The 115,343-nt window shown below is 63.6% G+C and carries 103 protein-coding genes, 3 tRNA genes, 1 other RNA gene and 1 CRISPR repeat array (2 of these 108 cut by a window edge); of the genes, 69 read left to right on the top strand and 38 right to left on the bottom strand.

What is annotated here, in order from left to right:
* From GBB11_RS06845 to ndk, 5 genes are all read left to right on the top strand, one after another.
* A protein-coding gene (locus tag GBB11_RS06845; protein ID WP_151549328.1) for a folylpolyglutamate synthase/dihydrofolate synthase family protein crosses the window boundary here: on the top strand, positions 1–262 show its end. The gene continues 1,232 nt to the left of window position 1, outside the view; only the last 262 of its 1,494 coding nucleotides appear in the window; the start codon falls outside the window, past its left edge; its stop codon occupies positions 260–262.
* A complete protein-coding gene (locus GBB11_RS06840; protein WP_151549327.1) occupies positions 259–675 on the top strand; it encodes a DUF4233 domain-containing protein in 417 nt (138 codons plus the stop codon). Before GBB11_RS06845 ends, GBB11_RS06840 begins: the two co-directional genes overlap by 4 nt.
* A 14-nt stretch (positions 676–689) precedes the next feature.
* Positions 690–995 (top strand): hypothetical protein, encoded by a 306-nt coding sequence (locus GBB11_RS06835; protein ID WP_151549326.1) that lies wholly within the window; start codon positions 690–692, stop codon positions 993–995.
* On the top strand, positions 988–1,302 hold the full coding sequence (locus GBB11_RS06830) for a hypothetical protein (protein ID WP_151549325.1): 315 nt from the start codon (positions 988–990) through the stop codon (positions 1,300–1,302). The genes GBB11_RS06835 and GBB11_RS06830 overlap by 8 nt, the downstream gene beginning before the upstream one ends.
* Positions 1,303–1,371: 69 nt before the next feature.
* Positions 1,372–1,782 (top strand): nucleoside-diphosphate kinase, encoded by a 411-nt coding sequence (gene ndk / locus GBB11_RS06825; RefSeq protein ID WP_151529114.1) that lies wholly within the window; start codon positions 1,372–1,374, stop codon positions 1,780–1,782.
* A 65-nt stretch (positions 1,783–1,847) separates the two neighbouring features.
* On the opposite strand, the gene pntB is transcribed toward ndk, so the two are convergent.
* A complete protein-coding gene (pntB, locus tag GBB11_RS06820; protein WP_151549324.1) occupies positions 1,848–3,293 on the bottom strand; it encodes a Re/Si-specific NAD(P)(+) transhydrogenase subunit beta in 1,446 nt (481 codons plus the stop codon).
* 3 nt (positions 3,294–3,296) lie between these two features.
* Entirely contained in the window at positions 3,297–4,823 is a 1,527-nt protein-coding gene (locus GBB11_RS06815) for a Re/Si-specific NAD(P)(+) transhydrogenase subunit alpha (RefSeq protein WP_151549323.1), read from the bottom strand.
* Positions 4,824–5,111: 288 nt separating this feature from the next.
* Here GBB11_RS06815 and GBB11_RS06810 point away from each other — a divergent pair, with 288 nt between their 5' ends.
* From GBB11_RS06810 to holA, 18 genes are all read left to right on the top strand, one after another.
* Positions 5,112–8,183, top strand: coding sequence for a translation initiation factor IF-2 N-terminal domain-containing protein (locus GBB11_RS06810; RefSeq protein WP_151549322.1), 3,072 nt, complete (start codon positions 5,112–5,114; stop codon positions 8,181–8,183).
* Between the two features lie 142 nt (positions 8,184–8,325).
* The gene (gene rplU / locus GBB11_RS06805; protein ID WP_151549321.1) at positions 8,326–8,631 is read left to right on the top strand and encodes a 50S ribosomal protein L21; all 306 of its coding nucleotides are present in this window, start codon (positions 8,326–8,328) and stop codon (positions 8,629–8,631) included.
* A gap of 30 nt (positions 8,632–8,661) precedes the next feature.
* A complete protein-coding gene (gene rpmA, locus GBB11_RS06800; RefSeq protein WP_151529119.1) occupies positions 8,662–8,922 on the top strand; it encodes a 50S ribosomal protein L27 in 261 nt (86 codons plus the stop codon).
* Positions 8,923–9,121: 199 nt separating this feature from the next.
* Entirely contained in the window at positions 9,122–10,633 is a 1,512-nt protein-coding gene (gene obgE / locus GBB11_RS06795) for a GTPase ObgE (RefSeq protein WP_151549320.1), read from the top strand.
* A gap of 6 nt (positions 10,634–10,639) precedes the next feature.
* Complete coding sequence (gene proB / locus GBB11_RS06790) at positions 10,640–11,860, top strand: glutamate 5-kinase (RefSeq protein WP_151549319.1); 1,221 nt, start codon at positions 10,640–10,642, stop codon at positions 11,858–11,860.
* Between the two features lie 10 nt (positions 11,861–11,870).
* Positions 11,871–12,782, top strand: coding sequence for a D-isomer specific 2-hydroxyacid dehydrogenase family protein (locus GBB11_RS06785; RefSeq protein WP_151549318.1), 912 nt, complete (start codon positions 11,871–11,873; stop codon positions 12,780–12,782).
* Positions 12,783–12,851: 69 nt separating this feature from the next.
* The gene (locus tag GBB11_RS06780; protein ID WP_151549317.1) at positions 12,852–14,108 is read left to right on the top strand and encodes a glutamate-5-semialdehyde dehydrogenase; all 1,257 of its coding nucleotides are present in this window, start codon (positions 12,852–12,854) and stop codon (positions 14,106–14,108) included.
* Complete coding sequence (gene nadD, locus GBB11_RS06775) at positions 14,105–14,806, top strand: nicotinate-nucleotide adenylyltransferase (protein WP_151549316.1); 702 nt, start codon at positions 14,105–14,107, stop codon at positions 14,804–14,806. Before GBB11_RS06780 ends, nadD begins: the two co-directional genes overlap by 4 nt.
* Before the next feature lie 38 nt (positions 14,807–14,844).
* Positions 14,845–15,315 (top strand): ribosome silencing factor, encoded by a 471-nt coding sequence (rsfS, locus tag GBB11_RS06770; protein WP_151549315.1) that lies wholly within the window; start codon positions 14,845–14,847, stop codon positions 15,313–15,315.
* 4 nt (positions 15,316–15,319) lie between these two features.
* Entirely contained in the window at positions 15,320–16,024 is a 705-nt protein-coding gene (locus GBB11_RS06765; RefSeq protein ID WP_151549314.1) for a histidine phosphatase family protein, read from the top strand.
* Positions 16,021–16,848, top strand: a complete 828-nt coding sequence (locus GBB11_RS06760) for a DegV family protein (protein WP_151549313.1) — start codon at positions 16,021–16,023, stop codon at positions 16,846–16,848. The genes GBB11_RS06765 and GBB11_RS06760 overlap by 4 nt, the downstream gene beginning before the upstream one ends.
* 60 nt (positions 16,849–16,908) lie before the next feature.
* Positions 16,909–17,592 carry a ComEA family DNA-binding protein gene (locus GBB11_RS06755; RefSeq protein ID WP_151549312.1) on the top strand — a complete coding sequence of 228 codons (684 nt, stop codon included), beginning with the start codon at positions 16,909–16,911 and terminating at the stop codon, positions 17,590–17,592.
* Entirely contained in the window at positions 17,589–19,025 is a 1,437-nt protein-coding gene (locus tag GBB11_RS06750) for a ComEC/Rec2 family competence protein (protein WP_151549311.1), read from the top strand. Before GBB11_RS06755 ends, GBB11_RS06750 begins: the two co-directional genes overlap by 4 nt.
* A gap of 160 nt (positions 19,026–19,185) precedes the next feature.
* Positions 19,186–19,809 carry a type I-E CRISPR-associated protein Cas6/Cse3/CasE gene (locus GBB11_RS11040; RefSeq protein ID WP_151549310.1) on the top strand — a complete coding sequence of 208 codons (624 nt, stop codon included), beginning with the start codon at positions 19,186–19,188 and terminating at the stop codon, positions 19,807–19,809.
* Between the two features lie 24 nt (positions 19,810–19,833).
* Entirely contained in the window at positions 19,834–21,141 is a 1,308-nt protein-coding gene (locus tag GBB11_RS06740) for a type I-U CRISPR-associated protein Cas7 (protein ID WP_151549309.1), read from the top strand.
* A gap of 9 nt (positions 21,142–21,150) precedes the next feature.
* Complete coding sequence (gene csb2, locus GBB11_RS06735; RefSeq protein WP_151549308.1) at positions 21,151–22,398, top strand: type I-U CRISPR-associated protein Csb2; 1,248 nt, start codon at positions 21,151–21,153, stop codon at positions 22,396–22,398.
* Between the two features lie 122 nt (positions 22,399–22,520).
* Positions 22,521–25,694 carry an HD domain-containing protein gene (locus GBB11_RS06730; RefSeq protein WP_192796413.1) on the top strand — a complete coding sequence of 1,058 codons (3,174 nt, stop codon included), beginning with the start codon at positions 22,521–22,523 and terminating at the stop codon, positions 25,692–25,694.
* 69 nt (positions 25,695–25,763) lie between these two features.
* A CRISPR array of direct repeats spans positions 25,764–27,622; the repeat unit is 28 nt; unit sequence GTTTTTCCCGCACGCGCGGGAGTGGACC.
* An 875-nt stretch (positions 27,623–28,497) separates the two neighbouring features.
* A complete protein-coding gene (gene holA / locus GBB11_RS06725) occupies positions 28,498–29,457 on the top strand; it encodes a DNA polymerase III subunit delta (RefSeq protein WP_255441649.1) in 960 nt (319 codons plus the stop codon).
* Between the two features lie 104 nt (positions 29,458–29,561).
* Here the strand turns inward: holA and rpsT are convergent, their stop codons facing one another.
* Positions 29,562–29,828, bottom strand: a complete 267-nt coding sequence (gene rpsT / locus GBB11_RS06720; RefSeq protein ID WP_151549306.1) for a 30S ribosomal protein S20 — start codon at positions 29,826–29,828, stop codon at positions 29,562–29,564.
* A 252-nt stretch (positions 29,829–30,080) separates the two neighbouring features.
* A complete protein-coding gene (locus GBB11_RS06715; protein WP_151549305.1) occupies positions 30,081–30,653 on the bottom strand; it encodes a type II toxin-antitoxin system PemK/MazF family toxin in 573 nt (190 codons plus the stop codon).
* Between the two features lie 84 nt (positions 30,654–30,737).
* Between GBB11_RS06715 and lepA the strand changes: the two genes are divergently transcribed.
* On the top strand, positions 30,738–32,588 hold the full coding sequence (lepA, locus tag GBB11_RS06710; protein ID WP_151549304.1) for a translation elongation factor 4: 1,851 nt from the start codon (positions 30,738–30,740) through the stop codon (positions 32,586–32,588).
* 84 nt (positions 32,589–32,672) lie between these two features.
* On the opposite strand, the gene GBB11_RS06705 is transcribed toward lepA, so the two are convergent.
* From GBB11_RS06705 to GBB11_RS06690, 4 genes are read right to left on the bottom strand one after another with little or no spacing between them, the layout of a single operon-like run.
* On the bottom strand, positions 32,673–33,389 hold the full coding sequence (locus GBB11_RS06705) for a queuosine precursor transporter (RefSeq protein ID WP_151549303.1): 717 nt from the start codon (positions 33,387–33,389) through the stop codon (positions 32,673–32,675).
* A gap of 11 nt (positions 33,390–33,400) precedes the next feature.
* Positions 33,401–34,177: a thioesterase family protein gene (locus tag GBB11_RS06700; RefSeq protein WP_151549302.1), complete on the bottom strand. Its 777-nt coding sequence runs from the start codon at positions 34,175–34,177 to the stop codon at positions 33,401–33,403.
* A gap of 21 nt (positions 34,178–34,198) precedes the next feature.
* Positions 34,199–35,020 carry a hypothetical protein gene (locus tag GBB11_RS06695; protein ID WP_151549301.1) on the bottom strand — a complete coding sequence of 274 codons (822 nt, stop codon included), beginning with the start codon at positions 35,018–35,020 and terminating at the stop codon, positions 34,199–34,201.
* A gap of 51 nt (positions 35,021–35,071) precedes the next feature.
* Entirely contained in the window at positions 35,072–37,003 is a 1,932-nt protein-coding gene (locus GBB11_RS06690; RefSeq protein WP_370513511.1) for a solute carrier family 23 protein, read from the bottom strand.
* 243 nt (positions 37,004–37,246) lie between these two features.
* Between GBB11_RS06690 and bioB the strand changes: the two genes are divergently transcribed.
* Together bioB and GBB11_RS06680 are read left to right on the top strand one after the other, a co-directional pair.
* On the top strand, positions 37,247–38,284 hold the full coding sequence (gene bioB / locus GBB11_RS06685) for a biotin synthase BioB (protein WP_151549300.1): 1,038 nt from the start codon (positions 37,247–37,249) through the stop codon (positions 38,282–38,284).
* Entirely contained in the window at positions 38,271–38,543 is a 273-nt protein-coding gene (locus GBB11_RS06680) for a hypothetical protein (RefSeq protein ID WP_151549299.1), read from the top strand. The genes bioB and GBB11_RS06680 overlap by 14 nt, the downstream gene beginning before the upstream one ends.
* Here the strand turns inward: GBB11_RS06680 and GBB11_RS06675 are convergent.
* Positions 38,540–39,442 carry a ribokinase gene (locus tag GBB11_RS06675; RefSeq protein ID WP_151549298.1) on the bottom strand — a complete coding sequence of 301 codons (903 nt, stop codon included), beginning with the start codon at positions 39,440–39,442 and terminating at the stop codon, positions 38,540–38,542. The genes GBB11_RS06680 and GBB11_RS06675 overlap by 4 nt on opposite strands.
* Before the next feature lie 125 nt (positions 39,443–39,567).
* On the opposite strand from GBB11_RS06675, the gene GBB11_RS06670 reads away from it, so the two are divergent.
* Complete coding sequence (locus GBB11_RS06670; RefSeq protein WP_151549297.1) at positions 39,568–40,512, top strand: ADP-ribosylglycohydrolase family protein; 945 nt, start codon at positions 39,568–39,570, stop codon at positions 40,510–40,512.
* On the opposite strand, the gene GBB11_RS06665 is transcribed toward GBB11_RS06670, so the two are convergent.
* Genes GBB11_RS06665 through GBB11_RS06650 form a run of 4 tightly spaced genes read right to left on the bottom strand, consistent with a single transcriptional unit; the run spans position 40,509 to position 45,569 of the window.
* The gene (locus GBB11_RS06665; protein WP_151549296.1) at positions 40,509–42,152 is read right to left on the bottom strand and encodes an ABC transporter ATP-binding protein; all 1,644 of its coding nucleotides are present in this window, start codon (positions 42,150–42,152) and stop codon (positions 40,509–40,511) included. The genes GBB11_RS06670 and GBB11_RS06665 overlap by 4 nt on opposite strands.
* Positions 42,149–43,024 (bottom strand): ABC transporter permease, encoded by an 876-nt coding sequence (locus tag GBB11_RS06660; RefSeq protein ID WP_151549295.1) that lies wholly within the window; start codon positions 43,022–43,024, stop codon positions 42,149–42,151. The genes GBB11_RS06665 and GBB11_RS06660 overlap by 4 nt, the downstream gene beginning before the upstream one ends.
* 20 nt (positions 43,025–43,044) lie before the next feature.
* Positions 43,045–43,992: an ABC transporter permease gene (locus GBB11_RS06655; protein WP_151549294.1), complete on the bottom strand. Its 948-nt coding sequence runs from the start codon at positions 43,990–43,992 to the stop codon at positions 43,045–43,047.
* The gene (locus GBB11_RS06650; protein WP_151549293.1) at positions 43,992–45,569 is read right to left on the bottom strand and encodes an ABC transporter substrate-binding protein; all 1,578 of its coding nucleotides are present in this window, start codon (positions 45,567–45,569) and stop codon (positions 43,992–43,994) included. The genes GBB11_RS06655 and GBB11_RS06650 overlap by 1 nt, the downstream gene beginning before the upstream one ends.
* Before the next feature lie 107 nt (positions 45,570–45,676).
* On the opposite strand from GBB11_RS06650, the gene GBB11_RS06645 reads away from it, so the two are divergent.
* Positions 45,677–46,267, top strand: a complete 591-nt coding sequence (locus tag GBB11_RS06645) for a hypothetical protein (RefSeq protein ID WP_151549292.1) — start codon at positions 45,677–45,679, stop codon at positions 46,265–46,267.
* Here GBB11_RS06645 and brnQ read toward each other — a convergent pair.
* On the bottom strand, positions 46,264–47,649 hold the full coding sequence (gene brnQ / locus GBB11_RS06640) for a branched-chain amino acid transport system II carrier protein (protein ID WP_225979147.1): 1,386 nt from the start codon (positions 47,647–47,649) through the stop codon (positions 46,264–46,266). The two genes, GBB11_RS06645 and brnQ, sit on opposite strands and share 4 nt — an antisense overlap.
* Positions 47,650–47,747: 98 nt before the next feature.
* Positions 47,748–48,887, bottom strand: a complete 1,140-nt coding sequence (locus GBB11_RS06635; protein ID WP_151549291.1) for a MalY/PatB family protein — start codon at positions 48,885–48,887, stop codon at positions 47,748–47,750.
* A gap of 56 nt (positions 48,888–48,943) precedes the next feature.
* Here GBB11_RS06635 and idi point away from each other — a divergent pair, with 56 nt between their 5' ends.
* Positions 48,944–49,495: an isopentenyl-diphosphate Delta-isomerase gene (gene idi, locus GBB11_RS06630; RefSeq protein WP_151549290.1), complete on the top strand. Its 552-nt coding sequence runs from the start codon at positions 48,944–48,946 to the stop codon at positions 49,493–49,495.
* A gap of 9 nt (positions 49,496–49,504) precedes the next feature.
* On the opposite strand, the gene GBB11_RS06625 is transcribed toward idi, so the two are convergent.
* From GBB11_RS06625 to GBB11_RS06610, 4 genes are all read right to left on the bottom strand, one after another.
* Positions 49,505–50,713 carry a phosphotransferase gene (locus GBB11_RS06625; protein WP_151549289.1) on the bottom strand — a complete coding sequence of 403 codons (1,209 nt, stop codon included), beginning with the start codon at positions 50,711–50,713 and terminating at the stop codon, positions 49,505–49,507.
* Between the two features lie 9 nt (positions 50,714–50,722).
* Positions 50,723–52,492: a maltose alpha-D-glucosyltransferase gene (gene treS / locus GBB11_RS06620; protein ID WP_151549288.1), complete on the bottom strand. Its 1,770-nt coding sequence runs from the start codon at positions 52,490–52,492 to the stop codon at positions 50,723–50,725.
* Positions 52,493–52,541: 49 nt separating this feature from the next.
* Positions 52,542–53,267, bottom strand: coding sequence for a DUF2786 domain-containing protein (locus GBB11_RS06615; protein WP_151549287.1), 726 nt, complete (start codon positions 53,265–53,267; stop codon positions 52,542–52,544).
* Between the two features lie 177 nt (positions 53,268–53,444).
* Positions 53,445–54,869, bottom strand: a complete 1,425-nt coding sequence (locus GBB11_RS06610) for a carboxylesterase family protein (RefSeq protein WP_151549286.1) — start codon at positions 54,867–54,869, stop codon at positions 53,445–53,447.
* A 118-nt stretch (positions 54,870–54,987) separates the two neighbouring features.
* On the opposite strand from GBB11_RS06610, the gene GBB11_RS06605 reads away from it, so the two are divergent.
* Complete coding sequence (locus GBB11_RS06605; protein WP_151549285.1) at positions 54,988–57,054, top strand: M3 family metallopeptidase; 2,067 nt, start codon at positions 54,988–54,990, stop codon at positions 57,052–57,054.
* An 11-nt stretch (positions 57,055–57,065) separates the two neighbouring features.
* On the top strand, positions 57,066–57,368 hold the full coding sequence (locus GBB11_RS06600) for a hypothetical protein (protein ID WP_151549284.1): 303 nt from the start codon (positions 57,066–57,068) through the stop codon (positions 57,366–57,368).
* 109 nt (positions 57,369–57,477) lie between these two features.
* Here GBB11_RS06600 and malQ read toward each other — a convergent pair whose 3' ends face one another.
* Positions 57,478–59,622 carry a 4-alpha-glucanotransferase gene (malQ, locus tag GBB11_RS06595; protein ID WP_151549283.1) on the bottom strand — a complete coding sequence of 715 codons (2,145 nt, stop codon included), beginning with the start codon at positions 59,620–59,622 and terminating at the stop codon, positions 57,478–57,480.
* A 166-nt stretch (positions 59,623–59,788) separates the two neighbouring features.
* On the opposite strand from malQ, the gene GBB11_RS06590 reads away from it, so the two are divergent.
* The 14 genes from GBB11_RS06590 (at position 59,789) to GBB11_RS06525 (ending at position 74,815) form a co-directional block, all read left to right on the top strand.
* The gene (locus GBB11_RS06590) at positions 59,789–61,627 is read left to right on the top strand and encodes a long-chain fatty acid--CoA ligase (protein WP_151549282.1); all 1,839 of its coding nucleotides are present in this window, start codon (positions 59,789–59,791) and stop codon (positions 61,625–61,627) included.
* Positions 61,628–61,760: 133 nt separating this feature from the next.
* The gene (locus GBB11_RS06585) at positions 61,761–62,441 is read left to right on the top strand and encodes a hypothetical protein (RefSeq protein ID WP_151549367.1); all 681 of its coding nucleotides are present in this window, start codon (positions 61,761–61,763) and stop codon (positions 62,439–62,441) included.
* Positions 62,442–62,449: 8 nt separating this feature from the next.
* The gene (gene hemW / locus GBB11_RS06580) at positions 62,450–63,589 is read left to right on the top strand and encodes a radical SAM family heme chaperone HemW (protein ID WP_225979145.1); all 1,140 of its coding nucleotides are present in this window, start codon (positions 62,450–62,452) and stop codon (positions 63,587–63,589) included.
* A 28-nt stretch (positions 63,590–63,617) separates the two neighbouring features.
* Positions 63,618–64,655 (top strand): heat-inducible transcriptional repressor HrcA, encoded by a 1,038-nt coding sequence (gene hrcA, locus GBB11_RS06575; RefSeq protein ID WP_151549280.1) that lies wholly within the window; start codon positions 63,618–63,620, stop codon positions 64,653–64,655.
* Positions 64,656–64,748: 93 nt separating this feature from the next.
* A complete protein-coding gene (gene dnaJ / locus GBB11_RS06570; RefSeq protein WP_151549279.1) occupies positions 64,749–65,885 on the top strand; it encodes a molecular chaperone DnaJ in 1,137 nt (378 codons plus the stop codon).
* Positions 65,886–65,890: 5 nt separating this feature from the next.
* Positions 65,891–66,652, top strand: coding sequence for a 16S rRNA (uracil(1498)-N(3))-methyltransferase (locus GBB11_RS06565; RefSeq protein WP_151549278.1), 762 nt, complete (start codon positions 65,891–65,893; stop codon positions 66,650–66,652).
* Between the two features lie 40 nt (positions 66,653–66,692).
* Positions 66,693–67,688 carry a PhoH family protein gene (locus GBB11_RS06560; protein WP_151549277.1) on the top strand — a complete coding sequence of 332 codons (996 nt, stop codon included), beginning with the start codon at positions 66,693–66,695 and terminating at the stop codon, positions 67,686–67,688.
* Positions 67,685–68,287, top strand: coding sequence for an rRNA maturation RNase YbeY (ybeY, locus tag GBB11_RS06555; RefSeq protein ID WP_151549276.1), 603 nt, complete (start codon positions 67,685–67,687; stop codon positions 68,285–68,287). Before GBB11_RS06560 ends, ybeY begins: the two co-directional genes overlap by 4 nt.
* 3 nt (positions 68,288–68,290) lie before the next feature.
* Positions 68,291–69,619, top strand: a complete 1,329-nt coding sequence (locus tag GBB11_RS06550; protein WP_151549275.1) for a hemolysin family protein — start codon at positions 68,291–68,293, stop codon at positions 69,617–69,619.
* Between the two features lie 18 nt (positions 69,620–69,637).
* A complete protein-coding gene (gene era / locus GBB11_RS06545; RefSeq protein ID WP_151549274.1) occupies positions 69,638–70,552 on the top strand; it encodes a GTPase Era in 915 nt (304 codons plus the stop codon).
* A 15-nt stretch (positions 70,553–70,567) separates the two neighbouring features.
* Positions 70,568–71,311, top strand: coding sequence for a DNA repair protein RecO (gene recO, locus GBB11_RS06540; RefSeq protein ID WP_151549273.1), 744 nt, complete (start codon positions 70,568–70,570; stop codon positions 71,309–71,311).
* 15 nt (positions 71,312–71,326) lie between these two features.
* Positions 71,327–72,067, top strand: a complete 741-nt coding sequence (locus tag GBB11_RS06535) for an isoprenyl transferase (RefSeq protein ID WP_151549272.1) — start codon at positions 71,327–71,329, stop codon at positions 72,065–72,067.
* 160 nt (positions 72,068–72,227) lie between these two features.
* Positions 72,228–73,370, top strand: a complete 1,143-nt coding sequence (locus tag GBB11_RS06530; protein WP_151549271.1) for a VIT1/CCC1 transporter family protein — start codon at positions 72,228–72,230, stop codon at positions 73,368–73,370.
* Between the two features lie 302 nt (positions 73,371–73,672).
* Positions 73,673–74,815 carry an HNH endonuclease signature motif containing protein gene (locus GBB11_RS06525; protein ID WP_151549270.1) on the top strand — a complete coding sequence of 381 codons (1,143 nt, stop codon included), beginning with the start codon at positions 73,673–73,675 and terminating at the stop codon, positions 74,813–74,815.
* Positions 74,816–74,818: 3 nt separating this feature from the next.
* Here GBB11_RS06525 and GBB11_RS06520 read toward each other — a convergent pair whose 3' ends face one another.
* Positions 74,819–75,253, bottom strand: a complete 435-nt coding sequence (locus GBB11_RS06520) for a Fur family transcriptional regulator (protein ID WP_151549269.1) — start codon at positions 75,251–75,253, stop codon at positions 74,819–74,821.
* A 266-nt stretch (positions 75,254–75,519) separates the two neighbouring features.
* On the opposite strand from GBB11_RS06520, the gene GBB11_RS06515 reads away from it, so the two are divergent.
* The 3 genes from GBB11_RS06515 to GBB11_RS06505 are packed head-to-tail and all read left to right on the top strand — an operon-like array spanning position 75,520 to position 77,980.
* Positions 75,520–76,905: a glycine--tRNA ligase gene (locus GBB11_RS06515; RefSeq protein ID WP_151529172.1), complete on the top strand. Its 1,386-nt coding sequence runs from the start codon at positions 75,520–75,522 to the stop codon at positions 76,903–76,905.
* Positions 76,906–76,917: 12 nt separating this feature from the next.
* Positions 76,918–77,475: a hypothetical protein gene (locus GBB11_RS06510; RefSeq protein WP_151549268.1), complete on the top strand. Its 558-nt coding sequence runs from the start codon at positions 76,918–76,920 to the stop codon at positions 77,473–77,475.
* Between the two features lie 25 nt (positions 77,476–77,500).
* Complete coding sequence (locus GBB11_RS06505; protein ID WP_151529174.1) at positions 77,501–77,980, top strand: hypothetical protein; 480 nt, start codon at positions 77,501–77,503, stop codon at positions 77,978–77,980.
* Here the strand turns inward: GBB11_RS06505 and GBB11_RS10845 are convergent.
* Positions 77,977–79,965, bottom strand: a complete 1,989-nt coding sequence (locus tag GBB11_RS10845) for a TPM domain-containing protein (RefSeq protein WP_192796348.1) — start codon at positions 79,963–79,965, stop codon at positions 77,977–77,979. The two genes, GBB11_RS06505 and GBB11_RS10845, sit on opposite strands and share 4 nt — an antisense overlap.
* 47 nt (positions 79,966–80,012) lie before the next feature.
* On the opposite strand from GBB11_RS10845, the gene GBB11_RS06495 reads away from it, so the two are divergent.
* A complete protein-coding gene (locus GBB11_RS06495) occupies positions 80,013–80,567 on the top strand; it encodes a YdcF family protein (RefSeq protein ID WP_192795920.1) in 555 nt (184 codons plus the stop codon).
* Positions 80,568–80,577: 10 nt separating this feature from the next.
* Positions 80,578–81,840 carry a deoxyguanosinetriphosphate triphosphohydrolase gene (locus GBB11_RS06490; RefSeq protein ID WP_151549266.1) on the top strand — a complete coding sequence of 421 codons (1,263 nt, stop codon included), beginning with the start codon at positions 80,578–80,580 and terminating at the stop codon, positions 81,838–81,840.
* Here GBB11_RS06490 and crtI read toward each other — a convergent pair.
* From crtI to GBB11_RS06470, 4 genes are read right to left on the bottom strand one after another with little or no spacing between them, the layout of a single operon-like run.
* Entirely contained in the window at positions 81,837–83,411 is a 1,575-nt protein-coding gene (gene crtI / locus GBB11_RS06485) for a phytoene desaturase family protein (protein WP_151549366.1), read from the bottom strand. The two genes, GBB11_RS06490 and crtI, sit on opposite strands and share 4 nt — an antisense overlap.
* Positions 83,398–84,285: a phytoene/squalene synthase family protein gene (locus GBB11_RS06480; RefSeq protein WP_151549265.1), complete on the bottom strand. Its 888-nt coding sequence runs from the start codon at positions 84,283–84,285 to the stop codon at positions 83,398–83,400. The genes crtI and GBB11_RS06480 overlap by 14 nt, the downstream gene beginning before the upstream one ends.
* A gap of 2 nt (positions 84,286–84,287) precedes the next feature.
* Positions 84,288–84,530, bottom strand: a complete 243-nt coding sequence (locus GBB11_RS06475) for a hypothetical protein (protein WP_151549264.1) — start codon at positions 84,528–84,530, stop codon at positions 84,288–84,290.
* Between the two features lie 2 nt (positions 84,531–84,532).
* Entirely contained in the window at positions 84,533–84,982 is a 450-nt protein-coding gene (locus GBB11_RS06470; RefSeq protein ID WP_151549263.1) for a ribonuclease domain-containing protein, read from the bottom strand.
* Between the two features lie 85 nt (positions 84,983–85,067).
* Here GBB11_RS06470 and dnaG point away from each other — a divergent pair, with 85 nt between their 5' ends.
* Entirely contained in the window at positions 85,068–86,948 is a 1,881-nt protein-coding gene (gene dnaG / locus GBB11_RS06465; RefSeq protein WP_151549262.1) for a DNA primase, read from the top strand.
* Here dnaG and GBB11_RS06460 read toward each other — a convergent pair.
* From GBB11_RS06460 to GBB11_RS06450, 3 genes are all read right to left on the bottom strand, one after another.
* A complete protein-coding gene (locus GBB11_RS06460; RefSeq protein ID WP_018019019.1) occupies positions 86,945–87,184 on the bottom strand; it encodes a hypothetical protein in 240 nt (79 codons plus the stop codon). The two genes, dnaG and GBB11_RS06460, sit on opposite strands and share 4 nt — an antisense overlap.
* Positions 87,185–87,256: 72 nt before the next feature.
* Positions 87,257–88,933, bottom strand: coding sequence for an AMP-binding protein (locus tag GBB11_RS06455; protein ID WP_151549261.1), 1,677 nt, complete (start codon positions 88,931–88,933; stop codon positions 87,257–87,259).
* Between the two features lie 249 nt (positions 88,934–89,182).
* Positions 89,183–89,259, bottom strand: a tRNA-Ile gene (locus GBB11_RS06450).
* A gap of 189 nt (positions 89,260–89,448) precedes the next feature.
* Here GBB11_RS06450 and GBB11_RS06445 point away from each other — a divergent pair.
* From GBB11_RS06445 to GBB11_RS06425, 5 genes are all read left to right on the top strand, one after another.
* Positions 89,449–89,520: transfer RNA gene (locus tag GBB11_RS06445), tRNA-Asn, on the top strand.
* Between the two features lie 33 nt (positions 89,521–89,553).
* Positions 89,554–90,300 carry a trimeric intracellular cation channel family protein gene (locus tag GBB11_RS06440; protein ID WP_151549260.1) on the top strand — a complete coding sequence of 249 codons (747 nt, stop codon included), beginning with the start codon at positions 89,554–89,556 and terminating at the stop codon, positions 90,298–90,300.
* A gap of 120 nt (positions 90,301–90,420) precedes the next feature.
* On the top strand, positions 90,421–91,761 hold the full coding sequence (locus tag GBB11_RS06435; RefSeq protein WP_151549259.1) for a dicarboxylate/amino acid:cation symporter: 1,341 nt from the start codon (positions 90,421–90,423) through the stop codon (positions 91,759–91,761).
* 49 nt (positions 91,762–91,810) lie between these two features.
* Positions 91,811–92,647, top strand: coding sequence for a serine hydrolase (locus tag GBB11_RS06430; protein ID WP_151549258.1), 837 nt, complete (start codon positions 91,811–91,813; stop codon positions 92,645–92,647).
* A 291-nt stretch (positions 92,648–92,938) separates the two neighbouring features.
* Complete coding sequence (locus tag GBB11_RS06425; protein ID WP_151549257.1) at positions 92,939–93,325, top strand: hypothetical protein; 387 nt, start codon at positions 92,939–92,941, stop codon at positions 93,323–93,325.
* Here the strand turns inward: GBB11_RS06425 and GBB11_RS06420 are convergent.
* Entirely contained in the window at positions 93,322–94,185 is an 864-nt protein-coding gene (locus GBB11_RS06420; protein ID WP_151549256.1) for an HAD-IIA family hydrolase, read from the bottom strand. The two genes, GBB11_RS06425 and GBB11_RS06420, sit on opposite strands and share 4 nt — an antisense overlap.
* A gap of 5 nt (positions 94,186–94,190) precedes the next feature.
* Positions 94,191–94,505 carry an acyl carrier protein gene (locus GBB11_RS06415; RefSeq protein WP_151549255.1) on the bottom strand — a complete coding sequence of 105 codons (315 nt, stop codon included), beginning with the start codon at positions 94,503–94,505 and terminating at the stop codon, positions 94,191–94,193.
* A gap of 37 nt (positions 94,506–94,542) precedes the next feature.
* On the opposite strand from GBB11_RS06415, the gene GBB11_RS06410 reads away from it, so the two are divergent.
* Positions 94,543–95,562 (top strand): alpha/beta fold hydrolase, encoded by a 1,020-nt coding sequence (locus GBB11_RS06410; protein ID WP_151549254.1) that lies wholly within the window; start codon positions 94,543–94,545, stop codon positions 95,560–95,562.
* Positions 95,563–95,625: 63 nt separating this feature from the next.
* On the opposite strand, the gene aceE is transcribed toward GBB11_RS06410, so the two are convergent.
* Positions 95,626–98,361 (bottom strand): pyruvate dehydrogenase (acetyl-transferring), homodimeric type, encoded by a 2,736-nt coding sequence (gene aceE, locus GBB11_RS06405; RefSeq protein WP_151549253.1) that lies wholly within the window; start codon positions 98,359–98,361, stop codon positions 95,626–95,628.
* Positions 98,362–98,878: 517 nt separating this feature from the next.
* On the opposite strand from aceE, the gene GBB11_RS06400 reads away from it, so the two are divergent.
* The 4 genes from GBB11_RS06400 to GBB11_RS06385 all read left to right on the top strand — a co-directional run bounded on the left by GBB11_RS06400 (position 98,879) and on the right by GBB11_RS06385 (position 101,873).
* The gene (locus GBB11_RS06400) at positions 98,879–99,253 is read left to right on the top strand and encodes a DUF3052 domain-containing protein (protein WP_151529262.1); all 375 of its coding nucleotides are present in this window, start codon (positions 98,879–98,881) and stop codon (positions 99,251–99,253) included.
* Positions 99,254–99,348: 95 nt separating this feature from the next.
* Positions 99,349–99,421 (top strand) — tRNA-Val (locus GBB11_RS06395).
* 469 nt (positions 99,422–99,890) lie between these two features.
* Positions 99,891–100,826, top strand: a complete 936-nt coding sequence (locus GBB11_RS06390; RefSeq protein ID WP_151549252.1) for a GDSL-type esterase/lipase family protein — start codon at positions 99,891–99,893, stop codon at positions 100,824–100,826.
* Between the two features lie 72 nt (positions 100,827–100,898).
* Positions 100,899–101,873: a CobD/CbiB family cobalamin biosynthesis protein gene (locus tag GBB11_RS06385; RefSeq protein ID WP_151549251.1), complete on the top strand. Its 975-nt coding sequence runs from the start codon at positions 100,899–100,901 to the stop codon at positions 101,871–101,873.
* On the opposite strand, the gene GBB11_RS06380 is transcribed toward GBB11_RS06385, so the two are convergent.
* Genes GBB11_RS06380 through GBB11_RS06370 form a run of 3 tightly spaced genes read right to left on the bottom strand, consistent with a single transcriptional unit; the run spans position 101,810 to position 103,876 of the window.
* Positions 101,810–102,739: an SURF1 family protein gene (locus GBB11_RS06380; protein WP_151549250.1), complete on the bottom strand. Its 930-nt coding sequence runs from the start codon at positions 102,737–102,739 to the stop codon at positions 101,810–101,812. The genes GBB11_RS06385 and GBB11_RS06380 overlap by 64 nt on opposite strands.
* A gap of 5 nt (positions 102,740–102,744) precedes the next feature.
* Positions 102,745–103,233, bottom strand: a complete 489-nt coding sequence (locus tag GBB11_RS06375; RefSeq protein WP_151549249.1) for a low molecular weight protein-tyrosine-phosphatase — start codon at positions 103,231–103,233, stop codon at positions 102,745–102,747.
* On the bottom strand, positions 103,217–103,876 hold the full coding sequence (locus GBB11_RS06370; RefSeq protein WP_151549248.1) for an HAD hydrolase-like protein: 660 nt from the start codon (positions 103,874–103,876) through the stop codon (positions 103,217–103,219). The genes GBB11_RS06375 and GBB11_RS06370 overlap by 17 nt, the downstream gene beginning before the upstream one ends.
* 50 nt (positions 103,877–103,926) lie before the next feature.
* On the opposite strand from GBB11_RS06370, the gene cobC reads away from it, so the two are divergent.
* From cobC to rnpB, 5 genes are all read left to right on the top strand, one after another.
* Positions 103,927–104,955 (top strand): Rv2231c family pyridoxal phosphate-dependent protein CobC, encoded by a 1,029-nt coding sequence (gene cobC, locus GBB11_RS06365; protein WP_192796347.1) that lies wholly within the window; start codon positions 103,927–103,929, stop codon positions 104,953–104,955.
* A gap of 48 nt (positions 104,956–105,003) precedes the next feature.
* On the top strand, positions 105,004–106,143 hold the full coding sequence (locus tag GBB11_RS06360; RefSeq protein ID WP_151549246.1) for a Nif3-like dinuclear metal center hexameric protein: 1,140 nt from the start codon (positions 105,004–105,006) through the stop codon (positions 106,141–106,143).
* Positions 106,144–106,152: 9 nt separating this feature from the next.
* Complete coding sequence (locus GBB11_RS06355) at positions 106,153–106,869, top strand: C4-type zinc ribbon domain-containing protein (protein ID WP_151549245.1); 717 nt, start codon at positions 106,153–106,155, stop codon at positions 106,867–106,869.
* A 14-nt stretch (positions 106,870–106,883) separates the two neighbouring features.
* Entirely contained in the window at positions 106,884–108,086 is a 1,203-nt protein-coding gene (locus GBB11_RS06350) for a bifunctional RNase H/acid phosphatase (protein WP_151549244.1), read from the top strand.
* 16 nt (positions 108,087–108,102) lie between these two features.
* Positions 108,103–108,549: RNase P RNA component class A (rnpB, locus tag GBB11_RS06345), an RNA gene on the top strand.
* A gap of 10 nt (positions 108,550–108,559) precedes the next feature.
* On the opposite strand, the gene thiD is transcribed toward rnpB, so the two are convergent.
* Positions 108,560–109,423 (bottom strand): bifunctional hydroxymethylpyrimidine kinase/phosphomethylpyrimidine kinase, encoded by an 864-nt coding sequence (gene thiD, locus GBB11_RS06340; RefSeq protein ID WP_151549243.1) that lies wholly within the window; start codon positions 109,421–109,423, stop codon positions 108,560–108,562.
* Between the two features lie 21 nt (positions 109,424–109,444).
* Positions 109,445–110,734, bottom strand: a complete 1,290-nt coding sequence (locus GBB11_RS06335) for a hypothetical protein (RefSeq protein WP_151549242.1) — start codon at positions 110,732–110,734, stop codon at positions 109,445–109,447.
* A 141-nt stretch (positions 110,735–110,875) separates the two neighbouring features.
* Here GBB11_RS06335 and GBB11_RS06330 point away from each other — a divergent pair, with 141 nt between their 5' ends.
* Positions 110,876–111,073: a hypothetical protein gene (locus tag GBB11_RS06330; RefSeq protein WP_151549241.1), complete on the top strand. Its 198-nt coding sequence runs from the start codon at positions 110,876–110,878 to the stop codon at positions 111,071–111,073.
* Positions 111,074–111,090: 17 nt separating this feature from the next.
* Here GBB11_RS06330 and GBB11_RS06325 read toward each other — a convergent pair whose 3' ends face one another.
* Positions 111,091–112,683 carry a CYTH and CHAD domain-containing protein gene (locus GBB11_RS06325; protein ID WP_151549240.1) on the bottom strand — a complete coding sequence of 531 codons (1,593 nt, stop codon included), beginning with the start codon at positions 112,681–112,683 and terminating at the stop codon, positions 111,091–111,093.
* 130 nt (positions 112,684–112,813) lie between these two features.
* Between GBB11_RS06325 and glnA the strand changes: the two genes are divergently transcribed.
* On the top strand, positions 112,814–114,154 hold the full coding sequence (gene glnA / locus GBB11_RS06320; RefSeq protein ID WP_151529205.1) for a type I glutamate--ammonia ligase: 1,341 nt from the start codon (positions 112,814–112,816) through the stop codon (positions 114,152–114,154).
* Between the two features lie 39 nt (positions 114,155–114,193).
* Positions 114,194–115,343 carry the 5' end (the start) of a bifunctional [glutamine synthetase] adenylyltransferase/[glutamine synthetase]-adenylyl-L-tyrosine phosphorylase gene (locus GBB11_RS06315; RefSeq protein WP_151549239.1) on the top strand. It continues 2,033 nt past the right edge of the window, so 1,150 of the gene's 3,183 nt are visible here — the first part of the coding sequence; the start codon lies at positions 114,194–114,196; its stop codon lies beyond the right edge, outside the window.

The raw sequence follows: 115,343 nt of genomic DNA, 5'->3' as shown, positions 1-115,343 counted from the left end.
GCTGGACGAGGTGGTCATTACCCAGAACACCTCCCCGCGGGCCAGCGATGTCTATGAGCTTGCGGAGACCGCCCGCGAAATCTTCGGGGAAGAGCGCGTGCATGTGGCCGAGCAGCTGCCCACCGCCGTCGAGCTGGCCATCGAGTTGGCCGAAGACACCGGCGAGGCAGGGGAGATGGTCTCTGGCTCCGGTGTAGTGATTACCGGATCGGTGGTCACCGCCGGGGAGGCCCGCGCCCTGTTTGGAAAGGAACCAACATGAGCAAGAACGTGGAATACGGTCCGCTCGGTCCAGGCCACGCCCCCGATAAAGACCCCATGAAGGGGCTGCGCGGGGTGATGGCGGGCATTTTGAGCATGGAGTCCATCTCTTTGCTGCTGGTGCTCACCGTGATCCTGCGCGTGGATGGCGGCTCCTATTGGACCACCTTCAACTGGGTATATGTGAGCGCGGTAGGCGTGGCACATATGGTGCTGGCCTTCATGATGAAAGCCCGCTGGGCGCTGCCCGCCATTTGGGTGCTCCAAATCTTTGCCCTCGCAGGGATCATCGTGCACGTGTCCATGGGCATCATGGCCCTAGTCTTCATCGTGGTGTGGGCCTATGTGTTCTACCTGCGCAAGAACATTCTTGAGCGGATGCGGCGTGGCTATCTCGCCAGCCAGCACACCTAAAGCGGTCGAGACCTATGCGTAATTCCCAACGCGATCTCTATCAGCTCATCGGCCTATCGGCGCTGATCGTGGGCGCCTCAGTGCTCGGGGCGCATCCCCTCATTACCCTGGCGTTATTGGTGCTCATGCCGGTGATACTCGCCGCATGGACGCGGCACCGCCGAGAAGAGCAACGCGGCATCATTCGGCTGTCTCGGCAGCAGCGGAAGCAGCTGGCACAGCTCGACGATCCTGCTGCGGCCACCCGCCTCGCGTATTGGTTTCCCGGCGCCGGGGCCAAGACGGTCAAAGCCGCCCTCGATAAGGAGAGACATGAATAAAGAAATAATGATCAGCCTCCTCGGAGTGGTGATCACTGCCATCGGGGTGGTGCTCATGCTTATCGACGGCAACTTCGGTGGCTGGATGTTTATCGCCAGCCTTATCCTGCTGGTGATCTTCGCGGTCACCTCATGGTCGCAGTACACTCGGGCGAAGAACCCGCGCCCCGTGGAACTCGGCGTGGAGCAGCGTCGGCATGTGCGTGAGCTCAAGGCCACGGATACCGCGGCCGCCGTCAAACAGGTGCGGCGCTATGACCGCCGGGTCACACTCCAGGAGGCCATCGACTACGTCGACGGGCTCTGACCTGCATTCATGCCGGCGGTGGGGAGGATTCTGCCCGCGCGCGATCCTGGTGCATTAGAGTAGGAAACCATGACTGAACGTACACTCATCCTGATTAAGCCCGACGGTGTGAACCGTGGACTGGTGGGCGAGATTATCGCCCGTATCGAGCGCAAAGGCCTGAAGTTCGCGGCACTGGATCTGCGCGTCGCCGATAAGGAGACCGCCGAGAAGCACTATGCAGAGCACTCCGATAAGCCTTTCTTCGGCGAGCTGGTGGACTTCATCACCTCCGCACCGCTGATCGCTGGTGTGGTGGAGGGGCCCCGCGCCATCGAGGCATGGCGCCAGCTGGCCGGCGGCACCGATCCGGTGTCCAAGGCCGCCCCGGGCTCCATCCGTGGCGACTACGCCCTGGAGGTAGCCGAGAACGTGGTGCACGGTTCCGACTCTCCCGAGTCCGCCGAGCGTGAGATCTCCATCTGGTTCCCGAACCTCTAAACCCCGCGCTTCATACGTACAGCCCTCTCCGCCGATCGGCAGGGAGGGCTGTAGGCGTCTGTGGGCTAATCCAGGGCGGCGCGGATGGCCTCCACGGACGCCCGAGCATCGCCGAGCAGCATATCGGTGTTGTCTTTGTAGAACAGCGGGTTGGGCACTCCGGCGTAGCCGGCACCCATGGAGCGTTTGAACACCACCACGCGTTGTGCCTCCCATACTTTGAGCACCGGCATGCCGGCGATGGGGGAGCCCGGCTCATAGGCGATGGGATTCACGGTGTCATTAGCGCCGATCACCAACACCACATCCACATCAGCGAAATCATCATTGACTTCGTCCATCTCCAGCACGATGTCATAGGGCACCTTGGCCTCGGCGAGGAGGACATTCATATGCCCGGGCAAACGCCCCGCCACGGGGTGAATGCCGAAGCGCACCTCCACGCCACGCTCCCGCAGGGCGGCGGTGAGCGCGGCCACCGGGTACTGGGCTTGGGCCACCGCCATGCCATAGCCGGGGGTGATCATCACCGTGCGTGCAGTGGCCAGCATCTCCGCCACCTCCTCGGGGGTGGTCTCCGTATGTGCACCCATGTCCTGCTGCGCCCCAGAGCTGGCCGATTCGGTGCCGAAACCGCCGAGGATCACCGAGATGAAGGAGCGATTCATCGCCTGGCACATGATGTAGGAGAGATAGGCGCCGGAGGAGCCGACGAGCGCGCCGACAATAATGAGCAGGTTATTGCTCAGCATGAAGCCGGCGGCTGCGGCAGCCCACCCAGAGTAGGAGTTGAGCATGGATACCACCACGGGCATATCGCCGCCGCCGATCGCCGCCACCAGGTGCAGGCCGAGGACGAGCGCGAGGATCGTCACCAGCAGCAGCGCTAACCATGCCCACACCGAGTGGGACTCACCGATGCGGATAAACACCACCGTCGCCAGCAGCGCGAGCACTAGGATCGCCAGGTTGATCATGTTGCGGCCGGGCAGCTCCAGCGGTGCACCCTTCATGCGTGCGGAGAGCTTGAGATAGGCCACGATGGAGCCGGTGAAAGTGACGGCACCGATAAAGATGCCCACGCTCACCTCGCCCAAGTGGAAGCTAAGCATGTCCGTGGGCACCGCATGGGCGTGCAGATAGGAATTGAATCCGATGAGTACCGCGGCGAGGCCAACGAAACTGTGCAGGGCGGCGATGAGTTCAGGCATGCCGGTCATCTCCACCTTATTCGCCCGCACCCAGCCGATGAGCCCGCCGAGCGCCATGGCCATGACCACCAGCAGCAAGGTAATTAGGGGAGAGCGGTAGTGGACGGGGTCAGCGGTGGAGTTCATCAATGCTTGGGCGATCGTGGCAAGTACCGCGATGGTCATGCCGAGGGCACCGAAGCGATTACCACGGGCTGCGGTGCTTTGTCGCGATAGTCCCGCCAGCGCGAGAATAAAAAGCAGCGCCGCCGCCAGATACGCGACCTGGGTGATGCGATCGATAAGAAGTGCGCTATCCATTGTCTACCCCTCCTGCCGGAACATGGTGAGCATGCGGGAGGTTACGCGGAACCCGCCGAAAATATTGATCGAGGCCACCATGATGGCCACAAAGGACAAGGCCGATACCAGCACATTCGTGGACCCCACTTGCAAGATTGCGCCGAGAATCACAATGCCGGAGATCGCATTGGTCTCACTCATCAGTGGTGTGTGCAGCGAGTGCGTGACTGCGGTAATTACATAAAAGCCCACCACGATCGCGAGCAGCAGCACGATATAGTGCGAGGCCACCGCGAGCGGACTGGACAGTACTAATGCCACCGCCGCCACGGCACCGAGGAGATACCAGAGGCGAGAGGAGGCCGTCTTCGGTTCTTCTGCATGCTCTGCCGGCGTCGCTTCCGCCGCGGGCGCCTGCGGCGTGTGGGATACCGTCACGGGCGGCGGTGGCCAGTAGATCTGGTTGTCGTGGGTGACGGTGATGGCGCGGATAATCTCATCCTCAAGATCCAAGGCAATCTGGCCGTTGCGTTCGGGGCAGAGCAGGCCGAGGAGATTGACGATATTTTGGCCATAGAGCTGGCTGGCCTGCGCGGGCAGGCGGCCTGCGAGATCCTTGAAGCCCAGGATGGTAACTCCGCCCGCTGTGGTCACGACTTCTCCGGGGCGGGTGAGTTCGCAGTTGCCGCCACTGGCGGCGGCCATATCCACGATCACGCTGCCGGGGGCCATCTGTGCCACATCCTCACCCCGCAGCAGGATCGGGGCGCGCCGGCCTGGGATGCTGGCGGTGGTGATAACGATATCGGCGCCGGCGGCTTCTCGGGCGTAGAGCTGGGCGGCGGCCTCGGCCTGGGCGGAGGTCATCTCCTTGGCGTAGCCATCCGTGGAGGTCTCCGCGGCCACGGGGATGGGCACAAACTCGGCCCCCATAGACTCCACTTGCTCGGCCGTTTCGGGCCGCAGATCAGTAGCGCGCACGATCGCGCCCATCGAGTGGGCGGTGCCGATGGCGGCAAGTCCCGCCACGCCGGCGCCGATGACGTAGACGGTGGCCGGCGGCATCTTGCCGGCGGCGGTGACTTGGCCGGTGAAGAGCCGACCAAAGGCGGTGGCCGCCTCAATCACGGCGCGATAGCCGGCAATATTGGCCATGGAGGAGAGGACATCCATGGACTGGGCGCGAGAGATACGAGGAATAGCATCCATCGCGAGCGCGGTGATGCCGCGTTCGCTCAGATACGTGAGTACATCCTCATTGCGGGCGGGGTCCATGCGGGCGATGAGCGTGGCCCCCGCCCGCAGGGCGCTGAGCGATTCGTGGTCCGGGGTATCGAGGCACGTGACGATGTCTGCATGCCACACGTCCTCTCCCACCAGCTGTGCCCCAGCCTGCTCATACAGCTCGTCCGGATAGGCGCTGGCCACACCGGCGCCCCGCTGAACCTGCACCTCAAAGCCCTTTTTTAAGAGCTTGGCTACGGTATCAGGGGTGGCGGAGACGAGGGGCTGTGCGGGATCGGTCTCCCGCGGGATACCTATCAGCATGACGCTGTTTCTCCTCACCTTGATGCAACGTGTTGAATTTCTCTTTAGATTAACGCGGGCGTGAAGAGGATCCCTACCTCCATGGCTGTGTTACCTGCCACACATGTGTTCGGTTCGGGCGATCTGCAACGCCGGGCCGGTCTAACTCCAAGGGTGGGGTCGGGGATGTGCCACAATAGGAAGACGGAGATTTCACCAAGCAATAACTTCACACCGAACTTTCATCCCCATCTGAATCGCGCGTGGTCGAGCCGAGCTCCCTCGCGGATTCGCATAAAGGAGTAGAACGTGGCCGAAAAGCCCAACACAACTGAACTTGATATCAACCAGCTAGGGGAGCGAACCCGAGTCTTTGCCATGGCGAAGATGCTGGGCATGAGCTCCAAGGAACTCATCATTGAGCTGGACAAGATCGGACTGGTCAAGGTGGCGCAGTCCTCGCTCACCAAGGACGAGGCCGCCCAGCTGCTCGAGGTCCTCCGCAGCGACACCCCGGATCCGGAGCCAGAAAACGGGGAGGAATCCCCAGAGGTGCGGATCCGTAAGCGCGTGGAAAACAACGTAAAAAACGAGATCAGCCAGATCGAAGAAAAGGTGGACAAGCAGCTCGCGAGCTACGCCTCCGAGGAGCTCCTCGAGGAGATCGTTCCCGAGATCACCCCAGCGCCGGAGGATCCTTCCGCCGCAGCGGCACCCATGCCGCTATTCATCCCTCCCGCGGTCGACGCCGCCGCGCCGGAGGAGGCCGCACCGGCTGCGGAGAAGGAGAAGCCTCGCCGCGAGGACAAGCCGCGCGAGCGCAAGTCCCGCAAGTCGAATGAGGACAAGCGCGAGGATAAGCCGGCAAAGTCCAAGAAGTTGCCGCAGAAGGACACCGATCCCGAACCGATTGATGAGCCTAAGGCCATCAAGGGCTCGACCCGTTTGGAGGCGCAGCGTCGCCGCCGGAGTGAGCGTCGAGAAGCGCGCAAGAATGAACGCCACATCGTCAGCGAGGCCGAGTTCCTGGCGCGTCGCGAGTCCGTGGAGCGCACCATGGTGGTGCGGGAGAAGGAACGCACCGATCACCCAGGGCGGGTGACGCAGGTGGGCGTGCTGGAAGACGGCATGCTTGTGGAACATTTTGTGACCTCCGATACCCAGTCCTCGATGGTGGGCAATATTTATCTGGGCCGCGTCCAAAATGTGCTGCCCAGCATGGAGGCCGCGTTCATCGACATCGGCAAGGGCCGCAATGGTGTGCTCTACGCCGGTGAAGTGGATTGGCGCGCCGCCGGCCTCGGCGGGCGTCGTCGCACCATCGAACACGCTCTCAAGAGCGGCGATCAGGTGCTCGTGCAGGTAGTGAAGGACCCGATCGGGCACAAGGGTGCACGCCTCTCCACCCAGATCTCGCTGGCCGGTCGATTCTTGGTCTATGTCCCGGGTGGTCGTACCGCAGGTATTTCCCGCAAGCTGCCCGCCCCGGAACGGGCACGGCTGAAGGACATTCTCAAGCGCGTTGTTCCCGAGCAGGGTGGGGCCATTATCCGCACCGCTGCGGAAGGGGTGAGCGAGGAGGCTATCGCTGCTGATGTGGCCCGCCTGCACGCCCAGTGGGAGCAGATCGATGAGCGCACCAAGAAGGAGAAGTCCTCCAAGGGCGCGAAGCCAGTCGCCATGTATGAAGAGCCCAACATGCTGGTGAAGGTGATCCGCGACCTCTTCAATGAAGACTTCTCCCACCTCGTGGTGGATGGTTCGAAGGCGTGGAACACCGTCTACGCCTATGTGCACTCCGTGGCCTCCGACCTGGAGGATCGCATGGAAAAGTATGACCCCAAGGAGCACGGTGGGGTGGATGCCTTCGAGCACTACCGCGTGGATGAGCAGCTCTCCAAGGCCCTCTCCCGCAAGGTGTGGCTGCCGTCTGGCGGCACCCTAGTGATCGATCGCACCGAAGCTATGACCGTGGTGGATGTGAACACCGGCAAGTTCACCGGCACCGGCGGCAACCTCGAGGAGACTGTCACCCAGAACAACCTCGAGGCTGCGGAGGAGATCGTGCGCCAAATGCGGCTGCGTGACCTCGGCGGCATGATCGTGGTGGACTTCATCGATATGGTCTTGCCCGAGAACCAGGATCTCGTGCTGCGCCGCCTCAAGGAGGCACTGGGTCGGGACCGTACCCGCCACCAGGTGTCCGAGGTGACCTCGCTGGGTCTGGTGCAGATGACCCGCAAGAAGCTGGGTACCGGTCTGCTCGATACCTTCGCCACCGAGTGTGAGCACTGTGATGGCCGTGGTCTGATTATTCACACCGACCCGGTCGAGCAGAGCGAGCAGCCGGCGCACAAGCCTCGCCGCCGCGGCGATAAGTCCGATCGCTCCGAGCGTCGCGAGAAGAACGAGAAGAACGACAAGCAAGACAAGAAGCACTCCTCCCAGGATCCGGCTTCGCACCCCGCAGCCCTCGCGATGCACCGCGAGGAGGAGTCGGAGAAGAGCATCGAGGAGCTTGCCGACGCCGTCATCTCGCTCAATTCCCAAGCGGATAACGCGGAGGACTCGGCGGAGAACGCTGAGCGCGAAGAGAAATCCGAGAAGCGTCAGCGCCGCGGCCGCCGCCGCAGCACCAAGCGCACGAACACGAAGCGTTCTGCCGATAATAAGGACTCTGCCCAAGCTGAGGAGCCTGCTAAGAAGAAGCGCTCCGAGAAGAAGCGTGCCGAAGAGAGCAGCGCCGAGGATGTGCGGGCCATCGCCGCCAAGGCGGTCCACACCGCCGATGCGGAAGACCCAGACGAGCCCTCGGGCGCGGACTACACCCCAGCCAGCTTCGACGAGGCCATGGCGGAGTTCGAACGCTCCCCGCGCCGCAAGCGTGCTACCCGCGGGAACTCCCGCTCGGATCATGCGCCCAAGCGAGAGGACTTCGAGCCTGCCCAGCCCAGCGCTGACAAGGCCGAGGAGACCGAGGAGGCAGCGGACTCGCGTGACTCACGCGACTCCGGTGATGGCTTCCGTCGCCCGTCCTCGCGGCGCAGCCGCGGCGGCAGGCGCCGTAGCTCCACTCGGGGTGCTCGCTCCGAGGAGAACCGTAGCCCCGCCCCGCAGTCCGAGCCGGCCCCATCCGAGTCGCAGCAGCACGCGGATAAGGACGAATCCGAGGACTCCTCCCCGCGCCGGCGGCGTGGTCGTCGCCGGGTGGTCCGCAAGAACAGCCGTGCGGAGCAGGCGCCCGCGAAGGAGCAGGCGTCGGAGAAGCGCCAGTCCGAGAAGCGACAGCCGGAGAAGCGCCAGTCCGAGAAGCGACAGGCGGCGTCGGCAAGCAAGGGCCGGAGGCGTCGCGCGACACGCCGGAGCACAAACAAAAAGTAGCGGTTTGTGTTTTGCTAGCCGATAAAGGTAGTCTTGGACAGTCGCTGTTCGCAGTGCGTTCAGCATGAAATAAAGTACAAGTCCTTAAATCGGGCGCCTTGAGTGCCCGAGCCGAGTTTTTAGAAAAAGGGGTAGCCCTCCTATGTACGCGATCGTCAAGACCGGCGGCAAGCAGTACAAGGTTGCCGAAGGTGACCTCGTCAAGGTCGAGAAGATCGAGGGTGAGCCGGGTTCGTCCGTGGCTCTCACCCCGGTTCTTCTCGTCGACGGCGCCGATGTGACCACCGACGCCGACAAGCTTGCCAAGGTGGAAGTTTCCGCGGAGATTATCGAGCACGTCAAGGGCCCGAAGATCCGTAACCTGAAGTACAAGAACAAGAGCCGTTACATGAAGCGTCAGGGTCACCGTCAGAACCTGACCGTTATCAAGATTAGCGGCATCAAGTAGGCCGAGAAGGCTTAAAGGAGAAAAACCGTCATGGCACACAAGAAGGGTGCATCCAGCTCCAGCAACGGTCGTGACTCCGAAGCAAAGCGCCTCGGCGTGAAGCGCTTCGGCGGCCAGAAGGTGAACGCAGGCGAGATCCTCATCCGTCAGCGCGGCACCAAGTTCCACCCCGGCGAGAACGTCGGCCGCGGTGGCGACGACACCCTGTTCGCTCTTGCAGCAGGCTCCGTCGAGTTCACCACCAAGCGCAACCGTCGCATGGTGAACATCGTTCCGACCGAAGCTGCCTAAAGCTTGTAGAGCTTGAGATCTAAGCCGCTTGTTTCCCCGCACGGGGAGGCAGGCGGCTTTAATCATTCTCCGGTGGGCTACTCGCGGCGCTAGGGCAGGCTGGAGGTGTCGCGCGTGCTCTCCGCAACGGGGATCGTGTGGATTGCTGCGGCTGTGAGTTACAATCAGGTGCTTAATCTTCCTCGATCTAAAGGACCACATGAACCGTTTCGTAGACCGCGTTGTGCTGCACCTGCAGGCTGGTGACGGCGGGCATGGCTGTGCTTCTGTGCACCGCGAAAAGTTCAAGCCTCTCGGTGGGCCGGACGGCGGCAATGGCGGGCACGGCGGAGACATCATCCTTGAGGTCTCTGACCAAGCCCACACCCTGCTCGATTTCCACTATCGCCCCCACCTGAAGGCTTCCCGCGGCAACAATGGCGCTGGCGATCACCGCAATGGCGCCCGCGGTGAGGACCTCGTGCTCGAGGTGCCGCCGGGTACCGTCGTGCTCAATGAGGACGGAGAGGTGCTGGCGGATCTGGTGGCCGTGGGTACCCGCTTCGTGGCCGCCTCGGGCGGCTTCGGTGGTCTCGGCAATGCGGCGCTGGCTAATAAGCAGCGCAAGGCCCCGGGTTTTGCGCTGAAGGGTGAGCCAGGGGAGCAACGCGATCTGATCCTGGAGCTCAAGTCCATGGCAGACGTGGGACTCGTGGGCTTTCCCTCTGCCGGTAAGTCGTCGTTGATCTCGGTGCTCTCCGCGGCACGGCCCAAGATTGGTGATTACCCCTTTACCACCCTGCAGCCCAATCTCGGGGTGGTAGACATGGGCAATGATTCCTTCACTATCGCGGATGTGCCGGGGCTGATCCCGGGCGCCTCCGAGGGCAAGGGCCTTGGCCTCGACTTTTTGCGCCATATTGAACGCACCGCCGTGCTCGCCCATGTGGTGGACCTTGCCACGCTCGAGCCTGGGCGCGATCCGGTCTCAGATATCGAGGCGCTGGAGAATGAGCTGGCCGCCTACCAGTCGGTGCTCGATCATGACACCGGCTTGGGCGATCTGCGCGAACGCCCCCGCGTAATCATCTTGAACAAGGCCGATATCCCCGAGGCGCGGGAGCTGGCCGAGTTTGTGATGGAGGATCTCCGCGAGGCCTTCGGCTGGCCGGTGTTTATCATCTCCGCCGTGGCGCATCAGGGCCTCGACCCGCTGCGCTATCGCCTCATGGAGCTGGTGAAGGAGCACCGGAAGAAGCATCCGAAGCAGCGCCAACAGCGCACCGTGGTGCGCCCCGTTGCGGTGGACGCCCATAAGAAGGATGATTTCCGCGTGGTGGCCGATCCGAATAACCCCGGCGGCTACGAGGTGCTGGGCGAGAAGCCGCGCCGCTGGATTCAGCAAACCGACTTCGAGAACGACGAGGCGGTGGGCTATCTCGCGGATCGTCTGGCCAAGTTGGGTGTGGAGGATGCCCTGTATAAGATGGGCGCCCGCGAGGGGGCCGAGGTGACCATTGGTGAGATCACCTTCGAGTGGGAGCCGCTGACCACCGCTGGAGTCAGTGACTCCGGTTCCCCAGCTACCGCCCGTGGCACCGATGCCCGCATTGGGCGCTCCACCCGTTCTACCGCCGCAGAGCGTAAGCGCGCCTCCCAAGCGCGCCGCGGCCTGATCGATGAGTTCGACTTTGGTGACGAAGAAGCCTCCCGCGACCGCTGGGAGGGTTAGGAATAGATGAACGAAGATACACTGCTGCCCACTACCCCCTATGCTCTGCAGGACACCCCGCCGGCTGAGTTTCCGCCCGCTGGGATACCGGAGACGGTGCTCGACGAACCCGCTGGAGAAGGACTGCGTGGGGAGATTGCCAAGGCCAAGAAGATCGTGGTCAAGCTGGGCAGCTCCTCGGTGACAGACGAGAACTATGCGGTCTCGGCGGAGAAGATCAACCGTTTCGTGGATGCCTGCCAAGCCCGCATGGAGGCTGGCACCGATGTGATTATCGTCAGTTCTGGTGCAGTGGCCGCCGGCATGGCCCCCATGGGCCTAAAAAGCCGGCCGGGAGATCTGGCCACCAAGCAGGCCGCCGCCTCGGTGGGCCAGGTGCACTTGGCCTATCAGTGGGGTCGCTCCTTCGCCCGCTATGGCCGCACTACCGGCCAGGTGCTGCTCACCGCCTCCGACGCAGCTGAGCGTTCCCGCGCCCGCAACGCTCAGCGCACCGTGGAGCGGCTGCGGCAGCTGCGCTGTGTGCCCATCATCAACGAAAACGATACGGTGGCTACCTCCGAGCTGCGCTTCGGCGATAATGATCGCCTCGCCGCGATCGTCGCCCACCTCATCAGGGCTGATGCGCTGGTGCTGCTCTCGGATGTGGATGGCCTCTATGACCGCAACCCCACCGAGCCCGGAGCACAGTTTGTCTCCGATGTCACCGGGCCGGAGGATCTCGCCGGGGTTGTAGCCGGCGATGGCGGCAAGGTGGGTACCGGCGGCATGGCCTCCAAGGTATCGGCTGCCCGGCTCGCTTCCCGCGGTGGTATCCCCGTCCTGCTCGCCAGCGCAGATAATATCGGCCCGGCACTCGCCTCCGCCCAGGTGGGAACGGTGTTCCACCCTGAGCAGGGACGCTTGAAGGCTTGGAACTTCTGGGCGCTCTATGCCGCGGATGTCTCTGGCGTGGTGCGCGTGGATGAGGGCGCGGCGCGCGTGGTGCAGCGTGGCGGTTCCTCGCTTTTGGCAGTGGGCATAACCGAGGTGGATGGCGAGTTCCGCTCCGGCGACATCGTGGAAATCCAGGACCCCAAGGGCACCACCATTGCCCGCGGTGAGGTCTCCTATGATGCTAAGACCCTGCATGGAATGCTGGGCAAGCACACCCACGAGCTGCCGGAAGGAATGAAGCGACCGGTGATCCACGCGGATTACCTGTCGAGCTATTCCTCACATGCGTAGGGTGGGGTGCATGAAATATGCAATGGGACCTACGCACTGGGACACCGTAGAAGAACAACTCGCTGCCGTCGGTGGTGAATTGACCGACGATCTCTCCGAGGCAGAGCTGCTCGTGTACAACGGTTCGGCCGAGGATTTTCCCGAGCTGCCCGACTCCGTGAAGTGGGTGCAGTTTGGGCTCGCCGGTATTGATGCCTACTTCACGCATGGTGTTATCGATGGATCGCGCCGCTACTCTAATTGCTCCGGCACCTTCGCCCGCCCAGTGGCGGAGTCCGCCGTGGCGCTCTTGCTGGCCCAATTGCACCAGCACACCCCGGTGGCCCGCGCCCAGTCGTGGAGCTGCCAGAAAGAGGTGGATAGCGCCACCCGCTGGCTCTTTGACAGCACCGTGAGCATCATCGGCGCCGGCGGTATCGGTCGCGAGCTGGTGCCCATGCTCAAAGGCTTCGGCTGCACTGTCCTCGCGGTCAATAATTCCGGCAATCCCGTGGAGGGGGCCGATAAGACCTATTCCTCGGAGCATCGCGATGAGGTGCTGGCTTCCTCGGACGCAGTGATTCTCGCCGCCCCGCTCACAGACGACACCCACCACATGATCAACGAGCGCACCTTAAAGCTCATGCCCGAGCATGCGGTGCTCATCAACGTTGGCCGCGGCCCGCTCGTAGATAGCGATGCCCTAGTGGATGCCCTCAAGCGCGGGGAGATCGCCGGCGCCGGACTCGATGTGACGGAGCCGGAGCCGCTGCCGGATGGCCACCCCCTGTGGGCGATGGAGCAGGTGGTGATCACCCCCCACACCGCCAATACGAAGGACTCGATTCGCCGGCTCATCGCGCCCCAGATCGTGGAGAATTTCACCGCCTATCAGGCGGGGGAGACCATGCCCACCGAGGTGACGGTGGATCAGGGCTATTAGTGGCCCGCCACGCTGCTGTGGTTGCGAGATGGCGTCGTCAAGCGTCAGTGCACGCTAGAGTTGTGAGCTATGAACGCAGATACAACGACTTTGGAACTAGCCCGCGCCGCGCGTGAGGCAAGCACGACTATCGCGCAGCTGCGCACCCCAGCGAAGGATGAGGTGCTGCTGGCTGCCGCCGCGGCCCTCGAAGAGCGCGCCGAGGAGATTATTGCCGCCAATGAGCGCGACCTTGAACGGGAACGCGCCGCCGGCACCTCGGAGGCGCTGCTCGACCGCCTCGCTCTGAGCACCGAACGCATTACGGGCATCGCCGATGGCCTGCGCCAGGTGGCGGCGCTGAGCGATCCCGTAGGGGAGATCACCCGTGGCCACACCCTGCCGAATGGGCTGGTACTCAGCCAAGTGCGGGTGCCGCTCGGAGTGATTGGCATGGTGTATGAGGCGCGCCCGAATGTCACCGTTGATGCCTTTGGCCTGTGCCTGAAATCCGGCAACGTGGCGCTGCTGCGCGGCTCTAAGTCCGCGGTGGAGTCCAACCGGGCGCTAGTGGCCATCCTGCAGGATGTGCTCGCCGCGCATGATCTGCCGCGTGCCGCCGCGCAGCTTGTGCCCTGCGAGAGCCGTGAGAGCGTTACTGAACTTATTACTGCTCGTGGGCTGGTGGATCTGGTGATCCCGCGTGGCGGGGCCGGCCTGATCAATGCCGTGGTCACCGGTGCCACGGTGCCCACCATCGAAACCGGCACGGGCAACTGCCACCTCTATATCGATGCCTCGGCGGATCTGGAGCAGGCCATCGCCTTGCTACTCAATGGCAAAACCCGTCGGGTAAGCGTGTGCAACGCCACCGAGACCGTGCTTATCGACGCCGCCCTCGACACCTCCAGCCGCCGTGCCATCATCGACGCCCTTGTGGCTGCTGGGGTGCGCGTGCACGCCGATGAGCAGCTACTGGATCTCAATGATGAGGCCGTGGCCGCCACAGAGGAGGACCTAGACACCGAGTATCTCTCCATGGACATCACTGCCGTGGTGGTGGAAGGTGTTGCCGGGGCAATCGAGCACATCCGCGCCCACTCTTCAGGCCACACCGAGGCCATTGCCGCCCAGGACAGCGGCGTGGTGGAACGCTTCGGCCGCGAAGTGGACTCCGCGGCGGTGATGCTCAACGCCTCTACTGCGTTTACCGATGGCGAGCAGTTCGGCTTCGGCGCGGAGATCGGAATTTCTACCCAGAAGCTGCACGCCCGCGGCCCCGTGGGGCTGCCGGAGCTGACCTCCACCAAGTGGATTGTGCGTGGGGAAGGCCACACCCGTCCGTGAGTGCCCCTGCACGTATCGGAATCATGGGCGGCACCTTTGACCCGATTCACCACGGCCACCTCGTGGCCGCCAGCGAAGTGGCCGATCGTTTCCAGCTGGACCAGGTGCTTTTTGTGCCCACCGGCCAGCCCTGGCAAAAAGCCGGGCGCGATGTCTCTGATGCGGAGGATCGCTACCTGATGACGGTGATCGCCACCGCTTCCAATCCACGCTTCGCGACCTCGCGGGTGGATATCGACCGCGGTGGGAGCACCTATACCATCGACACCCTGCACGATCTGCGGGAACAGTTTCCCCGCGCCGAGCTCTTCTTTATCACTGGTGCGGATGCCTTGGCGAAGATCGTCACCTGGCGGGACTGGGAGGAGATGTTTAACCTCGCGCACTTCGTGGGTGTGAGCCGCCCGGGCTATGAGCTGGAGGAGGACATTCTTCCCGAAGTCGATCATGAGCACCTGTCCATCGTGGAAATTCCCGCAATGGCGATCAGCTCCACCGATTGCCGCGCCCGAGCGCGGGCCGGCCGGCCGGTCTGGTACCTTGTGCCGGATGGAGTGGTGCAATACATAGCCAAGCGGCAGCTCTACCGGCCCGAGGGGCGGGATCGCCTATCACAGCCGTCCTATGAGGGCGCGGGCGCTGCCGAGGACGGCGCGGGCCGCGCGGGCGCGGAAACTCACGCCGAGGGCAGTCGATAGATTACGGTAGAAGAAGAATTTTAAAGGAGTTTTATTAAGTGACAGCACGAGAATCCGCCATTAAGTACGCGTCGATCGCAGCGCTTGCCGCCAGCGAGAAGCTGGCCGAAGAGATCGCCGTGATCGATGTGTCCGAGCGCCTCGCCATTACCGAGTGTTTTGTGATCGCCAGCGCCGATAACGAGCGCCAGGTCAGCGCCATCGTGGAGGAGGTGGAGGACCAGCTGGCTCAGGCTGGCCGGAACCACCCCACGCGCCGCGAAGGTACCCGTGAGGGACGCTGGGCGCTGCTGGATTATGAAGACATCGTGGTCCACATCTTCCGCGGGCCCGAGCGCCAGTTCTACGGCCTCGACCGTCTCTGGGCGGACTGCCCGCTGGTAGACGTCGAGGGTTTGGAAACGCTCACCCGCCCCGAGGACTGGGGCGACGAGGTGGATATCCGCGAGGTTAACGACATCGGACAGATCCCGCTCGCCGGCGAGGATCCCTCCGAGAACGAAATCTAGCGCGATGGGCCGACGACTCGTCCTGCTACGCCACGGAGAGACCGAATATAACGCCACCGCTCGCATGCAAGGTCAGCTCGACACGAAACTCAGTGAGCGTGGTGTGATTCAGGCGCGCCAAGCCGCCCGCTATCTATCGGGGCTCAACTTCGTGCGCGTGGTCTGCTCCGATCTGCGCCGTGCCCACGATACGGCGCGGGAAGTCGCGACACTGCTGGACGTTCCCCTCATCACCGATGAGCGGCTGCGCGAAACCCATCTCGGTGAGTGGCAGGGCAAAACCCACGCGGAGATCGACGCCGCCACTCCCGGCGCGCGCGCCCGCTGGCGCCATGATGTCTCGTGGGCGCCGCCGGGTGGGGAAACCCGCCTTGAGGTTGCCGCCCGTGCTCGGGCCGTGGTGGATGAAGCCATGGCCGAGGTAGAGGAGTGGGAAGAGAAGTCCATTCTGTTTGTGGCTCACGGCGGCACGATCAACGCGCTCACCGGCTCGCTGCTCGGCTTCGCCACGGCCGAGGAATTCTCCCGGCTGTCCACCGTGTCTAATACCTGCTGGGCACAGCTACAGGCCCGCCCGCACTATGCCCCCGGTTCCACTCGGCCGCAGTCCTTCACCCCCGATAATCTGGACAATGCCCAGTGGTACCTCGAGGGATGGAACGTGGGTGTGACTCCGGGGCTGACGGTGTGTGAAAGCACGAACCCATGACGGTGCGCATCGTCACCGACTCCACCGCCTGCCTGCCGCCCACGCTCGCCGAGCAGCTCGGCATCACGGTGGTGAATATTCATGTCACCCACTCGGACAAAGACCGCACCACCGCGGGGCTATCCGCGCTCGAGCTGGTGGCCGCCTATGCCCGCCAGCTGGAACGCGGCGGCGACGAGGGCGTGCTCGCCCTGCACATGTCCAAGGAGATCTCCTCCACGTGGTCCGCGGCCGTCACCGCCGCCGGGGTATTTGAGGATAGCCGCGTCCGCGTGCTCGACACCGAATCCTTAGGGCCGACTATTGGTATTGCCTGTATTGCCGCCGCCCTCAAAGCCCGCGAGGGCGCCGATCTTGATGCCTGCTATGACGCCGCTTTGGAGGTGCTCGAGCACTCCGAGGTGTGGTTCTACGTGCACAAGATCGATGAGCTGCGCAAGTCTGGGCGTCTCTCGGCTGCCAATGTGCTCTTCTCTGCCACGCTCGCGATCCGCCCGCTCATGCACCTCAAACAGGGCCGCATCGAGATCGCCGCGAAAACCCGCACCCAAGCCAAGGCGCTAGCGAAGCTCGCCGAGGTCGTGGAGCTGTATTGCTGCGAGGAACCGGCGGTGGTGACGGTGCTGCACCACGAGGCCCGCGAATCCGCCCGCCAGCTGGCTATTCACATCGTGGAGCGCATCCACGTTGATTCCACGGTGCGGCTGGATCGCCTCGAACCGGCCCTCGCCACCCATACCGGGCCGGGCACCATAGCGGTGAGCGTGACTCGCGGCAACCCCAGCGCCGTCATCGAGGCCCTAGCTGTGGAAAACGAGCTGTAGTCCACAACCCGCACCGCACGCTTATCGACGCCACCTCGCCCGCCACTTAGCCTGCGGGGCATGACTTCCGCCTCCCCGCTTGATCGCCTGCGCGAGCTAACTCGCCCCACCGGCGAAGAAGACCTCCTGCAGGTCCGCTATCCCGATAACCCCCGCCTGCGGCTGAGTCTGCGCCACGGCCTGATCGCCGCCGTGGTACTGCTGCTCCTCGGCGGGGTATTTCTCGTGCCCCAGCTCCGCGGTGCATCCCCGCCGCCGGTTGAATCGGTGGCTGTCTATGAAGACGAGACCACCACCGAGCAGCCTAAGGAGATCGTGGTGGCCGTGGTCGGGCACGTCGCCAATCCTGGGCTGCAGCACCTGCCCGCAGGTGCGCGCACCGATGATGCGCTCCGCCATGCCGCCCCGCTGCCGGAGGCGCAGCTCAGCGCAATCAACCTGGCCCAAAAACTCAGCGACGGCCAGCAACTCTATGTGCCCGGCCCCGAGGAGGATCTCGCCATCGCCGGCGCAGCCCCACTCAACCCCGCCGCACCGGGCGCTGCGCCGGTCGGGAAGGTAGCGCTCAATAGCGCCGATAGTGCCGCACTAGAGACCCTGCCCGGGGTGGGGGCAGCAACCGCCGCAGCGATTATCGCCCACCGCGAGGCATCCGGGCCTTTTGAGAGCGTCGATCAGCTGCTGGAGGTCAAAGGAATCGGCTCCGCCAAATTCGAGGCAGTAAAGGACCTGGTCACCTTGTGAACCCTCCCGTTGCTTTCATCGAGCTGCGCCTTATCCCGATCGCCTGCATGGCGTGGGCATCCACATGGGTGGTGGTGGCCACCGACCACGGGCCGTTGCTCCTCGTGGTGCTGGGAGTGGTCGCTGTCGCCGCCGCGTGGGCGTATCGCGCGCCGGGAAGTGCCCTACTGCTGGCCGCTACGGTCGTGGTGCACGGTGGCGTCGCCCAGCTGCGGCGCCTGCTCATCCAGCAGCACCCCATAACCCAGGCCCGCGGCCACTACGAGCTTGCCGGCCGAGTAGTCAGCAGCACGGAATTATCTGGCGGCAGTACCTGCCTCACCCGCCTGCGCCTTGCCCGCTACCCAGCCGAGCTGCCCGTCTTTCACCCGTGCGAACGCTGGCAGCCCCACCGCGGCGAACAGGTAGTCGCCAGCGTGCAGTTGCACGAGGACACCCGCGTCGGGTTGAACGCCGTGGTGGCGCGGCTGCAGCACGGCCGTGTTGTGGGCGAGCCGAGCTGGTGGGACCACTGCGCACACACCGTGCGGGCACGATTCATGGAGCTTGTGCAGCAGAACGTGGGGCAGCGCTCGGTGGGGCTCATCCCCGGCATGGTCTTTGGCGATACCTCCCTGCAAAGCGAGGAGGAAACCGCAGCCTATCTCGCCACGGGACTCAGCCATCTGTCGGCGGTCTCGGGGGCGAATGTGGCCATAGTGACCACCGCGTGCGTGATTGTATGCCGGCTCGCCGGCTGCGGGCCGCGCTGGCAATGTGCGGCCGCGAGCATAGCGCTGGTGGCCTTTGTGGTGCTGGTGGGGCCGGAGCCTTCGGTGAAAAGAGCGGCCGTAACCGGAGTGGTGGGGTTGGTGGCGGTAGTGAGTGTCTCTCGGGCTGAACCCCTGCACGCGCTCGCTCTGGCGATAACGGGGCTGTTGTTATGGGACAGCGATCTGGCGGTGAGCTATGGATTTGCCCTCTCCTGTGCCGCTACCGCGGGGATTGTGGCCTTACACCCGTATCTCTACCCGCGGCTGGCATGGCTGCCTATACCCGATGTGTGTATCCGAGCATTGTCTGTGGCGATTGCCGCAGACATTGTGACTATGCCCCTGCTGGCTTTGATGGTGGGGCGGGTATCTGCTGTGGCGGTGGCGGCAAATGTGTGTGTGGCCGCAGCGGTGGCGCCGGTGACGATCGTCGGTTTGTTCGCTGTGGTGTTAGTGGCGCTGCGGGCGGAGGCGCTGGCCGCTGTGACAGTGCGAATTATCGAGCCTTGTACGTGGTGGATTCACTGGTGTGCCGAGTTCTTTGCCGGCGTGCCCTGGGCAGTGATTGAGATCGGTTCTGGGCCGTATTCGGTGGTGGGGGTGGTCCTCGCCTGTTGTTGGTTTCTCGTGTTGCTGCCCGCGCGGCGGCGCGTGGCAAAACAAATAAGTCACGCACAATGAGCTCCCGAACAGCTCCATCATGTCCTAGCCATACACCTGCATACCGACGGTAGTCTTTCGCAGGACTTCCAGACTTATGTCGATTCGAGAAAGCGAACGTACATACGAAAAAGCGTTCAAGTTCTGAGTACGTGTCCGCAGGCCTAGCTATGGTTAAGCCATGAGCCACAAAGACAGTATTGGAGTGGACTTACAGTATGGGCTTCCATCCCATCTGAGACACGCCACGAGGAAAGATCTCCACAGAATAGTGATGTCCGGTTTTGAAGATGGGCAGTTGGACGAGGCGATGCCTCGTTCAGATGCCAGATGTCTTTTTGCCGTTTCTGGGCGCAACCTCATCGTGCGCCACCGGCCCGACCTTAACCATCAGATACCGGGCTTGTCCGCGGAGCGCAGCACGCTTCAAGCCACAGACTCAGAACAGCGATACCACCTTGAAGTAACTGTTAACGCCCTGGTTGCACGCTCCCAGAGAGGAGCGCTACCACCAGAAGTTCGCCAACAACATTCTCCTCGCGGGCGCAGAGTACCGGTTCCTCCAGATGAACTCCCTGAGTGGGCTCTCGATCTCCTCAATCGGCGAAACCTCGAACCGGATGATCTGACAGTGAGCGAAAGGTTCAATGTCAGGCGAACCGCTGGGCGCACGGGAATCATTCCCGCAGTGACCATCACCGCAACTGTCCGAGGTGGTGCTGAACTCGATCACGTTCTCAGCCATGGTCTCGGGCGAGGCCTCAACTACGGCCTGGGCCTCGCTCACGTACAACCCATCCACTAACCACACTCTTGAAAGGCACTGTATATGTCTCTGCTTTCGGATATCCTCCGTTCTGAATCTCCCTCGCTTGTTCGTCACGCCCAGCTTGAGCCGGCGGCCGGACCTGCTTCCCCCATCGCCCCCGCTGTCTATCCAGGTGATAATGGCGGTCGCACATATCGCATCAACCAGAATGCGCCAGTCCTCTTGCCCGATGATGAGGGCTTCTTGTTCACTAACTCAGGACGGACAGCACCATCGGTTGTCATCTCGTCTGTTGCAGGCGAGGCAACGCGTACTGAGCCAGTCATCTACCACGATCCTGAGTTGTATCCTTGGCTGCCCGCAGTGGAAATCACTGCGCCTTCCGACAGTGACATCGCGGAAGCCGTCGAAAAATCAATGGCTAGGGCGATTAAAAATATGCCCAGCCTAGAATCTCAGGCTCGTCGAGCAGAGCTGGGTGATGTCCTGAAGCGACTGCGGACGTCCTCGTGGGAGCTGTCGCACCGTCACATTGATAGCTGGGTGCGCTACAGCCTGACAGAGGATAACGGAAAAGCACTCTGGTCCCAGCCAAGCTCCGATCTCTATCGAGAGATCGTTTCTTCAGAGGCCGCTACGATCGCCGGTGTCTCCCTGAACTCAGTGATTTGGGGGTACTGGTTGGCCAGTGGAGCGACGTCCACCCATCGACGAGCACGGTCAATTTCCTCCCAAATTATCGGCACCGGGGCGTCACCATCACCCGTGTTCGCCACCAAAACGCCCGGTAAACTGCCTGCCTCCGGTCGTACTCGACTGGTTCTAGACGATGGAGAGCTCACCGTCGTCGAGTCCGACTCCAAGGTAAAGGGGATCAAACCTAAGCAGCCGTCAGCTTTTGGTCTGGGCGCCATCATTACTTCCGGTGATTCCGTTCCGATTCACTACACCTGCGAGAGCATTGCATCATTGACGTCGGTGTCCCTAGCCGACTTGCGAGCGCTCGATCGATACGAGGTCAAAGAACCCGTGATCCGAGCCGCACTGGGAGTCTCTATGCTGGCCACCGAATTAGTCGCAAACGACGGGCATATTCGTAGCGAATGCGATCTCGTCGAGATCGCACCACCGGCATGGGGGCTTCGTGTACGGGGCCAGCGAGGAGCGCGTCGTATCGAGGTGGACGTAGACGAGCTTCGCCGAGAGACCCTAGAGGCGCTGGAGGAATCTGTTAAGGCGGGCTTCTTGCCGGCGGCAGAGCAGGGAAGCGGTGCGCGCAAGATCAAGCTGCGTATGTCGTCGAGCATGGCACAGGTGGTACTAGACGCACTTCTGGCTACTGCAGCGAAGTCGTCCACCGACGAGTAGAGGCGGCCAATGATTACCATCCATGTCGACTTTAACTCGACATTTCACGGTACCGATCGCCAAGGGAAGAGGGAATGGCCACCGTCCCCAGCTCGGCTCTACTCTGCTTTAGTGGCGGGCTGCCACAACGCGCAGCTGTCTGATTCCACTACCGAGGCTATTCGCGCGGTCCTTCGAGAGGTGGAGCGTAGCGCCTCGCCGGATATCTTTACTGGGCAGTATCGGCTCCCAGAAGCCGATTGGACTGATGCATTCGTGGCGAAAAAGCCCTCGGGATTGCCTCGGAAGTCTGCTTCTGTGGGCCAATTGACGAAAATGCAGGCGAAAAGAGCCGCCCGGCTTCCAGAACCGGTGCTCGCCACTCGCGTGACGTACGTGGTAGACGTTTCTTCGGAGCACGCGGAGTTGCTAGACAAAGCTGCCGCAGCAGTCGGCTACTTCGGCACGTCGATGGACGGCTGCATCATGAAGGTCGTAGAAGGCGATGATTCCGGCGCAGTAGAAAACGCCCAGAGGTGGGTCGGAGTGGAGAACCCAGCCGGCCAGGTGCGCACGTGGCAGCCTGGGTTCGGGGCAGCACTGGATAAAAGGTTCGAGGAAGAGCATCAGCTTGGAGCTCATGTTCCCACAGTGCCCGCACGTCAAGTTTCCTACCTTCCAGATCATCGCGATCCGCAGAACCCAGATAACGACGGGTGGATACCGCTGACGTTTAACCGGACGGTGAAGGACACGAGGAGAATCTCTGCTTCGGTGGACCATGTACGATCTGTCGCTGGTTGTGATGGTGATGTTTTCCCGTTGGTAAACGCGGATCCGGAGCACGGAAACGGAGCTCTCATGGGGGTAGCCGTTCGCGGAATTCCAGCCGCCCACCGGTTGCTGCAGGATGAGAACCTCGGATTGCGTTATGACCCAGCGGATCGTCGAGTATGGACTCGGTTGAGCAGTTATTTTGCTGTGTCTCAGCGCTGGCGTACGGCGGTACCCATCTATGGTCCCGCCGACCGAACAGTGGCAGCAGCCTATCTTGAGCACTACGCGTCGAAGGCGGGAGTACATCTCCTCAGCCATCAAGCAACCTCGCCCAGACTCAAGGGCTGTGCGCCGATGAGTATGCCTTTTCATCCACGTGGTTTTGTTCCTTACGCGGTCACCGTGGAGACACCCACACCAGAAACTCGACCTACGCTGACGACGGACTCGCTATTTGTTCCCGTCGGCAACATTGGCACTAACACAGGAGATGATGACTAATGGGAGATGCCACGATGTTTCCGAGCTTCGCGGAGTTCTTCCATGGGGTCCATGGGGTGCCGCCTTATCGGTGGCAGGAAGAAGCGGCGAACTACGCAGTTCGCACGGGTCGACTTCCCCTCATGATTGATGTTCCTACAGGCTTAGGAAAAACGGCGTTAGCGGACGTCTGGGTGTGGGCGCTTGGCCGCGCCACGGCCGCAGATTTGCCTCACCAGCTGGGGCAGCGCTACGTCCATGCTGTTGAACGACGAGCGGTCGTCGACGGGGCGGACGCTCACGTTCGTCAGTTGCAACGGGCATTACTCGAGCCATCCATACCGGCCCTTCGCATGGTCTCTGATGCCTTATTGCTGCTTGCTGCTGAAGGAGCCGAGCCACTGGGCGTCACGAGTTTTCATGGATCTCGGCGTGACGACCGGACGTGGCTGGATAGGCCCCGTGGTGCGACCATTATCACCACCACCGTTACCCAGCTAGTGCTCCGAGTATTGGGTCATGCTCCCGGCGTGACTCCCAACACCGCGATCATTCACACTGGGTTGATTAGCCACGATGCTGCGTGGGTTGTCGATGAGCCCCATCTGTCGACCGTAATGGTCGACACACTTCGGCAAGTATCGACGATGGCAAACACGACGCTGACGTGTCTCGGCGCCACCATTCCCGACCATCTCGTTGATGTACTTGACCCCGATGCGGAGGACACTATCCAGTTTCTTCCCGAGCAGGAGACCTCCGGTGCACTGGAGAGATACAATGCACCGCGTTTAGCCTCGATCGTGTGTAGCACGGCGTCTTCTCCCGTCAGGGAATTAGTAAAACAGGCTGCGCGCGCCCATACGGAAACCTCACGCTCCATTGTCTTCGTGAATACCGTGCAGACAGCCTCCGATGTGGCGGCGGCGCTTGCTAAGAAGCTTCCTAAGACGAAGGTTCGGCTGGTGACCTCTCGTGTGCGTATGGTCGACCGTGACGAAAAAGACCTTGCTCCGAAACCTGGGGAACTTGTCGTGTCCACGCAATGCCTCGAGGCGGGTGTTGATTTTGAGGTTGATCTACTTGTCACCCAGGTGTCTGCGTGGCCCTCGCTCGTGCAGCGCATGGGTCGACTCAACCGTTATGGAGGTTCAGTCCACCCGCAGGGGATCCTTGTAGTGCCGAAGAATAACCCAGACAAAGGAAGCCAAGCGGTCTACGGTGAGGAAATCTTAGCCAACGTCTGTAGTGGCTTGCGGGCACTACCTAATGGCGCCGACTTCTCGTTAGGCGGTATCCCTTCCTTGAAGGAAGCTGTTCTGGGTGACAACTCCGCTTGGCCGGAGCCAGTACGTATGGGACAGATGGACGCAGAGTACGCAGCCCTGATGCTCGTCGCTCCCGCTCCGCACGCCACGTCTCTTTGGCTGCGTGGCCTAGACCAAGAGGAGGAGACAGCTCCTGTTGCTGTGTTGTGGAGAGATGTACTTGATGAAGAAATCCTAGAGGCAGCTCCTCCGACACGCGGTGAGCAGCTTGAACTTTCGATTCACCTCGCCCGAGGACTTGCCGCAGGCCATTGGAACGGAGAGATGGCCGATACTGATGATGCTGACAACGGCTACAAGCGAGCCAAGCGTGAGCCCACCACCACGACACGTGAGCGACTGGAGAAGATACGGATCCGGAAGGCGGAGGGATGGTGCATACCCCAGTCCTTATGGGATATAGCTCCTGGATCAACGATCGTTTTGCATACCAGCCTGGGGGGATATCTCCCAGATAGGGGAGTGTGGGTCAGTGATGCCCCAGTCGAGGATGTTCACGCATCCACTGGGGAGGTTGAGATCATTCCACTTCCCGAAGAATGCGCGGAGATGACGCCGCAGCAGATTGGACGATATTTGGACCGTTGGGTGGTCTGCGTTAGCGATAAGTTTGTGGTCTCTCGGCCGCGCGAACAACAAAAACGGCGCGAAACCTCATCGGGGATTCTGACACTCGTCGATCATTGCCGTCAGACATCGGGGCTGGCCGAGCAGTTCATTGCGCCCTCGAAAGCGGAGTCCTCGCAGCTGAAGGAAACAGTCGTCCAAGCCGCGGGGCTGCATGACCTCGGAAAGGCTCACCCCTCATTTCAGGCATACCTAGGGGCACAATCAGGGGATTGTCCATTAGCAAAATCCACCGGTCGGAATCCTCTTCCCCGCGACATCGCTAACCCAGTCGATCATGCTGCCCATGGTGCTCGCATTGTCGCCGCCTACTGCCCAGAGAACCCCCTAGTGGCGCACCTTGTTGAGTCCCATCACGGCTACCGTGGAACGGCCGATTACCTCGACTTGTGCGGCGACAATCCGTGGTTCCTAGCCTGGGCCGAGACAATGGTCCGGTTGGCGGACTGGAAAGCATCTGCGGAACCGGATCCCCATGCTCTGGGGCCGGTGACGATAGACGATGCGCTGCTGGACAAGGCCTCCCACGATATTGACGATCCTGCCCAGCCCTTCGTTGACCTAACCGGACTCGGAGGTAGTCGCGTTGGCGCATGGTACGCGACGGTCGGAATCGCCTGCGCGGCGGAAGAAGTGACTGGACGCCAAGTCTCATTGAGCTGGCCCGAAGGCCTAGCCGCTCCTCGTCTGCACGGGGTTTCAGAATCCGACCTACCCGCAATTGCAGCTTGGTTCACCGAGGCTTTTGTGCCAGATCTTGAACGGTGGGAAGAGGACATCCGCTCGGCGACTAGCGGACTGCTTACTACCAAAAACCATCGGTGCATCATCCCAGACCTGAGGAATGGAGTTAGATGTGCCCACAACGCAGCCAAGGGAAACCGGGTTTTGAGCAAGGTAAGTAAGCATCTGTTTTCAGCGAACATGCCGCTTTTAGATGGCGGTAAGACAGAGCTATCTGGAGGGTGGCTTGCCGCCAATGGCATCGTATTCAAACGTATCCAGGACGCCCCGCCTGTCAGCGTTGAGATGATGCTTCACGCTAGTAAAGGATGGCAGACCTCCCCAGAGCTTGGAGCATCTGACCATCTTCTTGACCGGCTCTCGGATACAGCGCCCGACACGGTAAGAGTAGAAGAATACTTACCTATTACCGTGGGCATAGCCGTGTCAGGGCGCCCATTGGCCCAACACGGAGTTGCTCATCTCAAAGGCCGAAAGAGGTTTCTTCCGCGCCCGACATATCCAGTAAGTTTATGGACTCTAGAGGTTCTATCGAGGAGACACCGTGGTTCTGGTCTGATGGCGGAGGAGGTGACGCGCGGGAAATTTAAGACTGTTGCTCCACCGGTCGTAGTTTAGTTCTGTAAAGGCAAATAGAAGTTGAATCTATACGCCTTGTTTGCTCGTTAAACCTGCTGTTCGCAGAGTGTTTTTCCCGCACGCGCGGGAGTGGACCTGCCGTGGCGTACACGGCTGGCAACAGGTCACAGTTTTTCCCGCACGCGCGGGAGTGGACCTGCGTAGCGACACCACGATCTGCTCAGCGTCGGGTTTTTCCCGCACGCGCGGGAGTGGACCGTCGCCGCTGGGTAGCGTGTTTATGGATAGCACGTTTTTCCCGCACGCGCGGGAGTGGACCCGGAGCGCGCCGCAGCGGGAATGTTGTCAGCGGGTTTTTCCCGCACGCGCGGGAGTGGACCGAGAGAGAAACACACACAGAAAGAGAGAAAAAAGTTTTTCCCGCACGCGCGGGAGTGGACCGGATGATACCGAGTATGACACTGAGTGGATGGGGTTTTTCCCGCACGCGCGGGAGTGGACCATCACCACCGGCCCCGAGGATGGCTGGAAACAAGTTTTTCCCGCACGCGCGGGAGTGGACCCTCCCGGTCCTTCTCCATGAAATCGCCGTAAGCGTTTTTCCCGCACGCGCGGGAGTGGACCGGAGACAGCTATGACCCCTGCTGAGCTTGCGCGGTTTTTCCCGCACGCGCGGGAGTGGACCCCTGCGTGGCGCGGACCTGCGTGGCGCGGCTACGTTTTTCCCGCACGCGCGGGAGTGGACCCGCCTCGAATAGTATCTCGCCGGCCCCGTGTCGGTTTTTCCCGCACGCGCGGGAGTGGACCCCACGGATCAGGCAGTGGGCAGTGACTCCGCCTGTTTTTCCCGCACGCGCGGGAGTGGACCCTGCCTAAGGCGGTGGGGGATAAACTGACTGGCGTTTTTCCCGCACGCGCGGGAGTGGACCTGTGGAGTCGGGCGGCTACCCGTCGCGGGTCAAGTTTTTCCCGCACGCGCGGGAGTGGACCATGCCCTGGTCTGGAGCCGCTCCGCTCTGGGAGGTTTTTCCCGCACGCGCGGGAGTGGACCGGTATCTAGGAAAATGTCGCGGATAATCTCCACGTTTTTCCCGCACGCGCGGGAGTGGACCGACCTGCTTATCCGGCGTGGCTACACCGCCTTGGTTTTTCCCGCACGCGCGGGAGTGGACCGTGAGGAACTGGAGACCAACGCGGCTGATCTACGTTTTTCCCGCACGCGCGGGAGTGGACCGGGATTTTGGGGCATGATCACCGACTTTTTCGCGTTTTTCCCGCACGCGCGGGAGTGGACCGAACACCAATATCCGGCGATCCCGCATCGATCCGTTTTTCCCGCACGCGCGGGAGTGGACCGAACATTCACGTGACTTTTGATCGCTCGCTGGAGTTTTTCCCGCACGCGCGGGAGTGGACCGGAGCTCGCGAAGAAGAATCAGGCCGACGGCGAGTTTTTCCCGCACGCGCGGGAGTGGACCCGTGGCAGTAACATACGAATCTTGGTTTTCGTCGTTTTTCCCGCACGCGCGGGAGTGGACCCTCCAGAAAGGGAGAAGAAAATGACCACCTACGTTTTTCCCGCACGCGCGGGAGTGGACCGCTTCACGCATGAGCAGCGCGTTCGCCTCCGAAGTTTTTCCCGCACGCGCGGGAGTGGACCCTGACCTCTTTACCTCGCTGGCTGATCTAGACCGTTTTTCCCGCACGCGCGGGCGTGGACCCATTTATCAGTATGTGGCCGACTACATGGGCAAGTTTTTCCCGCACGCGCGGGAGTGGACCGCTCACACCCGACCACACCTCTGGCTCCCACCAGTTTTTCCCGCACGCGCGGGAGTGGACCCACTCTTATGCTGTGGGCTTTTCCCGAGCCGGCGTGTTTTTCCCGCACGCGCGGGAGTGGACCGCCCGGATTGCCTGGGATGCCGGTTTCTTCGCCGTTTTTCCCGCACGCGCGGGAGTGGATGCAAGCTCCTGTGTTTGCCTAGCGAGCCAGTCGAGTTTGCCAAGGTCACCAAAAAGTGACTTATTGTGGAGCGTAAGGGGCATCGCAACGCAAGGTGTCCAGCTGTCACCTTGTTGAAAGCATGCATGAAGCATCGTTTCCTGAAGCGGTTGTGCCTTGGCAGCGGTACTGGTTTGTCCGCTGTAGCTTGTACGCCTGTGACAGGAATCGGTTGCTGGGCACTGAAGACTCTTTCTTACTGTGGTCGGGCTGCATATGGGCGGCCACCAATTACCGATCTAGATCTGAATACCACTTATCTAGCGATGTACCGATCCAGTTGAGTAGTTTTTCCAGAGCGTTTTAGGTGGAAATTTCACCGCTCCCGCGTTAACTACTCCGTGGTCGTAGCGATACTTCGTTTGCGCTTCTGTCTTGAGTACGGCGGGTGCCGTTTTCAGAAGTGTTCGAATGGACGGTAGAAAACATAGATGCGGCCCTATCCGACGAGGGAAACCTCGACACTCTTAACCGTGACGAGCTGACTGTTCACGTGGCTCTACCCACTGGGTACAGCCCGTCCTAGGGCACACCCATGTTCACGCACGTCAATAACCGCGACCACACTCCTTACTCTATGTACCGGTGTTCAGGTCTTTTCTGGTTGGTCCTATACCTGCGTGTTGTTCGGTGCCGCTACAGCGGAGATCATAACGTTCAGTCCCAATCGATACCCGCAGCATGCCTGGCCACCTAGCCCGTATGTGCGTGGACGTGGTTTGCCGCGATTGCTTCTGGTTTTGTGGCTATGCAGGTAGTGATTTTCATGGTGGTGGGGGTGATCCTCGTCTGTGCTTGGTTTCTCGTGTTGCTGCCCGCGCGGCGGCGCGTGGCATGATGGAGGGCGTGTCTGTACCAGCCCTGCACCTCGTTCTGGGCGAGGAGGAGTTCCTCGCCGAGCGCGCCCAGCGCGCGGTTACTCACGCCGTGTCTGAGCAGGCCGGCCACCCAGTGCCGGTGACTAAGCTGCGCGCGGGTGAGGTGACGACGAGCGAGCTCATTGAGCTGCTCAGTCCCTCCCTCTTCGCCGAGGAGCGGGTGGTGGTGTTCACCCATGCGCATGAGGCAGGGGAGGAGGCCGCCAAGCTACTGCTCGAGGCGGCCGTGGACCCGGCGGAGGGCATCACGCTGATCGTTGTGCATTCTGGTGGGGGACGGCAGAAAAAGATGGCCACCAAGCTGGCGAAGATCGCGACCGTGCACGAGGCACACAAGGTCAAGCGCAATGAACTGCCGAGCTTCGTCAACAAAGAGTTCCGCTCCCACGGGGTGCGTCCCACCCCAGACGTGGTCACGGCCGTGTTGGAGGGCGTGGGCTCGGATCTTCGCGAGCTTGCCAGCGCCGTGAGCCAGTTGGTCTCTGACACCAATGGCGATGTCACCTTACAAGCGGTGCGCGCCTTCTATTCCGGGGTGGCGGAAGTCTCGGGCTTCGATATCGCGGATCTGGCCTGCGCTGGCCGCGTGGAGCGGGCGGTGGCTTCGACTCGCCGTGCCCTGCAGCTGGGCGTGTCGCCGGTGCTGATCTCTGCTGCATTGGCCAACTCGGTGGGCGCTATCGCTCGGCTGTACTCGGTCCGTGGGCGCATCAACGGCAATGAGCTGGCCCGCGTGGTGGGCCTGCCGCCGTGGAAGGTGGAGAAGGTGGCCGCGGCTGCCCGCCGCTGGAGCAGCCGCAACGTCAGCGAGGCCGTCATCGTGGTGGCCGAGCTCGATGCCGCAGTGAAAGGCCAAGGCCTCGAGCCCAATTACGCCGTGGAGTTCGCGGTGCGTCGCATCGCGGAATTGGCCCGCTAAGCACCCTCCACGCCAAACACTCCGCCCAAGGACAAAAGAGGGCGGGCATGAAAAAACCGCGCCAAGCCAGCGAGTGCTGGAGGCGCGGTAAGGCAGAAGGCTACTTAGCCCTCCATCTTGTTGAAGGCGCGAGCCATATTGGACTTCTTGTTCGCAGCATTGTTGCGGTGGAACACGCCCTTGGACACAGCCTTGTCCAGCTTGCGGGAAGCAACGCGCAGCTGGGACTCAGCGGCAGCCTTGTCGCCGGACTCGACGGCGGCGCGGAACTTGCGGATCTCGGTGCGTACGGCGGAGCGCACGGACTTGTTGCGCAAACGAGCCTTCTCGTTGGTCAGGATGCGCTTCTTCTGAGACTTAATGTTTGCCATGGTCTAGAACCTCTTTATCGTTGGCGGAAACGGTATGGTCACTGTCAGCCACGTTCGCGCTGGTATAAGCCGTGCCCGCACCAATCTGGGCGGACGCGTGGGGCAGGGAGGTGAACTCAAGGTACTGAACACCTAATGCGCCACTCTGGCTCGGCGGCGGCCACGGGGCATACTGCCTGCTGGCACCGCGCGCGCGAAAATGAACAACTCGACACACTCTAGCAGGGCGGTAAAGGCCCGACCAAACGGTTGCTAGCTCCAGCCGAACTCGGAGCGCAGGCGGTGGGCGATTTTTCCGAAGCGCCGCCGCGGCAGAATCGCTCCTTGGCGCCGGATTCCTAGCTCGGAGGCTTCGATGACGCGGTCGATGCGCACCCAAGACTGCTCGCCGGCGAGATCCCAGTTGCCCGAGCCGATATCAAGCCATGAGGGATCGTTTTGGTGTTCGGGGTTGGAGGAGATGAGTAGCCCTAAAATGGTTTGTCGGGTGCGCCCCACCACCACGAGGGCGCGGTCTTCTGGCTCGGAGGTGGGTTCGGTGCGCAGCCATACCCACACCACTTCGCCCGGCTCGGCTTGGCCGTCCATGTCGGCTGCGTAGTAGATATTGCGGGAAAGCACGCGGCTGTCGTGCACCAGCACGGAGGTGGCGGCGCGCAGACGGCGTAGATCTTCGGTGGTTTCGGTGCCGGATATGCCGAGGCGTTCCCGTACCGTGGCGAGGGTATCGTCGAGGTCTCCATCGCTGGGGGGCTGGAATTGTTCCGCGACATAGCACACCGAATCCCGCAGCGAGGAGGCGATGGCGCCGAGTCTGTCACCCATGCTTGCCCAGTTTATACGCCGTTGCCGTGGGCGTCGATACGGCTCGGGTAGGGTATGAGGGGCTAAAACAGGGAAGGTTGAGATATGGCTATCAATTGTGCGGAAACTACGTTCACGGATCCGGCGCAGATCCGTAATTTCTGCATCATCGCGCACATCGACCACGGCAAGTCCACGCTGGCGGATCGTATTCTGCAGCTGACGGGTGTGGTGGATGCGCGCGATATGCGTGATCAGTACCTCGACAATATGGATATTGAGCGCGAGCGCGGTATCACCATCAAGGCGCAGAACGTGCGTTTGCCGTGGGTGCCGCGCACCGGCGCGCATGCCGGCGAGAACATTGTGCTGCAGATGATCGACACCCCCGGCCACGTGGACTTCACCTATGAGGTCTCGCGGGCTTTGGAGGCCTGTGAGGGCGCAATTTTGCTTGTCGACGCCGCCCAGGGCATTGAAGCCCAAACCTTGGCGAATCTCTATCTGGCGATGGAGAACGATCTTGAGATCATCCCTGTGCTCAACAAGATCGACCTTCCCGCCGCTGACCCGGAAAAGTACGCCTTCGAAATCGCTCACATCATTGGGTGCGAACCCGAAGAGGTGCTGCGGGTTTCCGGCAAGACCGGTGAGGGCGTTGAGGCCCTGTTGGATAGGGTGTGCGAGCTGGTGCCCGCCCCCGCCAGCGAGATGCCGGATTCCGCGCCGGCGCGCGCCATGATTTTCGATTCGGTCTATGACACCTACCGCGGTGTGGTCACCTATATTCGTGTCTTTGATGGCCGCCTCGAGCCGCGCCAGAAGCTGAAGATGATGTCTACGGGCGCCACCCACGAAACCCTCGAGATCGGCGTGATGAGCCCGACGGCGAAGAAATGCCAGGGCCTCGGCCCGGGCGAGGTGGGCTATTTGATCACGGGCGTGAAGGATGTGCGTCAGTCCAAGGTGGGTGACACCGTCACCTGGGCTACCGGGGGTGCTGAGAAGCCGCTGCGGGGCTATCAAGAGCCCAAGCCGATGGTGTATTCCGGCTTGTTCCCGATCTCGCAGGAGCAATACCCCGACCTGCGCGACGCCCTAGAGAAGTTGCAGCTCAACGACGCCTCGTTGACCTATGAGCCGGAGACCTCGGTGGCGCTGGGCTTCGGCTTCCGCTGCGGCTTCCTCGGCCTGCTGCACATGGAGATCACCCGCGATCGCCTCGAGCGCGAATTCGACCTGGACTTGATTTCCACCGCGCCGAGCGTGAACTATCGCGTGGTCGATGAGGCAGGGGAGGAATCTATCGTCTACAACCCCTCGGATTGGCCTTCGGGCAAGCTGCGGGAGGTGTGGGAGCCGATCGTGAAAACCACGATTATCATCCCCGCCGATTTCGTCGGCCCCACCATGGAGCTGTGCCAGTCCAAGCGCGGCCAGCTCGGCGGGATGGACTATCTTTCCGAGGACCGCGTCGAGCTGCGCTATACGATGCCGCTGGGCGAGATCATCTTCGATTTCTTCGACACCCTCAAGTCCCGCACCAAGGGCTATGCCTCCCTCAACTATGAGGAAGCCGGCGAGCAAGAAGCCGATCTGGTGAAGGTGGATATTCTGCTCCAGGGTGAGCCAGTGGATGCCTTCAGTGCCATCGTGCACCGCGATCACGCCCGCACCTACGGCAATAAGATGACGGTGAAGCTCAAGGAGCTGATCCCGCGCCAGCAGTTCGAGGTGCCGGTGCAGGCGGCGATCGGCTCGAAGGTGATTGCGCGTGAGAATATTCGGGCGCTGCGCAAGGACGTGCTCTCGAAGTGCTATGGCGGCGATATTTCGCGTAAGCGCAAGCTGCTGGAGAAGCAGAAGGCCGGTAAGAAGCGCATGAAGAATATCGGTTCGGTGTCGGTGCCGCAGGAGGCCTTCGTGGCGGCGCTGTCCACCGACGAGGGAAAGTAGCGTCTCCCTAGCGATGTCGAAGGGTGCGGGGCCAGAGCTGCGGCTCTGTCCCGCACCCTTAATTTTTTTGAGGTGGGATGCTGGCTACCAGCTGGTGGGGTCGGTTTTGCGGACCCAAGCGATCACGGCATAGGTGATGGGCATGACCACGATCTCGATGGCGGTCTTCCACAGGAAGCCGACAATGGTGTAGTTGAGGGCATCGCCCCAGGTGGTGATGCCAATGACGGAGGCGGCGATGGCGCAGAAAATGATGGTATCGGCCAGCTCGCCAACAACGGTGGAGCCGAGCAGGCGCGACCAGAGCCGCTTCTGCCCGCTGCGCTTTTTCATGGTGGCCAGCACATAGGAGTTGAGCAGCTGGCCCACGAGATAGCCGGCGAGGGAAGCGACGACAATCTGTGGTACCAATCCCAGGACCGTGGCGAAGGCCTCGTCGTTGTCGTAGAAGTCGGCCGCCGGCAGCCAGATGGCGATGTAGAAGGTGACAATGGCCAGTACGGCGGTGCCGAAGCCGGTGAAGATCATCCGGCGGGCGTTTTTGAAGCCGTAGCACTCGGTGAGCACATCGCCAATCACATAGGCGAGGGGGAAGAGGAAGAAGGCACCGTCGGTCACCAGTGGGCCGATGGTCACCCCCTTGGTGGCGGTGATATTAGAGAGCAGGAAGACCGCGACGAATACGGCACCGAAGATGGGAAACAGCGAGCGTTGTGGCATGGGGCCACCGGAGTGAGTCGCGGCGGCGGAGGCTGTTTTCTCCGCCGCCTGCCCAGATGCGGGCGTCGTAGAGGAAGTCATAGCCAAGCATTTTAAGGCCGCACTGTCAGCGTCTGTGACAACACCCCAATCGGGCCCTTCTCATCATGCAAATGGGTGTGGGTGAGTCCGTGCCCAGCAGGCCCGATGCTCATGGTGGTGTCCGCGCCAAACCAGTGCCCCTCGGGGGAGCGGAAGAGGTGAATGCTGAGATCAATATTGGGATAGGCCACCTCTTTCGGATTGTGCTTGAGCACAAGGCCGTTGACGATGTCCATCACCGTCATCAGCTTCACCAGCGGCGAGACCTCCACTCCCTCCAGCAGGGGAGTGCGGGAGGAGAGCCAGCCCTGAGCGTGGCCGGGGCTGAGCACCGTGCGGTGGGCGTCCACGCTATCGACAAAGGCCCCTTCCCAGGCCTCGAGAAAATTCCAGCTGGGGATGGCGTAGCGGGAGGGCATGCGCTTTAATGCGGTGGATTCGATGCTGCCGGTATCGAAGGCAGCGGAGAACCAGCCGCGGGCGATGACCACGGGCCGCTCGGCGATGATCAGCCGCGCCTGCACCAACTCGATGGTGCGACCGGGGCGGATCACCTCGGTATCCACCCGCACCTCGCCGATGGGGGCGGTGCCAAGAATGTCAAAGCTGATGCGGGAGAGATCCAAGGTGTCGCCGGGCCGCCGGGCAGCGAAATCCTCCTGCAGGATGTGGGTAAGTAGACCCAGTGCGGGCGCTATGTGAATCTCTTGGGGATTCCACGCGCCGGCGGTGAGTTCCGTGGCGACGAACTCGGTGGCACTCGTGCGGGTGAAATAGGAGCTTGACATAGATCACACTGTACTCGGGCTTTAGCCGCGTTTAGGGTCACGTCCCCCGATTTTGGGCGACTCAAGATTCAGCTCTAGCGCTGGTCGATGCCCCGCCGCCCACTCGGCGTCCACGGCGCGGTAGTGCTGTTCGTGCACCGTCACGGTATCACCGGCCGCGATGGGTTGATGGGCCAGAGCCCACTGGCACACATCGGCCAGCTGGTTATACACCTCGCTGGGGTCAGCGCTCGAACGCAGCTGCAGCTCTGGGTGCCCAGCTTCCACCATGCCGATGCTCATGCCTTGGGTGCCCTCTGCGGTGCGGGTGACTATCAGGTCCACGACGTAGGCGGAAACAACGTCGTGACGCACTGCCTCGCTAAACACCTGCGGATCTACTGCGAAGGGGCGGCTGGCGCCGCGAAACACGTGGCACACCGCCACCGCGTCCTCCCGCACGGCCAGGGCGGCGGCAAGTTCGGCGTGCATATAGTTCAGCTCCCGCAGGGACTCGCGGGTGCGCACCAACGGCTGCACATCCGAATGCACCCGCACCTCGAGCTGGGTGGTGGCGCTGGACAGCGGCGTGCGGGGCCCGAGTACCGCGTGGGAGTGGGGCGCGGGATCCGCGGCGTTCTGGGCGCTCAGTACGTACTCCACCTGCCCGTCCAGCACGCACACCAGCCCGGCATGCTCCTCGAGTCGGGTCTGCAGCCGATCAGCAAAGATCTCGTGCAGGTGCTCGCGCACCTGTTGCGGGGAGGGGTTGCTGCTGAGCAGCACCCGATAGTGGGGACGCGGGGTGAGAACGGCGGGGTCGACGCTGATGGGTGTCAGCGGCGCGGGGGTAGACGGGCTCATGGGGCTTCTCCTTCTACTGAGGGTCAGTATCCATGCTAGGGATGCGCCGGTTTAGTCGATGTCGGTGAACTTTCGATCCCAAGCGGAACGCGTGGGATTAGCGTCGGCAAGCACCATGTCGAAGCGGTCGTTGGCGATTTCGACGATTTCGCTGAGGGTACGGCGCAGCTCCTGCGCCTCGGAGTTTTCCAGGCGGTGTACGCCATCGGCGATGATGGTGTCGATGCTGTCGTTGGTGCGCAGGCACGCCACCCAGGGCATGCCGAACTTCTCTCGATAGGACTCGGCCAGCACCTGCAGCTGTTCGGTCTCCACGTCATCGGCTTCGCCAAGCCCCACCGAGCCGCGGGCCTGGTTCAGGCGTTCGTCCTCAGAGTCGGTACTGCTGAGCACCAGAGTGGCCATGTCGGGGTAGTCGGCGATCAAGCGGCTGCGCTCTTCTGGCTCGGCCATGAGCACCGCCACCTGCACTGCCTCGCGCAGGGCCTGCACATCCTCGAAGGGGCGGGCCTCCCACGCGCGTTGTAGCGGCCACTGCTCCTCGTTGAAGAGTGGGGCAAGGGCGGCCACAAACTCCTCTCGATCCATGGCGTTGATGGTGTTCAGCGAGACCCTGCGGCCATCGTGGCGGGCCACATCCGAACCGGACTGCACCCCGAGGTGGAAGAACACGATATTGAGCACGATGGCGGTGATCGCGCCGATGGTCATGCCGGAGGAGACGAAGATGCGCGCCCACTCGGGCAGGGCTTCGGCAATATCGGGTTTGAAGGTCACCAGCATGGCCAAACCGAGGGCGGTGGTGACGATCACGGCATTGCGGTCATCTTTCCAATCGGCTTTGCCAATGGTCTGCATGCCCACCCACGCCACATTGGCGAAGAGCGCCAAGGAGGCGCCGCCGAGCACGGGGGCGGGAATGGAGGCCACGATCGCCCCAGCCTTGGGGAGTAGGCCTAGCAGAATCATAAAGCCCGCTGCAGACGCTGCCACCCAGCGTGATTTCACGCCCGTGATGCGCACCAGGCCGACATTTTGGGCGAAGCAGGTATAGGGGAAGGAGTTGAGCACACCGCCGAGCAGGGTGGAGAGGCCATCGGCGCGGATGGCGCGCTCCACATCCGGTTTGCCGATGCGCTTGCGCACGATCTCGCCGGTGGCGAAGACATCGCCGGTGGTTTCCACCATGGTGATCACCATGACGATGAGCAGCGACACAATCGCGGCGGCATTGAACTCGGGGATGCCGAAATAGAAGGGGGTGGTGATGCCCAGCGGGGCGGCGTCGCCCACCTTGGACAGATCGGCGTCGCCGAGCAGCAGCGCCGCGGCGGTGCCCAGCACCAGACCGAAGAGCACCGAGAGCGTGCCCAAGAAGCCGCGGAAGAAGCGCTGCACCAGCACGATCACGGCCAGGGTGGCGAAGGCATAGCTCAGATCGCGGGGATCGGGCGTGCCTTCGGCATAGTTGGTGAAGTCATTGGCCGACACCGCCAGCAGGGAGGTGCCCATCACCAGCAGCACGGTGCCGGTGACCACCGGCGGGAAGAAGCGCAGCAGCCGCCCGAAGAGCGGGGCCACAAAGAAGGTGAAGAGGCCGGCGGCGATCACCGCGCCATAGATGGTGGGCAGGGATTCCACCCCGCCCTCACCATCGGTGACGCCCAAGCCGATCGCGATAATCGGCGCCACCGCGGTGGTGGTCACACCCTGCACCAAGGGCAGGCGCACGCCGACGTGCTTGCCGATGCCCACCACCTGAATCAAGGTGGCGATACCGCAGGTAAGCAGATCGGCGTTGATGAGGTGAATGGTAGTTTCGGCGTCTAGGTTCAGCGAGCTGGCGATCAGCAGCGGAACGATCACCGCGCCTGCGTAGAAAGCCAGCACATGCTGCAGGCCGAGGGCCGCGAGTTTGCCGGGGGTGGGAACATGATGAACAGGATGGGTGCGCTGCACGGCGGTGGAGGTGGAAGTGGCCACGGGTGGCGTCTCTCCTTGTCTCAGAAAAGAAGCTGGAAAGGGCGAATTATGCGCCTTTTACCTTAAAGCCTGCTAAGAAGTGAACCTAGCTGCGGGGCCATGAACTCACCCCCGTGCGCATGGCTTATCGACGCTACGTAGCGGTGAACAGTGTTCGAGTGCTTGTGTTATCGTTGACACATCTGTTGCTAAACGATGTTCATCTCATGCAACAACTATTGCCCACGACACAGGAGTACAGCTATGACCACGGCTACGCAGGACGCCCAGGGTAGCGCCCTTGATGAGAGCACTATTCTCGAGCACGCACGCACCAAGGTGCTCGAGCGCGGCGAGGGACTGAACTATGAGGAGACCCTCGCAGTACTGAATCTGCCCGATGAGAAGATCGAAGAACTCCTCGAGTTGGCCCACCAGGTGCGCCTGAAGTGGTGTGGCGACGAAGTTGAGGTCGAGGGCATTGTGTCGCTGAAGACCGGCGGCTGCCCCGAGGATTGCCACTTCTGTTCCCAGTCGGCCATGTTCAATAGCCCGGTTCGTGCCGCCCGCATCGATATTCCCGAGCTGATCGAGTCCGCCAAGCAGACCCGCAAGACCGGCGCCAGCGAATTCTGCATCGTTGCCGCGGTGCGTGGCCCGGACGAGCGGCTGATGAATGATCTCATCGACGCCACCCACGCCATCAAGGACGAGGTGGATATCGAGATCGCCGCCTCGGTGGGCATGGTCACCCTCGAGCAGGCGCAGCGCCTCAAGGATGCCGGCGTGCACCGCTATAACCACAATCTCGAGACCAGCGAGTCCTACTTCCCGCAGGTGGTGACCACCCACACCTTTGAGGAGCGCATCGATACCCTAAAGAACGTGCGCCAGGTGGGCATGGAGGTCTGCACCGGTGGCATCTTGGGCCTCGGTGAGTCCCGCGAGCAGCGCGCCGAGTTCGCCCAGAACCTGGCCTCGGTGGATCCCACCGAGGTGCCCATGAACTTCCTCGATCCTCGCCCCGGCACTCCCTTCGCTGACAAGGAGCCCATGGAGGCCAATGAGGCGCTGCGTTCGATCGGCGCCTTCCGTCTCGCTCTGCCGAAGACCACGCTGCGCTTCGCGGGCGGTCGCGAGCTCACCCTGGGTGATCTCGGCGCCGAGCAGGGCCTGCTGGGCGGTATTAACGCGGTGATCGTGGGTAACTACCTCACCACTCTCGGCCGCCCCGCCGAAACCGACCTTGACATGCTGGGCAAGCTGCGTCTCCCGATCCGAGCCCTCAATGAGACGATCTGATTCGGACGAGCTGCTCATTGCGGTTCTCACCGGCGAGGAACCGATCTATCACCCCAATACGGGCCAGCCGCTGGATGAGAACGCCGAGCGCAATAAAAAGGGCCTCGCGGAGCTGAGCCGCGGCGCCAAGATCGGACTCGAGCCGCCGCGCTTCTGCCAGATTTGCGGGCGCCGCATGGTCGTCCAGATCATGCCCATGGGCTGGGTGGCGCACTGCTCCCGGCACGGGGAGCTCGACTCCCGCGCTTTAGAGCGCTAGGAGGGAAGCTCCTCCGCGGTGCTCGGATACGAGGTTTGGGCCCCGGCGCGGGTTGCGGCGAAGGCACCGACACGGCAGCCGAGGGCCGTGGCCTCAATCAGGTCCGCGCCCTCATCCAGCGCCGCGACGAGTGCGCCCGCGCAGGCATCCCCGCAGCCGGTGGTATCCACGGCCTCGACCCGTGGGGAGGGCACCTGCTGGATTCCTTCCGCCGTGGCCACCAGCGCGCCCGCGGCCCCCAACGTGATGATGACGCTGGCGAAGCCTGCCTCGCGCAGCTGCGTCGCCAGCTCCTCGGGGCTGCCCTGCCCCTGTTTCTTATAGAGCTGCGCGATCAGCCCCGCCTCGTGCTCATTGGCGATGAGCGGATCGGCGTGCAGCAGCGCCGCGGGATCCATCTCGATCACGGGTGCCAGATTCACCACCACTCGCACTCCATGGCGGGTGGCCACAGCGATGGCCCGCTCGATGGCGGCGGCCGGAATCTCGCCCTGCACCAGCAGGATGGAGGCCGCGGCAATAAGCTCCTCATGGTCATCCACCAGTTCTGGGCTCATCGCGGCATTCGCCCCCGGCACCACCACGATGCTGTTCTCCCCATCTGCGGCGACAGTGATCACCGCTAGGCCCGTGGGCCCCTCCACGCTCGTGATGCCCTCTTCACTCATGCCGCTCTCGCGCATGATGGCGCAGGCCGGTTCCGCATAGGAATCCGTGCCTACCGCGCCGATCATATGGACCTGCGCCCCCATCCGGGCCGCGGCCACCGCCTGATTGGCGCCTTTGCCGCCTGGAGCGACCGTACTGCTGTGCCCGAGAAGCGTTTCCCCAGGGGCGGGGTGCCGCGTCACGCGCACGGTGAGATCGGCATTGATAGAACCTACGACAGCGATGCTCATGTCCCAGATTTTAGCCGATACCTGCGCAGTCGATGTTGCGGGCGAAGAGGGACAGGGCTGGTGTCTGGGTGCTGTCCTAGAATGCGAAGAGTCAAGGATTTTGCGAGGAAGGTGGGTCTATAGTCATGGTGAAAACACAACGACTCCAGCGTGCCCGCGGCGCACTCTACGGGCAATTAATTGGAGATTCTCTCGGTAGTTTGGTCGAGTTCCGCTCCGCGGAGTCTATTCAGGCGCACTACCCGAATGGGGTGCGCCAGCTCGCCGACGGCGGCACCTATGGGCTCAGCGCCGGCCAGCCCACCGACGATTCCGAGATGGCTTTGTCCCTTGCCGCCTCCTTGGTGCGGAATGGCACCTTCGTGCTCGAGGACGTGGCCGCGGCTTATCGACGCTGGGCACAATCCGAGCCTTTCGATATCGGCATTACGTGCTCCTCGGCGCTCAACCGCGGCCACAAGAATCCCGAGTCCCAAGCCAATGGCGCCCTCATGCGTGTTAGCCCGCTGGGGATCTTCGGCGCTCGGGTGCTGGAAGAGGACCCGCAGGGCGCGGAACAGCTGGCTACGTGGGCGCGTCAAGAATGCTCGCTCACCCACATCAACCCGCTGTGCATGGATATTCAGAGCGTGTACGTGCTCACCATCGCCCGCATCATAGCCGCCGGCGCGGACCGTGCCGAGGCCCTAGAGATCCTGCAGGCCGAGGCTGCATCCTATCCAGAGGTAGCGGCGCTGGTAGAGGCGCATCGCGACGCCCCGCCGGCCGAGTACCTCGAACACGAAGGGTGGGTGACTATCGCCTTCGGCAATGCTGTCTACGAGCTGGCCTCGGTCTTGCGCGCCGAGGAGTCGCTGGTGCGCACCGTGGGCAGGGGAGGAGACACTGACACCAACGCGGCCATCACCGGTGCGCTACTGGGGGCGGTCGATGGCATGCACGCCTGGCCCTCGCGCTGGGTGGATGTGATCGATTGCTTCCACCAGAACGAGGCCTCGCCGCGGCCGCGGCCACGGGAGTACTGGCCCAATCACGCCTATGCCCTCGCCGGCCAACTCCTGGGCGCTTAGGGGCTCAGCCGCGGCACGGCGTCGATAAGCGCGCGGGTATAGCTCTGCTGGGGCTGGGCGAAAAGCTCGGCGGTAGCGCCCTCCTCGATCAGCTGCCCCTGCTTGAGCACCATCACCTCCGAGCACAGGGCCTGCACCACGCCGAGATCGTGGGAGACGAACACCAACGCCAGCTGGTACTCGCGCACCACCTCGGTGAGCAGGTTGATCACCTGAGCCCGGGCGGAGACATCGAGGGCGGAGACGGGCTCATCGGCCAGCAATATCCGCGGTCGCGGGGCAAGGGCGCGCGCCAAAGAGATGCGTTGGCGCTGCCCGCCGGAAAACTCGTGGGGATAACGCCGCGCCACCTCGGCATCGAGGCCGACATCGGCCAGCACCTCCTGCACCCGCGCGGCCCGCTCCGCCGCTCCGAGGCGCGCGGCCCGCAGTGGCTCGGCAATGCTTTCGCCGACGCGCATCCGCGGATCCAAGGACGCAGCCGGGTCCTGGAACACGATCTGCGCAACCTGCTGCAGCGTGCGCGCTGTGGCGGCACGCCCATCGACGAGGATCTCGCCGCTGCGGCTCGACTCGAGCCCCGCCAGCAGCTTCAAGAGCGTGGACTTGCCCGAGCCGGATTCGCCCACCACCCCGAGGCGCTGGCCGGCACGCAGGCTCAGCGATAGCGGCTCCAAGGCCTGGGTGGTGCGGCGCTGGCGAGCGCGCCAGCCACGTGAGCGATAGCTTTGGGAAATCTGCTGTGCCTCCAGCACCACCGGGCCCGGGGTGGGAAACTCCGGCTGGGCATAGGCGTGGCCCGGGCGATAACTCTCATCGGCGCTGCCCACCGTGTACAGGTGTCCGCGGGAATCGCGTGCCGCCAGATCCGAGGCGGCCACCAGTCCGCGGGTGTAGTCGCCGGGCTCGCGCAATACCTGCTGGGTCGTGCCGCATTCCACGATCTCGCCATCGCGCATCACCAGCACCCGCTCGCAGATCTGCGCCATCACGCCGAGATCGTGGGTGATGAACAAAACGGCGGTACCGCGCTGCTCAGTGAGGCGGTTGAGGGTGGCCAGAATAGAGGCTTGCACCGTGGCGTCGAGCGCGGTGGTGGGCTCATCGCAGACGATGAGCTCGGGATCATTCGCCAGGGCGATGGCGATGAGCACGCGCTGGCGCTGCCCACCCGAGAGCTGGTGCGGATAGCGCTCGTAGAGGGTCTCCGGATCGGGCAAGCGCACCTCCTCCAGCAGCGCCAGGGCGCGCCGCTTCAGGGCGGCGGAATCGAGATCCTGCTGGTGCAGCTGCACGGCCTCGCGTACTTGGGGTCCGATCTTCATGAGCGGATTCAGTGCCGTCATGGGCTCCTGAAACACCATGGATATCCGGCGGCCCCGCAGGCTGGCGTAGCGGGCGGGGGAGTAGTCCACCAGGTTGCCCGGCTCGCCGCGCAGCGTGATCCTGCCGCTGGTGTGCAGCGTGTGGGAGTGCAGCCCCATGATGCTCAGCGCGGTCAGCGACTTACCCGAGCCGGATTCGCCGATGATCCCGACTTTCTCCCCGGCCGCGATGCTGAAGCTCACCCCGCGCAGCAGCTGGTGCCCATCGCGGGTGCGCACTTGAAGATCGTCTACGTCCAGCACCGTTTCACTCATTGGCCAGCCTTTCGTGTCGAGTGCAGCCTAGGGTCGAGGAGATCCCGCAGCCCATCGCCGAGCAGGTTGAAGCCCAGTACCGTCAGCGCGATCGCCAGCCCTGGCCACAACGCGAGCTGCGGGGCGGTATAGAGCGAAGCCTGCGCCGATTGCAGCATCCGGCCCCACGATGGCTCCGGCGGTGGGGTGCCGAGGCCGAGGAAGCTCAGTGCCGCCTCGGCGAGAATAGCCAGCGCAAAGGCCACCGAGGCCTGCACGATCACGAGGCTGAGGATATTCGGCAGCACATGCCGCAGCGCGATCGCCCGCCCCGATGCCTGGGACATCCGGGCGGCGGCGATGAAGTCGAGAGAGAGCACGCTGAGGGTTCCGGCGCGGGCGACGCGGGCAAACCCAGGGATGGCGGCGATACCAATGGCCGCCATCGCCGACCACGTGGAGGTGCCGAATACCGCGCCGAGCACGATGGCCAAGAGCAGCGCGGGGAAGGCGAGAAGGAGATCGGCGCCGCGCATTACCAGCGCATCCACCGTCCCGCCGCGCATGCCGGCGATAATGCCCAGCGGTACTCCACAGAGCATGCCGATGCCCACCGCCACCACGCCCACGGCGAGGGTGATGTGCGCCCCAGCCATCAGCTGTGCCGCCACGTCTCGGCCATAGCGATCAGTACCCAGCCAGTGCTGCGCGTTGGGGCCGAGCAGCCGCTCCTCGGGCACCGCGTGGATCGGATCGAAGGGGGTCCACACCAGCGCGATGAGCGCGGTGAGCACCACCGCCGCCACGATGCCGCCGCCGATGAGCAGACTGGCCGGTGGGCGCTTGCGCTGCCGCGTGCGGACGCCGCCCGCATCCGGAGATTCTGTGTGCATCTCTTCTTTCCCTCCCGGTGTTAGCGACCGGCGCGGATGCGCGGATCGAGAAGGCTATAGGACAGGTCGACGATAAAGGTGGTGAGCAGGGTGATGAGCACGAGCACCATCACCACGGATTGCACCGCAGTGAGATCCCGGCCGCTGACCGCGTCGAGGAGATAGCTCCCCACCCCGGGCAGCACGAAAACGCGCTCAATCACGACCGCGCCCACGATCAGCGCCGCCATCTGCAGCCCGGTGACCGTCACCACCGGCAGGGCGGCATTGCGCAGCCCATGAGCGCGCATCGCCTGCCAGACGGTCATGCCCTTGGCGAGGGCGGTGCGCATGAAATCCTGGTGCAGCACATCGAGCACGGCGGAGCGCACATAGCGGGTCATAATGGCCGCCTGCACGCTGGCCAGCGCCATAGTGGGCAGGATGAGCCGAGCGATGAACCCCGCAGGATCGGCATTGGGTGGCACCCAACCATTAGCGGGCAGCAGCCCCCAGCGCACCGAGACGATCGTGACCAAGAGGATGCCGGCGAGAAAGCTCGGCACGGCCACCCCCACTTGGCTCAGTGCGGTGATGGCTACTCCGTCCGCGCGGTGGCGTCGAATAGCGGCCCACATTCCCAGCGGCACGGCGATCATGAGCGCCAGTGTCATCGAGCAGCCCATGAGGATCAGGCTCACCTGCAGCCGGTCCCACACGATGGGGGTGATGTCCTCGCCCGATTGCATGGACACTCCCCAGTGGCCGGTGAAAAACCCGCCAATCCAGGTCAGATACTGCAGCAGCAGCGGGCGATTAGTGCCGAGCTCGGCCTGCTTCTGGCGGATGAGCTCATCAGTGGCATTGACGCCGAGCGCAATGGCGGCCGGATCGCCGGGGATCAGCCGCAGCAGCGCGAAAATCACCACGGAGGCCACAAGCGCGGTGAGCACAAAGCGCAGGCCGGCGCGCAGGAGCAGTCGAAACATTAGCGGCGCTCCTTTCCAGACTCCCCATCATCAGGTGCTCGGTGCATCGTGGCCAGCTCGAGGCCCTCGGTGATCTGATCGGCGCGCACGCCACTGACCGCGCGGTCGGTGACCACAATATTGGGGAAATTAAAGAGGGTATCGGCGCCGGCTTCAGCCATGATCTGATCGACCGCCTCTTTCATATAGCGCACCTGCTCCTGGGCAGTGCCGCGATCTGCCTTCTCCAGCAGGGCGCGCACCTCGGGCGAATCAAAGCCCAAATAGTACTCGGGATTGCCAAAAAGCTGCGGAATATCGCGCGGCTCGATGTGCATCACCAGCGACATGTCATAATCCTGCTGCTTGAGCACCTCGTTTAGCCACACCGCTGGGAACTCGGTGGAGCGGATGCTCACATCCAATCCGATATCGCGCAGCTGCGAGACCACGATCTCACTCGCCGCCACCGCATAGGGCAGCGAGGGAACGGAGAAGACCACGTGGTTATTGCTCTCATCGATCCCCGCCTCGGCGAGGAGCTGCCGCGCACGCTCCGGGTCGAAGGGATAGCGGGTGGAGGCTTCATACCAGGGATCCGTGGGCGGCACCGGGGCGCCGCCGGTGTCGATACCGTGGCCGTCCCATGCGGTGTCAATCACGGCCTGGCGGTCGATGCCATACATCACCGCTTGGCGCACGCGGACATCATTGAAGGGGGCGCGGTTGTTGTTCATCGACAACAGCACCTCGCCATTGGTGGTGCCCACCTCGACCGTATAGCGGGTGGGGTCGAAAGTATGGAGCAGCTCGGGCGATTGCATGGAATAGACCACATCCACGTCTCCGGAGCGCAACGCGTTCATGGCCGCCACCGCATCGGCGAAATAGCGGATCGCGGCGCCCTGGTTCTGCGGGGCCGGGCCCCAGTAGTCATCCCGGGCCCGAAAAGAAATGGAGTGGCCGATAGCAAAGTTCTCCACCTCATAGGGGCCCGTGCCCACGGGGGCGCTGGCGAGGGTATCCATGGCCGAGGGCGTCATCATCGCCCCCACGAGGGTGGCCATATCCCACAGCCATTGATTCGACGACGCCGCCAGCTGCACCGAGACCTCGGTGGGGCTGAGCACCTCGACGGATTCGACGATGTCCATCTTCTTCTTCAACCCATTGCTCCACGCCTCGGAGCGGACGCGGTCGATGGAAAACTTCACCGTCTCGGCGTTAAAGGCATCGCCATTGGAAAAGGTGACATCATCGCGCAGGGTGAAGGTGTAGCTGCGCCCATCCTCCGAGACCTCCCAGGAGGTGGCCAGCCAGGGCACAATCTGGCCGTCATCGTCGATGCGCACCAAGGTTTCATACACGTTGCTCATCAGCGCGCCGGGGATGGCCGCGCCGGAGTTGGTGGTGAAGTCGAGGGAGACTGGGGAAGCCGAGGCAGCCACCACAATGTCGTGTGCTCCAGCCACGCGGCCCACCTGCACTGCGGTGGAGCCGGCGCTGCAGCCGCTGACTCCCACGGCGAGTGCCGTGGCGAGCGCGGCGGTCCTTAAGCCCGTGCGGTCGCGCCGCGAGCGGCGAGAGGGGAGATTCATACTTGCACAGGCTAGTCGGCTGAGCGGCGTTCTCAGGAATGCGGGGGATCGGTGCAGGCGCGGGTTGAAACGCGGCTACTGGTGGTCGCCTGCCTAGAATGAGCCCCATGACTGAGGCAGGACAACCAGCGGCACGACGCGGCACAGACCGAGACATCATTGCGGTGCGGATGAGTGGCGGGGCGATCCTGCGCTCGAAAACCACCGCGCTGTGCGTGGTGTTTGTGCTTGTTCTCGGCCTGATCGGGGCGGCGTTGCTGGGGGCATGGGCCTCGGAAACCCACAAGACTCTCCGCACCCTCTATGGGGTAGCGGCCGCTCTACCGATCGTGGGGGTGGTCAGCACGCTGTTGCAATTTATCCGCTTCGTCTTTCACGCCCGCCGGCGGCGAGTGATCGTGGGACGCATGATCACGATCCCCGCCTCGGGGGTGAGCTTTCACCGTGATCAGCTGCGCCGCGTAGACATTTGGTCGGAGAATCGCGATGGGGCGATTACCACCTACATGACGCTGGTGCCGGCGCACATCGAACAGCGGGTGGATGCACACCAGCTGGCCCATGAGGTGCCCACGATTTTGCGTGATTATTGTGTGCGCCTGCCCCGTGGCAGCCGGCCGACCGCCTATGAGCTGGCGGATAGCCTCCGCGAGAATAATCCGCAGCTCGAGGTGAATAAGATCGGCAAGATCGCCTAGGCGGGTACCACCGTCTCGCTGGCCGGAACGGGCGTGCGGTGGCGCGGCGTGAGGGTGCTATCGAGGATGAGCCCCACGATGATGAGGGCGAGGACCGGCAGCACCCAGCCGAGCTGTTGCTCATGCATCGGCGCCCACCCGAGGAGACGCTCGATGCTCTCGCTGGCCACGCCCACAGAGGACAGGGAGGCCAGCAGCGACCACACCACCGCGCCCCACACACCGAGACGGAAGGTGTAGAACAGGCGACGATGCTTCCACAGCGGCGCCAGCAGCGTGATGGCCACCAAGGTGATAGCGGGCGGGTAGAGGAAGCCGATGATGGGGCCAGCGATCGCCAACACGGACTGCAGGCCCACCGTAGACACGGCGAAGGAGATAAGGGTGAATACCAGCACCCACTTCTGATAGCTCACGGCCGGCAGCAGGCGGTGAAAGAACCCAGAGGTGGAGCCGATGAGGCCGGCGGCGGTACCGATGCACGCCAGCAGCACCACCATGCCGAAGATCACGCGACCGGGCTGCCCCATGGTCACATAGGCGATATCGGTGAGGATCGCGGCACCGTCCTCGTACTGCTCGGGGTTGGGTACGACGCGGCCCACCATTCCGAGGGCGATATAGACCGCGCCGAGCAGTACTCCGGCGCCCACAGCGGCGATGATGGCGCCCCGCTTCAGGCCCATGCCATCAGGGGAGCCCAGGCCCTTTTCGCGCAGCGCGGAGATCACCACAATACCGAAGGCGAGAGCGGCCACCGAGTCCATGGTCAGATAGCCTTCGATCAGCCCAGTGGGGCCAGGATGCTCGGCGAACTTCTCGGCGGTAGCCACGCCAGTAGGGTCGAGCTGGCGGAGAGCCATAACCACCATGAGCGCAAGCAGAATGAGGAGCACGGGGGTGAGCCACTTGCCGATGCGATCAATCAGACCGGTTTCGCGGTAACACATGAGCCAGACCACCACGAAGTACGCCGCGGAAAAGGCCACGGTGGCGGCGCGGGAGTCCACGCCGAATACCGGGGAGAAGGCGGTGGAGTAGCTCACCACCGCGGTGCGTGGCACGGCGTAAAACGCGCCGATGGAGAGATAGATGAGCACGGGGAAGATCACACCGAAAATCCGACCCGCCTGGCGCGACAAGTCCAATACGTCCTCGCCGGAAATCACTACCGCGATCATGGATACCACAGGCAGGGCTACCCCAGCTGCGAGGAAGCCAAGGATAGCGGGGGCGAAGTGGGTGCCGGCTTGGGCGCCGAGAATAGGCGGGAAAATGAGGTTGCCGGCACCAAAGAACATCGAGAACAGCATGAGTGTCGCCGTGGTGAGGGTGGCGAACACTGCCGTGGATTGCACAGCCGAGCGAGCGGAGTCAGACATCGGAGAAAGCTTTCTAGACAGAATGTGAGCTATCGACTCAGCAGCCTAGCAGTACTGGTCCTACCACTCGTTCTTCGGTATGTGCTGCGTGCTCAACGTCACTGCGCCTGACGCAGCAGTTCCACGAAGGTCTCGAGGTTCTCCGGTGGGGTAGCGAAGTTCAACCTGGCGCAGTGCGCATAGCGTGCAGCGGGGGCGAAGGTGGCGCCATCGTTGAGCACCACGCGGCAGTGGTGTTCGAGGTACTCGGCGGCCGTGTGCTCCCCTACAGCGAGAGCGGTGTCGCTGAAGTCGAGCCACATCAAATAGGTGGCCTCGGGGGCGCTGGCTCGGATTCCAGGAAGGGCCTCTGGCAGGGCGTGGAGCAGATAATCGCGGTTGCGACGGAGCAGCTCCAGCTGCTCATCGAGGTAGTCGGTGGAGGCGGTATAGGCGGCCGCGGCGCCGACGAGGCCAAGCGTGGAGTAGCCGTCGGTGACCAGCGGCCCCGCCGCTTGAAAGGCTGCCTGGTGTTCTGGGTTGGTGAAATACATTTGGGCACATTTCAGCCCAGCGATATTCCATGCCTTCGAGGTGGCGGTGGCAGTCACGCACACCCGGCGGGCGTTCTCGCTCACCGAGGCCACCGGCACATAGGGGCGCTCGTAGCAGATGGGGGCGTGGATCTCGTCCACGATCACGAGCATGCCGAGTTCCGCCGCGAGATCGGTGAGTTGCACCAAGTACTCGCGTTCATAGATCACGCCTAGGGGATTATGCGGGGAGCAGAGAATGAGCACCCGGCCACCGCGGGCGTGGGCCTGCCGAATCTGCTCCAGGCTGGGTTGGGGGTCTGCGTCGATACACAGCATCTCGCGGCCGGTGATCCGCGGCAGCTCGAGGAAGGGCATATAGGCCGGCACGGGCACGACGATGGCGTCCTCGGGTGAGCTGAGCAGCTCAATGGCCAGCTGCACCGAGCGGACCACGTCGGCGGTGACCTCCACCTGTTCTGGTTCGGGCGCCCAGCCATAGCGCTGGCGATAGAAGGCGCTCATGCCTTCTTTTACGCCCTCAACCTGCACGGGGTAGCCGAAGGCTTCGCGCTCTACCGCCTGCCGCAGTGCATTGATCACATCGGGGTGGGTGGAGAAATCAGATTCGGCGATCCACAGCGGCAGCAGTGCCGGGTCATAGGTATTCCACTTGCGGGTGCCTCGGCGGCGCAGCGTCTCGTTATCGAGGAAGTGACAAACCATGGCCTCTATTGTGCATGTGCACGACAGGGTGTACCTAGCCGCTATGGTGGGTGAGTATGAACGCCCCCGAACTCGTGGTTGTGCTTGATAGCCACAATCAGCCCATCGGCACCGCACTGAAGTCCGAGGTGCACAGCACGGACACCCCCTATCATCTGGCCTTTTCCTGCTATGTCCAAGATGCGCAGGGGAGGGTATTGCTCACCCGCCGGGCGCTGAGCAAGGCCACGTGGCCGGGGGTGTGGACCAATAGTTTTTGCGGGCATCCCGCCCCCGGTGAGGATGCTGTGGAGGCGATCGCGCGCCGCGCCCGCTATGAGCTTGGGATTGAGGGGCTGCACGGGATCGAGCAGGTACTACCCACCTATTCTTATCGTGCGGTGGATTCCAGCGGCATCGTGGAGCATGAGTTCTGCCCCGTCTACATTGCGCGTATCGACGCCACCTCCCAGCTGCAGCCCGCCCCTTCCGAGGTCGATTCCTATGGCTGGGCCACCCCAGCCGAGCTGGCGGCTGCGGTGGATGCCACCGGCTTTGCCTTCAGCCCGTGGATGGTGGATCAGCTCAGCCACCGAGCGCTCCGCGAGGCACTGGGCTGTCCCCGCTAGGGGCTGGAGCTAGCCGGCGATAGAACGGACCGCACCTAGCGGCAGCCACATCCAGTCGGGGCGGTTATTGGCCTCATAGGCCACCTCGTAGAGCGCCTTATCGAGCACGAAAGCATCCAAAATATCGAAGTTGTCTTGGCTGCTCGGCTCGAAGTGATAGCCATCCAGCAGGGAAGCGGTGGCGGTATCAGACCACATCTGGCGGGTGTCCGCGGTGCCGGCGTGCTCGAAATTGGCGGCGTAGTCGAGAGAGCGGATCAGCCCCGCGAGATCCCGCAGCGGGCTGTCCATGCGCCGGCGTTCCGCCAGCGGCCGGGCGGGCTCGCCCTCGAAGTCAATGAGAATATATTTCTCGCCCTGTTTCAAGGTTTGTCCCAGGTGGAGATCGCCGTGGACCCGCTGCACCGGCACCTCGAGATCCTGCAGGCGCTGATACACCGCCCGCGCCTTCTCAGCGAAGGGCGCCAGATCGGGCACCTGGGCCAGCACATCCTCCAAACGGTCACTGAGGGCCTGTGCCACCTGGGAGCCGGGCACGGTCTCCGTGCCGAAATGACGGGCCAGCAGCTGGTGCACCTCGGAGGTGGCAACCCCGAGGTTGCGGGCGGAGTCAGAGAAGTCCGCGCCCTCGCGGACCGCGGCGAGGGCATCGACCCAGCCATCGGTGGCGTGGTGCACAAAGTCCTGCACCATGCCGGTGATCATTGTCTCGCCCTCGATCTCGTGGGTGAGATAGCCCCGCAGCGGGGCAATATGGCCGCAGTGATGCTCCGAGAGCCCCGCCAAGAGCTCCACATCGGGGTTGATGCCGCCGGCGAGCTTGCGGAAGAACTTCACGATCACCGTCTCGCCGAAGATGATGGAGGTATTGGACTGTTCGCCCTCGATCACGCGGCCGAGTGCCCCAGCCGGCAGCAGCGGCTGGGTGGCACCAGGCACTGCGTGGACCGCGCCGCCGCCGGGCAGGGAGTCGCTGGTGATGAGCTCACCCATGCGGGCCGCATAGGCCGGCTGGGCGAGCACATCGGCGTTGTTCTCGTCGAGAAGCAACTGATACAGATCGGAGCCGCTCGCTCGGTGCACCCGTGCCACCACCCATCTGATCGCGTCGCTGCCGGTGAGCGGGGCGGTATGCACCACCTCAATATCGGTGATGGCCTCAGATTTTGCACCATAGAAGCGCTGGGTGGCCAGCATGGTTGCGAGTGCGGAATCCATGATCAGCTCCTAAGCGTTGGGATCGGTGAGTTCGAACCAGAAGAATCCGTGCGGGGCTAGGGTGACCACCCAGGGCTGCTCGGTGATCTCGGGGAAGTGCTCGCCACCGCTGAGCTCCACCGGCACGCGGCCGGCGAACTCGGAGAGGTCGAGGGAGACGGCCTGCGGGCGACGCGACATATTGTTCACGCACAGCAGGGTTTCCTTCTCATCGCGCAGCAGATAGCTGAGGATGGCGAAGTTCTTGGCGGGCACCTCGGTGAACTCGCCGAAGCCGAAGGCGGAGTGCTGCTTGCGGGTCTGAATCAGATTGCGGGTCCAGTGCAGCAGCGAGTTCTCCCCGGCCATCTGGGCCTCCACGTTGAGGGCATCGTAGCCGTATTGGGAGTTCTGGATGACTGGCAGATAGAGCCGCTCCGGATCGGCCTTGGAGAAACCACCATTGCGGTCGCTGCTCCACTGCATGGGGGTGCGCACGCCATCGCGGTCGCCGAGCCAGATGTTATCGCCCATGCCGATCTCATCGCCGTAGTAGAGCACCGGGGAGCCGGGCAGAGAGAGCAGCAGGCCGGTGAAGAGTTCCAGCTGGTTGCGATCGCCCTCGAGCAGCGGGGCGAGGCGGCGGCGAATACCCACATTCGCCTTCATGCGCGGCTCCTTGGCGAATTGCTCGTACATGAAGGCGCGTTCCTCGTCCGTCACCATCTCGAGCGTCAGCTCGTCGTGGTTGCGCAGGAAGATACCCCACTGCGCCGAGGACGGAATGGAGGGGGTGTCCTGGAGGATCTCGGAAATGGGGCGACGAGACTCGCGTCGCACCGCCATGAAGATGCGCGGCATGAGGGGGAAGTGGAAGGCCATATGGCACTCATCGCCCTCGACGGGCTCGCCGAAATACTCCACCACATCGGCCGGCCATTGATTGGCCTCCGCGAGCAGCACCCGGCCCGGGTACTCCTCGTCGATGACCTCGCGGCAGCGCTTGAGGAATTCGTGGGTTTTGGGCAGGTTCTCGCAGTTGGTGCCCTCTTCCTCGAAGAGATAGGGCACCGCATCGAGGCGGAATCCGTCCAAGCCGAGGTCGAGCCAGAAGCGCAGCACATCCAGCATGGCTTCCTGGACCTCGGGGTTTTCGTAGTTGAGATCCGGCTGGTGGGAGAAGAAGCGGTGCCAATAATACTGCTCGCGCTCCGGATCCCAGCTCCAGTTGGAGGTCTCGGTATCGACGAAGATGATGCGGGCATCGGCGTATTTCTTGTCGGAATCGCTCCACACATAGAAATCCCCATAGGGCCCTTCTGGGTCCTTGCGGGACTCCACAAACCACGGGTGCTGGTCCGAGGTGTGGTTCATCACCAAATCAGTAATGATGCGGATACCGCGCTTGTGGGCCTTATCCACCAGCTCCACGAAATCGTCCACCGTGCCGAACTCGGGCAGCACCTCGCGGAAGTTGCGGATATCGTAGCCGCCATCGCGCAGCGGGGAGTCATAGAAGGGCGGAAGCCAGAGGCAGTCCACGCCCAGCCACTCCAAATAATCCAGCTTGGAGATCAGACCCTGGAGGTCACCGGAGCCGGAATTTGTGGAGTCATGGAAGGCGCGGACGAGCACCTCGTAGAAGACGGCCTCCTTGTACCATCCCGGTTCGAGGCTATTCTCGGCCATTTTCGGGGTGGCATAGTCCTCGGAGGAAGGTTCTACGACATAGCCTTCCGCATCCACTTCCGTTTCAGCGGCGGGCTCCTGGTGTGCGAGTTTCAAAGGGTCTTCAGCCATACAGACCAGATTAGAGAAAACTCCCGGCGCGCGCGGCAGTGGCTACCCTTTAGGCTTCGAGGGCGGCCCGTCGGCGAATGCGTTGCTGGCCGATGTCGGTGGCCGTCGCTTCGTCCATGCCGCGGGAGTAGGCATGGGGATCGAAGGTCCGGCCCTCGGCGCTGCGGGTGCTTAGGGAGGCATCGCCGATAAATTCGGCACGGGCGGCGCGCGCCAGGGAGGCGTCGTCGATAAGCGCCAGCTCATAGCTGCTGGAGGACTCGGCGGCCTGCTCCTCGGCGGCGGCAAGACGGCTGGAGATCATGGTGATGAAGCCGCGCATGAAACTGCGGCGCAGCGTCACCGTGGAGGAATAGCCGCCGCTGCGGGAATCGTGGCGGAGTGTGCTGGCCCGCACCAGCATGATCGGGTTGATGAGGGTGTAGAGGGTCGATACCCGCTCGAGGTGCCGGAGGCGGCCAAAGACCACAGCCTCGCCGACTTTCACCGAGCGATAGGTGGAGTAGACGAAGCCCTCGCAATGCAGGGAGCGGGCAATCGCCATGAGCAGCGTGCTTTGCATATCTGTATAGGCGCCGCCGAACTCGATATGCATATGGCTGACGGTATCGCTGGGATCATCGGTGTCGAGGTCGCGCTCGTCGAGCTCATAGCGAGCCATGAGTTCGAAGGCTTTGGCGAAGTAGGTATCGCCTTCCTCGGTACCGGCGCGATCGCGGGCCTGGGTGAGGATTTTATGGATTTTGTCTTTGATGGTGTCGAGCGAGTTGGCCATGGGAAATCTCCTGAGGTGGGTGTACTAGCAAGCGGATGAGTGATGTATCCGCAGACTAAATGCCCGAGTCCCGTCGTGGGCGCCCGCAGACCAGGATGCGGGCAAGGCTGTGCATAAGGCGTTTTTCTATCCACAGCCTGCCGCCGCTCGCGGGTTAGTATCCACAGGCCACCGCGCTTATTCCCAGGCCTCGCGCCGGGCCGCTGTGCGCTGCTGCACCGGCAGCCGGAAGTGCACGCGCACCCCGTAGAGCGGGTCGCTGACCACCTGCGGCGGCGCGGCAGGATCAGTCAAGGATAGCGACAGCGCCGCCCGGTTGCCGCGGCCGGGCTCATGGCAGGGCCAGGAGGGGCGCTGGCCGTGGGCGAAGTCCACCAGCAGCTGGTGCACCTGGTCGGCCCGCGGGGCCAGCCGCTGCGGCGCGCCCGCGGCGAAGGTGGAGGCCATGGGGGAGGAATGCTCCAGCATGTCGAAGGCGAGAAGCAGATCCACGCAGTGCAGCGCCGGTGCCCCGTTCTCGGCATCGCCGGCGAATTGCAGCAGCCACGTGGAGCCGGACTCGCGCTCTGTCGCGGCCTGCACCCAGCGGGTAATAGAGGAATCGGAGGCGAAGCGGCGCGCCACCTGCCTCGGGTAGTGCGTATCCGCCCAGTGCAGATAGCTGCGGGCGTTATGCAGCAGGAATTGCCCGGCCAGCAGCCGTATCCCGAGCTTCGCCAGCCAGGGCGCGTGCTCATCCATCCATGCGGCGCTGGGCTCGAGATACATCTCGTGCTCGGTGTAGGTGAGCAGAATATCCACATCCGCCAGCTCGCCGGGGATGAAGGGATAGGGGCCCACTGCGGGGCCATAAAAATAGCGTCGCCGCAGCGAGGCATAGCCCTTGGCCAGCTTCTCGGGCTTGCGCGCCGCCAGGTTATTCAGCGAGGTCTGGGTGATGGGGGCGCCAAGGGCGCTGCGCAGCCAGCCGCGGCGGGCGAAGAAATCCTGCGGCGGATAACCGGGCGACATCGCCACCAGCCGGCGAAAGGTGCCGGTGTAGTGGTCGCGCCGGGCCAGCCACAATGCGATGCCGGCCCCGGCGGACTGGCCCACCAGGGTGACATTGGTCGGGTCGCCGCCGAAGGATTCGATGCAGCGCTGGATCCAGTCGAGCCCCAGCTGCACATCGCTGACCCCGCGGTAGGCAAAGCTCTCATCGGCGCGGAACTGGGCGAAGCCCTCGAGCCGCATGCGGTAGCCGATAGAGACCACGATGGCCCCCGAGTGGGCGAAGGCGTGAGAGCGATACCACGAGCCGTCATAGTGGTCGGATTCGTAGCGCCCGCCGTGCACATAGGCGATCACCGGGAGATCGGCGGGCACCCCATGGTCCGCGCGCGGCATCGTGGACACGGGGGCGATCACGCTTAGCCCGACCGAGCGCTGGCGTGGGGTGGTGGCATCGATGACGTCGGTGGCGGCGTCGGCCCGCTCGGGGAAGTCAAAGGGCTGCTCGTAGTGCACGTGGGGGATACCGCAGAATTCGGCCACCCCGTCCTCGTAGACCGTCCCGCGGATCTGTCCCGCAGGAGTCGATACGGTGATCGTGTTCTCACTCATGGGTGTCCATGCTATCGCAGGGGCTAGTGTTTTCCCCCAGAAAAGCAGTGGCGGGCGCTTATCGATGCCGCCTCGCCGGCGTGCTCCTTATTGATAGTCTTCGTTACTATTGGCGGCTATGACATCTACCGCTGAGTACAATCCGCTGCTGTCCTTCTCCACGCTGGACTATCAGCTGCCCGACTTCGCAGCCATCCGTTTCGAGCATTTTCGCCCCGCGTTCACCGAGGCCATGCGTCGGCACGATGAGGAGATCCGTGAGATTCTCCGCAGCGAGGGCTGGGAGGACGTAGTTGAGCGGCTCGAGGCCTCGGGGCGCGATCTCGCCCGCGTGGAGTCGGTCTTTTTCAATCTGTGTAATACCGATTCCACTGAGGAGATGCTCGAGCTAGCCGCGGAGCTGGCCCCAGAGTTGGCTGCGCATCGCGACGCCATCATCCAGAACACCGAGCTCTACCAGTTGGTGCGCGATGCCGAGGTACCGGAGGATGAGGAGTCCCGCCGGCTGCACGAGTACTATCTGCGGCTTTTTGCCCGCTCCGGCGCCACCCTCGATGCGGAGAAGAAAGCGGAGCTGGCCGAGCTCAACCGCGAGCTGTCCGCGCTCTCGGAGCGTTTCGGCTCCCAGCTGCTCAGCGATACCCAGAAGTTCGCCGTCGCCTTCGACTCCGAGGAGGAGCTCGCCGGGCTTTCGGCCTCGGCGATTGCCTCGGCGCACGAAGAGGATGGCAGCTATGTGCTGCACCTGAATCTGCCGAGCGTGCAGTCTGTGCAGGCGCAGCTCGAGCGGCCGGAGTCGCGCCGCCGCGTCTACGAGGCCTCGCTGGCCCGCGGCGTGGAATCCACCACCCCCGTGGCGGTGCGCATGGCCCAGCTGCGGGCGCGCAAGGCCGAGCTGCTCGGCTACCGCAGCCACGCCGATCTGGTGGTGGAAGAAGAAACCGCCCCCGATACCGCCGCGGTGTGGACCCTGCTGCGGGATCTCGCCCCGGCCGCGGCAGCCAACGCGCATGGCGAGTACAAGCGCATCCAAGATGTGGCCGGCGGCGAGGAGATCACCGCCGCCGATTGGCCCTATTGGGAAAATAAGCTGCGCGAGCAGGACTACGCCCTCGACGAGTCCCAGCTGCGCGAGTACTTCCCGCTGCGCAGCGTGGTGGAAAAGGGCGTGTTCTTCGCCGCCGAGCGCCTCTATGGCATCACCGTGCACCCACGCGAGGACCTGCGCGGCTATCACGAGGATGTGCAGGTGTGGGAGGTGCGCGATAGCGATGGCACCGGCATCGGCCTGCTGCTCACCGACTACTATGCCCGCCCCTCCAAGCGCGGCGGGGCGTGGATGTCCGGCTTCGTCGAGCAATCGGAGCTGCTCGGCACCAAGCCAGTGGTGATCAATGTCTTGAACATCACCAAGCCGGCCGATGGCTCCGAGGCGCTGCTCAGCATGGACGAAGTGACCACCCTCTTCCACGAGTTTGGCCACGGCCTGCACGGGCTGCTCTCTCAGGTGCGCTATCCCAGCTTCTCCGGCACGAGCGTGCCCCGCGACTATGTGGAGTTCCCCTCCCAGATCAACGAGAACTGGGCGCTGGAGCCGGTGGTGCTGGACAACTACGCCCGCCACCACGTCACCGGCGAGGTCATTCCCGCAGAACTCGTCGCCGCGATCCACGCCTCCCGCACCTTCGGCCAGGGCTTTGCCACCAGCGAATACCTGGGCGCCGCGATTATCGATTACGCCTGGCACAGCCTCAGCGCCGCCGCGGCCGAAAAGATCGCCGCCACCCCGGAGGCCGTCGCCGAATTCGAGCGCGCTGCGCTGAGCGACGCCGGGCTAGAGGTGGAGCACCTCGCCCCGCGCTATCAGACCCGCTATTTCAACCACATCTTCGCCGGTGGCTACTCGGCGGGCTACTACTCCTATCTCTGGGCGGAGGCCCTCGACGCCGATGGCTTCGAGTGGTTCAAGGAGGTGGGCGCCGCCGTCGATGCCGAGCGCAGCGAGGATGGCCCCAGCGGCGTCGATGCCGCCTCGGTGCGCGCGGCGGGGCAGCGTTTTAGGGAGCTGGTGCTCTCGCGCGGCGCCTCCCGCGATTTCACTGAGGCCTTCACCACGCTGCGCGGCCGCGAGAAGGATATCCAGCCGCTCCTCCAGCGGCGCGGCCTGGCGGGAGCGACCCGCTAGACTACATAGCCATGGATGCGCTGCGAGAGATCTACGTTGAGATCACCAATGAGCTCGGCCAGTGGATCGTCTCCTTGCCCGTGTGGCTGCAGGCGCCCGTGGTCACCACCGTCACGCTATTTCTCTGCGGGGTCGGGGCGGTGGTGCTCCTGCGTGTGATTGACCTAGCGGGCTCGCGCATTCACGCCCGAGTGCACGCCGAGGATGCCGGCCGCAGCGGCAGCGCGGCCGTCCGGCCGGGCTCGGCGGCGCGGGGTACTAAGATCGTGATGAACCAAGAACCCGTCGCCTGGAAAGAGCCCACCACCGAATGAAGAATAAGCCCCGTCGCCGCCCGCGCAGTACCTATGGCAAGTCGCGGGTCACGCTCGCACTCATCGCGCTGCTGCTGTTCGTCGTGGTGATGGCGCTACTAGGCCATATCTAACGGGACGCTGCTGCGGCGATGGTGCGGAAGAACTCCGCATCGGCCAGATCCTCAATAAGCATCGGCTCGCCGGCGGCATTCCGCAGCGGCACACACCAGTTAGGGTAGTGCTCCTTCGTGGTGCCCGGCTGGTTCTGAACCGCCTTATCGCCCACCAAGTCCACCAGCGCGGTGCAGGTGAGAAGCGAGGGAGTGGCGGCCACATAGCGGTGCAGGGCGGCCACCAAATCCACCAGCGGTCCGCGCTCGCCGCGCTCGGCGCCCAGGAAGGTTTCGACAGGGCTGTGCCCGCGGAAGTAGCCCCGCTCGCGGACGCGCTCCAGCACCTCGTTCTGCCACGCCAGATCCTCGGCGTTTTCCTCTTCCTTGGAACGGCTGAACAATCCCAGCTGATCCCGTAGCTCCACGTGGGTGCCGGCCAGATAGCCGGCGGTGGGAGGCAGATCGTGGGTGGTAACCGAGGTCAGACACAGCTCGCGGTAGTGCTCGGGCAGGCGCGGGCCGCCGCCTTCGAGCTCGGACTCGAACCACAAAATAGAGGTGCCCATGATGCCGCGCGCGGCGAGCACATCCTGCACCCAGGGCTCGAAGGTGCCGAGATCCTCGCCGATCACCACGGCCCCGGCGCGCTCGGCCTCAAGAACCAAGATGCCGACTAGGGCGTTGTAGTCGAAGCGCACATAGGTGCCGTGCGTGGGCGCCTGCATGCGGGGGATCCACCACAGACGGAACAAGCCCAGAATGTGATCGATGCGGATGCCACCGCTGTGGCGCAAAATCGTGCGCAACATATCGCGCCAAGCCGCATAGCCGGATTCCGCCAGCTTGAAGGGATCCCACGGCGGCTGGGACCAGTCCTGCCCCTGCTGGTTATAGGCGTCTGGTGGGGCGCCCACCGATGCCTGCGGAGCCAGCACCTCGGCGAGGGTGTGGGCATCGGCGCCACCGGGATGAACCCCGACGGCGAGATCCGCCATGATGCCGATGCTCATGCCGGCGTCGAGGGCGCGTCGATGCGCCTGACGCATCTGGGCATCGCAGAGCCATTGCACCCAGGCATAGAAGGCGGCCACCTCCATCGGCTCCTCGCTCAGAGCGTGGTTGCCATTCTGCGCGGCGTGCTCTGCCTCGGCGGCGAGATCCTGTTCGGCGCACCACAGGGAGAAGTCGATGAGGCCCTGGCCCTCCATCTCCACATACTCGCGGAATTGTTGCTCGTGCTCGGGGGAGCGTGGAGTGTTATAGAGCTCGCGCAGCACCTGCAGCTTGGTGGCGTAGATCGGATTGCGATCAATGAGCCCGCCCGAGTGGTTGAGCTCCTTCAGAGGCGCGGCTAGCTGCTGGATCTCAGCCTGGGTCTGGGCATCGAGGGACTGATACTCCGGAATGGATTCGATGTGCAGATAGATCGGGTTCATGAAGCGCCGAGTAGTGGGCAGATAGGGGGAATCCTCCACCGGTGGGAAAGGCTCGGCTGCGTGCAGCGGATTGACCAGCACGTAGTCGGCGTCGGCATGCGTCGCGAGCACTTCGGCGAGGGTGCCCAGGTCATGGAAATCGCCGATCCCCCACGAGTCGGCGGAACGCACCGAATAGAGCTGCGCCATCACGCCGCTACAGGGCTGCTCGCGCAAAGAGGCGGTGGTGCTCAGCGTGGTGGGGGTAACCACCAGCTGGCACTCCTCCTCGATATCCTCGGAACGCAGCTGCAGCGTATGCCAGCCCAGGGGGAGATCATCGGGGGTAGAGAAGGTAGCCTCGCCCCAGGCGCAGCCGTCGACGATGCGCGGGGGAGTCCAGTTATCCTCCTGGCGGGGGCGCACCTCGCCGCCCTCTTCGAGCAGGATCCGCACATCGGCCGCGGCACCATCGTGCACGTGCACATTAAAGAAGTGGCGATCCCCTTCCCGGGCCACCACGCAGCGCGGCAAAGGGCGCGTTGCTTCCGCATCCTCCACGCGGGCGCGTAACTGTGCTAACTCCTGCTCAGAGGAGTCGGCGGACAGCTCATAACCTAAGGCCCCAATGATGGAGACGAGGGTGTCCTCGCTTACCTCCACCACGGAACCATCATTAGCGGTGTAGTGTGTCGCAACACTCAGGGTACTGGCTAAATTACGAAGTTCGTCTCTAGAGCTCACAGGAACCATAGTGCCATTGACCGCTGAGGATCGTGCAATAATTGCGCGCTATCGTTATCGAGCTATGTGCGCTCGGCCAGTGGGGGCGGGTAGCTTACAACGTGAAGGTTTCTTCAAAATAGGCATGGGCGTTGCCGCCCGGTTGATAGAAAGGTCCACAATAAGCATGGTGAATGAGTACTCCACCCCCGCGAAGTACAGCATCGGCGAGCACGACACATGCCTGAGCGCCATGCTGGAGACCGCCCGCTCCCGCCCTTACGGCATTATGTTTACCCGGCCGCAGAACTTTGAATGGGTTAATGTCACCGGCCAAGAATTTGCGGAGGAAGTCTATGCGGTGGCCAAGGGCTTAATTGCCAATGGAGTACAGAAGGGGGATCGCGTGGCCCTGCTCTGCGAGACCCGCTATGAGTGGACGCTCATTGATTTCGCCATTTGGGCGGCCGGCGCCGTGTCGGTGCCGATTTATGGCTCCTCCTCGCTCAGCCAAGTGCAGTGGATTATTGAGGATTCTGGGGCGGTATTCGCCTTTACCGAATCCCAAGAGCACACCGCACTCATGCGTAACCTGCTGGTGGACGAGAATGGTGTACCGCGGCTCTCCGGTTCGGCATCGAAGCTGCGCCGCATCCTAGAAATTAATGCCTCCGCCGTGGACACCATTATGTTTGAAGGCCGTGAGGTGGAAGATGCCGCGGTGGAGGAGCGCATTGCCGAGACCCGCTCCGAGGATCTCGCCTCCTTGGTCTACACCTCGGGCACCACCGGCCGCCCCAAGGGGTGCATGCTGACTCACCACAACTGGTTGGCCGAGGCCTATGCCTTGCTCACGCACCCCATCGGCCAGGTGGCCGCCCCAGGCAATCGGGTGCTCACCTTCCTGCCGCTGGCACACGTGTTCTCACGCGCTGTTTCTTTGGCCGTGGTGATCTCTGGCGCCACCCAGAGCCACTGGTCCGATTTCTCCACTCTGCCGGTGGAGTTCCAGCGCTCCCGCCCGCATCTCATCTTGGGCGTGCCGCGCGTGTTCGAGAAGGTGCGCAACGGCGCCGCGCTCAACGCCAAGCAGGCCGGCCCGATCAAGGATGCGATCTTTGAGAAGGCGGAAAAGACCGCCCGCGAATACTCCAAGGCCCTCGATACCGAGGAAGGCCCCAGCAAGACCCTGCAGTGGCGGCACGCCACCTATGACAAGCTGGTCTATTCCAAGCTCCGCGCCGCCCTCGGTAATTCGGTACGCTATTGCATCTCCGGCGGCGCCGCCATGGACCGGGATCTCTTGCACTTCTACCGCGGCATCGGCGTCACGGTGTACGAGGGCTATGGTCTCACCGAGCTCACCGCCGCCGCCGCGGTGAACTTTGATGACAACATCATCGGCACCGTCGGCCGCCCTGTCGGCGGCGTGTCCGCACGGCTGTCCTCGGAGGGCGAGGTGATGTTCAAGGGGCAGACCCTCTTCCGCGGCTACTGGAATAATGAGGAGGCCAATCGCGAGTCTTTCGACGAGGATGGCTGGTTCAACACCGGCGACCTCGGCGAGATCTACGAATCCGGCCACATCGAGATCACCGGGCGCAAGAAGGATCTCATTGTCACCGCCGGCGGCAAGAATATCTCGCCCGGCCCGCTGGAGGATCAGCTGCGCTCCCACCCGCTGATCTCCCAGGCGCTGGTGGTGGGCGATGGCAAGCCCTTCGTCGGCGTGCTCATCACCCTGGAGCCGGAGGCCTTCGAGCACTTCAAGGCGCAGCGCAATATCCCGCTCTCCAAGTCCGTGAAGGATGTGGCCCTTGATCCCATGCTCCGCGCCGAAATCCAGGACGCGATCAACTCCGCGAATATGATGGTCTCGCACGCCGAGGCGATCAAGAAGTTCTACATCCTGGACCGGGACCTCAAGGAAGAAGAAAACGAGCTCACTCCCACCTTGAAGGTCAAGCGCAACGTGGTGGTGCGGCGCTTCTCGGAAGAGATCGACGTGCTCTACCGCACGAACTAGCCGCAGGACTACCTAGGGCGGATGTCTCCATCGGGCCACACCCGGCGAGGCATCCCCCTTTTTTCTTAGAACTGGCTTAAAGTCGTACGCGCAGATGACACCCCGCCCGTCCCAGCGAGTAAAGGAGCAGCACGTGGAGCTACTTGACGCCAAGCTGCGCCTCAAAGAGCTCACTCAAGAGATGTACAACATCGGCGATGAAGTGGCCGAATACATCGAGCACATCGCCGAAGCCATCACCGACTGGGACGCCGAGCTCGTGGAGGAATGCCTCCTCGAATTCGACGAGATCGCGGTGGAAGCCATCAACGACGCCCGCGTGGTGGTCTCGGAGCTCTACGGCATCCGCCAGGCCCTCATCAGCGGGCTGCGCGCCGGGTCCATGGGCGTGTGGGAATCTAGCAAGCGCACGGAGCGATATGCGCGCCCGCAGCTTGTCGACGCCCACCTGCTCTCCACCTCCTTCGCGCTATCCAGCCCGATGTCGGTGCCGGCGCTGAGCAACGCCATGCAGGGTCGCACCGAACTGGCCACCCAGCAGCTCGCCGCGATTGTGGAATGGGAGCTGGACCAGACTGCCTGTGCCGCCGCAGACCTTGAGAGCGTGAGCCTAGCCACCATGTTCACCCGCACCCGCCGGCTGGTGCACGCCTGCGCCGAGGGCTGGCTGGAGACCGTCGCCCGCGCCCACCCGTCCTATGCCGCGGCTGCCCGCGGCTCCCACCCGCCCGAGTTTCTCGCCGAGCGGGCGTGGATCGACGGCGTGGTGGCCTCGGTGCGTCGCCGCATGCACGCCAGCGACCGGGGTGCATGAGAGCAGCCATGAGCACCTTTGGCGTGTATATTCACGTGCCCTTTTGCGCCACGCGCTGTGGATATTGCGATTTCAATACCTACACCCCGGGCGAGCTCGGTAGCGCCTCCTCCCCGGAGTCCTATCTCCAGGCATTGGCCATCGAGCTGGAGCTCTCGGCCGCCGCTACCAGCCATCGCGTGGTGGACACGGTCTTTATCGGTGGGGGCACGCCCTCGCTGCTCGGCGCGGAGAAACTCGTCTCCATTCTGGGCATAATCCGCCAGCACTATGATCTCGCCCCCGATGCGGAGATCACCACCGAGTCCAATCCGGAATCCACCTCGGCCCGCTATTTCGAGCAGCTGCGCGCGGGCGGTTTCACCCGCGTGTCTTTGGGGATGCAATCCGCCAGCGAATCGGTGCTGGCGACCCTCGATCGCACCCACACCCCAGGACGTGCCGCCACGGCAGCGGAGCAGGCGCACGCCGCCGGCTTCGAGCACGTGAACCTCGACATGATCTACGGCACCCCGGGCGAAACGGATGATGATGTGCGCCTCACGCTGGAGACGATCCTGGGCGCCGGGGTGGACCACGTCTCTGCCTATGCGCTGATCGTGGAACCCAACACCAAAATGGGTCGGCTGGTGCGCACCGGGCAGCTGCCGGCACCCGACGATGATGTGATGGCCCGCCGCTATGAGCTCATCTCCCAGGGCCTCGAAGCGGCCGGGCTCGACTGGTATGAGGTGTCCAATTGGGCCCGCCCGGGCGGGGAGTGCCGGCACAATATCGGCTACTGGAGCGATGCCGACTGGTGGGGCGCTGGGCCTGGGGCGCACTCGCATATCGGCGACCAGCGCTTCTATAACGTCAAGCATCCGCGACGCTACTATGAGCGGCTCGGCCGCGCCGAGTTGCCGATTCAGGAGACGGAGCAGCTCAGTGCTAGCGACCGCCACACCGAGCAGATTATGCTGGGCCTGCGCATGCGCGAGGGGATAGCGCGGAGCGCGCTGGACCCGGCTGCTGCGGAGACGATCGACCGCTACGTCGATCGCCAGCTACTGAGCGTCGATAAGCACCGGCTCAGACTGAGTGATCAGGGGCGCCTCTTGGCCGATGGGATCATCGCCGATCTGTTGCTCGCGGAGGAGGAGCACTAGGCTGGTGCGTTAAGAGGGAGGTAGATGCATGTCCACAGCCACTGATGCGCGGCGTGTCCGCGTGCTGCGCGCGATCGTTGCCGATTACATCAGCTCTCAGGAGCCCGTGGGGTCGAAGTCGCTGGTGGAGCGCTATAACCTCGGGGTGTCCTCGGCCACCATCCGCAATGACATGGCGGTGCTGGAATCGGAGGGTTTTATCACCCAGCCTCACGCCTCCTCGGGGCGGGTTCCCACGGAGAAGGCCTATCGCAGCTTCGTGGACTCTATTCATGACGTCAAACCGCTCTCGCTGCCCGAGCGGCGCGCCATCCTCTCCTTCCTGGAGGAAGGGGTGGATCTTGAAGATGTGCTGCGGCGCGCCGTACAGCTGCTCTCCCAACTCACCCGCCAAGCGGCGGTGGTGCAGATGCCGATGCTGCAGGTCTCGCGGGTCAAGCACTGCGAGGTGGTGCTGCTCAGCCCCGTGCGGCTCTTGCTCGTGCTCATCACCGATACCGGCCGGGTGGAGCAACGCAATGTGGAGCTCGAGGATGTGATCGAGCCGGAACAAGTGGGGCAGCTGCGCCACGCCCTTAACCGGGCCCTGGGCAATCACACTCTCTCCGATGCCTCGGTGGCGCTGGCGGATCTCGCCTCCCATGCGCCGCACGACATCCGTATTCCCGTGATCACCTGCGCCACCGTGCTCATCGAGACCCTCGTGGAGGCGCCCTCCGATCGCCTCATCTTGGCCGGTGCCTCCAATCTCAGCCGCGCCCGTGGCGACTTTCCTCAAGGGCTCCCCGAGGTGCTCGAGGCGCTGGAGGAGCAAGTGGTGGTGCTCAAGCTGCTCTCCAATGCCCACGATCTCGGCTCCGTGCGCGTCTCCATCGGCGACGAGCACGAGGAGTCGGAGCTGAAGCACACCTCGCTGGTGGCCACCGGCTATGGCACCGGCGAACGCCTAGGTGGCATGGGGGTGATGGGGCCGACCTATATGGATTACTACGGCACCATGTCCAAGGTGCAGGCCGTGGCCAGTTATGTGTCGCGGGTGCTCACGGATGAATATCACGGGGAATAATCCCGTGAAGTTTCTCCTTGTAGGGGAGGAGACTAAGCTATCGGTGTTTGAGCACTGTCAATATACAACTACTTAGGGGAAAGATTAAGACTCGTGGCTCGTGACTACTACGGAATCTTGGGCGTGGACTCATCGGCAAGCGATGCGCAGATTAAAAAGGCGTATCGCAAGCTGGCCCGCAAGTACCACCCAGATGTCAACGATACCGAGGAGGCAGCGGAGAAGTTCCGCGAGATCTCGGTGGCCCAAGAAGTCCTGCTCGATCCCGAGAAACGCCGCATCGTGGACATGGGCGGGGACCCGATGGAGCAGCGCGCTCAAGGCGGCTACGGCGGTGGATTCTCCGGTGGCGGCTTCGGCGATATCTTCGAAGCCTTCTTCGGTGGCGCCGGCGGGGGCGGCCGCGGCCCGCGCTCGCGGGTGCAGCCCGGCAACGATGCCTTGCTGCGCACCGAGATCTCCCTAGAGGAGGCCTTCCGCGGCGTCAAGAAGGACATCACCGTCGATACCGCCGTGCTCTGCGATCGCTGCGAGGGCACCGGTTCGGAGTCCAAGTCCGCGCCCGAGACCTGTGGGACGTGTCATGGTAGCGGCGAGATCCAAGAGGTGCAGCGCAGCATCCTGGGCAATGTGATGACATCCCGCCCCTGCCGCGCTTGCCAAGGCTTCGGCGAGATCATCAAGGATCCCTGCTCGGAGTGCTCGGGCGAGGGGCGGGTGCGCAAGCGCCGCGATCTCGTGGTGTCTATTCCGCAGGGCATCGCCGACGGCATGCGCATTCGCATGGCCGGCCAGGGCGAGGTCGGACACGGCGGCGGGCCGGCCGGCGATCTCTACGTGGAGGTCAGCACCACGCCGCACCCGGTATTCACCCGCGATGGCGATACCCTGCACTTCACCGCGAAGGTGCCCATGGTGGATGCGGCGCTCGGCGCCGCTCTCACCGTCACCGATCTCCGCGGCGAGGAACTGACAGTGGACATCCAGCCGGGCTCTCAGCCCGGACAGACCGTACGCATGCACGGCGCCGGCATGCCGAAGCTGCGCGCCGAGGGCGCCGGTGACATGGTGGCCCACCTCGACGTCATCGTGCCCACCGAGCTCAACGACGCCTCCCGCGAGCTGCTGGAGAAGGTGCGTGCCCAGTCCTCCGAGTCGGTCAAGGTGCATAGCCAGGACCGTGAGGGCGAGGGTTTCTTTGACCGCGTCCGCAGCCGCTTCCGCAGGTAAGAGCAGTGTCCCTTCCACTCTTTCTGGACCCCGAGCTCGCGGCGGCCCCGCCGGTGGGCGCGCGCGTGGAGCTGCGCGGCCAAGAGGCCACCCACGCCGGCACCGTGATGCGGCTCGGCGCGGGCGAGCAGCTGCGGCTGAGCAATGGCCGCGGCCTCGTGTTGCGCTGCGAGATCGCCGCCCCGCCCAGCAAGCAGCGCGTGGAGCTGATTGTCTGCGCGGTGGAAGAGGTGGCCGCGCCGCGGCCACGGGTGAGCATCGTCCAGGCGTTGCCCAAATCCGAGCGGGCGGAGCTCGCTGTGGATCTCGCCACCCAGGGAGGGGTCGATACCCTCATTCCCTGGCAAGCCAGTAGGTGTATCGCCAAGTGGCCGGCGCAGAAGCGCGCCAAGTTGCACGGCAAATGGGTGAGCACCGCGGTGGCGGCTGCCAAGCAGTCCCGCCGCCCCGTCGTGCCCGAGGTGGAGCAGCTGCACCAGACCGCTGACATTGTGCAGCGCATCGACGCCCTCACCGCCGCCGGTGGGCTGGCCTATGTGCTGCACGAGGAAGCCACCGAGTCGCTGGGCACCGCCACCGTTGATGCCCCAGAGATCATGCTCATCGTCGGCCCCGAGGGCGGGATCAGTGAGGAGGAGCTGGCGGCCTTTCGCGTGGCGGGCGCCCAGCCGGTGTTGCTCGGCCCCGAGGTGCTGCGCACGGCCAGCGCCGGGCTGGTGGCGTTGGCCGCGATTGGTTCGCGCACTCCGCGCTGGCATCTACGTTAAGCTGCAGTGGACACTCCGGAAAGGACAAGAAAGAGAGCACGTGGGAATCTACGAGCGCACAGAAACCGCATCGCTGAGCTATAGCATCGAGCCGCAGCTGGCCCAGGCGGTCTGCGGGATCAATGACGAGAACATCAAGGTCCTCGACAACCAGCTGGCCTGCGATTTCTTCGTGCGCGGCAACGAGGTCACCCTCACCGGGCCCGCCCCCGTGGTGGCTCGGGCGCGCCGCGTGCTGAACGAGCTGCAGGCCATGGCGCGGCGGGGGCACGTAATCACCCGCGATGCGGTCAAGCACACCATCACCATGGTGAGCGTCGAGGCCCCCGAGGGCGTTAATCGCCGCCTGGCCCAGGAGATCGTGGCCCGCCGCGGCAAGGTGATTCGCCCCAAGACCCGCGGCCAGCAGGACTATGTGGATGCCATCGATGAGCACACCGTGGTCTTCGGTATCGGCCCGGCCGGCTCCGGTAAAACCTATTTGGCCATGGCCAAGGCGGTGCAGGCTCTGCAGTCCAAGGCTGTGTCGCGCATCATTCTCACTCGTCCCGCCGTGGAGGCGGGGGAGAAGCTGGGCTTTTTGCCCGGCACCTTAAATGACAAGATCGACCCCTATCTGCGGCCGCTCTATGATGCGCTGCGCGACATGATGGACCCCGAGGCCATCACCAAGCTCATGGAGGCCGGCGTGATCGAGGTGGCGCCCTTGGCCTATATGCGCGGCCGCACCCTGAATGATGCGTTCGTGATCCTCGACGAGGCCCAGAACACCACGCCGGCGCAGATGAAGATGTTTCTTACCCGCCTCGGCTTTGGCTCCACGATGGTGGTCACCGGCGATATCACGCAGGTGGATCTGCCTGGTGGGCAGAAGTCCGGGTTGCGCATTATCCGCGAGATCCTCTCCGGGGTAGAGGATATCTACTTCGCCGATCTCGGCGCCGAGGACGTGGTGCGCCACCAGCTCGTGGGCGCCATCGTGGATGCCTATGACGAGTATGATGAACGCCAGCTCAAGCGGAAGGCCCAGCAGTGAGCATCGAGATTTTTAATGAGTCCGGATATCCGGGCGTCAACGAGGAAGCACTCATCGACGTCGCCGGTTTCGCTTTGCGACGCATGGACATCAACCCAGCCGCAGAGCTATCCATCCACATCGTGGACCTCGACACCATCGCCGATTTGCATGTGCGCTGGCTGGATCTAGAAGGCCCCACCGATGTGATGAGCTTCCCCGTGGACGAGCTCACCCCCGGTTCCGGTGGGCGCCCCGACGCCGCCGACCCCGGCCCGGCCATGCTGGGCGATATCGTGCTCTGCCCCGAGTTCGCCGAGCGCCAAGCCACCAAGGCCGGACACAATCTTTCCCACGAACTGGCGCTGCTCACCGTGCACGGCTGCCTGCACCTGATGGGCTTCGATCACCTTGAGCCCGAGCAGGAACGGGAGATGTTCGCGCTGCAAAATGAGCTTTTGGCCGACTGGTACGATGACATCCACGAGCGCGAGCTCGAGTTTCCCGCCAAGCCCTCGGGGGCATCTGCTTTTCCCAGCGCGGCCGATCGCGCCGGTTTGGACGAGACCCTGACCGATACAGAAGGACACATTCCGCCGATCGCGGAGCCCCGCCCCTAACTTATGGACCCCACCTTATTGCTCATCTTCGTCCTCGGGGCAGTGGTCGCCACCATCGCCTCCGCGGCTTTCGGCACCATTGAATCCGCTGTCAGTTCCATCTCTCCCGCCCGTGTGGAGGAGATGGTCAAAAGCGAGAAGGAGGGGTCCAAAACCCTCCTGAAGGTGTTGCAGCGCCGCGCCGACAACATCAATCTCTTGGTGTTGCTGCGCACGCTTCTCGACGCCATCGCGGCGGTGCTCATTGCCCTGTTCACCGTGGACCTGATCGATGGCAAGGCCTGGGCGCTGCTGATCGCGGTGCTCGGCTTCAGCCTCATCAACTATCTCGTGGTGGGCGTGTTCTCCCGCACCGTGGGGCGCAAGAACCCCTACACGGTCTCTTTGCGTTCCGCCGTGGTGCTCTCTGCCATCGGCTATGTGCTGGGCCCGATCAGCCGCATTCTCATCTGGGTGGGCAATAAGCTCACCCCCGGCGATGGTTTCCGCGATGGCCCCTTCGCCTCCGAGGTGGAGGTGCGCGAGATGGTGGACATGGCCCTCGAGAACGGCATCGTGGAAAACTCCGAGCGCAAGATGATCCAGTCCGTCTTCGACCTCACCTCCACCACGGCTCGCCAAGTGATGGTGCCGCGCCCCGAGATGGTGTGGATCGAGCAGGACAAGAATGCCGGCCAGGCCACCTCGCTGTGTGTGCGCTCCGGTTACTCCCGCATCCCTGTGATCGGGGAAAACGTGGACGATATCGTGGGCGTGGTCTATCTCAAGGACCTCGTGCAGCAGACCTACTATTCCACCGATGGCGGCCGGAGCGTGGCCGTCACCGATGTGATGCGCGCGCCCAGCTTCGTACCCGATTCGAAGTCCCTCGACGAGCTGCTGCAGGAGATGCAGCTGCAGCGCTTCCACATCGCGATGTTGGTGGACGAATACGGCGGCATCGCTGGGTTGATCTCCATCGAGGACATCCTGGAAGAGATCGTGGGCGAGATCGCCGACGAGTACGACTCCGATGAAATTGCCCCCATCGAGAAGATCTCCGAGCGGTGCTACCGCGTGCACGCCAAGCTCTCCCTCGACGAGCTCGAGGAGTTTGTGGCCGAGGAACTCGAGCAGGATCTCGAGTTCGACGATGACCTCGACGTGGACACCGTGGGCGGGCTCATGGCCTTCGGCCTAGGGCGTGTGCCCCTGCCCGGCTCCAGCACCCACACCCACGGGCTCACTCTGACCGCGGAAGGCGGTACGGATCGCAAGGGCCGGATGCGTATTGTCACCGTGGTGGTCAGCGTCGATAAGCCAGCGGAGCAGGACGAAGAGCCGCAACGCTGATCGCGTATGCTTAAGCGCATGTTCACCGATACACCTGAAGGTTTCCGCTCCGGCTTTGTGAGTTTCGTGGGAAGGCCCAATACCGGCAAGTCCACGCTGATGAACGCCCTGGTGGGCGAGAAAGTGGCCATTACCGCCGATCAGCCGGAAACCACGCGTCACACTATTCGCGGGCTCGTGCACCGCGAGGACGCGCAGGTGGTCATCGTGGATACCCCAGGGCTGCACCGCCCGCGCACCCTGCTGGGTGAGCGCCTCAATGAGATGGTGGCCGAGACCTACGCCGATGTGGACGTCATCGGCATCACCATTCCCGCCGATGAGAAGATCGGGCCCGGCGATCGGTGGATCGTGGAGAACGTGCGCAAGGTGGCGCCGCACACCACCCTGCTGGGCGTGATCACCAAGGTGGATAAGGTCAGCCGCGATACCATCGCCGAGCGGCTGCTGCAGGCCCATGAGCTGCTCGGGCCTGAGGCGGAACTCGTGCCGGTCTCGTCCATGTCGGGCGAGCAGCTCGATGTGCTCATGGACGTGATTGTGGGGCTGCTGCCCGAGGGACCGAAGTTCTATCCCGACGATCACATCACCGACGATTCCACCGAGAAGCGCATGGCCGAGCTCATCCGCGAGGCCGCCCTCAGCGGGCTGAAAGAGGAATTGCCGCACTCGGTGGCCGTGGAGATCGACGAGGTGCTGGACGATCCCGAGCGCCCCGGGGTGAAAAACGTGCACGCCGTGATCTATGTGGAGCGGCCTGGGCAGAAGAAGATCCTCATGGGTAAGGCCGATCGCCGCTATGGGCGCATCGTGCACAACGCCCGCCAAGAGATCATGCAGCTGCTGGGCCATAATATCTATCTCGACCTGCGTATTAAGGTGCTCAAAGACTGGCAGCAGGATCCCAAGTCCTTGGGACGACTCGGGTTTTAGGGGAGGTCCTCACGCGTGCGACGCGGCAGCTTCCGCGACCGCGCCCTCGTGGTGCGCACCTATGATTTCGGCGAGGCCGATCGCATCGTCGTGTTGCTCACGCGCGAGCACGGTCTGGTGCGTGCGGTGGCCAAGGGCGTGCGCCGCGCCCGCTCGCGTTTCGGCTCACGGATCCAGCGCTTCGTGCTTCTCGACGTCGAGTGCTACCCAGGCAAGAACCTGGCGCTCATCACCGGCGCAGACACGGTGAACTACTACGCATCGGGCATCATCGAGGACTATCAGCGCTACAGTGCGGCCTGCGCCGTGCTCGAAACTGCCGAAAAGCTCTCCCTGGCGGATCTGCCCGATGCGGCCCTCTTCGATCTCGCCGCCGCCGCCCTCGACTCCCTGCGCCACGATGACACTCCGCTGCTCAGCCTCGATATTTTCCTCTTGCAGGCGATGGGCAGCGCCGGTTGGTTGCCCGAAATGTTCAACTGCGCCCACTGCGATAAACCGGGGCCCCACCGCGGCTTCGACCCCGGCTCCGGCGGGGCCGTATGCGCCGAATGCCGGCCACCCGGTGCCTCCACCGTGCCCACCGAGGCGCTCCGGCTCATGTGGTGGATGGCGCACGGCCGCTATGATGCCATGGCCCGCGCCCAGCAGGCCGATCCGGTGCAGTGGGCGGCGCTGGTGGATACAGCGCACCGTTTGATCACCGATCACGTGCAATACCACCTCGAGCGGGGTGTGCTCAGCCTGCGGGCGGATTAATGGCACAATGAGGGAGTGAATTCATCTGCACTTACCCCGCCGAACATTCCCGCCGAGTTTATTCCGCGCCATATTGCGCTGGTCATGGACGGAAATGGGCGCTGGGCTAAGGAACGCGGCCTCAAGCGCACCGAGGGCCACAAACGCGGCGAAGCCGTGCTCATGGATGTGGTGGATGCCTGCCTCGCATTGGGTGTGGACTATCTGTCCGCCTACGCCTTCTCCACCGAGAACTGGCGGCGCAGCACGGACGAGGTGCGCTTCCTCATGGGCTTCAACCGCGATGTGCTGCGGCGGCAGCGCGATGTGCTCAACGAGAAGGGCGTGCGGGTGCGGTGGGCAGGCCGCCGCCCGCGGCTGTGGCGCAGCGTCATCCGCGAGCTAGAAGAAGCCGAGCAGCTCACCGCCGCCAACACCCGCATGACCTTGGCTATGTGCGTCAACTACGGCGGCCGAGCCGAGATTGTTGACGCCGCCCGTGAGATCGCCCGCCAAGCCCGCGCTGGGACGCTCTCGCCTGGCGCTATCACCGAGGAGCGCTTCTCCGAGTTCCTCGACGAGCCCGATATGCCCGATGTGGACCTCTTCTTGCGGCCCTCCGGAGAGAAGCGCACCTCGAACTTTCTGCTCTGGCAGTCCGCGTATGCCGAGATGGTCTACCAAGACAAGCTCTTCCCCGATTTCACTCCCCAGGACCTCTTCGCCGCAGTGGAAGAATATGCCCGCCGCGATCGCCGATTCGGCGGAGTGAAATAAAAATTTCATCCATATCCCATGATCAACCCCGGTTGGCAGCGCCGCCACGAGGGGTTAAGATACCGGCGATCACGTGGTAATCGGCCACGTATCGTCTTCATGAGCCGTGGCGCGTGAACATATAGCGTGCGACGTGGCGCAAGCGTGAGCTGGGAGAGAAATGTCAGACAAAGCGACGTCCGCAGGAAGCCATGAGGCGAGAGGGAAGAAGGCCGCGCGGCTGCTGAGTACTGCCAGCCCCAAGCAAGTCAAGCGCTGGCGCCAATACCTCGCCAATGAACGTGCCGAGGCGGCCGTGTACCGAGAGCTCGCCCGCGGCAAGTCAGGGGAAGAGCGCGAGATCCTGCTGCGTATCGCCCATGCGGAGTCTCGGCATGAGCAGCACTGGCGTACCCTTCTCGGCGACGAAGTGGGCATGCCCCTGCGGCCGGATTTCTCCACGCGGTTTATGGCTTTTATGGCGCGACACTTCGGATCGGTATTCACCTTGGCGCTGATGCAAAACGCGGAGTCGCGTAGCCCCTATGAGGAGGACCAAGACGCCACCAGCCAGATGCAGGCCGATGAGCGCATCCACGCCGAGGTCGTCCGCGGCCTCGCGGCGCGATCGCGGGAGCGCATATCCGGTGGATTTCGCGCTGCGGTCTTTGGCCTCAACGATGGTCTCGTCTCTAACCTAGCGCTCGTGCTCGGTGTCGTGGGCTCCGGCGTATCCCAAAACGTTATTCTGCTCACTGGCGTGTCTGGTCTTTTGGCTGGTGCACTCTCGATGGCGGCGGGGGAGTACGTCTCGGTGCAGTCGCAAAAAGAGCTCCTCGAGGCATCCACCCCCGATCCCGAGGTGCGCCGCGCCCTGCCGCAGCTCGACTTTGATGCCAATGAGCTCGCCTTGGTCTATCGTGCCCGCGGGATTGATCAGCAGGAGGCCGAGAACAAAGCGCGGGCCGTGCTGCAGAGTATCCGCACCGCACATGATGCCCAGACCCCAGCCGAATTGAGCGATGCGTCCTCCGATACCAGCTCCGTGGGCACAGGAGTAACAGCGGCGTTGTCGAGCTTCGCGTTCTTTGCCGGTGGTGCCCTCATTCCCATCCTGCCTTTCCTCTTTGTCCTCTCCACCGCTACGGCCGCGCTGATTAGCACCGTGCTCGTTGGTCTCTCCCTTCTGCTCACCGGCGGCATCGTGGGTGTACTCTCCGGCGGGCCGCCGGCCAAGCGGGCGCTGCGGCAGCTGGCCATTGGTCTCGGCGCGGCGGGCGTGACGTGGCTATTGGGCACGATCTTCGGTACCAGCATCTCCTAGCTGGGCTGCTGGCTGGGCTGCTGGCTGGGCGCAGCGACGACGCTGCCCTGTCTAAAAAACTCGTGCGCAGCTATTGACTATCGAACACCTATGCGAGACGATAGTTCTAAGGGGAAAAGGTTAGGTAAAAATAGCGTGCAGGGGGAATAATGTTTGCGCAGCTAGAAGAAGGTCAATTACCCGCAGGGATCCGTACTATCTATAGTTCCCATTCGCTATGGGATGCGGTGTTCGAACGCATTAACAATACAGACTGTCGCTATAGTCACGAGCTGGCGACACTACCGTATAGCGCCCTCGAGGTGAATCGTCGCCGCATCGAGCTGATCGATTATCTCGCGGAGAGGGCGGGGGAGGGCGATGCGGTGGAATATACCGCGGCGCGCTTTGCTGGGCCTTTAGGGTGTACCGAGAATTTCGTGGTGACGCTCCTTGAGCTCTCCCAGCTTTTCCGGGACTTCCCGCTGCTCGCGGCGGTGTTGCGCCTGAGGCCAATTTTCAATGACTCGCACCTGCTGACGCTTGCCTCGGCATTAGTGGGGATTGCGCCGGAGAAAAGAGTGGACTTTGAGCTGAATTTCCTGCTCGATGTGCTGCCGCGGCGCAATAATCAGCAGCTCAAAGGGCGCTACTGGTTGCGCCGGCGCATCAACGACATCTTGGTGCGGGTGGATCCGCTCGGGGTGGATTCCAGCGGGGAGAAAGATCCGCGCCGAGCGACGCAGGAGTCAGTGAGCTTTTGGGACAATCCCGAGGGCGAGACCGGCTATATCGACATCGAGCTGAAGAATCATCGCTACCACCAGGTGATGGGAGCGATCACCCAAGTGGCCGCGCAGCGGGGGATCTCGCAGACGGATGCGCTCGTGGAGCTGATGACGCAGAACACCAACACCAAGGTGGTCTTTCATGTCTACGCCAACTGGTATGAGAAGCAGGCGTGGACTCCCGAGCAGGGGTGGCTATCGGAATACGCCACAGACGAGCTGCTCAAGCAGGTGACCGCGCTACAGCTGCTCTCTGATTCGGAGGTGGATTCCTATCAACCCACGGAGTCGCAGCGGCACGAGGTGATCGCCCGCTATGGCTGCTGCAACTTCCCAGGGTGTACCACGGCGGCATCGAAATGCCAGATGGACCACCTCCAGGAATATAACCGAGGCGGCCCGACAGCGACGTGGAATCTGCATCCACTGTGCACCAAGCATCACCGGCTCAAGACTCTCGGGGAGTACACCGTCGAGATGGATCCGCAGGGCACCACTATCTGGCGCTCCAAGGACGGTGAAGAAGCCACCTCCGTGCCGGAGGGAGTGATCAAGGATATGCGCCGGCTGACGCTGGAGGAGCGGATGCGGCGCAAGCACCAGGTGCGGCGCGAGAAGAATGAGGCGATCTACGGCACTGAGGTGCAGTCCGAGGCGGACGAGCCCGCCCCGTTCTAGTGCCTAAGGGGCGGAGTGGCGCGGGGCGCACTCGGCGCAGAAGCCGAAGACCTCGGCGGTATGGGCAGTGAGTTTGAAACCATGAGCCTGGGCGGCCTGCTGGGCCCATTCCTCCACGGGGCCACCCTCGATTTCCTCGGTCTTGCCGCAGTCGGTGCAGACCAGGTGGTGGTGATGGCCTTCCGTGTCGCAATGGCGGTAGCGCGTCTCCCCAGAGGCCATGTTCAGCACGTCCACGGCCTCAATGTCGGCCAAGGACTGCAGGGTGCGGTACACGGTGGTCAGGCCCACTCGGTAATTACGGCGGGTGAGCTCCTCGTGGATCGTTTTCGCAGAAGCGAAGGCGTCCAGATCGCGGAGAACATTCACCACAGCCGCACGCTGCCTGGTGCTACGCACGCCAAGTTTGGGGATGGTCGGGTCGTTACGGGTAGCCATCGAACTGACTCCTTCGAGTTACAGGGGAACAATCACTCGGCGGGGCTGTTATCGCCGAGACGGGGATCATCAGGCATTAGTGTAAGCCCCACAATGGGGCCGTCACAGTATTGTCATCTGTTTCCTTTAAGGTTTATCGAAATTGAAATGAAAACGGTTACATCAGGGAAGGGACGTCTCTCGGGCGAGGAGATGACAGCGGCTGCGGCCCCTAGCGATAGTATGGTTGAGACTTACATGTGTAGACGCTAAAAGAGGAGCTTCCTGTGGCACAGCAATCTGTTGTCGATTCCGTGGTCAATCTCTGCAAACGCCGAGGTCTGGTGTATCCATGCGGTGAGATCTACGGCGGCACCCGCTCGGCCTGGGACTACGGCCCGCTGGGTGTGGAACTGAAGGAAAACATCAAGAAGCAGTGGTGGCGCACCTTCGTTCAGGGCCGCGCCGACGTGGTGGGCTTGGACTCCTCGATCATCCTGCCGCGCCAGGTGTGGGAGGCCTCCGGCCACGTCGAGACCTTCACCGACCCACTGGTGGAGTCCCTGCACACGCACAAGCGCTACCGCGCCGACCACTTGCTCGAGGCCTATGAGGCGAAGCACGGCCACCCGCCGGCTAATGGTCTCGCCGACGTCAAGGATCCCGAGACCGGCCAGGACGGCAAGTGGACCGAACCGCAGCTCTTCTCGGGCCTGATGAAGACCTACCTCGGCCCCGTCGATAATGAGCAGGGCCTGCACTATATGCGCCCCGAAACCGCCCAGGGTATCTTCATCAACTTCAAAAACGTGATGACGACCGCCCGCCTCAAGCCGCCCTTCGGTATCGGCCAGGTGGGTAAGGCCTTCCGCAACGAGATCACCCCGGGCAACTTCATTTTCCGTACCCGCGAGTTCGAGCAGATGGAGATCGAGTACTTCGTCAAGCCGGAAGAAGCGCCGGAGAAGTTCGACGAGTGGGTCGATGCCTGCTGGAACTGGTTTATCGATCTGGGCATCAACCCCGAGAACATCCGCCAGTTCGATGTGCCGCAGGACGAGCGCGCCCACTACTCCGATCGCACCATCGATTTCGAGTACAAATTCGACTTCAGCGGCAACCCCTGGGGCGAGCTCATGGGCGTGGCCAACCGCACCGATTTCGACCTCTCCAGCCACATCACCGCTTCCGGCGAGGACCTGTCCTACTTCGACCAAGCGAGCGGCGATCGCTATGTGCCCTACGTGATCGAGCCCTCCTTTGGCCTCACTCGCGCCCTCATGGCATTCCTCTGCGATGCCTACACCGAGGACGAGGCCCCGAATGCCAAGGGTGGCGTCGATAAGCGCACCGTGCTGAAGCTCGATCCCCGCCTGTCTCCGATCAAGGTGGCTGTGCTGCCCCTGTCCAAGAAGGAAACGCTCACCCCGACTGCCGAGAAGGTGGCCGATGAGCTGCGTAAGTACTGGACCATCGACTATGACGTCTCCGGTGCTATTGGCCGCCGCTACCGTCGTCACGACGAGATCGGCACCCCCTTCTGCGTCACCGTGGACTTCGACACGCTCGAGGACAACGCAGTCACCGTGCGTGAGCGCGACACCATGGAGCAGGAGCGCGTCTCCATCGACCAGCTGCAGGGCTATCTGGCTCAGCGCCTCATTGGCTGCTAAGGAGTAGTGCACATGGAGAATCTGCAGTGGTCGCGCCGCGAAAAGGGCGAGTCCGGCACCGTCATGAAGCTGCGTCAAGGCGCGGATGTGGTGGCCGTGGACGTGATTACCCAAGAGGGTGTATCTGGGCGCATGAGCGTGGGCGGCAGCGAGCCGTGGCGTCTCCATGTGGCCCCCGATGACGGCGCCTCTGCCACCACCCCGGACGGCCGCGTCTACAGCGCGAAGCCCGAAGAGGCTGGCACCAAGTTCACCAAGGCCAAGGCGTTCACCGTGGACGCCAATGGCCGGGCACTGCGCGTGGTCAATGAATCCGCCAATAACTGGGTGGTGGAGGATCACGACGGTACCAAGCTGGGCCAATTCACTGGCTTCAACTCGGGGGTTCGCGACGTCGAGCTGGATCTGAGCGATCTTCCCTCCGATGATCTACTCAGCCACGAAGAAGCCGTGTTCCTCGCTTGGCTGGCGCGTATCGCATTGGAGAACCGTCTCGAGTCGCGATCCACCATCATCATCGCCACCTTGGTGTTGCTCACCATCTTGGCGCTGGCCGTGTTCCTGCTTTAAGTACCGATAGAAAGGGCGCACGATCATGGTTGAGCAGCGAGTCTCTACTACCCCTGGGCAATCGCCATGGGTGTGGGTGTGGGATGAAAACGAGCTGCTCGACCGCGATGATCTCCTCATCGCCCACGTGCGCTCCGATGTGATCTACGTGGACGGCCAGCGCCTCCTCGTGGAATACACCCCCGGCACCACCTCCTTCAGCTTCCGCGCTACCGCCGCGGACGGGGAGATGATGTGCGTGCGCCAATCAGGCTTTACCATTACCTCTCTCGAGGCCGAGTGCGGCGATCGGCGCTACAAGCTGGATCGCTGCTCGGTCTGGCGCAAAGAACGCGCCATCACCACCTCCGATGGCGCCATCGCGGCCTTCACCCGGCCGCGGGTGTCTGGCCGCGTCGAGATAGAAAACGGCCCGGCCCATGCAGAGATTCCGCTTATCGACGCCGTGGTGCTGACATGGGCCTGCGTGGTGGTGGATTCGCCGATCAGGCGGCCGCGCTACTAGAAACGGCCGCCGCCACCGAAGGAACCGCCGCCGCCACCGCCGCCGAAGGAGCCTCCGCCGCCGCTGAAGCCGCCGCCACCGCCTCCACTGAGCAGGCTGTTGATCACCATGCCGGCCACAAATGCGCCCGAGGTACTGCCCGAGGAGCGGTGCCGATCGTTGTACTTCGAAATCTCGTCTTCTACCGCGCGGTAGGCGCGATCAGCGGCGCGATGCGCCTCCACAGCGGTATCGGCCGCGCCCCGCAGATTCGTGCTGCGCAGCTGCTGCGCTCGCGAGCGCAGCTGGATAGCCTCGGCCAGCAGGGTGCGTGGCCGCGCCCCAATAACTCGGCCACGGGTGGCCACCAGATCCTCTGTGGACTGTATGAGACGATCCGCAGACGCTAAGGTGCTGTCGAGACGCCGCAGCAGTTCCTCGCCGACGCGCGAGGTGGTGCGCAGGGTCTCGAGCAGCAGATCGAGCTCGCCATCGGCCTCGGTGAGGGTGGCGTGGCTGGCCAAGGGATCGGCCTCGCCCTGCTCCTGCGCCTGGGCTACCGCCTGCTCGGCCTGCTGGGTGACGGAGCTGACACGCTGCTCATCCACCCGCACACCGGTGTTGCGGCTGCGCCGCATGAGATCCTCGGTCTCACGCAGCTCTGCACGGACCTCCTCGATCAGCCCCGGCAGGGCGGCACGCGCGCCGGCGATATTCGTTTCGGCGTGCTCCACGCCAGCCAGCAGCTGATCGGCCTGGTCCACGAGCTTTTCGGTGCCGGTGATCAAATCCACCACATCGGACTGCTCGCCCGCCGGCAGCTGGGCGTGCTCGCGGGCGGTATCGAGGGTGGACTCGGCCTGGGAGAGATGCTTCTCCGCCATTTCCACGTTGTCGGTGATCGACCCCAAGGTGCTAGCGCTATAGCGGGAACGCAGCTGGTCCAGCTGCTCCTCGGCGCGCGGCAGGCGAGTGCGCACATCCACGATGCGCTGGGTGAGCCGATCCAGATTCTCCGAGGCATTGAGCAAGACATTGCGCATCCGCGCGAAGTCCTCGGAGCGGGCGTCGAGAATATCATCGGCGCTCGCGCAGGAGGTCACGATCCGCACCAGCCCATCGCGCCGCTCGCCGCGGAAACTCCCGGCATCGAGGGCGCTCTTGACGGCAAAAGCCTCGTGCAGGGTGCGCTGCGAGGACTCGAGAGCTTGGGTGAACTGGCGGGTGCGGATCTCACCGAACTCGGCCTTTGCCAAACGCAGCTCCTCTTGGGCGCGGCGAATGGACTCATCCGTCGAGACCAGTTCTTCTTCCGCCAGCTCGGCCAGTACCTCGGTATCGAGGCTGCGGAAGCTATCCACGTCATCGGAGCGGAACTTCCGGGCCTGTTCGATCTGCTGGCGCTGCTCCTTCCGGCGCCGCCGCTTCGAGGCGTACCACAGCCCGCCGCCGGCGCCCACTACGGCAACGGCACCGCCGCCGAGCCAGCCAATCTCCTCGCCGCTCAAAGAACCAGAGGAGGCATAAGTATCAGCCATGGTCTGCGCCCCCGCAGCCCAGTTACTGTCTCCCAGGGCAGGCAGGCCGGCATTAACAATGTCTTTGAGCTCCGACTCCGACCACTCGGAACCACCGTGGTAGCCATAGGCGCGCGAGGATACGTCCACCGAGATGATCGCCACGTTATCGCCCGACATTTGCTGGAACCACTGCTCGGCCCGCTCGGTGCCGGTGCCCTGATAATCAGACTCGAAAATCAGATAAAGCAGCCGCCCATGATCCTGAAAGCCCTGGCGTAGCGAGTCGCTAATGGCGGTAGTCTCCGCGGAGGAGAATACCCCCGCAAAATCACCCACATAATTGTCTCTCAACTGTTGATAATCCGCGGAGGACACCATAGTCACTGGCGGTGCTTCCGCATGGGCGCTGGGGCTAGCGGCAAGCAGGCCGATAGCGCCGGCGGCGATCATGGTGGCGGACAGGGGACCAACTATGCGCGTGCTCATACGTGCCAGAGTAGTGCACTATGGGCCGTGCTAGTCTCGGCACCACTATGACCACGTCTCCCACAGCGCTCGTGCTGGGAACCTCCCAGTACGATGGCGTGCCCTCCCCGGTCTTCGCCGCGCGCCTCGACGCCGCCCACCGGCTCTATCAGGACCACACCGTGCAGACGATCGTCATCGTCGGCGGGAAATTACCTGGGGATCGCTTCAGCGAAGCCGAAGCGGGGGCGAACTATCTCGCGGAGCGCGGGGTGCCGCGCTGCGACCTCGTGGAAGTGCCGGAAGGCCACGATACGCGCAGCTCTTTGGAAGCGGTGGGGGAGAGCGTCGATAAGCGAACACCGTTGATCGTGGTGACGGATCGGACTCATCTGCTGCGGGCGAGGTGGGTGGCGCGCCGGGAAGGATATGCCGCCACCGGGCATGGGGTGCGGGCGAAGCTGCGCGTCTATGGGCTGCTGCATGAAGCCGGCGGGCTGGTGGTGCTCGTGGTGGACACCGTGGCCGGTCGGCGCTGGGCGCGACGTGTCGAGCGGTGTTTTCGCACGCTTGGCTCATATTATCGGCCAAGTCTGCGGGCCCGAATGAAGCAACTCTACTAGCGTCACTAGGGTGAACGTCTACTCCGCCAGCGATTATGAACGCCGCCTGAGCGAAGCGGCCAAAAGCGCTCAGCTCCCCGGGGCCGCCCCCGACGAGCGCAGCGACTTCTCCCGCGACCGGGCGCGCGTCCTCCACTCGGCGGCACTGCGACGACTCGCGGACAAAACCCAAGTCGTTGGGCCCCGCGATGGCGACACCCCGCGCACTCGGCTCACGCACTCCCTCGAAGTGGCGCAGATTGCGCGCGGTATCGGCAGCGGCCTCGGGCTCGACCCCGACCTCTGCGAACTCGCCGGGCTCTGCCACGACATCGGCCACCCACCCTACGGGCACAATGGGGAAGTGGCGCTCAACTCCGTCGCCCAGGACGCCGGCGGCTTCGAAGGTAATGCCCAAACTCTGCGGATCATCACCCGCCTCGAGCCGAAGGTGCTCGACGCCGCCGGGAATAGCTATGGGCTGAACCTATCGCGCGCCGCCATCGACGCCTCCTGCAAATACCCCTGGACCGCCAGCGAAGGCCGCCGCAAGTACGGTGCCTACGATGAGGATCGCGAGATTCTCCGTTGGGCCCGCGCCGGAGTGAGCGGGCAAGGAAAATGCATGGAAGCCCAGGTGATGGACTTCTCCGATGACGTCGCCTACTCCGTGCACGATGTGGAAGACGGCATCCTTTCCGGACGCATCCGCCTCGGCGTGCTCTGGGACCTGGTGGAACTCGCCGCCCTCGCCCAGCAAGGAGCCCAGGCCTTCGGCGGCAGCCCCGAGGAGCTTATCGACGCCGCCGACCGGCTACGTCAGCTCTCCTGTGTGGCTCACGCCGCCGACTTTGATGGCTCCCTGCGCGCCCTCACTCGATTAAAAGCCATGACCTCGCAGCTAGTCGGCCGCTATGTAGGCGCCGCGATTAGCGCCACCCTCCACGCCCACGACGGGGCGCCTTTGGGCCGGCACCACGGAGAGTTGGTCGTCTCCGCCGAGGTGGCCGCCGAGGTGCGCATGCTCAAAACCATCGCCGTGTTGTACGTGATGGAAGAAGACCAGCACCAGCGCCGACAAACTCGGCAGCGCAACCTCATCTACCGGGTGTACGACTACCTGCATCTCAGCGCGCCCGGCTCGCTCGACCCGATGTTCGCCGCCTGGTACACCCAGGCCGAGAACGAGCAACAACGCCAGCGGGTGCTCGTGGATCAGATCGCGTCCATGACAGAATCCCGGCTCGAACGCACCGCCCGCAACGCAGCTGATATCTCCGTGTTCTACTGCTAGGTATTCTCCTCTTCGAGGAAGGCCAAGGGCCCGCCCGAGCGATCCCCGCGGATCCGCTTGAGCACGTTCTCCGCCGAGATCAAACACATCGGCACACCCACCCCAGGCACCGTGGTGGCACCCGCATAGTAGAGGCCGTGGAGCTCGGAGGAGGCATTAGCGCCGCGCAGAAAAGCCGACTGGCGCAGCGTGTGGGCGGGGCCGATCGCGCCGCCGCACCAGGCGTGATAGCGATCAGAGAAATCCGTCGGGCCAATCGTGCGCAGCACCTCTACTCGGGAACGCAGCGCCGGCTCGCCGATGGCGGCCCCCAGCTGCGCCAGAGCGGAGTCCGCAATAGCCTGCACCGCCGCGCTGGGGGAATGCCCATAGGCGTCGCCGTAGCCGAGGCTGATATCGGCGGGCACCGGAACCAGCAGGAAAAGATTCTCCTTGCCCGCCGGAGCGACGCTCGGATCCGTGGCCGAAGGGCGGCATACATACATCGACTGCGACGCACCCAAGGGGCGATCCGGGTGGGGGCCAGAAAAGACCACATCGAAATCTGGGGTCCAGTCACGGGAGAAGAGTAGATTGTGGTGCTCGAGCTGCTCCAGCGGGCCATCGACCCCAGCCAGCACGAGCACCGTGCCGATACCGGGATCGCGCCGGGCGAAGGAGCGCTCCGAGTAGCTGCGCAGCCGCTCGGGCACCAGCGTGGTTTCGGTGTGGTGGAGATCCGCGCCGGAGACCACCGCGTCCGCAGTTAGCGTGGCGGCTCGGCCCTGGGCGTCGAGAACGCGCACCCCTGTGGCCCGCTTCCCCTCATGAGTGATGGCGGTGACGCGGGTAGAGAGATGAAAGCGCACCCCCGCGTCGCGGGCGAGGCGGTAGAGGGCGTCGATCACGGCCGCGAAACCACCCATGGGATAGCGCACCCCCTGAGTGAGATCGGTGTGGCTCATCAGGTGATACATCGCCGGGGTGCGCTCGGGGCGGGAGCTGAGAAACACGGCCGGGTAGCTGAGAATGTGGTGCAGCCGCGGATCACTAAAACGCCGCCGCACATGCTTATCCAGCGAGGTGCTGAGCAAGTAGCTGAGGGTGCCGAGTCGTCGCAGCACGCTGGAATTGAGCAGCGGCCCCGGCGAAGAGAAGGTGGTGTAGAGGAAACGCTGCTTGGCGATGTCATAGGCGTCCTCGGCCTGATCCAAATAGGTCTCCAACGCGGCGCCGGCACCTGGCTCGAGGGACTCAAAGAGCTCCACAGCGGCGTTCCGGCCGAAGGGCACATCGAGCGGCTCATAGGGATCAATAAATACCCGATAGCCAGGATCGAGCAGCCGCAGATCCAGCTGCTCGGCAGTCGAGGTGCCCATGAGCTCGAAGAAGTGGTCGAAGGCATCCGGCATGAGATACCAGGAGGGGCCGGTATCCCAGCGATAGCCGTCCTCCACGAGCAGACCGGCACGGCCGCCCACCTCGTCATTCTTTTCCACCACATCCACCTGCATGCCGCTGCGGGCTAAGAGCGCGGCGGTGGCCAGTCCGGCGACGCCGGCACCAATCACGAGGGCACTAGTGGGATACATGGGGGCCTTTCCGGTGGAGTGCACCTTGGGCGAGGGAGCGGGCAATGATGCCCGCCTTACGGGCGGGGCTCAGGCGCAGCCGCTGCCGATAGAGCTGTTCGGCAGGGGCCTGCTCCAGCTCATCACTGAGGGAGGCAAAAAGATTAGTGGCCGAGCGCACCGCCAGCGCCGAGGAGGTGGGCAGCAGCGGGATCGACGCATAAGAGACCTGCAGATCCTCGCGGATCTCGGCGATGAGTGCGGCCTTGGACTCCTCCGTTAGCTCGCCCAGATAGGCGCGTCCGAGGCTGGCGCTGTCCTCGGAGAGATCCCGCAGGAAGTTGATTTTTTGAAAGGCCGCGCCGAGGCTGCGGGCACCGCGCTCCATCGTGTCCCGATCCGCGGCCGACACCTCTCGGCCGGTGAGGAAGATCTGCACACACATCAATCCGATCACCTCAGCCGAGCCATAGATATAGCGAGCGAGGCTCTCAGGGGTGTGCTCGCTGCGGTCCAGATCCTGGCGCATGGAGGCGAAGAAGGCGGCCATGTGCTCGCGCTGGAAATCGCAGCGGCGGGCGGTAGCGGCATAGGCGTGCAGCACCGGGTCGGTGTGAAAACCGCGCTCGGGGGCAGCCAGCACCGCCGCCTCATAGCGGTCCAGCTCGGTGCGGATCTCGGCGGAGCTCATGCCCGCCACAGTCGCGGTGCCATCGACAATCTCATCGGCGATGCGCACCACGGCATAGAGGTTGTGGATATCGCGGCGCACTGCTGGGGCGAGCAGCTGGCTGCTCAAACCGAAGCTGGTGGAATAGGAGCGGATGACCTGGCTGGCGGCGGCGTCGGCGCAGTCTTGGAAACGCCGCAAATAATCGGGATGGGAGACACTCATACTCAGCGGCACACCACCGTCACAGCGGCGGCGCGGGCCACCGTCTCGATCGGATTCACCTCGGCTGCGCTCAGCCGCACCCCACGCAGCAGCAGGTGGGTGACTGGGTGCTCCTTGAACGCATCATGCAGCCCGTCAAGGTTGCTGGCCCGCTGATGCGGCTGGGCGCTGAGCGCATCAGAGATCAGCGCAATCAACTCACCTCGACTGCGTGCGCGCCGACAATCCACTGCCACTAGCTGCATGCCTAAACTCCCGTCATCGTGCAGAAACTCTCATAATGATCGGCCGTGTAGTACCACACATCGGGTTTTTCTCCGCCGGTGACGATGCGCCGCGGCCCGCGATGATTGAGCCCTGGGGTCTTCACCGTGTACTCGCGGTAGTAGTCCTGGGCGCGCTGCGGCAGCAGCTGCTCATAGTTACCGAAGTGGGTGCCGTCGTTCTCGGGGTAATCGAAGGGGCCGCCGGCCTCGATGCGTTCTACCACCTCGGCGGCCTCCGGCGGCAGCGTATCGAGCGCGCAGGTATCGCCGCTAACGCTGGCGCTGCTTGTGCTACTCGCGCTGCTATCGGTGGACGGCTCCGAGCCATCGAGCCCGATATAGGCACCGAGACCGGCGAGGAGGACGGCGCCGACGGACAGCGCCACCCGACGCAGGGAGCCGCGCGGCCCCGAAGAACGTTCATCAGCCATAAACACGTAGTGTATTAGTCTCCGTTGATAGAGATCATCTGCGGTGGCATGATTCGTGTCTCAGCCGCACGCTAATGTAGGGGCCATGGGTAAAGGACGTATCCCTGAGCGGGACATTCAAGCGATCAGAGAGGCCACGCCGATCGACGAGATCGTTGGCGACTATGTGCAGCTCAAGCCCGCTGGTGTGGACTCGCTGAAGGGGCTATCGCCCTTCAAGGATGAGAAAACACCTTCCTTCCACGTGCGCCCAGCCCGCGGCTATTTTCACTGCTTCTCCTCCGGTGAGGGCGGCGATGTCTTCTCCTTCCTCATGAAGATGGAACACCTCAGCTTCCCCGAGGCCGTTGAAGCCTGCGCGGAGAAAATTGGCTACCAGATTTCCTATGAGGGCGGGGGACCGGGCCGGCGGGAAGATGTGGGCACGCGGCAGCGGCTCATCTTGGTGAATAAGATCGCCCACGAGTTCTATCAAGAGCAGCTGGGCACCGCCGAGGCGCAGACCGCCCGCGACTTTCTCACCGAGCGCGGCTTCAGTGCCGAGCATGCCCGCGAGTTCGGCTGCGGCTATGCCCCGGCAGGCTGGGACACCCTGACCAAGCACCTGCTGCGCACGGGCTTCGACGTCACCGAGATTGAGGCCGCAGGTTTGGGCAAGATGGGCCGCCGCGGCCCGATCGATCGTTTCCACCGCCGCCTGCTGTGGCCGATCAAAAACCTGGCCGGGGATGTCATCGGCTTCGGTGCCCGCAAGCTTTTCGACGATGACAAGCTGGGCAAGTACATGAACACCCCCGATACCCTGCTGTATAAGAAGTCCAAGGTGCTCTTCGGGCTGGACATGGCCAAAAAGCATATCGCCGCCTCCCACCAGGCGGTGGTGGTGGAGGGCTACACGGACGTGATGGCCATGCATGCCGCCGGCATCCAGACGGCCGTGGCGGCTTGCGGCACCGCTTTCGGCGAGGAACACCTGCAGATGCTGCGCCGGCTCATGCTGGACGATTCTTATTTCCGCGGCGAGCTGATTTATACCTTCGATGGTGATGAAGCTGGGCAGAAAGCCGCGATGCGCGCCTTCGATGGCGATCAGCAATTCACCGGCCAGTCTTATGTGTCGGTGGCGCCGGAGGGGCTAGACCCCTGCGACCTGCGCCTAGAGAAGGGCGATGCTGCGGTGCGTGAGCTCGTGGCCAGCCGTGAGCCCATGTTCGAGTTCGTGGTGCGCTCGATCATCGAGGATTATGACTTGGACTCCGTCGAGGGGCGCTTGCAGGCCTTAAGACGCACGATCCCCGTCATCGCCGATATTCACGACCACACCCTGCGGGACGAGTACGCCCGGCAGCTTGCCGGCTGGCTAGGCTGGCGCGACATCGACGAGGTGGTTCGGCGGGTGCGGGAACAAGCGCGGGCCCCACGTCCGCAGCAGCAGCCAAAGCGACGCGCACCAACCGCCCCGCAGGAGGAGCCGCGGGTACCGCGTCCGGATCCGCGCGATAGCCGTCTCTGGCCGGAGCGGGAGGCGATTAAATTGGCGCTGCAGTATCCCGAGATCGCGGTGCCCTATATGCGGGCCTTTGATGATTCCACCTTCACTCACCCTTCGTATGTGGCGGTGAAACAGGCCGTGGATAAGGTCCTGCAGGCGGGCGAGGATCACGAGGGCGTGGACTGGCTCGCAGCGGTGGCAGGGGAGATTCCGGATATTCACGGCCGCGGCTTGGTCTCTGAGCTGGCCGTGGAAACCATCCGGGTGGATGCCGCCCATCTGGTGCGCTACGCGGACTCGGTGTATTCACGCCTGCAGGAAGTGCGCGTGGGGCAGATTATCGCGCAGCTTAAAGGGCAGTTGGAAAGAATGAACCCCACGAAAGACGAAAAGGCCTATGACAGCCTCTTCGCGGATGTGGTGGCGCTGGAACAGCAGCGCCGCCAGTTGCTGGAGCGGGCGAACCGCTACTAGTCCTCGTCCGGCTCCAGCACAGACTGGCTATCAGAGCGCAGGTTCTTCACCTCGCGCATCCGCGGCTGCGGATCGAGCTTATTGGCGATGGCCTTCCGCGTAGCGTTGACCGCCGCCTTCGAGGCGGGGGAGTTCACCGCCGCCTGATAGGCGTTTTTGATCTGGGAATAACGTTTACGGCCTGCTTTCGTGCCGAAGACATAACCGGCGGCAGCGCCGACAACGAACTGAATCATTCCTGTCCTTTCCTATGCGCAACGTGTATCGAACCACTGTAGCAAGAGGCGGTCAGGACGGTCGGGGTCGCGCTAGCTCTGGTCTTGGTCCAAGGTGGCGGGGTCCGGCAGCCAGCGCGGCACCACCTTGCCGCTGTCATTGCGCGGCAGATCATCCACCCAGAAGATGTACTCCGGCACATTGTGCTCGGCCAGGGCCACGCGCACCTTGTGGCGCAGCTCATCCTTCGTGAGCTCTGCGGCAGAGTCCGACTTGACCACCCAGGCCTCGAGGTGGGCGATCACATCGTCCTGCTTGCCCGAGACATACACATCGGCGACCTCATCGAGCGCCCCGAGATACTCCTCGACCTCGCGGGGGAAGACGTTTTCGCCGCCCTTGATCACCATGTCATCGGCGCGGCCTTCCAAGTGCAGGAAGCCGTCCTCATCCAGGTAGCCCAGATCGCCGGTAGCCAGCAGGCCATCGTGAGTAGAGGGGGTGTACTTGTCGGAGAGGAAGCCCACCATGGTCATGGAGTTAGCCGAGTAGATCTCGCCCAGCTCGCCGACGCCAGCCTCGGAGCCGTCCTCCTTGATGATCTTCAGCACGGTGCCCAAGTTGGGGCGGCCGGCATTGGAGGAATCAGCCAGCATTTGCTCGGAGGTCGAGATGGAGATCTGGGAGTGCTCGGTGGAGCCATAGAGGCTGTAGAGCACCGGGCCGAACGCATCCACGAGCTCCTCCACCAGGTAGGCCGGCACGGCATTGCCGGAGTTCGCGATGAACTCGAAGGGGCCAATCTTAGCGCCGGTCTTCTTCGCCTCGGCCACGAAGCCGCGCAGGAACACTGCGGAGGAAATGATGGCGTTGACCTTGTAGCGCTCACAATCGGCCACGGCCTCGACCGGATCGTAGTGGCGGCGCAGGATCTGAGTGCTGCCGGTGATCAGTGAGACCAGCAGGTTGCCATAGCCCCACGCGTGAAAGATCGAGGCGGTGGCCTGGATAGTCATGTTCATGCGCCACGGGATCACGCGCGTCACACCGGCCAGTGCCTTGGGAGTGAGCGGGATGGGCATCACGACGCCCTTGGGGATACCGCGGGTGCCGGAGGACATAATCACGGTATTCTGCGGCTTCGGGCGCTTCGGCAGCGTGAAACTCTGAGCGGGAGTGGATGTCAGCTCCGCGATCGTGGGGCTGCTGGAAATATCCACCTGCTCCTCACCCTTGGCGGCCACGGCGCCCTCGACCACATAGTGCGGCACATCTGGGTTGGCGTAGGCCACCTCGGCGTATTCCGCGTCCACAATGAACACGTCCGCGCCATAGGTGTTGAAGATATTGGTGATCTGGGTGGTGGAGGATGCCGGATTGACGATCATCGGCTGGGCGCCGATATAGCCAGCGGCGGCGAGCGGCAGGATGATGCCGCGGGAATTGCGGGCCTGGATGGCGATCATGTCGCCCTCCTTCACCCCGTTGAGGGCGAGGTTAATGGCCATGTTCCGGGCCTGCTCGCGCAGCTCGGCGAAGGTGAGCTCGCCGAAATCGTCGATGATGGCGGTGCGATCGCCAAATTCGATGGTGGATTGTTCCACAAGCGAGGTAATGCTGAGTCCCCAGCGCCCCACAGCCGTGAGCGTGCCCTTCCAGCCGCTGAGCGAGCGATTGCGGAGCACACCGGTCTTCTTCAGGGGCTTAATACTGCGCACGAGCTGATCTGCATGGGTGGCTGCGCTCACGCGTGTGGGACGTTGAGACATCGTCTTTTCGGGCCTTTCCTCTGGGATACATGGCGCTGGGCTGAACGCCTCATCTAGGTGTATCGCTCTTATTAAGCGCAAGGTTACAAAATGATAAAAAGCTATTGCTTACCTACACTTTAGGGAGTTGCGGGGCAAAACCAAGACAGGACCGCCTAAGGGGCGGGCGAGCAGGCTATATATGCAGCACCTCCACGGCTAACGGGTGGGGCCAGTGGGGGTGGTGGTGTGCATGTGAAAGAAGTTTAGTGGTGGGGCCGCCGGGGCTCGAACCCGGGACCAGCGGATTATGAGTCCGCGGCTCTAACCGACTGAGCTACAGCCCCACGCGCCATCGAGAACGGAGCCTCGGGCGCGAGGGTCATTATAGCCCGTTGTCCTGGTGGGGTGATAGTTGCTCTTCTTAAGGCTTAAAAATTGGAATAAGCAGGGAGTTTGCTTGTGATTGCAGGGGCGGGCTATAGTTACTTCTCGTTGCCAGCGAGGTCCGCTACAGGCCCCCGCTGAAAACGCAATCCCCCATAGCTCAACGGCAGAGCATTCGACTGTTAATCGAAGGGTTGTTGGTTCGAATCCAACTGGGGGAGCTTTTTCATGTCTGGGGTAAGGAAAAAGTATCGATGACTGCTGTAGTTTCCCCCTCTATTCTCACCCTCTGGGCCGTGCTGGATCTTATCGGCGTGGTGCTCAATGGGGTCATCGGCGGCACGATCGCCCGCCAGCGCGGTTTCGACGTGGTGGGCTTTTTCTTTCTCGCCGTCTTCTCCGCTCTCGGTGGCGGCATGTTGCGCGACGTTCTCATCCAAGAAGGCGCCCCGGTAGCCATTACTAATCCCATTTATCTGCCCATGGCCGGTGTTGGGGCGCTCATTGCTTTTGTGCTGGATCTGCACGCGCGGTGGTGGACGATGTTTCGGGTGCATGCCGACGCCATCATCTTGGGTGTCTGGGCCGTGACCGGAACCTCGAAGGCCTTGGCTTTTGACCTGCCGGTCGCCTCGGCCATGTTCCTCGGGCTCATCACCGCCGTGGGCGGTGGCATGATCCGCGATGTTTTTGCCGGCAATCCGCCCGCCGTGTTTGGCGGGCAGCCCCTCTATGCGGTGCCGGCGCTCGTGACTTCGGCCGTGCTCGTGGTTTTTGATTCTTATGGCCTCTCGGGCATCGGCATGGTGGTGGCCGGTCTCACTGGGGCGCTCATGGCCATCTTTGCCTTCTGGATGGGGTGGGTGCTGCCCCAAAACTCCACTCTCAGTGCTCGCAAGGTGTGGATGCGCACGCGCACTCTGGCCAACCCACGCCGGGTGCGTGGCTCCATGGCGGCGCGGGCGCGTCAGACGTGGTCAACCTATATGAAAAAGAAATAGACAAAGCTGTCTTTATTGTCTGAACGGGTCGGTTCGGTTTAGGATGTAGGACTTGGCGCAGCGCGGTGCTGCGCCGGCCCCGAGTGGGCGTCGACAAGCATAAAAAGAAAGACAGCGACTATGACTGCCACATCCTCGCCGAGCTGGAAAAAGTTCACCAGCTTCGGCGCACAAGTTATTTACGGCCTCATCATTGGCCTCATTCTGGGATTCTTCGCCCGCCGTATGGGCGACGACTCGTGGCTGACGGAGGTAGTGAGCTCCGTCGGTTCGACTTATGTGAGCCTGCTGAAGCTCCTTATCCCGCCACTGGTGGTTACCGCCGTGATCACCTCGGTGGCTAATCTGCGGGAAGTGACCAATGCCGCCCGCCTGGCGGGGCAGACCATCATCTGGTTCGCCATCACGGCCTTGGTGTCGGTGGTGGCTGGTCTGATTATCGGCACCGTCCTGCGCCCTGGTGCCAATAGCAGCGTAGATGCCGCCAGCGCCGCAGAGCCGGACAGCGTGGGCTCCTGGCTCGGCTTTATCTCCTCGCTCGTACCGGACAATATGCTCGGCTTGAGCGTGCGCGTCAGTGAGGGGGCGGACGGCTTCAGTGCCACCCCGAACTTCAACGTGCTGCAGCTGCTGTTGCTCTCCATCGCTTTTGGTATCGCCGCGGTGCAGGTGGGCAAGAAGGCCGAACCCGTGATTGAGTTCTCTCGCTCCCTGCTGGAGCTGGTGCAGAAGGTGCTGTGGTGGATCATTCGCCTGGCGCCGATTGGCTCCGCCGCGCTGATCGCCCGCGCCGTGGCCACCTATGGGTGGGATACCATCGGCTCGCTTGGCGCCTTCGTTCTCGCCATCTACCTCGGCCTCGCCGTGGTGATCGGCGTGATCTACCCGAGCGTTCTCGCCCTCAACGGTGTGAGCGTGCGCACCTTCTTCCGCAAGGTATGGCCGGTGACCTCTCTCGGCTTTGTTACCCGCTCCTCCATGGGCGTGATGCCCGTGACTGAGCGCACCACCGAGCAGGCCCTCGGCGTGCCCCGCAGCTACACCAGCTTCGCGGTGCCGCTCGGCGCCACCACCAAGATGGATGGCTGCGCCGCGATCTATCCGTCCATCGCCGCGCTCTTTGTGGCGCAGTTCTACGGCATCGACCTCGGCGTGAAGGAATACCTGCTCATCGTGTTCGTGTCCGTGATCGGCTCGGCGGCCACCGCCGGCACCACCGGCGCGACCGTGATGCTCACCCTCACCCTCTCCACGCTGGGGCTGCCGCTGGCCGGTGTTGGCCTGCTGCTCGCCGTGGATCCGATCCTAGATATGGGCCGTACCGCCGTGAACGTCACCGGCCAGGCGCTGGTGCCCACCGTGGTGGCCAAGCGCGAGGGCATCCTCGATGAGCGCACCTACGACAATGAGCAGGTCGCTACCTACGAAGAGGGGCGCGCCCACACGGACGTGAAGGCCTAGCTTCTCAAGAAGGCCAAACGCTGCCCGCCAAGGTATTACGATGGCGGGTATGCAGCTTCTGGAGGAGATCACGCAGTGGCCCGTGGATAACGTCGCAGGCGCCCTGGTCCAACTCGATCGCGAGACCGGTGCCGCCACCCTCACCGAGACCGTCGGTGATACGAAAAAAGTGGTGCCGCTGGCCAGCGTGAGCAAGCTCCTCTCCGCCTATGTCTTCCTCATTGCCGTGGAGGAAGGAGTCTTTGACCTCGATACTCCGGCACCCGCACCCGCCCCCGCAGGCTCTACTGTGCGCCATCTTCTGGCGCATGCCTCGGGGGTGGGTTTTCATGAGGGCGATCGCATGCGCGGGGTAGAAGAGCGCCGAATCTACTCCTCCTATGGGTTTGAATTGCTCGCCGAGCTCCTCGAACAGGAGTCGGGAATCAGCTTCGCCGAGTATTTCCACGAGGCCCTGTGCGAGCCTCTAGGCATGGCCACCACGGTGCTCCAGGGCTCGCCTGGGCACGGCATCGAGTCGAGCGTGTCGGATGTGGCCAAGTTTGCCCAGGAGCTGCTCGTGCCCTCCCTACTCTCTCAGCAGATGAGCCGTGAGCTCGCCACCGTGCAGTATCCGGAACTCATCGGTATCGTGCCCGGCTACGGCATGCAGAAACCCTGCCCGTGGGGGCTCGGATTCGAGATCAAGGGGCAGAAGGATCCACACTGGACGGGGGCGTCTATGCCGCCGGAAACCATCGGCCACTTCGGCGTTAGTGGCACCTATATGTGGTTCGTTCCCGAGGCCCGCACCGCGCTCGTCGTGCTTACCGACCGCGACTTCGGCGAGTGGGCGAAGCCACTGTGGTCCGAGTTTAATGACGGGGTCTGGCGCCGACTACAGTAGCGGATTTAAGAGCAGCATCAGAGAGCGCTGTGAACCTCAAGTACCACTTGAGAAAAAGGGGGTATCAACTGGTGGTTGAGGGTTGCTGGGGTGCTCTCTTTTTCAGCACTATTGCTTCTAGATGCGCGGCCACCGCACCGCGCCACCATGAGAGGTCGTTGGGGAAGACGTACCTCGTCTTAGGGCACCCGCACCGCGGGGTTGCCCATTGCTTATCGACGCCACCTGCTCGCCAGCGCCACCGCGCTCTAAGGCGAGCTGGGTCCCGCAGAGAAGAAACGAGCCAGCACCATGACCTTCCCCGCTACCTGCCATCACTTCGCCCACCGCGCCGCGCTGCGGCCAGCCCTGCGGGCGCTTCCTCGCCCCCAGGTGGATGACATTCAGATCGCCGTCGTGGATATCGCGGGGCTGCCTCGCTCGCGTCGCATGGCCGTGGAGGAGCTGTTTTATACCCACCTGCGCTCCGAGCCGGCGGTGCCGGCCAGCGCCACCGTGGACTATGAAGCGAATTGGTGCACCCAGTGGCAGAGTGACCCGCGTACCCGCACTGTCAGCTGCTCTCAGTTACTCAGCGGCACAGCCACGGAATTAGACACGCTCGCGACTGCCCTGACTGAGCTCGGTGGTAGCCTCAGTGCACAGGTCAGCACGAGCGTGCGGATCGTCTCGGCCTAGTTCTTCTTCTTGGAGCCCTTCTTCTCGCCGGAGCTTGCGGTGGAGGACTTCCTAGCGCCATCGGTGTAGAAGCCGTCCTCGAAGGGATCTAGGGTGTGACCCACCAGATCGGCTACCGAGTCCACCACCTTGGTGGGGCGGTAGGGGAACTTGGTGATCGAGAGATCATCGGAAATGCCGGAGCGCACCAGGACGGTGCGCATACCCGCCTCGAGGCCGCACTTGACGTCGGTGTCCATGCGGTCGCCGATCATCACGGTGGACTCGGAGTGCACGCCGAGCTCATTCAGGGCGCTGCGCATCATCACTGGGTTGGGCTTGCCCACAAAGTAGGGCTTTTGGTCGGTGGCGGAGGTGATCAGCGCGGCCACGGCGCCGGTGGCCGGCAAAATGCCCTCGGGGGAGGGGCCGGTGACATCCGGGTTGGTGCAGATGAACTTGGCGCCATCGCGAATCAGGCGGATGGCGCGGGTGATCGCCTCGAAGGAGTAGGTGCGGGTTTCACCCAGGATCACATACTCCGGCTCTTTGTCTGAGATGATCCAGCCGGCCTCGTGCATGGCAGTGGTCAGCCCGGATTCACCCACCACGAAGGCGGTGGTTTCGCCCACTTGGCTGGAGAGGAAACGGGCGGTGGACAGCGCCGAGGTCCAGATGCGCTCCTCGGGGATCTCCAAGCCGGTGTTGCGTAGGCGGGCTGCGAGATCGCGAGGTGTGTGGATCGAGTTATTGGTGAGCACCATGTACTCGATCTCATTGGACTCGAGTTCGGCGATGAAGGTATCGGCACCGTCGATCATCTTGCCCTCTTGGATGAGGACACCGTCCATGTCGGTCAAAAAGGAAATATGAGCAGTCATAGCTCCTATTGTGCCCTGTTCTGCTTATCCACAGCGGCTATCACTTCGGCGGCGGTGCTGAAGGTGAAGGCGTCCTCGTCGCCTATCTGCAGGCCGGTGGCCTGTTCTACCCGCAGCGCCAGCTCCAGCAACTCGAGCCGTGAGAAGCCCAGATCCGCGGTGAAGTCGGCATCGACGTCCACGGATTCCCGGTCCATGTCCTTCACTCGGGCGATGAGACGGGTGATCTGGGTACGGGTATCGGAGGTGTCCTCGGGCTCCTCGGTGGCGGCCGGCTGCGCGCCCAAGGCGCGGGCAAGCTGTTCTCCTAGTTGGCTCATGATTCTTAGCTTAACGGTGCGACTAGGATGGACACTTATGGATCTCGTTCCCCGCCGCTTTCAACAGCTCACCCAAGCCATGGTGTGGCGGCTCACCCCCAGCGGGCGAAAGAAGCTCCGCGAGAGCCGCTATCGCCACGCCTCCGACCAACACGCCCCCGGACTCACCAACCCCACGGCCACGGGCACCGTCGATGTCGATGACATCGCGGTGCAGTACTATCAACTCGGCTGTGAGCAGGACCCCGACGCCACCGTCGTGTTCGTCCACGGCTTCACTCTCACCGCCGATTCCTTCTTCCTGCAGATCGATCACCTGCGGGAGCGCTATCCGCAGATACGCAGCCTCGCCGTGGATCTGCGCGGGCACGGCGAAACGGGTGAGGTGGATCCTCGGCTCTGCACCATCTCCGGGGCCGCCGATGATGTTTATGCCGCCATTAGCGCCCGCACTGCGGACGAGCCGCTCATCCTCGTCGGGCACTCCCTCGGCGGCTTCGTCGTATTCAACATGCTGCGCCGCTATCACGAGCACCTCGCCGGGCGGATCAAGGGACTCGTGCTCGTCGATACCGCCATCGATTCCTTCTCCGCCCAAGGCGTGCCGCAGGTGCTGGCCTCGCCGATCGCGGATATGGCCTATAACGCCGTCGAGGCCGCGCCCGAGGTGGTGCAAAAATATCGCGACTCCATGAGCGAGCTGCTCGGCCCAGCGCTGGCGACCTCTGTATTCAAGGCGCACGACATCGAATACCCCATCGTGGAGTTCCACGCGGAAATGATTCGCCACACTCCCTTGGCGACGCTGGTGGGCTTCTTCGACGATCTCCAGGAGCACGAAGAGCTCGCCGCCGCCCAGTATCTGCGGGGGATCCCAGGTTTCATTCTGGTGGGCAAAAAGGACATCTTCACCCCCGTCAGCCAGTCCGAGCGGATCCACGAGGTGTGGCCCTATGCCACGTTGAAGATCGTGGCCGATACCGGCCACATGCTGCCGCTGGAGCAGCCGGAGCTGCTCAGCACCTGTATCGATGAGTTGATCGAGGCTCTCGACTAGTTTTTCCTGAATACACAGCAACGCCCCCGTGCCGCTTGAGCGGCACGGGGGCGTGTGTGGTTCTTAGGCCTCGGTGGGATCGTCGAGCTTATACTCCCGTGCGGCCTGGGCCACGACGTCCTCGTCTACCTTGCCCTCGCGGGCAAGCGCGGCCAGGGTGGCGACCACGATGGACTCGGCGTCGATATTGAAGTAGCGGCGGGCTGCCGGGCGGGTATCCGAGAAACCGAAGCCATCGGCACCCAGCACGGTGTAGTCGCCAGGCACCCACTTGCGGATCTGGTCCGGCAGGGCGGTAGCGAAGTCCGAGACGGCCACAAACGGGCCCTCGGCGTCGGCAAGCGCGCGGCTGACAAAGGGCTTCTCGTGCTTCTCATCGGGGTGGCGCAGCGCGGCCAGCTCATAGGCTTGGCCATCGCGGGCCAGCTCCGTCCAGCTGGTCACCGAGTAGATATTAGCGGCGACATCGTAGTTCTCGCGCAGCATCTCCTGGGCCTTCAGCGCGGCCTGCATGCCGATACCGGAGGCGAGGATATTCGCGGAGTGCTCGGCATTCGTGGCGTCGTCGAAGAGATAGATGCCCTTGAGCAGGCCCTCCACATCGAGGTTCTCCGGCACGGCCGGCTGGGAGGTGGGCTCGTTGTAGATGGTGAGGTAGTAGATCACATCCTCGCCGCGGCCCTCGCCATACATGCGGTCGATGCCCTCGCGGACGATATAGGCCAGCTCATATGCGAAGGCCGGATCATAGGAGATCACCGAGGGGTTGGTGGAGGCCAGCACAGGGGAGTGGCCGTCCATGTGCTGCAGGCCCTCGCCGGTGAGGGTGGTGCGGCCGGCGGTGGCGCCGAGCAGGAAGCCGCGGGCCATTTGGTCCGCTGCTGCCCAGATGGAGTCGCCGGTGCGCTGGAAGCCGAACATCGAGTAGAAGATGTACAGCGGGATCATCGGCACGCCGTGGGTGGCATAGGAGGTGCCGGCGGCGATGAACTCGCCCATGGAGCCGGCCTCGTTGATGCCCTCGTGCATGATCTGACCGTCGGTGGCCTCCCGGTAGGAGAGCATGAGGTCATGGTCCACCGGGGTGTAGTTCTGGCCGTGCGGGTTGTAGATCTTCAGCGTCGGGAACCACGAGTCCATGCCGAAGGTGCGGGCCTCATCGGGGATGATCGGCACGAAGTGCGGAGCCAGCTCCTTATCGCGCATCAGGTCCTTGAAGATACGCACAATCGCCATGGTGGTGGCGACCTTCTGCTTGCCCGAGCCCTTGAGCGCGGACTTCAGCTTCTCGATCGGCGGAACGCTCAGCGGCGTGTAGCTATCGCGGCGCTCGGGCAGGAAGCCGCCGAGCTCCTCGCGACGCTCCAGCATGTACTTGATTTCCTCGGACTCCGGGCCGGGGTTGTAGTACGGCGGCAGGTAGGGATCCTTCTCCAATTCCTCATCGGAGATCGGGATTTCCTGCTTATCGCGGAACTTCTTCAGATCCTCCGCAGTGAGCTTCTTCATCTGGTGAGTGGCGTTGCGGCCCTCGAAGTTGTGGCCCAGGCCGTAGCCCTTAATGGTGTGCGCCAGGATCACGGTGGGGCGATCCTTGGTCTCCATGGCGCGCTTGAAGGCGGCATAGATCTTGCGGTAGTCGTGGCCGCCGCGGCGCAGATTCCAGATTTCCTCGTCGCTCATGTCCTCGACCAGCTTGGCGGTGCGCTCATCGCGGCCGAAGAAGTGCTCGCGCACATAGGCGCCGTCATTGGCCTTAAAGGTCTGGAAATCGCCATCCGGGGTGTGGTTCATCAGGTGAACCAGGGCGCCTTCCTTGTCCTTCTCGAAGAGCTTGTCCCATTCGCGGCCCCATACGACCTTCACCACGGACCAGCCGGCGCCGCGGAAGAAGGACTCGAGTTCCTGAATGATCTGGGTATTACCGCGCACCGGGCCGTCAAGGCGCTGCAGGTTGCAGTTGATGACGAAGGTGAGGTTGTCCAGGTTGTCCAGGGCGGCCATGTGGATGAGGCCGCGAGATTCGGGCTCGTCCATCTCGCCATCGCCGAGGAATGCCCAGACGTGCTGATCGGAGGTGTCCTTGATACCGCGGTTTTGCAGGTAGCGGTTGAAGCGGGCCTGGTAGATCGCGTTCATTGGGCCCAAGCCCATGGACACGGTGGGGAACTCCCAGAACTTCGGCATCAGGTGCGGGTGTGGGTAGGAGGGCATGCCGCCTTGGGGGCGCGAGACTTCCTGGCGGAAGCCATCCAGGTCGTCCTCGCTGAGGCGCCCCTCTAGGAAGGCGCGAGCATACATGCCGGGGGAGGCGTGGCCCTGGAAGAAGATCTGGTCGCCGCCGCCGGGGTGATCCTTGCCGCGGAAGAAGTGGTTGAAGCCCACCTCGTAGAGCGGGGCGGCACCGGCATAGGTGGAAATGTGGCCGCCCACCTCGATGCCGGGGCGCTGGGCGCGGTGCACCATGATGGCGGCGTTCCAGCGGATCCAGCGGCGATAGCGCTTCTCGATGGTCTCATCGCCGGGGAACTCCGGCTCCATGCTGGTGGGAATGGTGTTCACGTAGTCCGTGGACGTCAGTGAGGGCAGCGGTACGCGGCGGGCGCTGGCGCGCTCCAGCAGGCGCAGCATCAGGAAGCGGGCACGCGTGATGTCCGACTCCGCGAGCATGCCATCGAGAGACTCCAGCCACTCGCGGGTCTCCTCGGGGTCCACGTCATTGAGATAGGACGCGACGCCATCACGAATGAGAGAGAAGTTTGTTTGGTCTTGAGAGCTGTCGCCGGCGGTGGAAGCCATGCCTTAAACCTCCTAGGGTCAAAAATTGTTCCTTCGTCGAATGCCCCATCACCCTCTAAAAGGGGGCGCGCGGCGGCGCGATGGGGTGTCCGCGGAGACTCTGTCTACTCACTAGAATACGGATCAATCCGCGGTGGCATGGCACGGCACTCCACTGATTCTTTTGTGCACAATGCTTATCGACGCCACTCCGCCGCCTTTTAGGCCCCGTGCCTGCAGATTGGCCATGCTCTTTGCGCAGCTAAGCGTCCCGCGTCGAGTCGTGGCGTCCCCGCGGCGGCCGGAGAACAGGGGTGGTGCTCGGGGCCGGACTGTGTGTAGTGAACGGGGGTGCGGCCCAGTGGTAGTGGTGGGACGTGTGGGGGAGTGAGGGGCTTTTTTAGTTTGGGATGAGATAAAAGGCTGCAAGGGCTGTAGTCTCTGAAGGGTGACCTCAACTAAAGCTCAGGAAGGAACCAAACCAGTGGGCGACGCTCCCGGCGCCGTAAACAACAGCGGAGTAGGCTACGCCCAGCTGATGGATGTGAAGACCGGCGACATTATCCAAGAAGTCGGCTGGGACGAGGATGCGGACAGCACGATCAGCGAGGCTCTCGAGGACGCGATCGGCGCCGAGCTCCTCCAAGAAGACACTGATGAACTCTGTGATGTCGTGTTGTTGTGGTGGCGTGAGGAGGACGGCGACTTGGTCGACGGCCTTGTAGACTCCCTTCGCTCCCTCGCCGACAGCGGCGCAGTGTGGCTGCTGACCCCCGGCGCCGGCCAGCCCGGCACCATCGAACCGGGCGTGATCGCGGAATCCGCACAGCTCGCCGGACTGGTGCAAACCAAGGCGGAGCGCCTCGGCGATTGGCAGGGCTCCTGCCTCGTGCAGCGCGGCTATAAGCGTTAGCTTTCTTTTCTCATTCGCACAGCTAGAGGGCATTGTTTAAGGATTGCCCTCGGGCTGTGCTACTGTGTCCACACAGCTCACAACGGTGAGCGTGCGCGCCTTTAGCTCAGCTGGAAGAGCAGCTGGTTTACACCCAGCAGGTCGGCGGTTCGAGCCCGTCAGGGCGCACAGATTCACGGCCCCATCGCGGTAACGCGGTGGGGCTGTTCGCATGCTGGGGCCCGCATCGCCGTAACGGGTGTGGCTAGTGTGAAAATTGGGAATTTTGAACCCAAAAGGGTGTTGCAGAAAGTTTATTTTAAGCAGCTATGTAGCGGCTGTGTCGCCGTCGCCGCGGTCACTAATAAAAGGCGTGCTGAGCTGGGGGAATAGTCGCTGCGGTGCTGAGAAGAAAATAAGGGTGCGGCGGCTGTTTTGGCGCTGGCCGCGCTAGATAACGGTTGTGTCACGATTATCTATGATCTATCCTCAACACGTGATTTAAAACCCTCTGTGCTGCGTCCCCGACGGGCTCGTGGCGAGGGTGTCAATATGACCGCCGTGCAGTCTCGGCCGCCTCGATGAGCGCTCTTCTCAGCTTCTGCTGAGGGTGAGTTCAGGCTTGGCGGGGGCTGCATATTCTTAGGAAATGTGAGTTATGCGTCGTTTCTCCTCCTCCATCCTTAAGGCCACCGTCGCTGCTGTGACCGTGGCCACCATCGGCTTGGGCTCCGCTAACGTTGCCTCCGCCCAGCTGCCGCCGCTGCCGGAGGTACCGCAGATCCCGGGTCTGCCTGCCGCTCCGGCTCTGCCGCCGGCACCGGGCCTGCCTTTCCAGCCGGTTCACTCGGGGGAGAAGGAGATGGTGACCTTCGGTGACTCCTTCACCGCCAACGCCGGTAAGGGTGGCCCGCGTGGTCTGGCTCCCGCGCAGAGCCCGCTGGTGCCGAACTGTGCCACCGATATGGATAACTGGCCCAAGACCGCTGCCCGCGAACTCGGCTACTCCCTCGCTGACTGGTCCTGCAATGGCACCGGCGGCGCCCCCGTCATTCAGCTGCGCGCCTACTTGGAGCTCGCCATTCAGCAGGGTTCCATCGGCCCCGGCACCAAGGAAGTCGCCATGATGTACGGCGGCCTCGATACCCTCCAGTGGGTCGATGCCGGCATGGACATGGCCAATATCCCTACCCCGGATTCCACTCTCTTCCGCGAGACCATGCGCGAGACCGCCAACCGCATCCACCAGGTTGCGCCGAACGCTCGCGTCTCCCTGGTGTCCTACCCCGAGTTCGCTACCAACGATCAGGTCTGCCTCTACAACGAGCAGAACGTGCTGCACCCCGTCGCCACCCCGGGCGCTACCCAGGTGCAGGAGAAGTTCCGCGACTCGCTGCGTAATGCCGCTCACTTCGCCGGCATGAACTTCGTGGACATCTACCCCGAGAGCATCGGCCACGGCACCTGCGCTCCCCGCAATGAGGATCGCTGGGTCGCCGGCGTGGCGGACCCGGTGATCGGGCCGCTGCCGAACCACCCGACTGTCCAGGGCACCAAGGCTATGGGCCGCATCGTGGCCGATAAGCTGCGCTAATTCGCTCTCAGTGCCTGCCACCGCCCTCACGCCCTTCACGGTGTGGGGGCGGTTGTCGTAGGCTAGACGCTTATGACTGCTCCTACGCACGGCCGCGCCGGCGCCTGCGGCATCATCGCTGGGGTCGCCGCCGACCGGATCATCGGTGATCCGCAGCGTGGGCACCCCGTGGCGCTATTCGGTCGTTATGCGCTGTGGCTGGAGCGCCACCTCTATGCCGACTCGGTGGCCCGCGGCGCCCTTTATTGGGGCGCGGCCCTCGCCCCCGTGGTGCTCGCGACGCACGCGGCGGCGAAACGCGCCCCTGAGCTCACCATGGCGGCGGTGTTATGGGCCAGCCTCGGCGGCGCCACCCTCGAGCGCGTCGGCAGCAGCTTGGCCGACGCCCTCGACGCCGGCGAAAGCGAGACCGCCCGCGCCTGGATCCCCTGGCTCTGCTCCCGGGACCCGGCGCTGCTCGATCTGCCGGCCATGGCCCGCGCCGGCACCGAATCCCTGGCGGAGAATACCTCCGATGCCGCCGTAGTGCCGCTGGTGCTCGCCGCCACCGGCCGCCCCGAGCTGGTGGCCGCCCACCGCGCGATTAACACTCTCGACGCCATGGTGGGCTATCGCTCCGAGCGTTATCTCCGCTTCGGCCGCGTCGCCGCAGTCATCGATGATCTCGTTGCCTATATCCCCGCCCGCATCAATGGGGCGCTGCACGTGGCCTTGGCCGCCACCCGCGGCCGGGGACGCGCCACGCTGCGTTTTTGGCGGGAGCAGGCCCCGCAGCACCCCAGCCCCAATGCTGGGGTGGTGGAGTCCACCGCCGCCGGCTATCTCGGGGTGCGCTTGGGTGGGCCCACCGTCTATGCCCATGGCACAGAAAACCGGCCCCACTTGGGGGCTGGGTCGCCGCCGCAGGCTGAGGATCTGCGGGCGGCAGTGCAGCTGGCACGGCGCACCCAGGCGCTCGCGGCGCTCGGGGCGGTGCTGGTGGCTCAGAAGCGCTCTTCGTCCTGTTCCGCGCGCCGGTGGAAGGCGCTGTGGCGCTTCTCGCCATAGCGGGCCCGCTTCGGGCTCGGCGCGGCCGGAGTGTCGCTGAGATAGGGCTGCGGCTGAGAAAGCGGATCCAAGGCGGAGGCGTGTTCCGTCTCCTCCTCATCACGGCGACGCTCCCGCAGCTCGGCAAAGATGAAATAACCCAGCGCGAGCGGCGCCATGATGCCAAAGGCAATCCACTGCAAACCATAGGAGAGATAGGGGCCGCTCTCCTTAGCGGGCAGCGGCTGGGCGGTGAGCACCCCCGGCTGATCCGCGGTGAGCTGCACAAAATCGCGGCCCAGCGGTAGGCCGGTGAGCTCCGCTATCTGCTCGGTATTAATGCCCCACACCTGCTCATAGCCCTGATCGAGCATCGGCTCCTGGGTGGGGGTGGGCTCATTAACGCGCACATGGGTGGTGATAGTCACCTCGCCGCGGGGCGCGGGCGCGATGGAGGGCACCTCGGTGTTGCGGGCCGGCACATAGCCGCGATTAACCAGCACCACCTCGCCGGAGTCCAGCTCGAAGGGGGTCAGCGCGTTGAAGGCCGGGCCGCCCCCGACGGGACGCATGCGCAAAAGCACCTCGTGCTCGGGGAGATAGTGCCCGCGCAGAATTGCGCGATGCCACTCATCTGCCGGATCAATACGGCCGCTGGAGTCCATCAGCTCGCTATAGTCCACCGGCTGCACCGCAAAAGCAGCATCCAGCTGCTCGTTGCGCTCATTGGTATCGGAGTTCTTCCCCAGCTGCCACGGCGCAAGCACCGCGATAGCGAGATAGGTGAAGGCCACCACAAGGACGGCGGCGATCACCCAGCCAGGATTGAGAAAAGCCTTCAGGCCCGCAGAGCTGCGGCTGCTTTCGGCGCTGTTATGTCCAGACACGGTGCTTAGCTTAGCGAAGTCGCGTGGCGAACCCAGTCCACAATGCCCGGGGTGGCCGCCTCGATCTGCGTGCGGGTGATGCTAAAGCCCTCGCTGCCGCCATAATAGGGATCCTCCACGATGGCCTCCGGATCGGAGTCCGGATCAAAGGAACGCAATAGACGAATGCGCTCCGCAGCGGCGCCCTGGGAGAGAAGATCATCCACGTGGCCATGGTCGAGAGCGATGAGCAGGTCGGCGTCGATAAGCGCACTATTAAGCTGCTGGGCGCGATGGGACTCACCATCGTAGCCATGCGCAGCCAATTCGGCGCGGGCGCGGCGATCCGCCTGTTGTCCGCTATGCCAGCCGCCGATACCGCAGGAGGAGATCTCGACGGCATCGGCCATGCCCGCATCCTCGACTGCGGCGCGCACGATGACCTCGGCCATGGGAGAGCGGCAAATATTGCCGGTGCAGACGAACACGATGTGGGGTTTAGCTGAAGTAGTCACTGAGAATCCTTTCGGTGGCTGCAAAATCGGAGGCGGAGTGGGTGGCCGCCGTGTACTCGTCCGGACGCCCATATCCCCACTCGGCCGCGATGGAGTCGATCGACCGGGCGTGGGCCGCCTCGAAATCGTGGATGCGATCGCCCACCAGCACCACTGTGTCGCGCTGCGGATCGATCTCGAGGTGGTCCATGACATAGTCGAGCACCGCAATCTTAGTGCGGCGGGTGCCGTGCTCCTCGGCCGCCCCGAGGAAGGCGAGGTGCTCCATCATGTCGAAGTACTCCAGAGTCTGGCGGGCGAAGCCTTCGCCCTTGCTCGAACAGGTGGCCACGGTCAACCCTGGGGTGGCGGCGGCGCGGCGCAGAAAATCCAGCGCGCCGGGGTAGGGCTGCGACATCGACCAGCCCGACTCACCGAAATAACGCAGATAGGCGTGCAGGCCCCGGCGCGCCGTCTGCTCATCCAGACCGAGCCGGCCGAGGGTCTGCTCCATCGGCGGACCAGCAATAGTGGAGAGGAACTCCTCGCTGGGGTGCTCCACGCCCAGCTCGTCTAAGGCGAGTAGCAGGCTATGGCGGATGCCGCGAAAGGAATCCACGAGGGTGCCATCAATATCGAGCAGCAGAAATGTCCCAGAACTCATGCTGTCCAGTCTGTCAGAAACACCCACGCCATGCTTTAGGCTTGACGCTTGTGTCCCTCTATGATCTGCACTTCCACGGCGATGTGCCCGCGGCCACCGCGGAGCTCGACTTCGCGGTGAATGTCGCCGCCCGCACCCCGGAGTGGCTGCTCGCGCCGCTGCGCGCCGAGGTGGATAATCTGCGCGACTATCCGGACCACGGCCTCGCCGCCCAGGCCCAAGAGGCGATCGCGGCGATGCACGGGGTACCGGCAGAAAACGTGCTCCTGCTCAACGGTGCCGCAGAAGGCTTTGCGCTGCTGGGGCGGTGCGCGCCGCGCCATCCCGTGGTGCTCAGCCCCGGTTTTACCGAGCCCGCCGCCCAGCTGCTCGACCAAGGCTATGAGGTCGAGCTGTGTCCGACCGCCGCCGATTTCTCGCTCCCGCCGATTCCCGCGGCGGCCGACATGGTGGTGCTCGGCAATCCCACCAACCCCACCGGCCGGCTCTACAGCGCCGAGGAGATCGCCGAGCTGCGCGCCCCGCAGCGCACCGTGGTGATAGATGAGGCCTTCATGGATATCGCCGGCGATGAGCAGAGCGTGATCACTCAGGCCGCGGCGGGGGAGTATGTGGTGCTGCGCTCGCTCACCAAAACCTTCGCCCTGGCGGGGCTGCGCTGCGGCTATGCGGTGGGCAGCCCCGAGTTTCTCCAGCGCTGGGCACGCTATCGTCCGCACTGGCCGCTGAGCACGCTGCAGTACCGGGCCTTTCTCACCGTCGCCGCCCACGGCGAAGAGTTCCTCCGCCAGGAGCGGCAGCGGCTGGCGGCAGCGAAACAACGCCAGTGCGCGCTACTTGCCCCGCATGCGCGGATACACCTGCCCACCTCGCCCGCGCCCTTCATGCTCATCGAGCCGCGCTGCGACCACCCCGAGCAGGTGCGCCTGGCCCTCGCCCGCGCCGGGATTAGTGTGCGCCCCTGCCAGAGCTTCCCCGGACTAGATGAGCGCTATTGGCGGCTCGCGGTGCGCGATGAGGCCGCTGTGCGCACGCTTATCGACGCTTTCCTGCAGGCCTGCGCCACCACCACGGACTAGGCACGTACGCTGGGGTGGACGACACACCACAGCGAATGAGGAGAGTCCATGAGCTATACCGTGGCCGATATCCGCACCATCCTAGACCGCGCCTACCCGCCCTATCTGGCGGAATCCTGGGACAAGGTGGGCCTGATCTGCGGTGACCCGACAGCACCAGTGCGTTCTGTGGGCTTCGCTTTGGATGTCACCCTCGAGGTGGCCCAGCGCGCCGTGGAGCAGGGGGTGGACATGCTCATCGTGCACCACCCGCTGCTGCTGCGGGGTGTGAACTCGGTGGCCGCCGACACCCCCAAGGGGCAGGTGCTGCACACCCTTATCCGCGGCGGGGTGGCGCTTTTTGCGGCGCACACCAATGCCGATTCGGCGCGGCCCGGGGTGAACGATAAGCTCGCCGAGCTGGTCGGCATTTGCCCTGGCCGGCCCATCAAACCGATCGATCCCGCGGGACTGGATAAGTGGGGCGTACAGGTGCCCGAGAGCCATCTGGAGCAGGTCAAGCAGGCGCTATTTAGTGCTGGTGCGGGCGAGATCGGGCACTATGCCAAGTGCGCCTATAGCTTCCCCGGTACCGGCCAATTTGAGCCCCAGGACGGCGCCGATCCCTATGACGGCGAGGTGGGCACCCTGCAGCACACCACCGAGTGGCGGGTGGAATGCGTGGCCCCGCGCCGAGCCCGCCAGGCCATCCATGACGCACTGCAGCAGGCCCATCCCTATGAGGAGGTGGCCTTCGATATCGTCGAGCTCGCCGGCATCACCGACCCCGAGCAGGCCTATGGGTTGGGGCGCATCGGACAGCTGCCCGAGCCGATGCGGCTCGCCGATTTTGTGCAGCAGGTGGCGAACGCCCTGCCCGAAACCGCCTGGGGGATTCGGGCCGCCGGCGACCCCGAGCAGCTCGTGCAGCGCGTGGCGGTCTCCTCGGGGGCGGGGGATAGCTTCCTCGATACGGTGCGCGGATTGGACGTGGATGTCTACGTCACCTCCGATCTGCGCCATCACCCCGTGGACGAGTATCTGCGCGCCGGTGGCCCCGCCGTGATCGATACCGCGCACTGGGCCAGCGAGTTCCCCTGGACCGCGCAGGTCAGTGAGCTGATCGCTACGGAAACGGGGCTAGACACTACAATCATCGACATCCGTACCGACCCGTGGACGATGTCCGCACACCCGCACCACCACTAGAGGAGAATCATGCGCCTAGCTGCGCACTTGCAGCCCATGCTCGCCGAATTAGCTCGCCGCGAACGCGTTGGAGCCGGCCCGCTGAAAAAAGAAGAGCAGGCCGAGCGCGAGGTGTTGGAGGCGTTGCTCGCCCAGCGCGCCGAGGAGCGCAATGCCCGCGCCGCCTCGCAGATGTCCACCGAGGATCAGCGGTGGGCGGTTAGCCGGATCGAGGCGGATATCCGCAAGCTACGGCGCCGCGAAAAGGCCAATGTGCAGGCCTTGGGGGCGTCGACGGATACCGCCACCCGCCGCGATCTCGAGCACGATCTCCGCTCCACTCGCCAGAAACTGAGCGAGCAGCAAAACCTCCTGCAGGAGGCAGAGCAGAGGGTGACTGCCGCCGAGATGAATACCATGGCCAGCGGCGCGGAATCCGATGAGTTGGATCGCAAGATCGAGGCCGCGGAGCGGGCGGTGGCCGCCGCCCAGCACGCCACCGAGGCCGCCGAGGCCTCTAATGCGGAGCGCATCACTGAGCTCCGCGCCGAGCTCCCCGAGGACGCGCTGCGGCTGCTCGCGGCGAGCGCCTCCGCCTTCGGCGCCGCATTCTTTAATGGGCGCACCTGTGGCGGGTGTTCCATTATCCTGCCGGTGGCGCAGGCATCCGCCATCATGTCCGCCCCCAGCGATAGCGTGCCCACCTGCCCAGAGTGTGGCACCTACTTGGTGCGTGAGCGCGGCTAGGGGGGGGAGCATCTGTGAAGCTGGTTATTGAATCCGATGGCGGCTCGCGCGGCAATCCCGGTATCGCTGGGGCCGGCACCGTGGTGTATAACGCCACCCGCAGCCGCGAGCTGGCCACCGTGGTGGAATACCTGGGCTCGGCGAGCAATAACGTGGCCGAATACCACGGCATGATTAACGGTCTGCGGGTCGCCCGCGACCTTGGCGCCTCCGAGGTGGAGGTGTACATGGACTCCAAGCTGGTGGTGCAGCAGATGTCTGGGGCGTGGAAGATCAAACACGCCGATATGCAGAAGCTGGCACTGGCGGCGCGCTCCCTGGCCCAAGAGATCGGGGAAGTGAGCTATCACTGGATTCCGCGGGCCAAGAATAAGCGGGCCGATGAGCTCTCTAATGAGGCCATGGACCTGCACAGCACCGGGGTGAAGCCGGGGCACATGGTGCTCGGTGGGGAGGATCGCCCGCAGCCACGGGCGGTACATCCGCTGCTCGCCACCGACGAGCCCGGCACCGTTCAGGAACTGCCGCTCGACCCCGCCCCGAGCGCCCCCAGCACCGCGGCGCGCTGGACTGGGGCGACGAGCACGCCGACGCGGCTGATCCTGCTGCGCCACGGCCAAACCGAGATGTCCGCGCAGAAACTCTATGCCGGCCACTCTGATGCCCCGCTCACGGAGCTCGGCGAACAGCAGGTGCGGGCGGCTGCACAGCGCATTGCCGCGGGCCTCGACGGGGAGGGCTTCTATGGGGCGCAGCACATCGACGCCATCGTGGCCTCGCCTCTGAGCCGCGCCCAGCGCAGCGCCGAGATCCTCGCCGAGACGATCGAAGGCCCCGCTGTGGACACCGCCGAATACCTGCACGAGATGGACTTTGGCGACTGGGATGGGCTGAGCTTCGCCGACGCCCACGCCCGCGATCCACAGCTGCACAGCACTTGGCTGAACGACCCCACCACGGCCGCCCCCGGTGGGGAATCCGTACTCGACGCCGATCATCGCGTGTGGGAAGGCGTGCAGCAGCTCATCGAGCGCCACCGCGAACGCACCCTTGCCCTCGTCGCCCATGTCACCCCCATCAAAGCGGTGCTGAGGCATGCCCTCGGCGCCGATGAGCGCTTCTTTCACCGGCTACACCTCGACCTCGCCTCCATCTCCGTGGTGGAGTTTTACGCCGATGGCCCAGTGAGTGTGCGTATTGTGAATCTCACCGGCTAAGCTAGCTTCTTGCGAATGAGTCGGCTGGGTAATCGCGGCGGGCGTAACTGCGCGGGAGCGTGTACGTCGCCTCGTCGAGGAAAGTCCGGACTCCACAGAGCACGGTGGTTGCTAACGGCAACCCAGGGCGACCTGCGGGAATAGTGCCACAGAAAGGAAACCGCCTCCCAGCTGTACTGGAAGATATGCACTGGCAGGTAAGGGTGAAAGGGTGTGTTAAGAGCGCACCAGCGCCCGCAGTGATGCGGGCGGCTAGGTAAACCCCACCGGGAGCAAGGCCGAAGGGCGCACCACTGGTGTGCCTGCACACGGACAGCCAAGTGAAAGGCTGAGGTTGCTCGACTTCTTGAGCCGTGTGGGTTGGCCGCGTGAGGCCCGTCAGCAATGGCGGGTCCAGATGGATGATTACCGCCCACGGCAGCAGCCGCGGGAACAGAATCCGGCTCATAGGCCGGCTCATTCGCCCCTCTTTTTTACTCGCCCAGCAGCCCGGCCTGCCGGTAGAGCTGATGGAAGTGGTGCACCGGCCCATGGCCGTGGCCTACCTCCAGCTCATCGGCGTGCGCGATGGCCTCATGCAGCCACACGGTGGCCCAGTGCACAGCCTCGGATGCATGCTCGCCGGCGCCGAGCCGAGTCGCAATAGCCGAGGACAAGGAGCAGCCGGTGCCGTGGGTATTGCGGGTATCGATTCGCTCGACAGGGGTATGCCACTGGGCGCCATCGGGGGTGATCAGTGTATTGCCGGCGTCCGCATCGGAGATATGGCCGCCCTTGCACACCACGGCGGTGTGCAGCGTGCGCGCCACCTCGGCGGCATAGGCGAGCGATTCCTCGCGATTCGTGCACTCCCCAGCGTGGAAAGGACCGCTGCCGTTCATGGCCTGGCGGAGCACCGCCAGCTCCCCAGCATTGGGAGTGATCAGATCGGCGCGAGGAAGCAGCTCAATGAGGGCATCGGCCGAGCGCTCATCGTGCAGCAGATCCCCCGAGGAGGCCTGCATCACGGGGTCGATCACCACCGGGATGTCGGCGTCGATACGCCCCAGAAAATCCGCCACCTCGCCGATGGTGTCGCGATCGCCAAGCATGCCGATCTTGATGGCGTCAATATCCACATCGCTGCGCACCGCCTCCAGCTGCTCGCGCAGGAAAGAGCGGGGCGGGGTAAAAATCTCGCGCACCCCGCGTGTGTTTTGCGATACCAGGGAGGTCACCACCGTCATGGCGAAACCACCGGCCGCGGAGATGGCCTTGATATCGGCTTGGATACCGGCGCCGCCGGTGGGATCCGTACCGGCGATGGACAGGACGCGAGGGATGGAGTCGAAGGTCATAGGCTCTCGTGTAGATGGGGGCTAGTGCATACAAGCGGTGGTTCCGGTGCCCAGCGCAACGACGACACACCCGTCCTCGCTGAGCTCCGCAATGGTGTGCTGGGCGCGGGACTGGGGGACAACGGCGAGTACCGCGGGCGAGACGCCCCACTCTAGGGGGCGAGCCGCCACGGCCCCGCGGGCGCGGCAGAGCTGCACCAGCGCGGTGAGGTGCTCATCGAGGGCGCTGCCCGTGGCACAGTGCGTCGCTAGTGCTGTTGCCGAGGCATTCAGCGCATCATAGGCTTGGGATTCGCGCCGGGAGCGCAAAAACATGGCGGTGTGCTGGGCGCGCTCATCTTCCGCCGCGAAAAACTCGGCCCACTCCTGTGCCTCGCGGGCGCTCGGCACATAGTCCGGCACGGCGGAATCGCTGTGGGAATGGTGAATATGCAGCGCCTGCACCCAGTCATGGATGCGCTCCGGGGCATCGGGGAGACTCCGCAGTGTCGTCACTCCGAAGGTGGAACACGCCGCAGCCATGCAGGCACGGCGGGTGGCGCTCGCCTCCGCAGGCGCGGGGCGCTGGCCCGGGGCATACACCCCGATCACCACGTGCGGCTGTCCGCCGTCCTGGCTGAGATGCGCGGCGGCCGTCACCGAGCCATCGGCGTGATCGAGCACCACCAGATGCGGCCTCGTGGATGCGCCGGTGCTACGCAGCGCCGTATGGTAGCGGGCGGGAAGCACCGGCTGCGGGGCCAGCGTGGCGGCATGATGCACCAAGGTGTCCACCACGCGGGTGCGCCCTGGCGCATCATCCTTGGCCGTGGACTCGCTGTGAATGAGCAGCGCCAGCGCCGCCTCGGTGGCCTCGAAGCGACCAAAGCCCTCGACGGCGGGAATATCGGTGAAGACAGTGATCTCCAAGCCGGCGTGGCCGGAGGCGGCGGAGGGACGCCAGCCGAGGCTGGCAATGAGCGTCGATAAGCGCCATGCCCACGGATAAGCGGTGCGTAGCTCCGCGTGGGCAGCGGGCGGCTGGTCCATGAGCTCGACCACCCGCGACCAGCCAATGGTCTCGCTGAACGTGGTGGTGGTGCCGTCCACATCGCGGGCGTGCACCTGCACCCGCACTACATCCTCTGCGACAGGGCTGGCGGCTACCGCGCTGCGATAGGTCGTGTGCGCAATGATCACGGTACCGCCGGTGTCATCGCCATATTCGCCAATGACCGGCACAGTCGCAGGGGCCGAGGCCACCGGAGCGGCGGTGGGGTGTAGCCGTGCCACCTCCGCTGCGTGATCAGGATGTGCGCTCGGCCACAACACCTTGGCCCCTCCTTAGGACTCCGTGGGAACATAACTTCTCACCCACTCTAGGACAGCGCGTTCCCGCATGCGCCGACATGGGGGCGCTAAGACCCCTACAATGGGAATAATGCCCAATACACAATGTTTTAAGGAGCGTGCATGACTGAGAAAAAGTGGTACTACAACGTCTCCACCGGAGAAGTGTCCACCGACAAGGTGGGATCGTGGGACGACCGCATGGGTCCCTATGCCACCGAAGAAGAGGCCCGCAACGCCTTCGAGATCGTGCACCAGCGCAACGAGGCCGCCGATGAGCGCGAGCGCGAGGACGACTGGAACGACGACGACTGGGGATAAGACCGCAGTCGTAGCGCTTATCGACGCCGCGCGCTCATCTTTGTATAGGCGGCGCGAATGGCGTCGAAAGACTCTTCATAGCCGCTGAGGGCCTGCAGCCCCAGCTGGCGTTCTTTTTGATAGAGCAACCCATAGGCGAAGGTATCCTCACCCTTCGCGCGGGCGCGCAGCGCTAGCCGCACGATCATATCCCGCGAGGTGACGGTGTCCTGGAAGTCGCCGAGCACAGACTGCATGCGCTTACAGGCCTTCACCACCTTCTTCGTTTTCAAGGAGGTGGCCGCGCCGGCGGCATCCGCCGAATAGCGCAACTTCTTCGCCGCCTTGCGCATATCGTGCACCGCGTTTTCGCGGGTGTGCAGATCCAGCTCTTGGTTGGCCCACAGCGCTACCGCTTTCTTATGGCGCTTCACCAAACGGCGGTAGGCGCCGTCGAGATGGCTGGCCAGCACCTGCTCCGGCTCGGGCGCTGCCGCAGCACTGGCGGCCTCATGCACGTCGGCGGCCAGCGGGGGATGGGCGAGCAGCTCGTCAAGATCCCGCAATAAGGTGAGATAGCGCTCGCTATCAAGCACCTTCACCACCCGGGCGTGGGCACGGCGATAATCGCGGTTGAGCTCCTGGAGCACGCGGGCGCGGGTGGTCTCATCGATCATGCCGCTGTCCTCGGCCTCAATCAGATGAACCATGCGCTCGGCCACCACCTCTGCATCGCGGGCCTGGCCGAGGATGCCGGCCAAGGCCTTGAGTTCCTGCTCAATATGGCTATAGGCCTCGCCCACGAGAATGCCCTCGAAGGTGCGCATGTGGCTGCGCAGCTCACGGGTGGCCACCCGCATCTGGTGGATCGAATCCCACTCATCGCGGCGCACCCGCGGATCCATCTCCACGATGCGATCGCGATTCTGTGCCAGCGCCGCCACCACGCCCGCCGCGGGGGACGAGGAGGGCAGCTCGGCCAGCTGTGGGGGAGTAGGGGCGGCAGTAATCGACTCGCCCAACGCTGCTACCAACTTGGAGGGGCTATCGGAGTCGCTGGCGCCGGCGGCGCGCACCACCTTGCTGGCCTTGCGCAAGAACTTCGCCCCGCGCTTGGTCTCTGCCGCCGGCCCGGCGAGCTCGATCTCCCACTCGCGCCAGCGCCGCGCCGTGCCCGTGGGCAGGAAAGAGCGGGCAGATACGTGATCATCGCAGAACTCAGCCAACGCTTCTCCCGCCGCATCCTCATACACCGTCTCGTGGCGTTCATTATCCACTCGGGCGATAGGCTCCAGGCTGTGGCCGCGGCTTAGGGCCCGCACCGTAGCCAGAATCTCCGTGGGGATGCGTTCCGGATCTGAGGGGTCACTATCGGCGTGAATCTCCAGCCGACCCTGCTCGCCGGGTAGCTTAATATGCCAGCCGTCATCCTTGCCGCCGGTACGGCGCCGCAGCGTCACTTTCGCCCGCGTCAACCGCAGATCGGGGGTGTCAAAATACACCGCCGATAAACGATGCACCACGGTCTCGCGCGCCGCCTCGCAGCCAGAGACATGCGTCAGATCCGGAACCGCGAGCTCCTCGGTGGCGGAGAACTTTATTTCAACCTCAAGATTCGTGGCAGTGCCCATGCCCAATATCTACCAGTTTTGCTCCGTGTTAGCTGCGTAAACACCACTCGGGGGTGTGCTGGGCCGCGGCCGTAGATTGGGGCGGGATACTGGACCAACTCGAGCGCCCAACTCAAGTAGGTTGGAATATATGAACAGCCAACAGGAATTCGTGCTCCGCGCCATTGAAGAACGAGACATCCGCTACGTGCGCCTCTGGTTTACCGACATCCTCGGCTACCTGAAGTCCGTGGCTATCGCCCCCGCAGAGCTCGAGATCGCGCTCGAAGACGGCATCGGTTTCGATGGCTCGGCCGTGGAGGGCTTTTCCCGTATCTCTGAATCGGACACCCTGGCCAAGCCCGATCCCTCCACCTTCCAGATGCTGCCGGATTCCTATGGCGAAGGGCTGGAAAACACCGCCCGCATGTTCTGCGACATCGTCATGCCCGATGGTCAGCCCTCCTGGGTGGATCCCCGCCAGGTGCTGCGACGCCAGACCGAAAGGCTGGCCGATGAAGGCTTCCGGGCGCTGCTGCACCCCGAGATTGAGTTCTACATGGTCCGCAGCCTCGATACCGATGGCAAAGAGCCCGTGCCCACCGATAACGGCGGCTACTTCGACCACGCCACCTACGACGATGCCCCGCGCTTCCGCCGCGACGCCATGGCCGCTCTCGAATCCATGGGCATCGCCGTGGAGTTCTCGCACCACGAGACCGCGCCGGGCCAGCAGGAGATTGATCTCCGTTATGCCGAGGCGCTGAATATGGCGGATAACATCATGACCTTCCGCTACCTGATTAAGGATGTGGCCGCCCACCACGGCGTGAAGGCCACCTTTATGCCGAAGCCCTTCCGGGATTTCGCCGGCTCGGCCATGCACACCCACATGTCGCTATTCGAGGGCGATACCAATGCCTTCCACGACTCCGATGACATGTACAACCTCTCGCGCACCGCGAAGCAGTTCATCGCCGGCATCCTCTACCACGCCCCGGAGATCTCGGCGGTCACCAACCAGTGGGTGAACTCCTATAAGCGCATCATGTTTGGCAACGAGGCCCCCACCGCGGCCACGTGGGGGGTATCGAATCGTTCCGCCATGGTGCGGGTGCCCACCTATCGGCCCACGAAGGTCTCCTCTCGGCGTATCGAGGTGCGCTCCCCGGACACCGGCTGCAATCCCTACCTGGCCTATTCGGTGCTGCTTGCCGCCGGTCTGCGCGGCATTAAAGAAAGCTATGAGCTGCCGGATCCGGCCGAGGACGACATCTCGCAGCTGACCCGCCGGGAGCGCCGCGCCCTCGGCTATCAGGACCTGCCGGCCAGCCTGGACCAGGCATTGCACATGATGGAGCAGTCCGAGTTCCTCGCCGAGGTATTGGGCGAGCACGTATTCGAGTTCTTCCTGCGCAGCAAGTGGAGCGAGTGGCGGGACTATCAAAGCCAGATCAGCGCGTGGGAATTGCGCACCAATCTGCACTACTAAGATCGAGCATTCCACCGCCCGCAGTCGAGGATAAAGATCATGCGCACTAGCCTGCCCACCCCAGCCAGCTTGTCCCTCCAGCGCCCCACGGCCGCCGATGACCTCAAGGAGTTGGGGTGGTATAACGAGGAGTCCCTCGAGCTGCTGCGGCAGCTCTCCGGTGCCGCCGACCCGGATCTGGCGCTCAATACCCTCATTCGCTTGGTCGGCAACCTCGACGATGCGGAACGCGCCGAGTTTGATCGCAGCATGCGCGAGCACCGCGAGCTGCGGGTCCGACTCATCGCGCTCCTCGGCGGTTCCACCGCGCTCGGCGATCATCTGGTGGCCCATCCGGAGACGTGGCGCAGCCTCAAAGAGCCGATGCCCACCAAGGAGGAGATGCTGCGCCTCATGCTCGGCGCGGTGGATGCCCGTCCCGCCCGCTTTGCCGAGGATGTCTCCGCCCAGCCCGCGGCCGAGAACTGTTCCGAGGTGGGCATGTATGTGGCCTGCATGGCGGGCACTGAGGCCGAGCGGGCGCTGAAGGTGGCCTATCGCAGCATCATCATGCGCATTGCCGCCGCGGATCTCGCCGGCACCTATCCCGAGACCAGCCGCCGCTCCGGATTGGAGATGGTGGCGTTTAAGACGGTCTCGGCGCGGCTGTCTGATGCGGCCGATGCCGCGCTCACCGCTGGGCTCGCCGTGGCCGCCGCCGGGGTCTACGGCGAGGATCCCCTGGACTGCGCGCTCGGGGTGATCGCCATGGGCAAGTGCGGGGCGCGGGAATTGAACTATATCTCCGATGTTGATGTGATCTTCGTAGCCGAGCCGGCTACCCCGAAGGCCACCCGCCTGGCCAGCGAACTCATCCGCATCGGCGGCAAAGCCTTCTTCGAGGTCGATGCCGCCCTGCGCCCCGAGGGCAAGCGAGGGGCGCTGGTGCGCACCCTCGAATCACATGTGAGCTACTACAAGCGCTGGGCGGAAACCTGGGAATTTCAGGCGCTGCTCAAGGCCCGCCCTCTCACCGGCGATATGGAGCTGGGACGCCGCTATATTGAGGCGCTCGATCCCATGGTGTGGGAGGCCAGCCAGCGGGATAATTTTGTGGAGGGCGTGCAACACATGCGCTCTCGGGTGCTGAATAATGTGCCCTCCGATATGCAAGAGCGCGAGCTCAAACTCGGCCGCGGCGGGCTGCGCG

This window comes from Corynebacterium sp. 74A, assembly GCF_008930665.1.
GTDB lineage: Bacteria > Actinomycetota > Actinomycetes > Mycobacteriales > Mycobacteriaceae > Corynebacterium > Corynebacterium megadyptis.
The sequence above is the reverse complement of the archived record's forward strand: the minus strand, read 5'-3'. Positions and strand labels throughout refer to the sequence as shown.

Bases quoted from the DNA above. Each gene is read 5' to 3' on its own strand.
- GBB11_RS06840 (WP_151549327.1), top strand. From the start codon at position 259: ATGAGCAAGAACGTGGAATACGGTCCGCTCGGTCCAGGCCACGCCCCC.
- GBB11_RS06835 (WP_151549326.1), top strand. From the start codon at position 690: ATGCGTAATTCCCAACGCGATCTCTATCAGCTCATCGGCCTATCGGCG.
- GBB11_RS06830 (WP_151549325.1), top strand. From the start codon at position 988: ATGAATAAAGAAATAATGATCAGCCTCCTCGGAGTGGTGATCACTGCC.
- ndk (WP_151529114.1), top strand. From the start codon at position 1,372: ATGACTGAACGTACACTCATCCTGATTAAGCCCGACGGTGTGAACCGT.
- pntB (WP_151549324.1), bottom strand. From the start codon at position 3,293: ATGGATAGCGCACTTCTTATCGATCGCATCACCCAGGTCGCGTATCTG.
- GBB11_RS06815 (WP_151549323.1), bottom strand. From the start codon at position 4,823: ATGCTGATAGGTATCCCGCGGGAGACCGATCCCGCACAGCCCCTCGTC.
- rplU (WP_151549321.1), top strand. From the start codon at position 8,326: ATGTACGCGATCGTCAAGACCGGCGGCAAGCAGTACAAGGTTGCCGAA.
- rpmA (WP_151529119.1), top strand. From the start codon at position 8,662: ATGGCACACAAGAAGGGTGCATCCAGCTCCAGCAACGGTCGTGACTCC.
- obgE (WP_151549320.1), top strand. From the start codon at position 9,122: ATGAACCGTTTCGTAGACCGCGTTGTGCTGCACCTGCAGGCTGGTGAC.
- proB (WP_151549319.1), top strand. From the start codon at position 10,640: ATGAACGAAGATACACTGCTGCCCACTACCCCCTATGCTCTGCAGGAC.
- GBB11_RS06785 (WP_151549318.1), top strand. From the start codon at position 11,871: ATGAAATATGCAATGGGACCTACGCACTGGGACACCGTAGAAGAACAA.
- GBB11_RS06780 (WP_151549317.1), top strand. From the start codon at position 12,852: ATGAACGCAGATACAACGACTTTGGAACTAGCCCGCGCCGCGCGTGAG.
- GBB11_RS06765 (WP_151549314.1), top strand. From the start codon at position 15,320: ATGGGCCGACGACTCGTCCTGCTACGCCACGGAGAGACCGAATATAAC.
- GBB11_RS06760 (WP_151549313.1), top strand. From the start codon at position 16,021: ATGACGGTGCGCATCGTCACCGACTCCACCGCCTGCCTGCCGCCCACG.
- GBB11_RS06755 (WP_151549312.1), top strand. From the start codon at position 16,909: ATGACTTCCGCCTCCCCGCTTGATCGCCTGCGCGAGCTAACTCGCCCC.
- GBB11_RS11040 (WP_151549310.1), top strand. From the start codon at position 19,186: ATGAGCCACAAAGACAGTATTGGAGTGGACTTACAGTATGGGCTTCCA.
- GBB11_RS06740 (WP_151549309.1), top strand. From the start codon at position 19,834: ATGTCTCTGCTTTCGGATATCCTCCGTTCTGAATCTCCCTCGCTTGTT.
- csb2 (WP_151549308.1), top strand. From the start codon at position 21,151: ATGATTACCATCCATGTCGACTTTAACTCGACATTTCACGGTACCGAT.
- GBB11_RS06730 (WP_192796413.1), top strand. From the start codon at position 22,521: ATGATTGATGTTCCTACAGGCTTAGGAAAAACGGCGTTAGCGGACGTC.
- holA (WP_255441649.1), top strand. From the start codon at position 28,498: ATGGAGGGCGTGTCTGTACCAGCCCTGCACCTCGTTCTGGGCGAGGAG.
- rpsT (WP_151549306.1), bottom strand. From the start codon at position 29,828: ATGGCAAACATTAAGTCTCAGAAGAAGCGCATCCTGACCAACGAGAAG.
- GBB11_RS06715 (WP_151549305.1), bottom strand. From the start codon at position 30,653: ATGGGTGACAGACTCGGCGCCATCGCCTCCTCGCTGCGGGATTCGGTG.
- lepA (WP_151549304.1), top strand. From the start codon at position 30,738: ATGGCTATCAATTGTGCGGAAACTACGTTCACGGATCCGGCGCAGATC.
- GBB11_RS06705 (WP_151549303.1), bottom strand. From the start codon at position 33,389: ATGACTTCCTCTACGACGCCCGCATCTGGGCAGGCGGCGGAGAAAACA.
- GBB11_RS06700 (WP_151549302.1), bottom strand. From the start codon at position 34,177: ATGTCAAGCTCCTATTTCACCCGCACGAGTGCCACCGAGTTCGTCGCC.
- GBB11_RS06695 (WP_151549301.1), bottom strand. From the start codon at position 35,020: ATGAGCCCGTCTACCCCCGCGCCGCTGACACCCATCAGCGTCGACCCC.
- bioB (WP_151549300.1), top strand. From the start codon at position 37,247: ATGACCACGGCTACGCAGGACGCCCAGGGTAGCGCCCTTGATGAGAGC.
- GBB11_RS06680 (WP_151549299.1), top strand. From the start codon at position 38,271: ATGAGACGATCTGATTCGGACGAGCTGCTCATTGCGGTTCTCACCGGC.
- GBB11_RS06675 (WP_151549298.1), bottom strand. From the start codon at position 39,442: ATGAGCATCGCTGTCGTAGGTTCTATCAATGCCGATCTCACCGTGCGC.
- GBB11_RS06670 (WP_151549297.1), top strand. From the start codon at position 39,568: ATGGTGAAAACACAACGACTCCAGCGTGCCCGCGGCGCACTCTACGGG.
- GBB11_RS06665 (WP_151549296.1), bottom strand. From the start codon at position 42,152: ATGAGTGAAACGGTGCTGGACGTAGACGATCTTCAAGTGCGCACCCGC.
- GBB11_RS06660 (WP_151549295.1), bottom strand. From the start codon at position 43,024: ATGCACACAGAATCTCCGGATGCGGGCGGCGTCCGCACGCGGCAGCGC.
- GBB11_RS06655 (WP_151549294.1), bottom strand. From the start codon at position 43,992: ATGTTTCGACTGCTCCTGCGCGCCGGCCTGCGCTTTGTGCTCACCGCG.
- GBB11_RS06650 (WP_151549293.1), bottom strand. From the start codon at position 45,569: ATGAATCTCCCCTCTCGCCGCTCGCGGCGCGACCGCACGGGCTTAAGG.
- GBB11_RS06645 (WP_151549292.1), top strand. From the start codon at position 45,677: ATGACTGAGGCAGGACAACCAGCGGCACGACGCGGCACAGACCGAGAC.
- brnQ (WP_225979147.1), bottom strand. From the start codon at position 47,649: ATGTCTGACTCCGCTCGCTCGGCTGTGCAATCCACGGCAGTGTTCGCC.
- GBB11_RS06635 (WP_151549291.1), bottom strand. From the start codon at position 48,887: ATGGTTTGTCACTTCCTCGATAACGAGACGCTGCGCCGCCGAGGCACC.
- idi (WP_151549290.1), top strand. From the start codon at position 48,944: ATGAACGCCCCCGAACTCGTGGTTGTGCTTGATAGCCACAATCAGCCC.
- GBB11_RS06625 (WP_151549289.1), bottom strand. From the start codon at position 50,713: ATGGATTCCGCACTCGCAACCATGCTGGCCACCCAGCGCTTCTATGGT.
- treS (WP_151549288.1), bottom strand. From the start codon at position 52,492: ATGGCTGAAGACCCTTTGAAACTCGCACACCAGGAGCCCGCCGCTGAA.
- GBB11_RS06615 (WP_151549287.1), bottom strand. From the start codon at position 53,267: ATGGCCAACTCGCTCGACACCATCAAAGACAAAATCCATAAAATCCTC.
- GBB11_RS06610 (WP_151549286.1), bottom strand. From the start codon at position 54,869: ATGAGTGAGAACACGATCACCGTATCGACTCCTGCGGGACAGATCCGC.
- GBB11_RS06605 (WP_151549285.1), top strand. From the start codon at position 54,988: ATGACATCTACCGCTGAGTACAATCCGCTGCTGTCCTTCTCCACGCTG.
- GBB11_RS06600 (WP_151549284.1), top strand. From the start codon at position 57,066: ATGGATGCGCTGCGAGAGATCTACGTTGAGATCACCAATGAGCTCGGC.
- GBB11_RS06590 (WP_151549282.1), top strand. From the start codon at position 59,789: ATGGTGAATGAGTACTCCACCCCCGCGAAGTACAGCATCGGCGAGCAC.
- hemW (WP_225979145.1), top strand. From the start codon at position 62,450: ATGAGCACCTTTGGCGTGTATATTCACGTGCCCTTTTGCGCCACGCGC.
- hrcA (WP_151549280.1), top strand. From the start codon at position 63,618: ATGTCCACAGCCACTGATGCGCGGCGTGTCCGCGTGCTGCGCGCGATC.
- GBB11_RS06550 (WP_151549275.1), top strand. From the start codon at position 68,291: ATGGACCCCACCTTATTGCTCATCTTCGTCCTCGGGGCAGTGGTCGCC.
- era (WP_151549274.1), top strand. From the start codon at position 69,638: ATGTTCACCGATACACCTGAAGGTTTCCGCTCCGGCTTTGTGAGTTTC.
- GBB11_RS06530 (WP_151549271.1), top strand. From the start codon at position 72,228: ATGTCAGACAAAGCGACGTCCGCAGGAAGCCATGAGGCGAGAGGGAAG.
- GBB11_RS06520 (WP_151549269.1), bottom strand. From the start codon at position 75,253: ATGGCTACCCGTAACGACCCGACCATCCCCAAACTTGGCGTGCGTAGC.
- GBB11_RS06510 (WP_151549268.1), top strand. From the start codon at position 76,918: ATGGAGAATCTGCAGTGGTCGCGCCGCGAAAAGGGCGAGTCCGGCACC.
- GBB11_RS06505 (WP_151529174.1), top strand. From the start codon at position 77,501: ATGGTTGAGCAGCGAGTCTCTACTACCCCTGGGCAATCGCCATGGGTG.
- GBB11_RS10845 (WP_192796348.1), bottom strand. From the start codon at position 79,965: ATGAGCACGCGCATAGTTGGTCCCCTGTCCGCCACCATGATCGCCGCC.
- GBB11_RS06495 (WP_192795920.1), top strand. From the start codon at position 80,013: ATGACCACGTCTCCCACAGCGCTCGTGCTGGGAACCTCCCAGTACGAT.
- crtI (WP_151549366.1), bottom strand. From the start codon at position 83,411: ATGTATCCCACTAGTGCCCTCGTGATTGGTGCCGGCGTCGCCGGACTG.
- GBB11_RS06480 (WP_151549265.1), bottom strand. From the start codon at position 84,285: ATGAGTGTCTCCCATCCCGATTATTTGCGGCGTTTCCAAGACTGCGCC.
- GBB11_RS06475 (WP_151549264.1), bottom strand. From the start codon at position 84,530: ATGCAGCTAGTGGCAGTGGATTGTCGGCGCGCACGCAGTCGAGGTGAG.
- GBB11_RS06470 (WP_151549263.1), bottom strand. From the start codon at position 84,982: ATGGCTGATGAACGTTCTTCGGGGCCGCGCGGCTCCCTGCGTCGGGTG.
- dnaG (WP_151549262.1), top strand. From the start codon at position 85,068: ATGGGTAAAGGACGTATCCCTGAGCGGGACATTCAAGCGATCAGAGAG.
- GBB11_RS06460 (WP_018019019.1), bottom strand. From the start codon at position 87,184: ATGATTCAGTTCGTTGTCGGCGCTGCCGCCGGTTATGTCTTCGGCACG.
- GBB11_RS06455 (WP_151549261.1), bottom strand. From the start codon at position 88,933: ATGTCTCAACGTCCCACACGCGTGAGCGCAGCCACCCATGCAGATCAG.
- GBB11_RS06440 (WP_151549260.1), top strand. From the start codon at position 89,554: ATGACTGCTGTAGTTTCCCCCTCTATTCTCACCCTCTGGGCCGTGCTG.
- GBB11_RS06435 (WP_151549259.1), top strand. From the start codon at position 90,421: ATGACTGCCACATCCTCGCCGAGCTGGAAAAAGTTCACCAGCTTCGGC.
- GBB11_RS06430 (WP_151549258.1), top strand. From the start codon at position 91,811: ATGCAGCTTCTGGAGGAGATCACGCAGTGGCCCGTGGATAACGTCGCA.
- GBB11_RS06425 (WP_151549257.1), top strand. From the start codon at position 92,939: ATGACCTTCCCCGCTACCTGCCATCACTTCGCCCACCGCGCCGCGCTG.
- GBB11_RS06420 (WP_151549256.1), bottom strand. From the start codon at position 94,185: ATGACTGCTCATATTTCCTTTTTGACCGACATGGACGGTGTCCTCATC.
- GBB11_RS06415 (WP_151549255.1), bottom strand. From the start codon at position 94,505: ATGAGCCAACTAGGAGAACAGCTTGCCCGCGCCTTGGGCGCGCAGCCG.
- GBB11_RS06410 (WP_151549254.1), top strand. From the start codon at position 94,543: ATGGATCTCGTTCCCCGCCGCTTTCAACAGCTCACCCAAGCCATGGTG.
- aceE (WP_151549253.1), bottom strand. From the start codon at position 98,361: ATGGCTTCCACCGCCGGCGACAGCTCTCAAGACCAAACAAACTTCTCT.
- GBB11_RS06400 (WP_151529262.1), top strand. From the start codon at position 98,879: ATGGATGTGAAGACCGGCGACATTATCCAAGAAGTCGGCTGGGACGAG.
- GBB11_RS06390 (WP_151549252.1), top strand. From the start codon at position 99,891: ATGCGTCGTTTCTCCTCCTCCATCCTTAAGGCCACCGTCGCTGCTGTG.
- GBB11_RS06385 (WP_151549251.1), top strand. From the start codon at position 100,899: ATGACTGCTCCTACGCACGGCCGCGCCGGCGCCTGCGGCATCATCGCT.
- GBB11_RS06370 (WP_151549248.1), bottom strand. From the start codon at position 103,876: ATGAGTTCTGGGACATTTCTGCTGCTCGATATTGATGGCACCCTCGTG.
- GBB11_RS06360 (WP_151549246.1), top strand. From the start codon at position 105,004: ATGAGCTATACCGTGGCCGATATCCGCACCATCCTAGACCGCGCCTAC.
- GBB11_RS06355 (WP_151549245.1), top strand. From the start codon at position 106,153: ATGCGCCTAGCTGCGCACTTGCAGCCCATGCTCGCCGAATTAGCTCGC.
- thiD (WP_151549243.1), bottom strand. From the start codon at position 109,423: ATGACCTTCGACTCCATCCCTCGCGTCCTGTCCATCGCCGGTACGGAT.
- GBB11_RS06330 (WP_151549241.1), top strand. From the start codon at position 110,876: ATGACTGAGAAAAAGTGGTACTACAACGTCTCCACCGGAGAAGTGTCC.
- GBB11_RS06325 (WP_151549240.1), bottom strand. From the start codon at position 112,683: ATGGGCACTGCCACGAATCTTGAGGTTGAAATAAAGTTCTCCGCCACC.
- glnA (WP_151529205.1), top strand. From the start codon at position 112,814: ATGAACAGCCAACAGGAATTCGTGCTCCGCGCCATTGAAGAACGAGAC.